This is a genomic window from Bradyrhizobium sp. Y36, assembly GCF_002531575.1.
GTDB lineage: Bacteria > Pseudomonadota > Alphaproteobacteria > Rhizobiales > Xanthobacteraceae > Bradyrhizobium.
The window spans coordinates 57,672-168,429 of record NZ_NWTI01000001.1 but is presented as its reverse complement, the minus strand read 5'-3'; the positions used below and the strand labels follow the sequence as shown (position 1 = coordinate 168,429).

Annotated in this window: 115 protein-coding genes and 1 tRNA gene (2 of these 116 only partly in view); 53 read left to right on the top strand and 63 right to left on the bottom strand. The window is 65.5% G+C overall.

Translation table 11 applies throughout. The annotated features are described in order from the left end of the window. The 3 genes from lysA to argH all read right to left on the bottom strand — a co-directional run. Positions 1-911, bottom strand: partial view of a diaminopimelate decarboxylase gene (gene lysA, locus CO669_RS00795; protein WP_097657312.1) — the 5' portion only. The gene continues 355 nt to the left of window position 1, outside the view; only the first 911 of its 1,266 coding nucleotides appear in the window; its start codon is at positions 909-911; the stop codon falls past the left edge of the window. A 23-nt stretch (positions 912-934) separates the two neighbouring features. Next, positions 935-1,228 (bottom strand): LPS translocon maturation chaperone LptM, encoded by a 294-nt coding sequence (lptM, locus tag CO669_RS00790; RefSeq protein ID WP_097657311.1) that lies wholly within the window; start codon positions 1,226-1,228, stop codon positions 935-937. Between the two features lie 100 nt (positions 1,229-1,328). Further along, positions 1,329-2,720 (bottom strand): argininosuccinate lyase, encoded by a 1,392-nt coding sequence (gene argH, locus CO669_RS00785; RefSeq protein WP_097657310.1) that lies wholly within the window; start codon positions 2,718-2,720, stop codon positions 1,329-1,331. Between the two features lie 101 nt (positions 2,721-2,821). Between argH and tlpA the strand changes: the two genes are divergently transcribed. Continuing rightward, positions 2,822-3,487, top strand: a complete 666-nt coding sequence (tlpA, locus tag CO669_RS00780; RefSeq protein WP_097657309.1) for a thiol:disulfide interchange protein TlpA — start codon at positions 2,822-2,824, stop codon at positions 3,485-3,487. Positions 3,488-3,490: 3 nt separating this feature from the next. Here tlpA and CO669_RS00775 read toward each other — a convergent pair whose 3' ends face one another. The 6 genes from CO669_RS00775 to CO669_RS00750 all read right to left on the bottom strand — a co-directional run bounded on the left by CO669_RS00775 (position 3,491) and on the right by CO669_RS00750 (position 7,562). Then, positions 3,491-3,685 (bottom strand): hypothetical protein, encoded by a 195-nt coding sequence (locus CO669_RS00775; RefSeq protein ID WP_008543352.1) that lies wholly within the window; start codon positions 3,683-3,685, stop codon positions 3,491-3,493. 197 nt (positions 3,686-3,882) lie between these two features. Next, the gene (locus tag CO669_RS00770) at positions 3,883-4,764 is read right to left on the bottom strand and encodes a 3-hydroxybutyryl-CoA dehydrogenase (RefSeq protein ID WP_097657308.1); all 882 of its coding nucleotides are present in this window, start codon (positions 4,762-4,764) and stop codon (positions 3,883-3,885) included. Positions 4,765-4,960: 196 nt separating this feature from the next. Then, positions 4,961-5,905, bottom strand: a complete 945-nt coding sequence (locus tag CO669_RS00765) for an electron transfer flavoprotein subunit alpha/FixB family protein (protein ID WP_097657307.1) — start codon at positions 5,903-5,905, stop codon at positions 4,961-4,963. Then, positions 5,905-6,654, bottom strand: coding sequence for an electron transfer flavoprotein subunit beta/FixA family protein (locus tag CO669_RS00760; RefSeq protein WP_097657306.1), 750 nt, complete (start codon positions 6,652-6,654; stop codon positions 5,905-5,907). Before CO669_RS00760 ends, CO669_RS00765 begins: the two co-directional genes overlap by 1 nt. Positions 6,655-6,792: 138 nt before the next feature. Then, positions 6,793-7,365: a cob(I)yrinic acid a,c-diamide adenosyltransferase gene (locus tag CO669_RS00755; protein WP_097657305.1), complete on the bottom strand. Its 573-nt coding sequence runs from the start codon at positions 7,363-7,365 to the stop codon at positions 6,793-6,795. A gap of 2 nt (positions 7,366-7,367) precedes the next feature. Beyond that, complete coding sequence (locus CO669_RS00750) at positions 7,368-7,562, bottom strand: twin transmembrane helix small protein (protein ID WP_028139921.1); 195 nt, start codon at positions 7,560-7,562, stop codon at positions 7,368-7,370. A gap of 168 nt (positions 7,563-7,730) precedes the next feature. Here CO669_RS00750 and CO669_RS00745 point away from each other — a divergent pair, with 168 nt between their 5' ends. Next, positions 7,731-8,624: a YihY/virulence factor BrkB family protein gene (locus tag CO669_RS00745; protein ID WP_097657304.1), complete on the top strand. Its 894-nt coding sequence runs from the start codon at positions 7,731-7,733 to the stop codon at positions 8,622-8,624. Here CO669_RS00745 and CO669_RS00740 read toward each other — a convergent pair. After that, positions 8,551-9,816, bottom strand: a complete 1,266-nt coding sequence (locus tag CO669_RS00740) for an ATP-binding protein (protein ID WP_097657303.1) — start codon at positions 9,814-9,816, stop codon at positions 8,551-8,553. The two genes, CO669_RS00745 and CO669_RS00740, sit on opposite strands and share 74 nt — an antisense overlap. Positions 9,817-9,921: 105 nt before the next feature. Further along, positions 9,922-10,785, bottom strand: coding sequence for a tRNA glutamyl-Q(34) synthetase GluQRS (gene gluQRS / locus CO669_RS00735; RefSeq protein WP_097657805.1), 864 nt, complete (start codon positions 10,783-10,785; stop codon positions 9,922-9,924). 181 nt (positions 10,786-10,966) lie between these two features. Between gluQRS and CO669_RS00730 the strand changes: the two genes are divergently transcribed. The 5 genes from CO669_RS00730 to CO669_RS00710 all read left to right on the top strand — a co-directional run bounded on the left by CO669_RS00730 (position 10,967) and on the right by CO669_RS00710 (position 16,504). Then, positions 10,967-11,707, top strand: coding sequence for a DNA-3-methyladenine glycosylase family protein (locus tag CO669_RS00730; RefSeq protein ID WP_097657302.1), 741 nt, complete (start codon positions 10,967-10,969; stop codon positions 11,705-11,707). Continuing rightward, on the top strand, positions 11,704-12,789 hold the full coding sequence (locus tag CO669_RS00725) for a DUF2855 family protein (RefSeq protein ID WP_097657301.1): 1,086 nt from the start codon (positions 11,704-11,706) through the stop codon (positions 12,787-12,789). Before CO669_RS00730 ends, CO669_RS00725 begins: the two co-directional genes overlap by 4 nt. 77 nt (positions 12,790-12,866) lie before the next feature. Continuing rightward, the gene (locus CO669_RS00720) at positions 12,867-14,699 is read left to right on the top strand and encodes a flavin-containing monooxygenase (RefSeq protein ID WP_143278594.1); all 1,833 of its coding nucleotides are present in this window, start codon (positions 12,867-12,869) and stop codon (positions 14,697-14,699) included. A 56-nt stretch (positions 14,700-14,755) separates the two neighbouring features. Further along, complete coding sequence (locus CO669_RS35805) at positions 14,756-15,733, top strand: peptidyl-alpha-hydroxyglycine alpha-amidating lyase family protein (RefSeq protein ID WP_097657300.1); 978 nt, start codon at positions 14,756-14,758, stop codon at positions 15,731-15,733. 213 nt (positions 15,734-15,946) lie between these two features. Further along, positions 15,947-16,504 carry an HNH endonuclease gene (locus CO669_RS00710; RefSeq protein WP_028134115.1) on the top strand — a complete coding sequence of 186 codons (558 nt, stop codon included), beginning with the start codon at positions 15,947-15,949 and terminating at the stop codon, positions 16,502-16,504. Between the two features lie 9 nt (positions 16,505-16,513). On the opposite strand, the gene CO669_RS00705 is transcribed toward CO669_RS00710, so the two are convergent. The 3 genes from CO669_RS00705 to CO669_RS00695 all read right to left on the bottom strand — a co-directional run bounded on the left by CO669_RS00705 (position 16,514) and on the right by CO669_RS00695 (position 19,989). Beyond that, complete coding sequence (locus CO669_RS00705; RefSeq protein WP_097657299.1) at positions 16,514-17,968, bottom strand: GH1 family beta-glucosidase; 1,455 nt, start codon at positions 17,966-17,968, stop codon at positions 16,514-16,516. Positions 17,969-17,970: 2 nt separating this feature from the next. After that, positions 17,971-18,972, bottom strand: coding sequence for a glycoside hydrolase family 16 protein (locus CO669_RS00700; RefSeq protein WP_097657298.1), 1,002 nt, complete (start codon positions 18,970-18,972; stop codon positions 17,971-17,973). A 135-nt stretch (positions 18,973-19,107) separates the two neighbouring features. Continuing rightward, entirely contained in the window at positions 19,108-19,989 is an 882-nt protein-coding gene (locus tag CO669_RS00695; RefSeq protein WP_097657767.1) for a DMT family transporter, read from the bottom strand. 175 nt (positions 19,990-20,164) lie between these two features. Here CO669_RS00695 and CO669_RS00690 point away from each other — a divergent pair, with 175 nt between their 5' ends. Further along, complete coding sequence (locus CO669_RS00690) at positions 20,165-20,386, top strand: dodecin (protein ID WP_097657297.1); 222 nt, start codon at positions 20,165-20,167, stop codon at positions 20,384-20,386. Between the two features lie 6 nt (positions 20,387-20,392). On the opposite strand, the gene CO669_RS00685 is transcribed toward CO669_RS00690, so the two are convergent. Continuing rightward, the gene (locus CO669_RS00685) at positions 20,393-23,581 is read right to left on the bottom strand and encodes an autotransporter outer membrane beta-barrel domain-containing protein (protein ID WP_158228728.1); all 3,189 of its coding nucleotides are present in this window, start codon (positions 23,579-23,581) and stop codon (positions 20,393-20,395) included. A 365-nt stretch (positions 23,582-23,946) separates the two neighbouring features. Between CO669_RS00685 and CO669_RS00680 the strand changes: the two genes are divergently transcribed. Together CO669_RS00680 and CO669_RS00675 are read left to right on the top strand one after the other, a co-directional pair. After that, on the top strand, positions 23,947-25,005 hold the full coding sequence (locus CO669_RS00680) for a helix-turn-helix domain-containing protein (protein WP_283806761.1): 1,059 nt from the start codon (positions 23,947-23,949) through the stop codon (positions 25,003-25,005). 56 nt (positions 25,006-25,061) lie between these two features. Further along, complete coding sequence (locus CO669_RS00675; protein ID WP_097657294.1) at positions 25,062-25,709, top strand: HAD family hydrolase; 648 nt, start codon at positions 25,062-25,064, stop codon at positions 25,707-25,709. Positions 25,710-25,851: 142 nt separating this feature from the next. Here the strand turns inward: CO669_RS00675 and CO669_RS00670 are convergent, their stop codons facing one another. From CO669_RS00670 to CO669_RS00645, 6 genes are all read right to left on the bottom strand, one after another. Further along, the gene (locus CO669_RS00670) at positions 25,852-26,820 is read right to left on the bottom strand and encodes an ABC transporter ATP-binding protein (protein ID WP_097657293.1); all 969 of its coding nucleotides are present in this window, start codon (positions 26,818-26,820) and stop codon (positions 25,852-25,854) included. Beyond that, a complete protein-coding gene (locus CO669_RS00665; RefSeq protein ID WP_097657292.1) occupies positions 26,817-27,812 on the bottom strand; it encodes an ABC transporter ATP-binding protein in 996 nt (331 codons plus the stop codon). Before CO669_RS00665 ends, CO669_RS00670 begins: the two co-directional genes overlap by 4 nt. Further along, on the bottom strand, positions 27,812-28,729 hold the full coding sequence (locus CO669_RS00660; RefSeq protein ID WP_063197783.1) for an ABC transporter permease: 918 nt from the start codon (positions 28,727-28,729) through the stop codon (positions 27,812-27,814). The genes CO669_RS00665 and CO669_RS00660 overlap by 1 nt, the downstream gene beginning before the upstream one ends. Continuing rightward, positions 28,695-29,654, bottom strand: a complete 960-nt coding sequence (locus CO669_RS00655; RefSeq protein ID WP_097657291.1) for an ABC transporter permease — start codon at positions 29,652-29,654, stop codon at positions 28,695-28,697. Before CO669_RS00655 ends, CO669_RS00660 begins: the two co-directional genes overlap by 35 nt. 29 nt (positions 29,655-29,683) lie before the next feature. Then, a complete protein-coding gene (locus CO669_RS00650) occupies positions 29,684-31,474 on the bottom strand; it encodes a peptide ABC transporter substrate-binding protein (RefSeq protein WP_097657290.1) in 1,791 nt (596 codons plus the stop codon). A 261-nt stretch (positions 31,475-31,735) separates the two neighbouring features. Then, positions 31,736-33,154: a M20 family metallopeptidase gene (locus CO669_RS00645; protein WP_198963744.1), complete on the bottom strand. Its 1,419-nt coding sequence runs from the start codon at positions 33,152-33,154 to the stop codon at positions 31,736-31,738. A gap of 287 nt (positions 33,155-33,441) precedes the next feature. On the opposite strand from CO669_RS00645, the gene CO669_RS00640 reads away from it, so the two are divergent. The 4 genes from CO669_RS00640 to CO669_RS00625 all read left to right on the top strand — a co-directional run bounded on the left by CO669_RS00640 (position 33,442) and on the right by CO669_RS00625 (position 37,452). Then, positions 33,442-34,413: a S1C family serine protease gene (locus CO669_RS00640; protein WP_097657288.1), complete on the top strand. Its 972-nt coding sequence runs from the start codon at positions 33,442-33,444 to the stop codon at positions 34,411-34,413. A 150-nt stretch (positions 34,414-34,563) separates the two neighbouring features. Beyond that, complete coding sequence (locus CO669_RS00635) at positions 34,564-36,033, top strand: hypothetical protein (RefSeq protein ID WP_143278593.1); 1,470 nt, start codon at positions 34,564-34,566, stop codon at positions 36,031-36,033. Positions 36,034-36,092: 59 nt separating this feature from the next. Beyond that, on the top strand, positions 36,093-37,163 hold the full coding sequence (locus tag CO669_RS00630) for a dienelactone hydrolase family protein (protein WP_097657286.1): 1,071 nt from the start codon (positions 36,093-36,095) through the stop codon (positions 37,161-37,163). Positions 37,164-37,245: 82 nt separating this feature from the next. After that, the gene (locus CO669_RS00625) at positions 37,246-37,452 is read left to right on the top strand and encodes a hypothetical protein (protein ID WP_008142940.1); all 207 of its coding nucleotides are present in this window, start codon (positions 37,246-37,248) and stop codon (positions 37,450-37,452) included. 80 nt (positions 37,453-37,532) lie between these two features. Here the strand turns inward: CO669_RS00625 and CO669_RS00620 are convergent, their stop codons facing one another. The 4 genes from CO669_RS00620 to CO669_RS00605 all read right to left on the bottom strand — a co-directional run bounded on the left by CO669_RS00620 (position 37,533) and on the right by CO669_RS00605 (position 39,903). Then, on the bottom strand, positions 37,533-38,192 hold the full coding sequence (locus tag CO669_RS00620) for a DsbA family protein (protein WP_097657285.1): 660 nt from the start codon (positions 38,190-38,192) through the stop codon (positions 37,533-37,535). Between the two features lie 87 nt (positions 38,193-38,279). Further along, entirely contained in the window at positions 38,280-39,002 is a 723-nt protein-coding gene (locus CO669_RS00615) for an LrgB family protein (protein WP_097657284.1), read from the bottom strand. After that, on the bottom strand, positions 38,999-39,382 hold the full coding sequence (locus CO669_RS00610; protein WP_097657283.1) for a CidA/LrgA family protein: 384 nt from the start codon (positions 39,380-39,382) through the stop codon (positions 38,999-39,001). Before CO669_RS00610 ends, CO669_RS00615 begins: the two co-directional genes overlap by 4 nt. A 71-nt stretch (positions 39,383-39,453) precedes the next feature. Next, complete coding sequence (locus CO669_RS00605) at positions 39,454-39,903, bottom strand: PaaI family thioesterase (protein WP_097657766.1); 450 nt, start codon at positions 39,901-39,903, stop codon at positions 39,454-39,456. 140 nt (positions 39,904-40,043) lie between these two features. On the opposite strand from CO669_RS00605, the gene CO669_RS00600 reads away from it, so the two are divergent. Then, a complete protein-coding gene (locus tag CO669_RS00600) occupies positions 40,044-40,592 on the top strand; it encodes a TetR/AcrR family transcriptional regulator (RefSeq protein WP_097657282.1) in 549 nt (182 codons plus the stop codon). A 46-nt stretch (positions 40,593-40,638) separates the two neighbouring features. Here the strand turns inward: CO669_RS00600 and CO669_RS00595 are convergent, their stop codons facing one another. Continuing rightward, positions 40,639-41,121: a hypothetical protein gene (locus CO669_RS00595; RefSeq protein ID WP_097657281.1), complete on the bottom strand. Its 483-nt coding sequence runs from the start codon at positions 41,119-41,121 to the stop codon at positions 40,639-40,641. A 195-nt stretch (positions 41,122-41,316) separates the two neighbouring features. Between CO669_RS00595 and CO669_RS00590 the strand changes: the two genes are divergently transcribed. Both CO669_RS00590 and CO669_RS00585 read left to right on the top strand, forming a co-directional pair. After that, positions 41,317-41,601, top strand: coding sequence for a PsiF family protein (locus CO669_RS00590; protein WP_097657280.1), 285 nt, complete (start codon positions 41,317-41,319; stop codon positions 41,599-41,601). 100 nt (positions 41,602-41,701) lie between these two features. Then, a complete protein-coding gene (locus CO669_RS00585) occupies positions 41,702-42,787 on the top strand; it encodes an AbrB family transcriptional regulator (RefSeq protein ID WP_097657279.1) in 1,086 nt (361 codons plus the stop codon). 139 nt (positions 42,788-42,926) lie between these two features. On the opposite strand, the gene CO669_RS00580 is transcribed toward CO669_RS00585, so the two are convergent. Next, entirely contained in the window at positions 42,927-43,466 is a 540-nt protein-coding gene (locus CO669_RS00580) for a disulfide bond formation protein B (protein WP_097657765.1), read from the bottom strand. Positions 43,467-43,624: 158 nt separating this feature from the next. On the opposite strand from CO669_RS00580, the gene CO669_RS00575 reads away from it, so the two are divergent. The 3 genes from CO669_RS00575 (at position 43,625) to CO669_RS00565 (ending at position 44,670) form a co-directional block, all read left to right on the top strand. Beyond that, positions 43,625-43,709: transfer RNA gene (locus tag CO669_RS00575), tRNA-Leu, on the top strand. Between the two features lie 218 nt (positions 43,710-43,927). Continuing rightward, the gene (locus tag CO669_RS00570) at positions 43,928-44,230 is read left to right on the top strand and encodes a hypothetical protein (RefSeq protein WP_097657278.1); all 303 of its coding nucleotides are present in this window, start codon (positions 43,928-43,930) and stop codon (positions 44,228-44,230) included. Positions 44,231-44,442: 212 nt separating this feature from the next. Further along, on the top strand, positions 44,443-44,670 hold the full coding sequence (locus CO669_RS00565; RefSeq protein ID WP_097657277.1) for a hypothetical protein: 228 nt from the start codon (positions 44,443-44,445) through the stop codon (positions 44,668-44,670). A gap of 105 nt (positions 44,671-44,775) precedes the next feature. Here the strand turns inward: CO669_RS00565 and CO669_RS00560 are convergent, their stop codons facing one another. Further along, positions 44,776-45,735 (bottom strand): helix-turn-helix transcriptional regulator, encoded by a 960-nt coding sequence (locus CO669_RS00560; RefSeq protein ID WP_097657276.1) that lies wholly within the window; start codon positions 45,733-45,735, stop codon positions 44,776-44,778. 299 nt (positions 45,736-46,034) lie between these two features. Here CO669_RS00560 and CO669_RS00555 point away from each other — a divergent pair, with 299 nt between their 5' ends. The 6 genes from CO669_RS00555 (at position 46,035) to CO669_RS00530 (ending at position 52,498) form a co-directional block, all read left to right on the top strand. After that, complete coding sequence (locus CO669_RS00555) at positions 46,035-46,277, top strand: hypothetical protein (protein WP_097657275.1); 243 nt, start codon at positions 46,035-46,037, stop codon at positions 46,275-46,277. 26 nt (positions 46,278-46,303) lie between these two features. Continuing rightward, a complete protein-coding gene (locus CO669_RS00550) occupies positions 46,304-46,552 on the top strand; it encodes a GCG_CRPN prefix-to-repeats domain-containing protein (protein WP_097657274.1) in 249 nt (82 codons plus the stop codon). Positions 46,553-46,623: 71 nt separating this feature from the next. Then, positions 46,624-46,878 (top strand): hypothetical protein, encoded by a 255-nt coding sequence (locus CO669_RS00545; RefSeq protein WP_097657273.1) that lies wholly within the window; start codon positions 46,624-46,626, stop codon positions 46,876-46,878. Positions 46,879-46,909: 31 nt separating this feature from the next. Then, positions 46,910-49,714 carry a T6SS phospholipase effector Tle1-like catalytic domain-containing protein gene (locus tag CO669_RS00540; RefSeq protein WP_097657272.1) on the top strand — a complete coding sequence of 935 codons (2,805 nt, stop codon included), beginning with the start codon at positions 46,910-46,912 and terminating at the stop codon, positions 49,712-49,714. Between the two features lie 166 nt (positions 49,715-49,880). Continuing rightward, positions 49,881-50,564, top strand: coding sequence for a response regulator transcription factor (locus tag CO669_RS00535; protein WP_198963743.1), 684 nt, complete (start codon positions 49,881-49,883; stop codon positions 50,562-50,564). Further along, the gene (locus CO669_RS00530) at positions 50,561-52,498 is read left to right on the top strand and encodes a sensor histidine kinase (protein ID WP_097657270.1); all 1,938 of its coding nucleotides are present in this window, start codon (positions 50,561-50,563) and stop codon (positions 52,496-52,498) included. Before CO669_RS00535 ends, CO669_RS00530 begins: the two co-directional genes overlap by 4 nt. Before the next feature lie 134 nt (positions 52,499-52,632). Here CO669_RS00530 and CO669_RS00525 read toward each other — a convergent pair whose 3' ends face one another. Further along, positions 52,633-52,923 carry a hypothetical protein gene (locus tag CO669_RS00525; protein WP_097657269.1) on the bottom strand — a complete coding sequence of 97 codons (291 nt, stop codon included), beginning with the start codon at positions 52,921-52,923 and terminating at the stop codon, positions 52,633-52,635. A 238-nt stretch (positions 52,924-53,161) separates the two neighbouring features. Here CO669_RS00525 and CO669_RS00520 point away from each other — a divergent pair, with 238 nt between their 5' ends. After that, complete coding sequence (locus CO669_RS00520; RefSeq protein ID WP_097657268.1) at positions 53,162-53,386, top strand: hypothetical protein; 225 nt, start codon at positions 53,162-53,164, stop codon at positions 53,384-53,386. Between the two features lie 219 nt (positions 53,387-53,605). Here the strand turns inward: CO669_RS00520 and CO669_RS00515 are convergent, their stop codons facing one another. Together CO669_RS00515 and mddA are read right to left on the bottom strand one after the other, a co-directional pair. Further along, positions 53,606-54,028 carry a GFA family protein gene (locus CO669_RS00515; protein ID WP_097657267.1) on the bottom strand — a complete coding sequence of 141 codons (423 nt, stop codon included), beginning with the start codon at positions 54,026-54,028 and terminating at the stop codon, positions 53,606-53,608. Between the two features lie 214 nt (positions 54,029-54,242). Then, positions 54,243-55,043 (bottom strand): methanethiol S-methyltransferase, encoded by an 801-nt coding sequence (gene mddA, locus CO669_RS00510; RefSeq protein WP_097657266.1) that lies wholly within the window; start codon positions 55,041-55,043, stop codon positions 54,243-54,245. A gap of 134 nt (positions 55,044-55,177) precedes the next feature. Between mddA and CO669_RS00505 the strand changes: the two genes are divergently transcribed. Then, on the top strand, positions 55,178-56,725 hold the full coding sequence (locus tag CO669_RS00505) for a winged helix-turn-helix domain-containing tetratricopeptide repeat protein (RefSeq protein ID WP_097657764.1): 1,548 nt from the start codon (positions 55,178-55,180) through the stop codon (positions 56,723-56,725). Positions 56,726-56,739: 14 nt separating this feature from the next. Here the strand turns inward: CO669_RS00505 and irr are convergent, their stop codons facing one another. Next, entirely contained in the window at positions 56,740-57,225 is a 486-nt protein-coding gene (gene irr / locus CO669_RS00500; protein WP_097657265.1) for a Fur family transcriptional regulator Irr, read from the bottom strand. A gap of 179 nt (positions 57,226-57,404) precedes the next feature. Between irr and CO669_RS00495 the strand changes: the two genes are divergently transcribed. Continuing rightward, on the top strand, positions 57,405-57,716 hold the full coding sequence (locus CO669_RS00495) for a hypothetical protein (RefSeq protein ID WP_097657264.1): 312 nt from the start codon (positions 57,405-57,407) through the stop codon (positions 57,714-57,716). Between the two features lie 3 nt (positions 57,717-57,719). Here the strand turns inward: CO669_RS00495 and CO669_RS00490 are convergent, their stop codons facing one another. The 3 genes from CO669_RS00490 to CO669_RS00480 form a co-directional block, all read right to left on the bottom strand. Beyond that, the gene (locus CO669_RS00490; RefSeq protein WP_097657263.1) at positions 57,720-58,289 is read right to left on the bottom strand and encodes a DUF2147 domain-containing protein; all 570 of its coding nucleotides are present in this window, start codon (positions 58,287-58,289) and stop codon (positions 57,720-57,722) included. 32 nt (positions 58,290-58,321) lie between these two features. After that, positions 58,322-58,984, bottom strand: a complete 663-nt coding sequence (locus CO669_RS00485; protein ID WP_097657262.1) for a DUF3313 domain-containing protein — start codon at positions 58,982-58,984, stop codon at positions 58,322-58,324. Between the two features lie 249 nt (positions 58,985-59,233). Then, positions 59,234-59,872: a TetR/AcrR family transcriptional regulator gene (locus tag CO669_RS00480; protein WP_097657261.1), complete on the bottom strand. Its 639-nt coding sequence runs from the start codon at positions 59,870-59,872 to the stop codon at positions 59,234-59,236. 216 nt (positions 59,873-60,088) lie between these two features. On the opposite strand from CO669_RS00480, the gene CO669_RS00475 reads away from it, so the two are divergent. From CO669_RS00475 to CO669_RS00455, 6 genes are all read left to right on the top strand, one after another. Next, entirely contained in the window at positions 60,089-61,639 is a 1,551-nt protein-coding gene (locus CO669_RS00475) for an ABC transporter substrate-binding protein (RefSeq protein WP_097657260.1), read from the top strand. Between the two features lie 95 nt (positions 61,640-61,734). Further along, positions 61,735-62,706: an ABC transporter permease gene (locus CO669_RS00470; protein WP_097657259.1), complete on the top strand. Its 972-nt coding sequence runs from the start codon at positions 61,735-61,737 to the stop codon at positions 62,704-62,706. Beyond that, positions 62,703-63,542: an ABC transporter permease gene (locus tag CO669_RS00465; RefSeq protein ID WP_143278592.1), complete on the top strand. Its 840-nt coding sequence runs from the start codon at positions 62,703-62,705 to the stop codon at positions 63,540-63,542. Before CO669_RS00470 ends, CO669_RS00465 begins: the two co-directional genes overlap by 4 nt. 2 nt (positions 63,543-63,544) lie before the next feature. Further along, complete coding sequence (locus tag CO669_RS00460; protein ID WP_198963742.1) at positions 63,545-65,164, top strand: ABC transporter ATP-binding protein; 1,620 nt, start codon at positions 63,545-63,547, stop codon at positions 65,162-65,164. A gap of 367 nt (positions 65,165-65,531) precedes the next feature. Next, positions 65,532-65,705, top strand: coding sequence for a hypothetical protein (locus tag CO669_RS35800; protein ID WP_198963741.1), 174 nt, complete (start codon positions 65,532-65,534; stop codon positions 65,703-65,705). Further along, positions 65,702-65,911, top strand: a complete 210-nt coding sequence (locus CO669_RS00455; RefSeq protein WP_097657257.1) for a hypothetical protein — start codon at positions 65,702-65,704, stop codon at positions 65,909-65,911. Before CO669_RS35800 ends, CO669_RS00455 begins: the two co-directional genes overlap by 4 nt. 46 nt (positions 65,912-65,957) lie before the next feature. Here CO669_RS00455 and CO669_RS00450 read toward each other — a convergent pair whose 3' ends face one another. Next, entirely contained in the window at positions 65,958-66,236 is a 279-nt protein-coding gene (locus tag CO669_RS00450; RefSeq protein ID WP_097657256.1) for a hypothetical protein, read from the bottom strand. Between the two features lie 38 nt (positions 66,237-66,274). After that, entirely contained in the window at positions 66,275-67,039 is a 765-nt protein-coding gene (locus CO669_RS00445) for an ArsR/SmtB family transcription factor (RefSeq protein WP_097657255.1), read from the bottom strand. A 113-nt stretch (positions 67,040-67,152) separates the two neighbouring features. On the opposite strand from CO669_RS00445, the gene CO669_RS00440 reads away from it, so the two are divergent. The 5 genes from CO669_RS00440 to CO669_RS00420 all read left to right on the top strand — a co-directional run bounded on the left by CO669_RS00440 (position 67,153) and on the right by CO669_RS00420 (position 72,479). Continuing rightward, positions 67,153-67,554: a RidA family protein gene (locus tag CO669_RS00440; RefSeq protein WP_097657763.1), complete on the top strand. Its 402-nt coding sequence runs from the start codon at positions 67,153-67,155 to the stop codon at positions 67,552-67,554. An 83-nt stretch (positions 67,555-67,637) separates the two neighbouring features. Then, positions 67,638-67,958 carry a hypothetical protein gene (locus tag CO669_RS00435; protein WP_097657254.1) on the top strand — a complete coding sequence of 107 codons (321 nt, stop codon included), beginning with the start codon at positions 67,638-67,640 and terminating at the stop codon, positions 67,956-67,958. Between the two features lie 224 nt (positions 67,959-68,182). Beyond that, complete coding sequence (locus tag CO669_RS00430; RefSeq protein WP_097657762.1) at positions 68,183-68,908, top strand: outer membrane protein; 726 nt, start codon at positions 68,183-68,185, stop codon at positions 68,906-68,908. Positions 68,909-69,072: 164 nt separating this feature from the next. Beyond that, on the top strand, positions 69,073-71,223 hold the full coding sequence (locus CO669_RS00425; RefSeq protein WP_097657253.1) for a methyl-accepting chemotaxis protein: 2,151 nt from the start codon (positions 69,073-69,075) through the stop codon (positions 71,221-71,223). A 194-nt stretch (positions 71,224-71,417) separates the two neighbouring features. Next, a complete protein-coding gene (locus CO669_RS00420) occupies positions 71,418-72,479 on the top strand; it encodes an MBL fold metallo-hydrolase (RefSeq protein ID WP_097657252.1) in 1,062 nt (353 codons plus the stop codon). 40 nt (positions 72,480-72,519) lie between these two features. On the opposite strand, the gene aroQ is transcribed toward CO669_RS00420, so the two are convergent. After that, positions 72,520-72,951: a type II 3-dehydroquinate dehydratase gene (aroQ, locus tag CO669_RS00415; protein WP_097657251.1), complete on the bottom strand. Its 432-nt coding sequence runs from the start codon at positions 72,949-72,951 to the stop codon at positions 72,520-72,522. Positions 72,952-73,292: 341 nt separating this feature from the next. On the opposite strand from aroQ, the gene hemA reads away from it, so the two are divergent. Both hemA and CO669_RS00405 read left to right on the top strand, forming a co-directional pair. Further along, on the top strand, positions 73,293-74,522 hold the full coding sequence (gene hemA, locus CO669_RS00410; RefSeq protein ID WP_097657250.1) for a 5-aminolevulinate synthase: 1,230 nt from the start codon (positions 73,293-73,295) through the stop codon (positions 74,520-74,522). 364 nt (positions 74,523-74,886) lie between these two features. Next, a complete protein-coding gene (locus CO669_RS00405) occupies positions 74,887-78,396 on the top strand; it encodes a PAS domain-containing hybrid sensor histidine kinase/response regulator (protein WP_097657249.1) in 3,510 nt (1,169 codons plus the stop codon). Positions 78,397-79,363: 967 nt separating this feature from the next. Here the strand turns inward: CO669_RS00405 and CO669_RS00400 are convergent. The 5 genes from CO669_RS00400 to CO669_RS00385 all read right to left on the bottom strand — a co-directional run bounded on the left by CO669_RS00400 (position 79,364) and on the right by CO669_RS00385 (position 82,332). After that, a complete protein-coding gene (locus tag CO669_RS00400) occupies positions 79,364-79,882 on the bottom strand; it encodes a hypothetical protein (RefSeq protein WP_143278591.1) in 519 nt (172 codons plus the stop codon). A 164-nt stretch (positions 79,883-80,046) separates the two neighbouring features. After that, positions 80,047-80,199: a hypothetical protein gene (locus CO669_RS35560; RefSeq protein ID WP_158228727.1), complete on the bottom strand. Its 153-nt coding sequence runs from the start codon at positions 80,197-80,199 to the stop codon at positions 80,047-80,049. 24 nt (positions 80,200-80,223) lie between these two features. Further along, complete coding sequence (locus CO669_RS00395; protein ID WP_097657247.1) at positions 80,224-80,781, bottom strand: cytochrome P460 family protein; 558 nt, start codon at positions 80,779-80,781, stop codon at positions 80,224-80,226. A gap of 69 nt (positions 80,782-80,850) precedes the next feature. Continuing rightward, positions 80,851-81,876: an alpha/beta fold hydrolase gene (locus CO669_RS00390; RefSeq protein ID WP_097657246.1), complete on the bottom strand. Its 1,026-nt coding sequence runs from the start codon at positions 81,874-81,876 to the stop codon at positions 80,851-80,853. A gap of 36 nt (positions 81,877-81,912) precedes the next feature. Continuing rightward, positions 81,913-82,332 carry an organic hydroperoxide resistance protein gene (locus CO669_RS00385; RefSeq protein WP_097657245.1) on the bottom strand — a complete coding sequence of 140 codons (420 nt, stop codon included), beginning with the start codon at positions 82,330-82,332 and terminating at the stop codon, positions 81,913-81,915. Positions 82,333-82,530: 198 nt separating this feature from the next. Here CO669_RS00385 and CO669_RS00380 point away from each other — a divergent pair, with 198 nt between their 5' ends. Continuing rightward, positions 82,531-85,371: an ATP-binding protein gene (locus tag CO669_RS00380; protein ID WP_097657761.1), complete on the top strand. Its 2,841-nt coding sequence runs from the start codon at positions 82,531-82,533 to the stop codon at positions 85,369-85,371. 96 nt (positions 85,372-85,467) lie between these two features. Here the strand turns inward: CO669_RS00380 and CO669_RS00375 are convergent, their stop codons facing one another. Further along, positions 85,468-86,139: a response regulator gene (locus CO669_RS00375; RefSeq protein WP_097657244.1), complete on the bottom strand. Its 672-nt coding sequence runs from the start codon at positions 86,137-86,139 to the stop codon at positions 85,468-85,470. Between the two features lie 337 nt (positions 86,140-86,476). On the opposite strand from CO669_RS00375, the gene CO669_RS00370 reads away from it, so the two are divergent. Continuing rightward, positions 86,477-88,102, top strand: coding sequence for an MFS transporter (locus tag CO669_RS00370; RefSeq protein WP_198963740.1), 1,626 nt, complete (start codon positions 86,477-86,479; stop codon positions 88,100-88,102). Between the two features lie 118 nt (positions 88,103-88,220). Here the strand turns inward: CO669_RS00370 and CO669_RS00365 are convergent, their stop codons facing one another. The 3 genes from CO669_RS00365 to CO669_RS35795 form a co-directional block, all read right to left on the bottom strand. After that, positions 88,221-88,694 carry a secondary thiamine-phosphate synthase enzyme YjbQ gene (locus tag CO669_RS00365; RefSeq protein ID WP_198963739.1) on the bottom strand — a complete coding sequence of 158 codons (474 nt, stop codon included), beginning with the start codon at positions 88,692-88,694 and terminating at the stop codon, positions 88,221-88,223. A 153-nt stretch (positions 88,695-88,847) separates the two neighbouring features. After that, complete coding sequence (locus CO669_RS00360; protein ID WP_097657760.1) at positions 88,848-89,366, bottom strand: hypothetical protein; 519 nt, start codon at positions 89,364-89,366, stop codon at positions 88,848-88,850. Positions 89,367-89,408: 42 nt separating this feature from the next. Then, positions 89,409-89,651, bottom strand: a complete 243-nt coding sequence (locus tag CO669_RS35795; protein ID WP_198963738.1) for a hypothetical protein — start codon at positions 89,649-89,651, stop codon at positions 89,409-89,411. Between the two features lie 75 nt (positions 89,652-89,726). Here CO669_RS35795 and CO669_RS00355 point away from each other — a divergent pair, with 75 nt between their 5' ends. The 5 genes from CO669_RS00355 (at position 89,727) to CO669_RS00335 (ending at position 92,363) form a co-directional block, all read left to right on the top strand. Continuing rightward, positions 89,727-90,101: an AtpZ/AtpI family protein gene (locus tag CO669_RS00355; RefSeq protein WP_097657241.1), complete on the top strand. Its 375-nt coding sequence runs from the start codon at positions 89,727-89,729 to the stop codon at positions 90,099-90,101. 112 nt (positions 90,102-90,213) lie between these two features. After that, the gene (locus tag CO669_RS00350) at positions 90,214-90,963 is read left to right on the top strand and encodes a F0F1 ATP synthase subunit A (protein ID WP_097657240.1); all 750 of its coding nucleotides are present in this window, start codon (positions 90,214-90,216) and stop codon (positions 90,961-90,963) included. 53 nt (positions 90,964-91,016) lie between these two features. Continuing rightward, positions 91,017-91,244, top strand: a complete 228-nt coding sequence (locus CO669_RS00345) for a F0F1 ATP synthase subunit C (RefSeq protein ID WP_018643436.1) — start codon at positions 91,017-91,019, stop codon at positions 91,242-91,244. A 61-nt stretch (positions 91,245-91,305) separates the two neighbouring features. Beyond that, positions 91,306-91,872 carry a F0F1 ATP synthase subunit B family protein gene (locus CO669_RS00340; RefSeq protein ID WP_097657239.1) on the top strand — a complete coding sequence of 189 codons (567 nt, stop codon included), beginning with the start codon at positions 91,306-91,308 and terminating at the stop codon, positions 91,870-91,872. A 5-nt stretch (positions 91,873-91,877) separates the two neighbouring features. Next, positions 91,878-92,363: a F0F1 ATP synthase subunit B family protein gene (locus CO669_RS00335; RefSeq protein ID WP_097657238.1), complete on the top strand. Its 486-nt coding sequence runs from the start codon at positions 91,878-91,880 to the stop codon at positions 92,361-92,363. Between the two features lie 855 nt (positions 92,364-93,218). On the opposite strand, the gene CO669_RS00330 is transcribed toward CO669_RS00335, so the two are convergent. The 5 genes from CO669_RS00330 to CO669_RS00310 form a co-directional block, all read right to left on the bottom strand. After that, on the bottom strand, positions 93,219-93,869 hold the full coding sequence (locus tag CO669_RS00330; protein WP_097657237.1) for a hypothetical protein: 651 nt from the start codon (positions 93,867-93,869) through the stop codon (positions 93,219-93,221). A 120-nt stretch (positions 93,870-93,989) separates the two neighbouring features. Beyond that, a complete protein-coding gene (locus CO669_RS00325) occupies positions 93,990-94,577 on the bottom strand; it encodes a GNAT family N-acetyltransferase (RefSeq protein WP_063197874.1) in 588 nt (195 codons plus the stop codon). A 40-nt stretch (positions 94,578-94,617) separates the two neighbouring features. Further along, on the bottom strand, positions 94,618-95,907 hold the full coding sequence (locus CO669_RS00320) for a M16 family metallopeptidase (RefSeq protein WP_097657236.1): 1,290 nt from the start codon (positions 95,905-95,907) through the stop codon (positions 94,618-94,620). Further along, on the bottom strand, positions 95,904-97,322 hold the full coding sequence (gene thrC, locus CO669_RS00315; protein WP_198963737.1) for a threonine synthase: 1,419 nt from the start codon (positions 97,320-97,322) through the stop codon (positions 95,904-95,906). The genes CO669_RS00320 and thrC overlap by 4 nt, the downstream gene beginning before the upstream one ends. Before the next feature lie 445 nt (positions 97,323-97,767). Beyond that, on the bottom strand, positions 97,768-98,412 hold the full coding sequence (locus tag CO669_RS00310; protein WP_097657234.1) for a response regulator transcription factor: 645 nt from the start codon (positions 98,410-98,412) through the stop codon (positions 97,768-97,770). 86 nt (positions 98,413-98,498) lie between these two features. Between CO669_RS00310 and CO669_RS00305 the strand changes: the two genes are divergently transcribed. Then, entirely contained in the window at positions 98,499-99,839 is a 1,341-nt protein-coding gene (locus CO669_RS00305) for an ATP-binding protein (RefSeq protein ID WP_097657233.1), read from the top strand. Here CO669_RS00305 and CO669_RS00300 read toward each other — a convergent pair. From CO669_RS00300 to coxB, 9 genes are all read right to left on the bottom strand, one after another. Further along, positions 99,836-100,204: a nuclear transport factor 2 family protein gene (locus tag CO669_RS00300; protein ID WP_097657759.1), complete on the bottom strand. Its 369-nt coding sequence runs from the start codon at positions 100,202-100,204 to the stop codon at positions 99,836-99,838. The two genes, CO669_RS00305 and CO669_RS00300, sit on opposite strands and share 4 nt — an antisense overlap. Positions 100,205-100,318: 114 nt before the next feature. Further along, complete coding sequence (locus CO669_RS00295; RefSeq protein WP_097657232.1) at positions 100,319-101,071, bottom strand: SURF1 family protein; 753 nt, start codon at positions 101,069-101,071, stop codon at positions 100,319-100,321. Further along, positions 101,068-101,469, bottom strand: a complete 402-nt coding sequence (locus CO669_RS00290; protein ID WP_097657231.1) for a DUF983 domain-containing protein — start codon at positions 101,467-101,469, stop codon at positions 101,068-101,070. Before CO669_RS00290 ends, CO669_RS00295 begins: the two co-directional genes overlap by 4 nt. 96 nt (positions 101,470-101,565) lie before the next feature. Beyond that, positions 101,566-102,462, bottom strand: a complete 897-nt coding sequence (locus tag CO669_RS00285; protein ID WP_097657230.1) for a cytochrome c oxidase subunit 3 — start codon at positions 102,460-102,462, stop codon at positions 101,566-101,568. A gap of 79 nt (positions 102,463-102,541) precedes the next feature. After that, positions 102,542-103,198 (bottom strand): cytochrome c oxidase assembly protein, encoded by a 657-nt coding sequence (locus CO669_RS00280; RefSeq protein WP_097657229.1) that lies wholly within the window; start codon positions 103,196-103,198, stop codon positions 102,542-102,544. A gap of 5 nt (positions 103,199-103,203) precedes the next feature. Next, entirely contained in the window at positions 103,204-103,380 is a 177-nt protein-coding gene (locus CO669_RS00275) for a cytochrome c oxidase system small membrane protein (protein WP_063197888.1), read from the bottom strand. Next, positions 103,377-104,321 (bottom strand): heme o synthase, encoded by a 945-nt coding sequence (locus tag CO669_RS00270; protein ID WP_097657228.1) that lies wholly within the window; start codon positions 104,319-104,321, stop codon positions 103,377-103,379. Before CO669_RS00270 ends, CO669_RS00275 begins: the two co-directional genes overlap by 4 nt. A 62-nt stretch (positions 104,322-104,383) precedes the next feature. After that, a complete protein-coding gene (gene ctaD / locus CO669_RS00265) occupies positions 104,384-106,003 on the bottom strand; it encodes a cytochrome c oxidase subunit I (RefSeq protein WP_097657227.1) in 1,620 nt (539 codons plus the stop codon). A gap of 87 nt (positions 106,004-106,090) precedes the next feature. Then, on the bottom strand, positions 106,091-106,930 hold the full coding sequence (gene coxB, locus CO669_RS00260) for a cytochrome c oxidase subunit II (RefSeq protein WP_097657226.1): 840 nt from the start codon (positions 106,928-106,930) through the stop codon (positions 106,091-106,093). A gap of 479 nt (positions 106,931-107,409) precedes the next feature. On the opposite strand from coxB, the gene CO669_RS00255 reads away from it, so the two are divergent. Continuing rightward, complete coding sequence (locus tag CO669_RS00255) at positions 107,410-107,955, top strand: invasion associated locus B family protein (RefSeq protein ID WP_097657225.1); 546 nt, start codon at positions 107,410-107,412, stop codon at positions 107,953-107,955. A 10-nt stretch (positions 107,956-107,965) separates the two neighbouring features. Here the strand turns inward: CO669_RS00255 and CO669_RS00250 are convergent, their stop codons facing one another. Together CO669_RS00250 and CO669_RS00245 are read right to left on the bottom strand one after the other, a co-directional pair. Then, complete coding sequence (locus CO669_RS00250; RefSeq protein WP_097657224.1) at positions 107,966-108,298, bottom strand: DUF5615 family PIN-like protein; 333 nt, start codon at positions 108,296-108,298, stop codon at positions 107,966-107,968. Next, the gene (locus CO669_RS00245) at positions 108,295-108,573 is read right to left on the bottom strand and encodes a DUF433 domain-containing protein (RefSeq protein ID WP_502694448.1); all 279 of its coding nucleotides are present in this window, start codon (positions 108,571-108,573) and stop codon (positions 108,295-108,297) included. Before CO669_RS00245 ends, CO669_RS00250 begins: the two co-directional genes overlap by 4 nt. A gap of 92 nt (positions 108,574-108,665) precedes the next feature. On the opposite strand from CO669_RS00245, the gene tldD reads away from it, so the two are divergent. After that, positions 108,666-110,093 carry a metalloprotease TldD gene (tldD, locus tag CO669_RS00240; protein ID WP_097657758.1) on the top strand — a complete coding sequence of 476 codons (1,428 nt, stop codon included), beginning with the start codon at positions 108,666-108,668 and terminating at the stop codon, positions 110,091-110,093. Next, a protein-coding gene (lepB, locus tag CO669_RS00235) for a signal peptidase I (protein ID WP_097657222.1) crosses the window boundary here: on the top strand, positions 110,090-110,758 show its 5' portion. 108 nt of this gene lie beyond the right edge of the window; the window shows 669 of its 777 coding nt (coding positions 1-669); its start codon is at positions 110,090-110,092; its stop codon lies off the right edge, out of view. Before tldD ends, lepB begins: the two co-directional genes overlap by 4 nt.

Here is a 110,758-nt window from a genome sequence, read left to right as displayed (position 1 = left end):
ATGACGAAATTCTTGCCGTCGCCGTGCTTCACATAGATCACCTTGGCGACCAGGATGCCGGCATTGCCCACGATCATGCGGCCCGGCTCGAACATCAGCGTGCAGCCGAGATTGTGGCTGACGCGCTTGACCATGGCGGCATAGGCGGCCGGCGCCGGCGGCGCCTCGCGGTCCATGTAATAGGGAATGCCGAGGCCGCCGCCGAAATCGACGTGGCTGATATTGTGACCGTCGGCCCGCAGCGTCTGCACGAATTCGGAGAGGATGCGGAACGCGGTCTCCATGCCGGAGAGGTCGGTGATCTGGCTGCCGATATGGACGTCGGTGCCTGTTACCTCGATGCCCGGGAGTTTCGCGGCGCGGGCATAGACCTCACGGGCATGCACGATCGGGATGCCGAACTTGTTCTCGGACTTGCCGGTCGAGATCTTGGCGTGGGTGCCGGCGTCGACGTCGGGATTGACCCGCAACGAAATGCGCGCGGTCTTTCCCATTTCGGTCGCAAGCCGCGACAGCAGCTCGAGCTCCGGCTCGGATTCGACGTTGAGGCAGAGGATGTCGGCGGCGAGCGCGGCGCGCAGCTCGGTTTCGGTCTTGCCGACACCGGAGAACAGGATCTTGTTCGGCGGAATGCCGGCCGCCAGCGCGCGCTTCAACTCACCGCCCGAGACGACGTCGGCACCGGCGCCGAGCTTGGCCAGCGTGCGCAGCACCGACTGGTTCGAGTTCGCCTTCATGGCGTAGCAGACCAGCACCTTTTCCCCGGCGAAGGCCTCGGTGAAGACGCGATAGTGCCGCTCCAGCGTCGCGGTCGAATAGCAGTAGAACGGCGTGCCGACGGTTGCGGCCAGCTCGGACAGGTTCACCGCCTCGGCGTGCAGCACGCCGTTGCGATAGTCGAAATGATTCATGGCTTAGGCTCGGTTGTCCCGGCTTATTTCTTGCCGGGAGGTTCGTCCAGGAGCGGGTCGAGAATAAACGATTTCTTCCGGCCCTTCGCCGCCGCGGGCGCGGCCTCCGCGTCGGAGGTGGGGTTGAACAGGCTCGGCGTCTTCTGGGCTGCGCTCTCGGCGTCGGCCGGAGCTGCGACGGTGCCCGTCGGCGCGTTGGAGGCGGTCGGCGGCAGATCCAGCGGGCCCTTGCGACCGCAGCCGGCCAGCGCGAGCGCCGTCAGGCTCAAGACAACGATGGCCCATCCCGAGCCGGTCGGGCGAAACTTTGACGTCACGACGAAATCCCCACTACGCGGGCCGCACCATACAGAGATTGGCGCGCTCTGGCGAGAGCCCGGATGACCATGAAACATCAGCGAAATTTTGCCCTCAGCCCTATTTCCGCTCTTTTTCCAGCCGCTTCACCCAGACCTTGGCCTGCGCCGCCACGTTCTTTGGCGCGGTGCCGCCAAAGCTGGTCCGGCTCTTCACAGACGATTCGACCGAGAGCACGCCGAGCACCTCCTTGGTGATCTTGGGCTCGATCGCCTGCATCTCCTTCAGTGGCAGCTCGTGCAGCGCCACGCCGCCCTCGGCGGCCTTGGCGACGATGCGGCCGGTGACGTGATGGGCGTCGCGGAACGGCATCTTCAGCGTCCGCACCAGCCAATCGGCAAGGTCGGTCGCGGTGGCATAGCCCTCACCGGCGGCGGCCTTCATTTTGGCCTCGTCGGGCACGAGGTCGCGGACCATGCCGGTCATGGCGCGGATCGCCAGCGACAGCGCGGCGAACCCCTCCATCGCGCCCTGCTTGTCCTCCTGCATGTCCTTTTGATAGGCGAGCGGCAGGCCCTTCATCACGATCAGCAGGCCGTTGAGCGCGCCGATGACGCGGCCGGTCTTGGCGCGCACGAGCTCGGCGGCGTCCGGATTGCGCTTCTGCGGCATGATCGAGGAGCCGGTCGTGAACTTGTCGCTGAGGCGGATCAGGCCGACCAGCGGCGAGGTCCAGATCACGATCTCCTCGGCAAAGCGCGACATGTGCACGGCGCAGATCGAGGCCGCCGACAGCGTCTCCAGCACGAAGTCGCGGTCGGAGACGGCATCGAGCGAGTTCGCCATCGGACGGTCGAAGAGAAGCGCCTTCGCGGTGGCGTGGCGGTCGATCGGGAACGAGGTGCCCGCGAGCGCGGCGGCGCCGAGCGGCGATTCGTTCAGCCGCTTGCGCGCATCCTGGAAGCGGCCGCGGTCGCGCGCGGCCATCTCGACATAGGCGAGCAGATGATGACCGAAGGTCACGGGCTGCGCGGTCTGCAGATGCGTGAAGCCGGGCATCACGGTCGCGGCATGTTCGAGCGCGCGATTGACCAGCGCGGCCTGAAACGCCGCGAGCGCCGCATCGGTCTCGTCGATGATGTCGCGGACATAGAGACGGAAGTCGGTCGCGACCTGGTCGTTGCGCGAGCGCGCGGTGTGCAGGCGGCCGGCGGCGGGGCCGATCAGCTCCGACAGGCGGCTCTCGACATTCATATGGATGTCCTCGAGCGCGCGCTTGAATTCGAAGTCGCCCTTGCCGATCTCTGACAAAATCGTGTCTAGACCCTTGCCGATATTTTTCGCATCAGAGTTCGTGATGATGCCTTGGCTGGCGAGCATCGCAGCGTGGGCCTTGGACGCGGCAATGTCCTGGGCGAAGAGGTGACGATCGACGTCGATGGAGACGTTGATCTCTTCCATGATCTCGTCGGGACGTTCCGAGAAACGGCCGCCCCACATCTTGTTGCTCATGATCCCCTGCTCACGCCTTGATTTGCCGCACGTTTGCCGGCCACTGCCAGCCGTACTAAGAGGCCCCTGATAGCCATATCTGCGACCGGATGACAAACGATATGCTCGACAAGACGCCCTCCGCCACGCGCCGGGTCCCCCTCGTCATCGCCACCGTGGCGATCGGCGGCCTGGCCGGCTTCGCCGCACTTTACGGGCTGGGCCTCAGCCGGTCGCCTGGCGGCGATCCGACCTGCAAGCCGGCGGTGGCGACGGCCCAGAAAATCGCCCCCCTCGCCCACGGCGAGCTGGCAGCGCTGACCATGGCGGGTGCCCCCCTGAAGCTGCCCGACCTCGCCTTCGAGGACGCCGATGGCAAGCCGAAGAAGCTGTCCGATTTCCGCGGCAAGACGCTGCTGGTGAACCTGTGGGCGACGTGGTGCGTGCCCTGTCGCAAGGAGATGCCGGCGCTGGACGAGCTCCAGGGCAAGCTGTCGGGCCCGAATTTCGAGGTGGTCGCGATCAATATCGACACCCGCGACCCCGAGAAGCCGAAAAATTTCCTGAAGGAGGCCAATCTCGGCAGGCTCAGCTATTTCAGCGATCAAAAAGCCAAGGTTTTCCAGGATCTTAAGGCCATAGGCCGGGCTCTGGGCATGCCGACCTCGGTGTTGGTCGATCCGCAGGGCTGCGAGATCGCGACGATTGCGGGGCCGGCGGAATGGGCCAGCGAGGACGCGCTGAAGCTGCTCCGGGCCGCGACCGGCAAGGCCGCCGCGTCGCTTTGAGGTTCAGGCCGTGACGTTGAGATTGCCGCCGACACCCGGGCCGACATTGGCGAGCGAGGGCTGACCGGCACCGAGCAGCGTCAGAACGGTGGATTTCTCCATGTCCGCGTTCTGCTTGGTCAGCGTTGCCGCAATATTCGACTGCAGCGCGCCTTGCTGAGCGGCCAGCATGGTGCTGACCATTGCCATCATGTCCATTACGCGAACCCTCGTACTGGCCGCAGCCTAGGCGCGAGGGGTTAACGGGACATGAATTGTCACACGGTCGACCCACGGCCGAGGTGTCGTAGGGTGGGCAAAGCGCAGCGTGCCCACGCACTTGCGGTAACCGAGAGAGATCGTGGGCACGGCGCAAGTGCGCCTTTGCCCACCCTACGGCACGACAGCACGTCGCCTTACCGCGTCGGAACCGGCTTGGCGCCGCGATAATCGTAGAACCCGCGCTGGGTCTTGCGGCCGAGCCAGCCGGCCTCGACGTATTTCACGAGCAGCGGGCACGGACGGTATTTGGAGTCGGCCAGGCCCTCATGCAGCACCTGCATGATGGACAGGCAGGTATCGAGGCCGATGAAATCGGCAAGCTCCAGCGGGCCCATCGGATGGTGGGCGCCGAGCTTCATCGCCGCGTCGATCGCCTCGACATTGCCGACGCCTTCATACAGCGTGTAGATCGCCTCGTTGATCATCGGCAGCAGGATGCGGTTGACGATGAAGGCCGGGAAATCCTCGGAGACCGCGACCTGCTTGCCGAGCTTGCCGACGAATTCCTTGGACGCCTCGAAGGTGGAATCGTCGGTGGCGATGCCGCGGATCAGCTCCACCAGCTCCATCAGCGGCACCGGATTCATGAAGTGAATGCCGATGAAACGCTCGGGCCGGTCGGTGGCGGCGGCAAGGCGCGTGATCGAGATCGAGGACGTGTCGGAGGCGACGATCGCCTCCGGCTTCAGCACCGCGCAGAGCTCGTGGAAGATCTTGCGCTTGACCTCTTCCTTCTCGACCGCGGTCTCGATCACGAGGTCGCAATCGGCGAGATCGTCGAGCTTTTCGGCGGGCGTGATGCGCGCCATCGCCTTGGCCTTGTCGTCTTCGGAGACGGCCTTCTTGGAGACCTGGCGCGCCAGATTGCCGTTGATGGTGGCCATGCCCGACTTGAGGCGCTCGGCCGAGATGTCATTGAGCACCACGTCGAAGCCGGCGAGGGCCGCGACATGCGCGATGCCATTGCCCATCTGCCCCGCGCCGATCACGCCGACCTTCTTGATCACTGCCGCCATAATGTCATCCACCGGAACGGCGCGCGTCGAGCGCACCCTGCCTATACCCCTTGAGCCGGGAGGTCCGATTTAATCAGAACCTTGGCTCGAAACCTAGATTGGATCGCTTCGAAGGCCTGCCCCAGGCCAAAGAAAACGCCTCACAAATGCAACACCGGCCGGAGTTTATACCTCCGGCCGGTGTTTTCGACGTCTTTTACTTGCCGAGCTTGCCGAGTTCGGTCGTCAGCTCCGGAACCGCCTGGTAGAGGTCGGCGACCAGGCCGTAATCGGCAACCTGGAAGATCGGCGCGTCCTCGTCCTTGTTGATCGCGACGATCACCTTGGAGTCCTTCATGCCGGCCAGATGCTGGATGGCGCCGGAAATGCCGACGGCGACATAGAGCTCGGGCGCCACGACCTTGCCGGTCTGGCCGACCTGCCAATCGTTCGGCGCATAGCCGGCGTCGACCGCCGCGCGCGAGGCACCGACGCCGGCGCCGAGCTTGTCGGCGAGCGGCTCGATGTACTTGGCGAAGTTCTCGCGGCTCTGCATGGCGCGGCCACCGGAGACGATGATCTTGGCCGAGGTCAGCTCGGGACGGTCGCTCTTGGCGACTTCCTCGCCGACGAAGCTCGACAGCCCCGGATCAGCCGCAGCCTGAACGGTCTCGACCGGTGCGCTGCCGCCCTCGCCTGCAGCGGCGAAGGTGGAGGTACGCACCGTGATGACCTTCTTGGCGTCCTTCGACTTCACGGTCTGGATCGCGTTGCCGGCGTAGATCGGGCGCTCATAGGTGTCGGGGGCGATCACCTTGATGATCTCCGAGACCTGCATGACGTCGAGCAGGGCGGCGACACGCGGCATAACGTTCTTGAAGCGTGAGGTCGCGGGCGCGACGATCGCGTCATAGCCGCCAGCCAGCGAGACGATCAGCGCGGCCAGCGGCTCGGCGAGATCGTGCGCATAGAGGTCGCCGTCGGCGAGCAGCACCTTCTTGACGCCGGCAAGCTTGGCAGCGGCATCCGCTGCAGCCTTGGCGTTCTGGCCGGCGACCAGCACCTCGACATCCGCGCCGAGCGCGGCGGCCGCGGTCAGGGCCTTGTTGGTCGCATCCTTGAGCGACGCATTGTCGTGTTCGGCAATCAGAAGCGTCGTCATCAGAGCACTCCGGCTTCGTTCTTGAGTTTCGACACCAGCTCGGCGACGTCCTTGACCTTGACGCCAGCCTTGCGGCCCGCCGGTTCGGTGGTCTTGAGAACCTCGAGGCGCGCGGCGACGTCGACGCCATAATCGGCGACGGTCTTCTCCGCGATCGGCTTCTTCTTCGCCTTCATGATGTTCGGCAGCGAGGCATAGCGCGGCTCGTTGAGACGGAGATCGGTGGTGACGATCGCCGGTCCCTTCAGCTTGACGGTCTGCAGGCCGCCGTCGACTTCGCGGGTCACCTTGAAGTCGCTTCCTTCGACCTCGAGCTTCGAGGCGAACGTCGCCTGCGACCAACCGAGCAGCGCGGCCAGCATCTGGCCGGTCTGGTTCGAGTCGTCGTCGATCGCCTGCTTGCCGAGAATGATCAGGCCCGGCTGTTCTTCGTCGGCGACCTTCTTCAGGATCTTGGCGACCGCGAGCGGCTCGACCGTGCCGTCCGCCTTCACCAGGATGCCGCGATCGGCGCCCATGGCGAGACCCGTGCGGATCGTCTCCGACGCCTGCGCAGGTCCAATGGAGACCACCACGACTTCGGTCGCCTTGCCGGCTTCCTTCAGACGCAGCGCTTCCTCGACCGCGATTTCGTCGAACGGGTTCATCGACATCTTGACGTTGGCGAGTTCAACGCCCGATCCATCGCCCTTGACGCGGACCTTGACGTTGTAATCGACCACCCGCTTAACCGGCACTAAGACCTTCATCGATCCTCTTTCACTCAATTTGGGAGGGGGGTTATCAACTGGCGCGGAACCTAAAGGCCCGACCTGCCCCGGTCAACGCGCGAGCGGGCCTAATTTTGGCCTTCTGAAATGCGCCAGGTTCGCCGCTCGGGGCGATCGCTAGCGGTTCTGGCCGGGAACCCAGAGCACGTCGCCGGCCCCGTTACCGTTGGCGGCTCGGCTGGCCACGAACAGGAAGTCCGACAGGCGGTTCATATATTGAATGCCAGCCGTGCTGACCGGCTCGCCCGGCCGGGCTGCCAGTTCCACGATCACCCGTTCCGCCCTGCGGCATATCGTGCGGGCGACGTGCAGATGGGCCGCGGCCGGCGTGCCGCCGGGGAGCACGAAGGAGGCGAGCGGCTGGAGCTTGTCGTTGAGAGCGTCGATGTCGCGCTCGAGCCGCTCGACCTGGCTCGCCACCACCCGCAGCCGCTCCGCCTTCCCTTCACGCTCGGGCACCGCGAGGTCGGCGCCGAGATCGAACAGATCGTTCTGAATGCGGCCGAGCATCGCGTCGAGCTCGGGCATGTCGCCGGTATGGAGCCTGACAACGCCGATCGCGGCGTTGGTCTCGTCGACGGTGCCATAGGCTGCGATGCGCAGATCGTATTTCGGACGGCGCTCGCCGGTTCCGAGCGCCGTCGTGCCGTCGTCACCGGTCTTCGTGTAGATGCGATTGAGTACGACCATGATCAGCGCCCCATCGCCCAGACCGCGAGCATCGCGATGACGATCGCCACGAATTGAAGCAGCACGCGCCAGCGCATCAGCTTCTGCGAGGTGTTGGGCGAGCCGCCGCGCATCATGTTGATGAGACCGAGCAGCAGCACCAAGGCAACTGCACCGGCGGCCGCCGGCAGGATGAAGGTAGTCAGGAGAGATGCCATGAGGGGGTAGATAACACCGTGCGCGCCGGTCCGCCATGGCGTTCGCGATCTGGCTTTTGAGCCCATAATATCAGAAGCTAGTTGAATGATTTTCGAACTGACTCAGCCGCCCTTCACCTCTCCCCGCTTGCGGGGAGCGAAAGCATCAGCCGCCGACACGGGTGCCACGTGAAAGCCATCCGCTACATCTACGTCGTCGTGATGGATGCGTTCTACACGTTCCTGGCGGACGACGGCTGGGCGATCGCGAGCCACATCGCGCTCTCGACCTTGATGGCGCTGTTTCCGTTCCTGATCGTGTTGACCTCGCTCGCCGGCTTCTTCGGCTCCAAGGAACTCGCCGACCAGGCCGCCAGCCTGATGCTGCAGATCTGGCCCAAGCAGGTCGCCGATTCGATCTCGGGCGAGGTCCATGACGTCTTGACCACGACCCGTACCGGCGTGCTGACGATCGGCGCAGCGCTGTCGGTCTATTTCGCCTCCAACGGCGTCGAGGCGCTGCGGGTTGCGCTCAACCGCGCCTACGCGGTGGTGGAGATGCGGCGCTGGTACTGGCTGCGGCTGGAATCGATCGGCTACACGCTGGTCGCAGCCTTCACCGCGCTCGCCATGGCGTTCCTGATCGTGCTCGGTCCGCTGCTGATCGAAGCGGCGCGAAGCCATATCCCGTTGTTCGTCGAATCCAACGAGAGCATCCTCACCTGGCTGCGCTACGGCATCACCATCGGCGCGCTGGTGGTGGCGCTGATCATCCTGCACGCCTGGCTGCCGGCGGGCCGGCGCAACTTCTTCCAGATCCTGCCCGGCATCGTCTTCACCATCGTGGCGTCGCTGATCTCCGGCATCGTGTTCGGACAATATCTGGCGCGCTTCGCCAACAACTACGTGACCATGTATGCGGGGCTGGCCTCGGTGATCATCGCGCTGGTGTTCCTGTACTTCATCGCCGCGATCTTCGTCTACGGCGGCGAGCTCAATGCCGCGATCATCAAGTCGCGGCTTCCTCACGGCGTGTCGCTTCAAGCAGCGCAGTCGCTAGCGCCCGCGGAGACACAGGCTTGACCAGGAAGGCATCGGCGCCCGCCTCGCGCGAGGCCACCTCGTCCTCGCCGCGGCCGGACACCCCGATGATCGGGATCTGAGCCAGCGGCGCCTCCATGGTGCGGATCCGCCGGATGGCCTCGACGCCGTCGATGCCCGGCAGCACCATGTCCATCAGCACCGCATCGAACGCGCCCTGCGCCAGCCGGCCGACGGCGTCCTCGCCGCGCCCGATGAACTCGGCATGATGGCCGAGCTCGGTCAGGATGGTGTTGAGCACGACGCGGCCGAACGGATTGTCCTCGACGCTGAGCACGCGCAGCGCGGCGACCGCATCGGGCTCGGTTTCGCCCTTCGACTTGCGGGACTTGGCCGGCGCCATCGCGTCCAGCGATATCGTCAAAGTGAAGGTGGCGCCGCCGCCAGCCCGCGGCGCGACCGTGATGTCGCCCCCCATCGCGCGCGCCAATTGCTTCACCGAGGACAGTCCGAGCCCGGCGCCGCCGAAGCGCGAGGCGATGGTGACATTGGCCTGGGTGAACGGGCGGAACAGCCGCTTGATCTCGGCCATGGTCAGGCCGATGCCGCTGTCGGACACTGCGAAGGCGACACCGGCCCTGGCCTTCGTCTTGCCTTTTTTCTTGCCTTTGGCCGGACGCCAGGGCGTCACCGCGAGCGCCACGCCGCCCTGGTCGGTGAACTTCACCGCATTGTCGATCAGGTTCTCGAGCGCGGCGCGCAGGCGGACGGGATCGCCGACCACGAGGCCGGGGAGCTTGTCGGAGATCTCGACCCGGGCCTGGAGACCCTTGGCCGCGGCGCGCCCGGCGAGCGAATCGCCGGCGCTGCGGGCGAGCGTCCTGAGATCGAACAGGTCCTGCCGCAGCGTGCTGCCGCCCTTCCCGCCGGTTCTGGCGGCATCCACGAACAGCGTGGCCAGGCTCGCCAGATGCTCGGCACCGGCCTTGATGGTGTCGGCCCAGCGCCGCTCCCGTTCGCCGAGATCGGAGGTCGCGAGCAGGTCGCTGATCGCAAGAATGCCGGTCAGGGGGGTCCGGACCTCATGGGCAAAGGCGGCGAGCGCCGCCTGGACCACGTCAGGCGCGACCGTCCGGGTGCTGCGCTTGCGCACCTGTCCGGCCGCCCCGGACCGCTTCCGAGGCGGTCGGCTGGACGTCCTCGTGGTGCGCGCTGGGCGCTTCTTCGCCGCCATGAATCCCCTTCGAAGTCGTCCCTTCGGGCCCCCGGGCTGTTTTTCGACCATGGCACGGCGAAACACCCGAAGTCACGGCGACGTTTCGCTAACCCCCAGAGAAACTTAACCTAATCCCACCAGCTGGCGGATGCCTTCCGGCGTGACGCCGGCCGCGCGCAAGGCCCGCAGGCCGGTCGATTGGCTCGATTTCGACAATTTCCGCCCTTCGCCGTCGCAAATCAGCCGGTGATGGCGGTAGGCGGGTTCGGGCAGGCCGAGCAGGATCTGCAACAGGCGATGCACCGAGGTGGCGTGAAACAGGTCCTGGCCCCGCACGATCTCGCTGACGCCCTGGAGCGCGTCGTCGACGACGACGGACAGATGGTAGCTGGTCGGCGTCTCCTTGCGGGCGAGGATCACGTCGCCCCAGAGCTCCGGCCGCGCCGCGACGCGCTCGCCGTCATGCCTCTCGCCAAACTCGTTCCACGTCAGTCCGGCAACGCGCCGACAGGCGGCCGCCATGTCGAGCCGCAGCGCGTAGGGCATGCCTGACGCCATCAGGCGCGCCCGCTCGTCGGCCGGCCGCGATCCGGAATCGCCGGGATAGAGCGGCGCGCCGTCGGGATCGCGCGGCCACGGGCCATCCGCCTCGCGCGCGGCAACGAGCCTTGCGATCTCGGCGCGGCTTTCGAAGGCGGGATAGACGAGACCGAGCGCCGACAGCTTGTCCAGCGCGGCGCGGTAATCGGCGAGATGCTCCGACTGCCGCCGCACCGGAATCTCCCAGTTCATCCCGAGCCAGGCCAGATCCTCGTAGATCGCCGCCTCGAACTCCGGCCGGCAGCGCGCCGCGTCGATGTCCTCGATCCGCAGCAGCAAGCGGCCGCCGGTCTCGCGCGCCCGCTGGAAGTTCAGCAGTGCGGAATAGGCGTGGCCGAGATGGAGATGGCCGTTCGGGCTCGGGGCGAATCGGAAAACGGGTGGCATCGCTTTCATGGTACTCGTCATTGCCGGGCTTGACCCGGCAATCCATCTTCAAGGACTCTGTTACGATAGGAGATGGATGCGCGGGTCCCGCCTACGCCGAAGGCTTCGGCGGGCTTCGCGGTATTGGGCCGGCGGAGCTTTAGCAGAGACGGCAAGCCCGCGCATGACGAGTTGAGCGACCATGACAATCCACCTCGAAACCCAGTCCGATCTTGAAGAAGCGGTCCACGCGCTGATCAAGCGCGATCCGCGCCTCAGGCCCGTACTCGAGATCGCGGGCATGCCGGCGCTGCGGCGGCGGGAGCCGGGTTTCGCAGGCCTTGCCCACATCGTCTGCGGGCAGCAGCTCTCGACCGCGAGCGCGGCGGCGATCTGGGGGCGGCTGTCGACGGCCTTCGATCCGTTCGACCATGCGGCGGTGGGCCGCGCCCGCGCCGACCGGCTGGGGCGGCTCGGGCTGTCCGCCGCCAAGATCAAGACGCTGAAACATCTGGCACGCGAGATCGGCGCGCAGCGGCTGAACCTCGACGTGCTCGCCGAGGAAGATGCCGACGCCGCACATCACACGCTGATCGCGCTGCCCGGCATCGGTCCCTGGACCGCGGACGTCTATCTGCTGTTTTGCCTCGGCCATGGCGATGCCTGGCCGGCCGGCGACCTCGCCGTGCAGGAGGGCATCAAGATCGGCCTCGGCCTTCCGGCGCGGCCGACGGAGAAGCAGATGGCGCCGCTCGCCGAACCCTGGCGTCCGCTGCGCGGCGCGGCGGCGCATCTGTGGTGGAGCTATTATCGCGCGGTGAAGAAGCGCGAGGGCGTGCTGGCCGGCGAGGCAAACGCCGTTTCAAACAATGTTGCTGTTGCAAAGCCCTCGCGGGTCAAAGAGAAGATCCCGGCACGAAGAAAGCCGAGGCCTTCACCATGACATCGACCGACTTCGTCGTTGCGCGCAACGACCTCGAGCAGTTCAAGCTGATCGAGACCGCCATTCCCGATGCTGCCATGCTGCCGGCGGATGCGCTGCTGGTGAAGGTCGAGCGCTTCGCGCTGACCGCCAACAACATCACCTATGCGGTGATGGGCGACGAGCTGAAATACTGGCAGATCTTCCCGGCGCCCCAGGGTTTCGGCAACATCCCGGTGTGGGGATTCGGCGAGGTGATCGCCTCGAAGCATCCAGCGGTCACCGTGGGCGAGCGGCTGTTCGGCTATTTCCCGATGGCGACGCATCTCGTCATCGAAGCCGCTGACGTCAGCAAGCGTGCGCTGCGCGACGGCGCCGATCATCGCAAGCAGGTCTCCCCGGTCTACAACCTCTATTCCCGCGTGACGGACGATCCCGCCTTCACCGGGCATCAAGGCGACCTGCAGGCGCTGCTGCGGCCATTGTTCATGCTGTCGTTCATGGTCAACGATTTCCTGGCCGAGAACGACGACTTCGGGGCGCGCGGCGTGCTGCTCTCCAGCGCATCCAGCAAGACCGCGTTCGGGCTTGCCCATCTGCTGCACACGCGCGGCCGCAAGGTGATCGGACTGACGTCCGCAGGCAATGCCGGCTTCGTCGGCTCGCTGCCGTGCTACGACGAGGTCGTCACCTATGACCGCGTCGGTTCGCTGCCGGCGAATGCGCCGGTCGCTTTCGTCGACATGGCCGGCAGCAGCGCGCTGCGCGCCGAGCTGCACCACCACTTCCGCGACCAGATGAAATGCTCGGTGCGTGTCGGTTTGACGCATCGCGCCACCGAGGCCGAGGAAGGCACGCTGCCCGGCGCAAAGCCGCGCTGGTTCTTCGCGCCCGACCACATCCGCAAGCGCGCCAAGGAATGGGGCCCCGGCGGCGTCGAGCAGCGTTTTGCCGCGGCGTGGTCGGGCCTTGCACCGCTCCTGGAGAAATGTCTCACCGTGGTCGAAAGCCGCGGACCAGAGGCCGTGCAGCGGATCTATCTCGACACGCTGAAAGGGCGCATTCCGCCCGAGCAGGGGCACATGCTCTCGTTGCTCGGGTAAAGCGCTTTTGACATCTGGCAATCCAGTATAGCGTTGCCCTCCAGGGAAACGCCGCGAAGACGGCCATGAGGTCGCGCATGCTGGACAGGACGAAGGACATTTCCATCGCCGCGCAGAGCTGGCTCGACGCGTTCGAGCGCACGCTCGGCAAGCCAGATCCCGAGACGCTGGACCACCTGTTCCTCACCGACAGCTTCTGGCGCGACGTGCTGGCGCTGAGCTGGAATCTGCAGACGATCGCCGGGCGCAATGCGATCGCGCAAGCGCTGGCCGCACTCGCACCCAAGGTTGCGCCGATCAATTTCAAGATTGCGCCGAACCGTGCGCCACCGCGCTGGGTGACGCGCGCCGGCACCAGCAGCGTTGAGGCGATCTTTGATTTCGAGACCGCGATCGGACGCGGCAGCGGCATCATCAGGCTCGTTCCTGATCCCGCCGACGGCGACCGCCTGAAGGCCTGGACGCTGCTGACCGCACTCGACGAGCTCAAGGGATTCGAGGAGCAGCTCGGCACCTCGCGTCCGCGCGGCCAGGCCTATTCGCGCGATTTTCGTGGACCGAACTGGCTCGATCTGCGCAACGCCTCGCGCGGCTATGCCGGTCGCGACCCGGCTGTGCTGGTGGTCGGCGGCGGCCAGGCCGGGCTCGCGATCGCCGCGCGGCTGACGCAGCTCAAGGTCGACGCCCTGATCGTCGATCGCGAGATGCGGGTCGGCGACAATTGGCGCAAGCGCTATCACGCGCTCACCCTGCACAACCAGGTGCAGGTCAATCACCTCCCCTACATGCCGTTTCCGCCGAACTGGCCGACCTACATCCCCAAGGACAAGCTCGCCAACTGGTTCGAAGCCTATGTCGACGCCATGGAGCTGAACTTCTGGACCGGCACCGAGTTCGAGGGCGGCGCCTATGATGAGGTCGAGCGCCACTGGACCGTCACGCTGCGCCGCGCTGACGGCGGCAGGCGCACCATGCATCCGCGCCACGTCATCATGGCGACCGGCGTCAGCGGCATCGCCAACATTCCCGACATCCCGACCCTCGACAATTTTAGGGGGACGCTGCTGCATTCCAGCCGCTACGAGGATGGTGAGACCTGGACCGGCAAGCGTGCCATCGTCATCGGCACCGGCAACAGCGGTCACGACATCGCGCAGGACCTGTTTTCCAGCGGCGCCGAGGTGACGCTGGTGCAACGCTCTCCGACGCTGGTCACCAACATCGAGCCGTCGGCGCAGCTCGCTTATGCCACCTACAATGAAGGCACGCTCGAGGACAACGACCTGATCGCGGCCTCGATGCCGACGCCGCTCGCGAAGAAGACACACGTGATGCTGACGGAGCAGTCGAAGCAGCTCGACAAGGAGCTGCTCGACGGCCTCTCGCGCGTCGGCTTCAAGCTCGACTTCGGCGAGGCCGGCACCGGCTGGCAGTTCAAATACCTCACCCGCGGCGGCGGCTATTATTTCAACGTCGGCTGCTCCAACCTGATCGTCGAGGGCAAGATCAGGCTGCGGCAGTTCGACGAGATCGAGGGCTTTGTCGCTGACGGCGCGCGAATGAAGGACGGCTCGACCATTGCGGCCGATCTCATCGTGCTCTCGACCGGCTACAAGCCGCAGGAATATCTGGTGCGAAAGCTGTTCGGCGACGCCGTCGCGGACCGCGTCGGCCCGATCTGGGGCTTTGGCGACGGCTTCGAGCTGCGCAACATGTATGCGCGCACCCGGCAGCCCGGCCTCTGGTTCATCGCCGGCAGCCTCGCGCAGTGCCGGATCAACTCGAAATACCTCGCGCTGCAGATCAAGGCGACCGAGGAAGGGGTGTTGGGGGCGGACGTAAACACGACCGTCATTCCGGGGCGCGCGTCAGCGCGAACCCGGAATCCATCTACCCGCAAAACATGCTGAACAATGGATTCCGGGTTCACGCTTCGCGTGCCCCGGAATGACAGGAGGACAGATTCATGCCAGCCCTTCTCGGCACCGGCGAGCACCGCTATCGCGTCGTCGACAATTTCGCGAAGCTTCCCGACGGCTGGCAGCTCACCGACGTCGCCTCCGTTGCGGTCGACAGCCGCGACCGGATCTACGTCTTCAACCGCGGCGAACATCCGATGGTGGTGCTGGACCGCGAGGGCAATTTCCTGCGCAGTTTTGGCGAAGGCCTGTTCTCCCGCGCGCACGGCCTGCACATCGATGCCGACGACAATCTCTATTGCACCGATGACGGCGACCACACCGTGCGCAAATGCACCACGGACGGCAAGGTGCTGCTGACGATCGGCATTCCCGCGAAGCCGTCGCCGTTCATGAGCGGCGATCCGTTCCACCGCTGCACCCACACCGCGCTATCGCCGAAGGGCGAGATCTACGTCTCCGACGGCTATGGCAATGCGCGCGTGCACAAGTTCACCCCCGACGGCAAGCTGATCAAGAGCTGGGGCGAGCCGGGTACCGATCCCGGCCAGTTCAACATCGTGCACAATATCGCCACCGATGCCGACGGCTGGGTCTATGTCGCCGACCGCGAGAACCATCGCGTCCAGGTGTTCGACGGCGAGGGCAGATACGAGACGCAGTGGAACAACCTTCACCGCCCTTGCGCGCTGTGCTGCTGCGGCGGGACGAAGAGCCCGACCTTCGTGATCGGCGAGCTCGGCCCCGGCATGGCCGTCAACCGCAAGGTGCCCAATCTCGGCCCGCGGCTGTCGATCGTGGACGCCAAGGGCAAGCGCATCGCGCGGCTCGGCGGCGAGGACGGGCCCGGCATTGCCAGCGGCAAATTCCTGGCGCCGCACGGCATCGCGCTGGATTCAAAGGGCGATATCTATGTCGGCGAGGTCGGCGTCACCGACTGGAAGACGAGCTTTCCGGACGAGGAGATGCCGGCCGTCGTGCGCGCGAGCAGGTGCTTGCAGAAGCTGGAGCGGGTACGGGAGTAGCTTGCCACGGCGACGCGCGACGAACGGGCTGGCGGTTCCGCGCCGCCGCCATACCCTTACGGGATCGCGGCCTTTTGAGCGCTCTTGCCACCCCGCCGCCGCATTGCTTGCGCCTGAATAAGTCGCTCAACGGGCTTCACAATCCCGTCACGCTGCATGTAGTATGTCAACACATGCTGCTTCGCAGCGTATGTTGGAGGCCGGGAGCGTTACTTGAACGCACATGTCTCGCAAGGCAGTTGGCCGGTGTTGGTGCTGAATGCGGACTTCCGGCCGCTGAGTTACTACCCGCTGTCTCTCTGGTCGTGGCAGGACGCGATCAAGGCGGTGTTCCTCGATCGCGTCAACATCGTCGCTCACTACGATCAGGCGGTCCACAGTCCCACGCTGCAGATGCAGTTGCCGAGCGTCGTCTCGCTCAAATCCTTCGTCAAGCCGACCACCCATCCGGCCTTCACCCGGTTCAACGTCTTCCTGCGCGATCGTTTCGCCTGCCAATATTGCGGCTCGCCCGAGGACCTCACCTTCGATCACATCATCCCGCGCAGCAAAGGCGGTCAGACCACCTGGGAGAACGTGGTCGCGGCATGCTCGCCCTGTAATCTGCGCAAGGGCAATCTGACGCCGGCGCAGGCCAAGATGTTCCCGCGCCAGAACGCGTTCGCACCGACCGTGCACCAGCTCCACCGCAACGGCCGACTGTTTCCGCCGAACTATTTGCACGACAGCTGGCTGGATTATCTCTACTGGGATACGGAGCTGGATCCGTAGGGCGGGCGCTCACCCCCCGATCGCGTTCCTTGCCACCACGTCGCGATAGAACGCGGCGCTCAGCTTCGGCACTCTCGCCTGCGTCTCGAAGTCGACGCGGTAGAGCCCGAACCGTTTGCCGTAGCCGAAGATCCACTCGAAATTGTCCATCAGGCTCCAGAGGAAATAGCCACGGATCGGCACGCCCTCGGCGGTCGCGCGGTGCATCTGGGACAGATAGTTGCGCAGGAACATGATGCGGTCGAGGTCGTAGACCTGGCCGTCGGCAGCGATCTTGTCCTCCGACGAGGTGCCGTTCTCGCTGATGTAGATATTCTCGATGTTCCAGATCTTTGCAGCAAGGCGCGGCGCCCAGTAGATCACCTCGGGGCCGACGCGCAGCCATTCCGAATTCATGTGCGGGAACGAGGTGGGGAACGGCAGCACGTGGAAGCCGGGCGCGCGGTCGGAGGCCGTGACGTAGTATTGCGGCGCGTAGATGTTGAGGCCGACGAAATCGTTTGGCGTGCCGATGATCTTCAGCTCCTCGGGCGTGAATTTTGGCGCGTCCGCGCCGGCATAAGCGAGGAAGCCATCGGTGTATTTGCCCTCCAGCACCACGCCAAGGAAACCGGCGTTGAGCTCGCGCGTCGCGATCTCGGCGGCACGGATGTTTTCCGGCGACGCGATCGCCGGCACGCAGGCCGCGATGTTCTCGGCGGCACCGACACGGGTGCCGGCGCGGCCGGAGGCACGGATCGCCTGCACGGCAAGGCCGTGCGCCAGCGCGACGTGGTGGCGGGCCTGATTGAGCTGCGCGACCGGCAGCTTGAGGCCGGGCGCATCGATGCCCCAGCCATAGCCGAAATTCACGAAGCGTCCGACCTCGTTCACGGTGAAGATGTTCTTGACGCGATCGGTCAGGCGCGCGGCAACGTATGCGGCGTAATCGGCAAAAGCCTTCGACGTGTCGCTCGACGACCAGCCGCCGACGCGGTCCTGGAGCGCCTGCGGCAGGTCCCAATGATAGAGCGTGGCATAGGGCTCTATGCCGTTCGCGAGCAGCTCGTCGACGAGGCGGTTGTAGAAGTCGAGTCCCCTGGGATTGGGCTGGCCTGCTCCATCCGGAAACACCCGCGGCCAGGCGATCGAGAAGCGGTACGCCTTGACGCCGAGCGCCTTGATCAGCGCGACGTCCTCCTTGTAGCGATGATAATGCTCGTTGGCGCGGTCGCCGGTCGAGCCGTCCTCGATCTTGCCGGGCGTGTGGCTGAAAATGTCCCAGATCGACTTGCCGCGCCCGTCCTCGTTGACCGCGCCTTCGATCTGGTAGGACGAGGTTGCCGTGCCCCACAGAAAATTCTTCGGGAACAGCGCCGGCGCGGGGGCCCGTTCGTCATCTGCGGCCTTGGCCCCAGCGGCGACGCCCAGCGCGGCGAGGCCGGCGAGCCCAGCAAAACAGCGTCGCGAGACATCGGCCGACATCGCTATCTCCGCGCCTGCTCCAGATCGATCTGATAGACGGAAATGCGGTCGATCTCGAATGCGACGCTCAGTGGCGATTCCGCGTCGACCTGACTGACGCCGGGAAAGAACTTCGACCCGATCGCCAGGTTGACGATCATGTACATGGGATCGTCGAAGCCGATCGGCACCTTGATGTCGGACACCGGCCTGCGGTCGATGAAATAGACCAGCCGGTCCTCCTGCCACAGCACACCGTAATTGTGGAATGCGCTGGAGGCGTCGCCGACCGCGAAATCGAAGCCGCAGGACTGGATCTTCTGGGTCGCGGGAATCCGCCAATGCGTCGTCATCACGAGATCGCCCGGGCGCTCGCCGCGGCCTTCCAGCACGTCGACCTCCGGCGGCCAGCCGCCGTCGTCCGCCAGCATCCAGAACGCCGGCCATACCGCATGGCCGACCGGCACCTTGGCGCGAATTTCGAAATAGCCGTGCTTCTGGGCGAACGTGCCCTGGGTCGTCAGGATGCCCGAGATGTACTCGTTGTTGAACAGCAGCGGTTTCAATTCCGGCGGCGTGCGGCTGGCGACGATCGACAGCACGCCGTCCTTCACCCTGAACGGATCGAGCCCGAGCGGTGCCGCCGCGCGACCCGCATAGCGCGGATCGACATAGATCTGCTGCTCGCCATTGGCGCTGGTCTTGCGCTTGAAGTCGGAGCCGTCGCCGCCCCAATAGCGCGCCTCCGGCCAGGCCGCACCGCCGGCGTAATGCGGGACCCAGCGGCCAGTCGACAGCGGATGCTCGTCAAAATCCTCGCTGAACGTCCGCCGCAGCGGCAGGAACACGAGCGAGGCCGGATTGACCTCATCCAGCCGGCGACACGCGATGGTGGACGGATCGGTCGTGACCTGCAGCGACATGCTCGCCGGCGCGCCATCGAGCTCATCCTGGGCAGGACACGGCGCGGCCAGCACGCCGAGGCCGATCGCAACCAGAGCGCCCCTCGTCCAAAGGTCGATCATCACCGCACCCGACGATCCACGACATCCGCACAGGTTAGCTCAGCCGTCTTCGCGCAGGCAACCGCGGTATCCAATGCCGGCGGGCGATTTGAAAAGCATTTCTCCCGCCTTTCCGCCGCCCCGAGGCTGGCGACGTTATCCCCGCTGCAAGGCCAGCGTCACGCCGCCGAGCGTGAGCGCCATCGCCGTCCATTCGCGATAGCCGAGCGGCTCGCCGAGAATGATCGCGGCGGAGACCACGCCGATCACGGGCACGATCAGCATGCCGGTCGAGGCCGTGGTCGGCGGCAGACGGCGCAGCGTCTCGAACCAGGTGACGTAGCAGACGCCCATCGGCACCAGTGTCATGTAGACGAAGCAGCCGAGCCCCAGCGGCGTGATCGCGGTGACGTCGGGGCGCTCGAACAGCATGCCGAGGACCAGCATCGTGCCGCAACCGAGCCCGACCTGCCAGGCCACGACGACCAGCGGCGGCATCGGCAGCGGCTTGCGGTTGAGCACGTTACCGAGCGCGAACAGGATGGCGCAGAGCAGCGCGAGCGCAATTCCGATCAGCTTGTCGGCGCTGAAGGCGAAGCCGTTGCCGCTCAACAGCAGCGTGACGCCGGCAACACCGAGGACGAGCCCGAAGGTATCCCGCAGGCCCGGCCGCGTATGCAGCACCGGCCAGGCAAACAGCATCGCCCAGATCGGCATGGTGTAGGCGAGCAGAGCGCCCTCGCTCACCGTCACATATTTCATCGCGACCGTGCCGAGCCCCATCCAGGCGAAGACGTTGGTGAAGGTCGCGAATACCAGCCGCGGGATGGCCTCGCGCGGCACGGCGAACGACTCCTTCCGGCTCAGCACCAGCGCGCCAAGAATGACAGAGGCGCAAACGCCAGCAAGTCCGCGGGCGAACAGCGGTGGCCATTGCTGCAGCAGCAGCTTCATCAGCGGCCAGTTCAGCGCCCAGCCGAAAGCCGTCACGCAGAGGCAGAGAGAGCCGATCGTCCTGTCGCGTCGCGCCGAGTCCATCATTAGCGCTTAGCAGGCCGGCGCGCTCGGCTCCACCTCGGCCGGCGCATGCGGGCCTTCACGGGACAAGGAACCCGAAGCGCCCACGCCCGTTCAGAGTCAACGCCATGCGCAGCCGCATGCGCGTTGCTACCGAACGCCTTCGTCGGCCGCAAACTGAAACAGGGGAAAACCCATGCCCGCAACCGAGAGCGATCACGTCTACAAGATCCTGGACCTCGTCGGTTCGTCCGAGACCTCGATCGAGGACGCAATCAAGAACGCGGTCAGCCGCGCCGCCAAGACCGTTCGCGAGATGAAATGGTTCGAGGTGGTGCAGACCCGCGGCCACATCGAGAACGGTACTGTCCGCCATTACCAGGTGACGCTGCGCGTCGGCTTCACGCTGGAGGGCTGACAGCGCTCACCAACCGTAGCGAACGCTGCCCTTGCCGGCGTAGCTGCGGGTGACGCTGGAGAACTCGCCTTCGAACGTGGCCGCCGCCGACCAGCCGTTCAGCCATTTCATCTCGACCGAAGCCGTCGTGAGCGCGGCGTCGCGGGCCTGCGCTGCGCCGTTGACGACGAAGCTTGCCAGCGGCAACGCCTGAAAGGTCGCCGCGGCCGCACGATCGGGATTGAAATCATGCGCCCAGGCAAGGCGGCCGCGCAGCGCCAGCACGCCGTCCGGCATGGCAAAGGACCTGTCGCTGCGCAGGCCGAGCTCGCTGCGGCTGTCGGTCACGCTTTTGGCAGCGTAGCTCATGGCGAATGCCGATGAGCCGGAGACCACCTGTTCGGCATAGCCGGGGAGATCGAGCGTCGTGAACTGCAGCGCGCCATAGGGTGTGAGGCCGATGCTGCCGACCCGCGGCGTGACCAGGCGATAGCCGCCTTCGAGACGACCGGAATACGCATTGGCGTCGAACGCAGCGCGCAGGCGATCGGCGCCGGCGATAGTCACGGTGCGATCGGTGGTGATGCTCTGCCAGCCATAGGCCAGCGCGGCGGAGACATAGGCCGGGCCGTTCGCATGGGACAGATAGGCGCCGGCCTGGAACAAATCGGAGCGCCCGGATCCGAGACCGTTCACGTCAGAGCTGGTACCGCCGCCGGCGAGCGCGAAGCCGAGCTTCGTGTTCGGCGCGAGCCAATAGTCCGCGCCGACCGCCGTGCCGGCGATGCGGCCCGTCATGTCGTTGGAACCAACCGTCGGATTGCCCTGGGTCGATTGTGATCCGCCGAAGCCCGCAGCCCACACGCTCCAGCGCTGCGCAAATCCTGGTGCCGGCGCCTTGGCGAACATGGCAAACGCGTCGGTGCGCGGACGTGCGGCATAGGCGCTCGATTGATCGCCTTCGGCAAATCCGGCCGCATTGTTCGCCTGACCCGGCCCGCTCTCCCGTTGCGCGGAGGGGTCGGTGAGCAGGCCCATGAACTGGCTCATCGCGCTGAACGTCGTCTGCTGCGCGGCCGTGGCTTGTTCGCCCGAGGCTTGCGTCAAGCCGGCCGCCGTCATGCGGCCGTAGATCAGCGAAATGCCGCCGTTGACGTCGAAGGAATGGACCAGTGCATTTGCAACCGCCTGCTGATTGCCATTCAGGCCGGAGTTCGGCGGCGGGACGAAGGCCAGCGACAGGTTGAGATAGGCATTGTTCGCATCGTAGCTGAGATCGGTCTTGAAATTCGTCGGCAGATTGCTGCTCGCAACCGTCGCAGCGAAGGCGCCGGAAACCCCGCCGCCCGCGTTGAGGATGGTGTATCTCTTCTCGACATAGCTGCCGGCCGCGAACACCGCGTTCACCGTGGCGCCGCCGAGGGTCGCAGTGCCCGACACGCTTGCGGAGGACGCCGTCGAGGGATTGACCTGGACCTGATAGATCGCGCCCGATTGCAAGGCGAGATCGCCGACGACGCTGGTGACGCTGCCGGGCGTGCCGTTGCCGGGCGCGAAGGTGCCCCCGCCGGCGATCGTGACCAACAGCGGATCGATCGTGCCCGCGCCCATCAGCGCGCCACCGGCATTCACCGTGACCGAGGAGGTGCCGGTGATGGTTCCTTCGACGTCGAGCACGCCGCCATTCACGGTCGTCGCTCCGGTATAGCCGTTGTTGCCGAGCAGCATGGTGAAGCCGGCCGTGGTCGTCAGACTCGCGGTCCCGCCGATGCCATTGAGGACGCCTCCGATGGAGGTGATGGGCGCATTCAGATTGCCGTTGCGAATCGTGCCACCGCTCAGGCCGACCGCGCCCTGTGTCTGGGTCGTGCCGCCCAGATCGAGCGTGCCACCGCTGTTGACCGTGGTCGTCGCGCCAGCGGCGCCCAGCGTGCCGGCGCCGCTCAAGGCCAGCGTGCCGCCGTTGACGAAGGTCCCGCCGCTATAGGTGTTGGCGCCGGTCAGCGTCAGCGCGCCCAACCCCGTCTTGGTCAGGGCTCCCGTGTTGATGATCTGTCCTGACAACGTCGCATTGAAGCCATTGGTGTCGATCGTGCCGCCGCCGGCCAACAATGAGATCGTCCGCGCGCTGCTGAAAGCCCCCGTGAACCGCAGCGAGCCGCCGTTGAAGTTGACATATTGCCCGAAGTCCATCGCCGTGAGCGCGGCATCGCTGCCTGCCGAGACCGCCCCACCCGCCGCAACGATGACGTTCGGCCCAATAAAGGCGGTTCCGCTAGTGCCGTTGTCCACGATCGGCATGGTGACGGAGGACAGGATCGTGTTGGTGGCCGTATCCATCACGTAAAACCCGAGGCCGGTGGTGATGTAGGCCCGGCTGCCGTCGGGCGTGACCGTCACGCCAATGCCGTTGCCGGTCAAGCCGCCAGACAAGGTCACGCTCGCCGTGACGGTGTTCGTCACGGCATTGATCACCACGAGCTGGTTGGTCTGCGTCGTGACATAGATTCGCGACCCGTCCGGGCTGGCCGCGACGCTCAGGGGCAGTCCGGAGACCGAAACCGTCGTCACCACCGATTGCGACACTGCATCGATCACCGTGACGCTGCCACTGCTTTGATTGGTCACGTAGATCCGGCTTCCATCCGGAGACGTTGTGATGCCGGAGGGGGAGCTTCCCGTCGCAACCGTGCCGATGACGGTTTTCGACGCGGCGTCGATGACCGAAATGTTCGCGGAGCCCTGGTTGGCGACATAGATCCGAGTCCCGTCCGGCGAGACGGCAACGCCATAAGGGGTTACCCCCACCGCGATAGGGGAGCCGACCACGAGATTGGTCGCAGTGGAAATCACCATGACCGAACTCCCCGAGGAGGTCGTCACGTAGAGACTCGCGCCATCCGGGCTGAGCGCCAATCCCGCCGGCGATCCGGCGACGGGTATGGTCGCGACGACCGTCCGGCCGACGACGTCGATGACCTCCACCGCGCCGGACATGGCAACGACATAGGCGAAGCGGCCATCGGCCGAAAACACCGCGCTATGAGGATATGCGCTCGTTCCGATCGGGGACCCGATCGGAGCGTTGCCCAGCGTGCCGAATTCAATCACCTGCCCTGGCACACTATTGAGTGCGGTCCAGATGCCGTAATGGTCGATCTGCGCCCGGCTGGCGGAGGTCGAGCCGAGATATGGCAGAACCAGGATGACGAGCATCCCGCAAGCTCGCATTGTCCGGCGACGACGGCAGCCGCGCGGACGTCGTTGCCGACGACCAGCGCTCCCAATTCCCATTGACCCCACGCGGCAACCCCATTCCGACGGCGCGGCCCCGCACGGCGCGCTCGCATTCCAGAGACGGGGGAATCTCTAACAGGACGGCAGGACGGACGATGTGCCGGGCGTCTCAGCCGGACTAAATTCGGCGCGACTCTCGCAATAGTTGCGTGACACCGGATTCACTATCCGTCTCACCTTCGCTTGCGCGCCGATTTCCGAATGGCTACACCCGGTCGCGACATTGGCTTGCCGCCGATCTCGAGAAGTCAGTTGCATGCGGTCCTTCCGCATCGCGAGGGGATGTGGACGGGACTGCGTTGAACGAAAGCACGGCGGCGGACGATCCCGGGCGCGGTCCGGAGGCGCTCGCGCGATTGCGGGCCGCGACGGTCGATATCTGCGAAGTCATTCCGCGTACCGCGGAGGATGAATTCCACGTCACCTCGGTGACAAGGATGATCCGCAACGCCTTGCTGATCGACACGCGTGCCACCGATCAGGACTATGTCCGCACGCCCGCGCACGTCGCCCGTGGCGCGATGGATCATTTTCAGATCACCCTGTGCGTCGAAGGCGCGATGCAGTTCAGCTCGGGCCGGCGCGAGGTCACGCTGCGCTCCGGCGACATCGTTCTCATCGACATGGCGCAACCGAACCGGACCGCACTGCGCGCCGGGGGCGGCCGCACCCATCTCATGGCGATCGTCCTGCAGCGCGCGATGCTGGCGCCGCGGCTCGCCCATCCGGATGCGGCAACGGCAACCCTGCTGCCGTCGAACCACCCTCATGCACGCCTGCTCGCCAGCCACTACGCCGCGCTTGCCCTTTCGTCCGAGACCGGGACGGATACCTGCACTGGCAATACCGAAGCCACCGTCGAGGCGATCGCCGATCTCGTGGCGGCTGCCGCCGGCGGGACGGCCGAAATCGTCGCGGGCCTTGAGCGCGCCGAGCGACATCTTTACCTCCCGATGATCAAGCGCCGTATCGCGAACAATCTTGAAACCGATGCGCTCACCACCGAGGAGCTCTGCCGCCACTTCCATATCTCGCGCGCGACCCTCTATCGGCTGTTCGAGGCCGATGGCGGGCTTGCCCATTATGTGCGGGAGCAGCGGCTCAATCTCGCGTTTCGGCGGTTGATATCGCCGTCCGCACAGGAGAGCCGTCTGATCGAGCTCGCCGTCGACATGCGCTTCAGCAGCGATTCCACCTTCATTCGAGCGTTCCGCCGCAAGTTCGGGCTGACGCCGGGCGAATTGAGGGAGTTGGCCGACAATTGGCTGCGCGAGAGCGGAGCGGTGCCGGCCGTCGACACGGTGCTGCATCAACTGGCGCGGCGGCGCGCATCGCAGCCCTAGCGAGTGCCTGATTTGTCGCCTGCGTTCCGGCGGGATATGACTTCCGCCAGGGCCGGATGTTCGGCCGATCCGCGAGTGCCGCCGTGACTGCTGCCATCAAGCTCGTCCTCTTCGACATGGACGATGTCCTCTGTGACTACGACAGAGGAACGCGTGTCGCGTGCCTGGCAAAGCTCGCGGGGACGACCAGCGAAGCCGTCGACGCGGCGATCTGGGACAGCGGGTTCGAGCTGCTCGGCGATTCCGGCGCGCTCGAGGCCGCCGATTATCTGCGAGGCTTCGGGACACGCATCGGCTATCCCCTCTCGCTCGCGCAGTGGGTGGAAGCCCGGCGCCGTTCCATGCAGGCGGACCGCGCGATGCTGGAGATCGTCGGCCGCTTGCGGCAGAGCGTCGACATTGCCGTGCTGACCAACAATACCACGCTGGTCGCGGACCATATCGACACGCTGTTGCCGGAGCTGCGTCCGCTGTTCGGCTCCCGGATCTACACCTCGGCCCAGTTCAAGACGGCCAAGCCGGACCCGCGCTGTTATCGGCTGTGCCTCGCCGAGCTCGACGTGAAGCCGGAGACCGTCCTGTTCGTCGACGATCTCGCAGCCAACGTCGCCGGCGCGCGCGAGGCCGGCCTGTTCGCGCACCGTCACACGTCCGTGGAGAGCTTCAGGCACGCCCTGTCCAAGCACGGCCTGCTTCATGGATAGATATGCGCGGGGTGGGCAAAGGCGCGACAGCGCCGTGCCCACGTCTTCATAATCGTGGGCACGCTTCCGCCGGCGCTCTTCGAGCTATGGCGGACAAGTCGCTTTGCCCACCCTAAAGGTTCTGAACCCGCGTTTCGCGGCCTCAGGCCAGATGGCACGCCACGAAGTGCCCGCCCGCCCCTTCCTTCAGCACGGGCGCGCTTTCGGCGCAGCGCGGCTGGGCGATCGGGCAGCGGGTATGGAAGTGGCAGCCCGACGGCGGCTTCATCGGGCTCGGCACGTCACCCTTGAGGCGGATGCGCTCGCGCTTCAGCTTGGGATCGGGCACCGGCACCGCCGACAGCAACGCCTTGGTGTAGGGATGCTGCGGATTGCGATAGAGGTCGCTGGCCTTGGCGAGCTCGACGATACGGCCGAGATACATCACCGCCACACGGTCGGAGATGTGCTCGACCACCGAGAGGTCGTGCGCGACGAACAGATAGGTCAGGTTCATCTCCGCCTGGAGGTCTTCCAGGAGGTTGATGACCTGGGCCTGGATCGACACGTCGAGCGCGGACACGGGCTCGTCGCAGACGATCAGTTTCGGCTCGACCGCGAGCGCCCGCGCGATCACGATGCGCTGGCGCTGGCCGCCGGAGAATTCATGCGGATAGCGCCGCATGTGCTCGGCCTTCAGCCCGACCTTGACCAGGAGACCCGCGACGCGCTCCTCGCGCTCCTTGGCGGAGGTGGCAAGATTATGGATGGTGAAGGCCTCGCCGAGGATGGCGCCGACCGTCATGCGCGGATTGAGCGAGGCGAACGGATCCTGGAACACCAGCTGCATATTCCGCCGCATCGCGCGCAGATCGTTACCGCCGAGCTGACGCACATCCTGGCCGTCGAAGATGACCTCGCCGTCGGTTGGCTCGATCAGGCGCAGCACGCAGCGTCCCGTCGTCGACTTGCCGCAACCGGATTCGCCGACGAGACCAAGCGTCTCGCCGCGGTTCACCGAGAACGACACGCCGTCGACCGCGTAGACGGTGCCGACCTGGCGCGACAACAGACCGCCGAGCACGGGAAAATGTTTCTTCAGGCCGCTGACGCGGAGCAAGGGCTCGCTCATGACGCCGCTCCCAGGTTCGGATCGCCGAGATGGCAGGCCATGCGATGGCCGGGCGAGATCTCGCGCAGCAGAGGCTCCTTCTCGGTGCAGACGTTCATGGCGAACTTGCAGCGCGGCGCAAAGCGGCAGCCGACCGGCGGATTGATCAGGATCGGCACCGAGCCGCCGATCGCTTCCAGCCGCGTCTTGTGCTCGCTGTCGAGGTCGATGCGCGGGATCGAGCGGATCAACCCTTGCGTATAGGGATGGCCCGGGTTGCTGAACAGATCGTCGACCGGCGCTTCCTCGACCACCTTGCCGGCATACATCACCACGACGCGTTGCGCGGTCTCGGCGACGACGCCCATGGCATGGGTGATCAGCATCACCGCCATGCCGAAGCGCTCCTTCATGTCCTGCAAGAGGTCGAGGATCTGGGCCTGGATGGTGACGTCGAGCGCGGTGGTGGGCTCGTCGGCGATGATCAGCTTGGGCTTGCAGGCGAGCGCCATCGCGATCATCACGCGCTGGCGCATGCCGCCGGAAAACTGGTGCGGATAATTGTGCACGCGGCCTTCGGCATTGGGGATCTGCACCAGCTTCAGCATCTCGATGGTGCGTTCGAGCGCCTGCTTCTTGGTCACCGCCTCGTGACGGCGCAGGCTCTCGGCGATCTGCTCGCCGATGGTGAGCACCGGGTTGAGCGAGGTCATCGGCTCCTGGAAGATGAAGCCGATCTCCTTGGCGCGGATTTCGTCGAGCTGGCTGCTGGTCAGCGGCACCAGATCGCGGCCCTCGAAGATGATCTGGCCGGCCGCGATCCGGCCCGGCGGCATCGCGATCAGCTTCAGGATCGACATCGCGGTCACGGTCTTGCCGCAGCCGGATTCGCCGACGACGCAGAGCGTCTCGCCCCGGTTGATGGAGATGTCGACGCCGTCGACGGCCTGGAGAATGCCGTCGTCAGTGGAGAAGTGGGTTTTCAGGCCCTTGATCTCGAGCAGCGGCGCCATCAAATCACCCGTCGCGCATCGAGCGCGTCACGCAGACCGTCGCCGATGAAGTTGATCGCGACCACCGCGATGAAGATCGCGCCGCCCGGAAACAGCGCCCAATGCGGGCCGATGTCGAGGAAGTCCTTGGCGTCATACAGCAGCCGGCCCCAGGTCGGGGTATCCGGCGGAAAGCCGAGACCGAGGAAGGACAGCGTCGATTCCGCGATGATCGCGGCTGCGACGTCGATGGTGCCGGCGATGATCACCGGGCCGAGCGCATTGGGCAGGATATGGCGTACCACCTGCCGCACCGGGCTGGCGCCGAGTGCGCGGGCCGCCTCGACGAACTCCTTCTCGCGGATCGACAGGAACTGCGCGCGCACGAGCCGCGCGACCGGCATCCAGCGCAGGCCGCCGATCACCAGCACGATCAGGATGAAGATGCCGCCTTCGGGTCCGAACACCTGCTTCAGCCCGTCGCGGAACAGATAGATCAGCAGCAGCAGCAGCGGCAGCTGCGGCAGCGACAGGAACAGGTCGGTGAGCCACATCAAGCCGTGGCCGAGCGCACCGCGCGACATGCCGGCGAGCGCGCCGATCAGCGTGCCGATGAAAACCGAGACCAGCATCGCGGCGAGGCCGACCGCGAGCGAGATGCGGCCGCCATAGATCATGCGCGCCAGGATGTCCTGGCCGAGATCGTCGGTCCCGAACGGATGGGCCAGCGAGGGCCCTTGCAGGCCCGCGACGATGTCGATGTCGCTCATCTTCACGCGCCACAGGAAGGGCCCAAGCAAGACGGCGAGAATGAGAACAAGCAGCAAGAAGGCGCTGACCACGGCGAGCTTGTGGCGGCTATAGCGCCGCCACGTCTCGCGCCAGGGCGAATAGACGCGCCGCTCAGCGGAAGGAGATGCGAGGGTCAAGCCAGCCATAAAGGATGTCCGCGATGAGATTGAACAGCACGACCAGGCACGCGAAGACGAAGGTGACGGCCATCACCACCGGCGTGTCGTTGGACAGGATCGAGGAGATCAGCAGCGAGCCGATGCCGGGGATTCGGAAGATCTGCTCGGTGACGATGGCGCCGCCGAACACCGCGGGGATCTGCAAGGCGATCAGCGTCACGACCGGGATCATGGCGTTGCGCATCACGTGCTTGACGATGACCTTGGCCTGGCCGAGGCCCTTGGCGCGCGCCGTGGTGACGTAGTCGAGCCGGATCACGTCCAGCATCGCCGAGCGCACGAAACGCGTCATCGACGCCGCCTGGAACAGGCCGAGCACCGCCACCGGCATGATCGCCTGACGGATCATCTCCAGCACCCAGTGGATGCCGGTCGCCTTGATGTCGGTGGTGTAGACGAACGGCAGCCAGTCCAGCGTGACCGAGAAGATCAGGATGAAGAGGATGCCGGTGAAGAAGGTCGGTAGCGAGAAGCCGACGAAGGCGAGCGTGTTGGCGATCTGGTCGAACAGCGAGTAGGGCTTGGTCGCGGCATAGACACCGACCGGGATCGCGATCAGCAGCGCCAGGATTTGCGCCGAGCCGATCACGAAGAGCGTGGTCGGCAGGCGTTGCAGGATCAGCTTGTCGACGTCCATCCGGCTGACGAAGGAGAAACCCCAGTCGCCGTGCAGCATGGCGTTGAGCCAGTGGCCGTAACGGAGGTAAATCGGATCGTCGAGGCCGAACTTGGCCCGAAGCGCGGCCTGCACTTCGGGCGGGACGTTCGGATTCGTCGCCAGTTCGGAGAATGGATCGCCGGGCGCAAGCGCCAGCACGAAGAACAGCACGGCTGAGATTCCGAGCAGGCTCGGAATCGCTATCAGCAGGCGACGCAGAACGTATTGACTCATGAGGGAAGGCCCCGTCTAGAGCTTGGGGATCATTCCTCGCGGTACCAGTCGAACAGGTTGTCGGTTTCGTTGGCCCAGCCCGAGATCACCGGACGCAGATTGTTCGCGGCCGCCTCGACCTTGAGACGATGCATCACGGGGATGAACACCGTGTCTTCCCACATCAGATCGTTGGCCTTGATGTAGAGCGCCGCGCGCTTGACCGGATCCATTTCCATGTCGGCGGCGTTGATCGCGGCGTCATAGTCCTTGTTGACCCAGCGCGGGAAGTTGGTGCCCTGCCACTTGTTCTCCTTGGTCGCGGCACTGGTGGAGAGGTAGCGGCGCATGTGCTGCGACGGATCCGGCTGGCTCAGCGGGATCTGGAACATCTCGAGGTCGGCGTAGAACTTCGGATAGGTATCGGGATTGGCGACGTCCGAGGAGAAGAACACCGACGCCACCACCGACTTCAGCTCGACGTCGATGCCGGCCTTCTGGCAGGCCTGCTTGACGATGGCCTGGGTCTTCTGGCGCGGACCGTTGATCGAGGTCTGGTACAGCAGCTTCAGCTTCTTGCCGTCCTTCTCGCGGATGCCGTCGGCGCCGGGCTTCCAGCCGGCATCGTCGAGCATCTTGGCGGCCTTCTCGACGTTGAATTCCCAGCTCGTGTTCTTGGACACGAACTTCTCGGGGCCGTTGAGGAAGTTCGCGGTGGTGCGGCCGGCGCGGCCGTAGATAGCCTTCTTGACGGACTCGCGATCGACCAGCAGGGACAGCGCCTTGCGCACGACGGGATCCGAGAACAGCGGATGCTTGGTCTTCATCGAAGAACGCTCGCCGTCGACCTCGACGTTCGGATCGGTGAAGTTGAGCGCGATGAATTCGGTATCGCCGCCTACGGCGTAGACGGTCTTGCCCTTGCCGCCCTTCTCCAGGCGCAGCAGCACGTCATCCTCGACCTGAATGTTCCAGCCGAAATCATATTCGCCGGTCTGGATCACCGCGCGTGCCGCCGAGACGGCATCGCCGCCGCCCTTCATCTCGATCGAATCGAAATAGGGCCGGTTGGCCATATGGTAGTCGGGATTGATCACGCCGCGGATGAGATCGCCCGGCTTGAACTCGACGAACTTGTAGGGACCCGTCCCGACCGGGGAAAGGTTGGTCGGCGCTTCCCGTGACTTGCTGCCCGTGTAGTCGGCAAACAGGTGCTTGGGGAGAATGGTGTTGGGAGCTCCGACAAAGGCGTCCGCCCAGAACGGTGTCGGCTTCGGGAAGGAAATCTTGACCGTGAGATCGTCGATCTTTTCGACGGTGAGGTCGCGATAGCTTGCGATGGTCACGGCCGCCGTGGCCGGATCCTTGATGAACTGCCAGGTGAACACGACATCGTCTGCCGTAAACGGCTTGCCGTCATGCCATTTGACGCCGGGCTTCAGCTTCCACGTCACCGACTTGCCGTCGGCGGCGAGCAGGCCGTTCTGGATCGAGGGGATCTCGGTCGCCAGAACCAGCTTCATGTTGCCGTCCGGGTCCCAGCAGGCGAGCGGTTCGTAGAACAGGCGCGAGCCGTCCTGGTCCTTGGTGCCGGTGGCGAAATGCGGATTGAGCAAGGTCGGGCCCTGCCACCACAGCAGCTTCAGCGCACCGCCGCCGCCGCGCTTGGTCGGCTTGTAGGTCGAGGCGCCCTCGGCCATGGCAACGCCGCCGAGCGCGAGGATCTGGTTGGCGAGGGGAGCGGTGAGACCGACCGCGGCCATGCGCTTGATGAAGCTGCGGCGATCCATCCGCCCGTCCTTCACCTGACCGATCATCGAACGCAGTTCTTTATCCAGCATGGTTGTCCCCGTCTGGTTCCCATCATGATGAAGACGGCCAACAAGAGGTGACCGCCCAATTAGCTGGCAGTAGATGGCACACCGAATGGGGGGCGCGTCAACTGGGACCGTGTGTATGCAAACGGTCTTCTGGCTGTCCGTTGGGCAAAACTGCGATCCGTAGCCCATCCGTTCGGCAATCCAGCATCAAAACATGCTGGATTGCACGCTGCACTGCGGAAAATTTGTTCGTCGGATCAGACGAAGTATCGAGGCGAAATTCTACGCCACGGACATGGTGAGCGGCGGCTCGACATGATCCGGCAGCGGACAGACATACGGCGTCCTCGCCGTCCGCTTCTTCAGGTCGGCCTTCGCCGCCTTGATCAGCTCCGGATCCGTCAGCGCCTTGATGCCGAGACCCGCCATCGCCTTAGCGGCCTGCACCATGGCCTTGTGGGCGTGCGAACTCTTGCCCTGTGCCACCACCTGCCAGGTGTGGAAGGGCGTGCCGATTGCAACTGTGGGTGCGTGCACCTGCACGGTCGGCACCACCCAGCTGACGTCGCCGACGTCGGTCGAACCGACCAGCGGGTTGCGCTTGGCATCGAGCGGCACCAGGAAATCGGCCAGCGGCCTGTCCGTCGGCTCCATGCCGATCGCGTAGTAGACGGACGCGATGTCCTTGTCGCTCAGCGTCGCGCGGATCTGGCCGGCAAAGCTCTTGTCCGCGTCGTCGAAATGCGGCGGTCCGAGCTCTTCCATGACCCGGTGCAGCGCCTGTTCCAGCGGCGCGTTCGGCAGGATGTTGGAGACCGCGGAAATGATCTTCATCTCCACCTTGGTCTCGGTCATCAGCGCCGCGCCCTCCGCGATCTTGCTCACGCGCCCGACCAGCTCGTTCATGCCGGGCAGATCACGCGCGCGGATCGAATAGCGCACCCGGGCATGGGCCTGCACCACGTTGGGCGCGATGCCGCCGGTATCGAGCAGTGCGTAGTGGACGCGCGCGTCGCTCGGCATGTGCTCGCGCATGTAGTTGACGCCGACATTCATCAATTCCACCGCGTCGAGCGCGGAACGGCCGAGATGCGGCGACGCCGCCGCATGCGAGGTACGGCCGGTGAAGATGAAGTCCGCACGCGTGTTGGCGAGCGACGGCGTCACCGCGACTTCCCAGAAGCTGTGCGGATGCCAGGTGATGGCGATGTCGGCGTCCTCGAACGCGCCGGAGCGCACCATGAAGGCCTTTGCGGCGCCGCCCTCTTCAGCCGGGCAGCCGTAATAGCGCACGCGGCCAGCGACCTTGTTCTCGGCGAGCCAATCCTTCATCGCGGTCGCCGCGAGCAACGCCGCGGAACCGAGCAGATTGTGACCGCAGCCATGGCCGTGCCCACCGGTCTCCACCGGACGGTGCTCCGCGACACCCGCTTCCTGGCTGAGGCCGGGCAGCGCGTCATATTCCCCCATGAACGCGATGACCGGACCGCCCTCGCCCCACTCGCCCATCACCGCGGTCGGAATGCCGGCGACCTGCTCGGTGATGCGGAAACCCTGATGACGCAGCTCGGCGAGGTGCTCGGCGGCGGACCTCGCCTCGGTATAGCACACCTCGGGCATGCCCCAGACCCTGTCGCTGAGGTCGATGAAACGCGCCTTGATCGTGTCGACGCCACGCCAGATGTCGCTGCGGTTGTCCATGCTTCGATCCGTGATCCCTTGGTCAAACGAAGCGGCAATGGTTAGCAGTTTCACCGCACCGCGCCTAGCGCCGCGCCGGACACCAGCCATGCGGCATGGGCCGGATCGAGGGTCACCTGCCGTCCATGTGCGTGGTGCTTTGCGTGCCTTTCGAAGATTTCACGCGGCGTTCTCCCGAATAGTTGGGAACGAGGCTTTCAAGACGGTCTCCCTCGGCCTAAATTATGTGTGCTTCGCGCGTCACTCTGCTGCAATCCGGGAGCGATGCACCCAGCCAGGAGAACCCGATGTCCACCCTGACCGAATGGAGAGTGCCGCCGGCCAATCAGCCGCGTGCGAGCGATTACGGTTTCGATCTCGACCGTGCGCTCGGATCCGTCGTCGGCCTGCACGCCATCATCCCTCCGGACGCCTTCAGCGCCGAAACGCTGGGCACCGAACGCGCCGGCAACGGCGTCGTGATCGACGACGGGCTGGTGCTCACCATCGGCTATCTCATCACCGAGGCGGAATCGGTGTGGCTGCACCGCGCCGACGGGCGAGTGGTCGAAGGGCATGCGCTCGGCTTCGATTCCGTCACCGGCTTCGGCCTGGTGCAGGCTCTCGGTGAGCTCGACGTCGCGCCGTTGCCGCTCGGCAGTTCGGCGGAGACCCGGGTTGGCGACCGCGTCGTGGTCGGCGGCGCCGGCGGCCGCACGCGCTCGGTCGCGAGCCAGATCGTGGCCAAGCAGGAATTCGCCGGCTATTGGGAATATCTGCTGGACGAAGCCGTCTTCACCTATCCCGCCCATCCGAACTGGGGCGGCACCGCGCTGCTCAACGAGCGCGGCGAGTTGATCGGCATCGGCTCGCTTCAGCTGGACCGCGAACGCGGCGGCAAGGCCGAGCACGTCAACATGATCGTGCCGATCGACCTGTTGAAGCCGATCCTGGAGGACTTGCGCAAGTTCGGCCGCGTCAACAAGCCGGCGCGGCCCTGGCTCGGGCTGTTCTCGACCGAGATCGACAATCGCGTGGTGGTAATCGGAATCTCCACCAACGGCCCGGCGGCTCGCGCCGAGCTCAAGACCGGCGACGTCATCCTCGCCGTCAACGGCGACAAGGTCACCAGCCAGACCGCGTTCTACAAGAAGATGTGGGCACTCGGTGCTGCCGGGGTCGACGTGCCGCTGACCGTGCACCACGAAGGCGTCACCTTCGACGTCACGGTGACCTCGACCGACCGCTTCAAGCTGTTGAAGGCGCCGAAGCTGCATTGAGCAGCCCTGCAAGATAAGGCTGTGCTGAGGCGAGCCAGCGCCGCGCCCCGCTGAGGCGCGGCGATTTTGCGCACTTGCAATTTAAACGTGTCTCTGATCCAATTCAGAAATATTTGAATAATAGGGATTGGAATTGATTGGGGGAGAGCTTTGCTGTCCGCATTGGGGATCAATTTACAAAACGACACTGCCAGAAAGACAGCCGGAATTCTGGCGTTCTTTGGTCTCATCCTGCTCGCGTCCTGCGTCCTCATCGTGGCATTCGAGACTCATTTTGATCGATGGCTCTACGAGTCGAAATCCGCCGCAGGAGTGGTGGTATCGAGCGCGAAGGATGCACGCGACGACTGCGGACCCAAGCTCGAACAAGATCTCAAACAGCCGGATGGGGCGAGTGAGCAGGCAACGGCTGACAAGGAAGGGAAGCTGCGCATCATCGCGGTCTGGCCTCCCACTGTCAGGCTGGACGGCCATATCTGCGTCGTCGCCGCCGGGATCGCGTCACAGGCCTCGTTGGACAAGCTCAAGGCAGCGGTGGATGTGAAGGACAAGGAAGTCGTTGCCGCCCAGACTGCGTTCGACAATGCACCAGCTGACAAGAAGGCGGATTTCGAAAAGAAGCTGGCTTCCGCCAAATTGGCGCTCGCAGAAGCCAAGGCGGCCCGCGATCAGCCAGCTTCGGTCGAGGGCGTTGCGCTGTTCTTGAATGGCAGTCGATCTCCGCTGGCACTTGGCGCACTTGCAACGCCGGCACCTCAATTGCTGTCCTACAAATTTGGGCAGAATCCCGACGCATCGTCGGAGGACGCCAAATTCTGGCGCAAATTGCTCGGTGGAAAAACAGACCAAGGCGTCGCATCATTCCGGATCGGGTTGTCTCGATCACAGGGCAGCACTCCGGAAATCGAACGCAAGGAGGCGATCAAATTCCGGGTCTTCTGGCCACCCGTCGTCGGCCTGGGCGCGCTATCGGTTGTCCTGCTCGCCCTCGCATTCGCGATCTTCGCTGCCAACTCCAGCATATTGCGCGACCATGCGCTCTCGAATATCGAGACCGCCGAATATAATGACAGAATTGCCCGTGCGGCGGCCGCAGCCGATCCTGCAAATCAGGCTCTCGCCGACAAATCCGCGCAGACCGCGCAGGTCCTGCTCGCGTGCAAGAATGCGTCCACAAAGGACGATCCGGGAGGCTGCTACAGCCTTGGCCGCACTCAAATGGCACTGTGGCTCTGGCTGTCGATCGCGGGCTTCATCTTCGTCTGGCTGACGCTGGGAATTTACCGGAACGTCATCACGGAAGCGATCCTCGTTCTGCTCGGCATCAACAGCGTGACGGGGCTCGCCGCCGTCATTCTGGACAAGGACGATCCCAAGAAGCCGATGGAGAAGGAGACAACGAAAGGCTTCTGGGCCGATCTGATGTCGGACGGCGAAGGCCCCAAGCTGCACAGAATCCAGATGATCGGCTGGACCGGCATTCTTGCCATCATCTTTGCCTGGAATGTCGTGGCGAATTTCATCTTCGTCGAATTCGACGCCTATCTCCTGATGCTGATGGGGATTGTCAATTCCGCGTACCTGGGATTTAAGACCCAGGAGAAAGTGCCGGCCAAGTAGCGCCACCATAGGCCGGACAGTTCGCGGCATCGATTGCCCTACGTCCGGAGGAAGCCGCGATGAGCGAGGCCGTGATCGACGACATCGTCGCCGTGCTGCCGCCGTTGCTGAACGCGCTGGAGGCGCTTGGGTTCTTCCAGCGGAATCTGCATCCGCCGGTCTTTGCCTCCGTCATGAACGCAATCGGCAAACCGGACGAGGCGCTGCAGGCAGCGCGGGCATCGATCGCCGATTGGCCGGAGCAGTTCGCGGACTTGCGCGCACGACTGGATCGCGCCTGCGACGAGACGCTCGCCGCCTTTGCCGGCATCCGCGAGGTCGAGCGCGGCAACGGCGATCTCGTCGCGGTTTTCCGCACGCTGCGCCATCTTCCGCGCGCGCAGGAGGCGCTTTATCCGCTGTCGCTGCAGTTTCCGCCGGTGAGCAGCTTCTTCCTCGACGCCGCCAATCGCGACAATGCGGATGTGCTGTCAAGGCTCGAAGCCGGCGCGAGCGAGGATACCGGCATCTTCCACGATCACAACGAACCCGGCAGCCGCGGCGGCTTCTCGGTCTACGTGCCCGAATACTACACACCCGGTCGCGCCATGCCGCTGGTGATGGCGCTGCATGGCGGGAGCGGCAACGGCCGCGGCTTTTTGTGGAGCTGGCTGCGCGACGCCCGCAGCCAAGGTGCGATCCTGGTGGCCCCGACCGCGACCGGCCCGACCTGGGCGCTGATGGGCGATGATGCCGATACGCCCAATCTCATGCGCATCCTCGAGAGCGTGCGCAGTCGCTGGAGCGTCGACGCCTCACGTATGCTGTTGACCGGTATGAGCGACGGCGGCACCTTCTGTTACGTCAGCGGGCTCGACGGCGCCTCGCCCTTCACGCATCTTGCGCCTGTTGCGGCGACGTTCCATCCGCTGATGGCGGAGATGGCAGACGCCACGCGCTTGCAGGGGCTGCCGATCTTCATCACCCACGGCAAGCTCGACTGGATGTTTCCGGTGCAGACCGCGCGCCAGACGCAGGCGGCGCTCGCGGCCGCCGGCGCCGACGTCATTTATCGCGAGATCGACGACCTCAGCCACACCTATCCGCGCGAGATCAATGCGGAGCTGGTGCAATGGCTGAACGGAGAATGAACGACCTGTCCTTAGATGCGCCGCATGGCCGCGGAACCATCGTGCCGCGCCGACGTTATCGGCGCGTCACCGGAGGTTCGCTATGAGGACGTTTTTTGGAATGATTTTGGGCGCGCTGCTTCTTGCCGGCGGCGTCTACGTCTACGACTCCATGCAGACCTCATCCGTCGCCAATGGCGAGGTCGCGACCAGCAATCGCACCATAGTGAACTGGGACGTCGCGAAGGCGGATTGGGATGCGCTGCGCGATCGCGCGCACAAGGATTGGGTCCGGATCTCGTCGAAGTAACGACACCGTATCATGAACAAGGCGCCGTCGCGAGCTCCGCGGCGGCGCCTTTGTGTCGGCTGCGATCAACGCTGCGCGCGTCAGTTCATCTTGGCCTTGCGGGCATCGGCGATGACCTGCTCGAACTCGGCCATGCTGAGCACGCCGGGAACGCGGTACTTGCCGACGATGAAGGACGGCGTGCCGCGGAAGCCGAAGGCTTCGGCCTGCTCGTTGTTGCGCTTGAGGAGCGCATCGATGTCGCTGCCATGGCCGGCAAGATCGCGCTTCAGCCGGTCCATGTCGACGCCCGCGGCCGCCAGCAATTCATTGATGCGCGGCTCGGTCAGGCGCGAGCTGATGCCCATCATGGCGTCATGGGCCTGATGATACTTATCCTGGAACTTCGCCGCGAGCGCGGTTCTCGCCGCCGTGACCGAGACCGGCCCGAGGATCGGCCAATCCTTCATCACCAGCCGCACCTTGCCGTCGTCCTGGACGACCTGGCGCAGCTCGGGCTCGAGCTTGCGGCAATAGGGGCAATTGTAATCTGACCATTCGACGATGGTGATGTTGCCGTCGGGATTGCCGGCGACGGGCGTGTCGGGATCGCGCAGCACCTTGGCTTCGGTCAACACCTCGTCATCGCCGTCCGCGGCCAGCGCCAGGCTAACGCCGCCCGCCGCAAGCGCACCGGCCCCGAGCAGCGTCAACGCCGCGCGCCGCGTCGGCAAGAAGCCCTTGTCCTTAAGTGCAGCCATATCTCGTCCCGTTTCGGTCCCATCCTCCCGAATACGGTTCGGGACCGGGAATTGTTACTGGTCATATAGAGTGTCCCGGCGGCAATGTCATCGCACCAGCAGCGTGACCGCCAAGGGGACCAGGAACGAGGTCACCAAGGCGTTCAGGCTCATGGCGATACCGGAGAAGACGCCGGCGATCTCGTCGACCTGGAAGGCGCGCGCAGTCCCGATGCCATGCGCGGCAAGGCCCGCAGCAAATCCGCGCGCGCGGTAATCGGTGACGCCGGTGCGGTTCATCAGCGGTGTCACGATGATGGCGCCCATGATGCCGGTGAGGATCACCGCCACCGCCGCCAGCGAAGGATCGGCATGCAGGGATTCGGCGATGCCCATGGCAACGCCGGCGGTGACCGATTTCGGCGCCAGCGACAGCACCACGTCGCGGGGAAGGCCGGCGAGCTCGGCCAGCAGCACCACCGACACCACGGCCGTGACAGATCCCGCCAGCAGCGCCACCAGCATCGGCACGATCGAGGCAACCACGCGCTTGCGATTCTCGTACAGCGGCACGGCGAGCGCGACGGTGGCGGGCCCCAGCAGGAAGTGCACGAACTGCGCGCCGGCGAAATAACTCGTGTAGGAGGTGCCGGTCAGCAGCAGGAACGCACCGATGATCCACATCGCGTGCAGCACGGGATTGGCCAGCGGATGCCGCCGCGTCGCCAGCGACACCGCGTCCGTGGTCGCATAGACCAGCAGCGTCACGGTCAGCCACAGCAGCGGCGACTGCGAGAGATAGACCCACAGCGAGAACGGATCGTCCTTCATCGCGCATCCTGTTGCCGCAACAGGCGGCTGACGAGGCGGAAGGTCAGCACCGTCGTGAGCAGCGTGACGATCACCGACAGCGCGAGCACCAGGACGATCGCGACGCCGTGGGACGCAAGCAGATCGAGCTCCTGCACGACGCCGACGCCGGCCGGCACGAACAGCAGCGACAGATGCGCCAGCAGGCCCTTGCTCGCCGTTTCGACGCCGGCCTCGCGCAGCGGTCCGCGCGCGAGCAACGCGAAACGATCGCGGGCGAGGAGGAGCACCAGGAGCAGCAGCAGGCCGAGCACCGGCCCCGGCAGCGGCAGGCCGACGCCGCGCGCGACCGCTTCGCCGATCAATTGACACAGCAGGATGACACCGAGACTCGCAAGCATGATCTTCGCATCAAGGGATGCGTCGGCAGGCTTGTCAATCGCCGCCCGGCGCGAGAGGCGCGCGGCACACGCTAGGCAGCATTGCGGGGCAGCATCGCCATCAGCGTCGCGGTCATGGTGGCGATCAGGCTCGTCTTGCCCTCGTGCTCGGCGAACGCTCTGGCCTCGCAGAAGGTGAGCGTGCGGCCGGGCCTGACGACCTCGGCCTTGAACACGAACCGCCCGCCGCGGGCGGGGGCGAGCAGCGTGGTCTTGAACTCGACGGTGAGGATGTCGGCCTCGCGCGGCATCAGGCTGAAGGCGGCAACGCCGCAGGCGTTGTCGAGACCTGCGGTGACGATGCCGGCATGGATGAAGCCGTTCTGCTGCGTGAAGGCGGCCGAATGCGGCATCGCCAGCTCGACCGCGCCGGGGGCGAGTTCGACGATCGAAATGCCCAGCGTGCCCATCGCCGGCTGGGCGGCGAACATCGCGGCGGCGGCGGTGCGGTAATCCGGATTTTTCGGCTGGAACGCGGACATGACCTTCATCTCGGCCGGCTTGGGGCAGCTGGCTCGGGAAACTCGCGCGGCTGCGCCCTTCGGCAATTGATACGGTAGCGTATCAGGGCGCTCCCGCGTTAGCAATACGGTACCGTATCAAGAATCGGAGAGCTCGCTTCATGAGCGACGGCAAGGGCGATGTCTGGGTCGAGGCGGGGTTTGCCGAGCTCGCCCGCTCGGGAGTCGAGGGGGTCAGGGTCGAGGTGCTCGCCAAGAATCTCGGCGTCACCAAGGGCGGTTTCTACCGCCGCTTCGCCGACCGCGCCGCGCTGCTCGACGCCATGCTGCAGCGCTGGCGCGAGGGCCGTGCCGCCTCGATCGCGCAGCAGACGCGCCTCGACGGCGAGGAGCCCCGCGAACGGCTGAAGGCGGTGATCCAGCTCTATTCTGAAAGGCTCAATCCGGAAGCCATGGCGATCGAGCTCGCGATCCGGCAATGGGCCCGCTCGGACGAGAATGCCGCATCTGCGGTCGCGGGCGTCGACGAAGCGCGGCTCAAGCACGTCGCCGAACTCTATCGCGCCACCGGGCTTGCGGCCGAGGAAGCCGACGCGCAGGCCTTCCTGTTCTACTGCTTCATCTTCGGCCAGAGCCTCTTGTTCGTCGAGCGCGGTCCGCGCAAGCGATCGCAGCTGGTGGCGAAATCGGCGGAAAAATTGCTCGATTAGACGAAATGGCCGGAGCGTTGCTCCGGCCATCGCATCAGTTCGAAGCTCAGGCCGCGCCCTTCAGCTTCTTGGTGCATTCGCTGTAATAGCCGCCGCCCTTCTGGATCCACTTCAGGCCGCCATTGCCGTTGGTGGTCTTGTTGGCATTGTACTGGTCGACGCAGGTGTGCATCCGCGCCTTGCCGGCGGGCTCCTTGGCGTATTTCGGATCGACCGCGTTCGGATAGATCGCAGGGCCGGCCGGCAGGGCCGGCGCGGCAGCGGGAGCTGCCTCCTTCTTCGCCTGCTTCGGCTCGGCGGGAGCGGCGGGCGCAGCCGCCGTCGGCGCAGCGGCCGGCGTCGCATCCGCGCCGCACTGGGCCTTGCGGAAGTCATTCCACTTCATGGTGCCGAGCGAGCCGTCCTTCTTGGCCGCCTGGTACTTCGCGCTGCACTCCTGCGAGGTCAGCGCCTGCGCCGGCGCCGACACCGCGAGCGCAGCAAATCCCGACAACGCGATCGCACACAGCAGTTTCGATTGGATGGTCATCCCTGGGTCTCCTCCTTGGTCTTCCCCCGACGGGGAAGTGAAATGAGCATTGCTATCCTAGCGTGCCGGTCATTCGCGACAAGAATCTGCCGCCAAAATATAGTGAGCGCATCGTTCGGATTATTCATGTCGCGTTCAGCAACGCGAGCCGAGGTTCGCAACCCTTCGCAATTCTCGCAAGAAGAGTGCAACACCATGACCCTCGCCTCTCGCTTCGCCGCCGTCGCCCTCGCCTCCCTGCTTGCCACCGGCACCGCGTTCGCGCAGACCGCCGCGCCGGCAGCCAAGACCGATACGAAGACCGATGCCGCCGCGACCGCGGACAAGAAAGCTCCGAAGGAGCGCTCGGCCGAGTCGCTCGATTGCTCCAAGCAGGCCGACGCCGAGGGCCTGCACGGCAAGGAGCGCAAGAAATTCCGCTCCGAGTGCATCAAGAGCGCCAAGGCGGGCACTGCCGCACCCGCCGCCGACAAGAAATAGGCTCCGACACGGTTCTCGCAGAGCCCCGGCGGGGGGCGCGCGCATTGCGGCATGACGAGCCTGCAATTGTGCGCCTCCCGCTGATTTGCGATAAGGCGGCGTGAAGCAAATCGTCGCCTCCCTGCCGTTCGAATGGCCGAGCCGTGCCAAGCTCCTGGGCACGGCCGAGACGCTCGTGATCGGCACGGCCGGCGGCCTGGTGTTTCTCCTCGCCGGCCTTCCGGGCGGGCTGATCTCGGGCTCGATGATCGCGGTCGCCATCGCCGCCATCGCCGGCCGCCAATTGGCGCTGCCGCCGCTGTTGACCCAGACCGTGCTGGTGCTGCTCGGCATTTCCCTGGGCTCGGTGGTCTCGCGCCATCTGCTGCAGCAGGTCAGCGCCTATCCCGTCACCATCGGGCTGCTTGCGCTGGCAACCTTCTGCTCGACCTTCGGCTCCAGCTATTACCTCCAGCGCGTCCATGGCTGGGACCGCACCTCGGCCTTCCTGGCCGGCAGCCCCGGCGCGCTGTCGCAGATCACGATCCTGGCGGTCGAGCGCGGCGCCGACCTGCCTGGTATCGCGGTGGTCCAGACCATGCGCGTCATCATCCTCACCGCCGCCCTGCCGATGGTGCTGGCGATCGCGGGCGTCGCGCCCTCCGCCGCGCCGTCGCTGACGACGACGATCGCCTCGCCGCTCGACCTCGTGGAGCTGGTCGGCGCCTCGCTCGCCATGGCCCTGCTCCTGCGACTGATCAAGTTTCCGGCGAGCTGGATGTTCGGCGCCATGATCGCCTCCAGCGTGCTGCATGGCGGCGGCTGGGTCGAGGGTGGTCTGCCGGACTGGGTGCGCGGCGTCGCGCTGGTCGGGATCGGCGCGCTGATCGGCAGCCGCTTCGCGCGGATGCGGATCAAGACGCTCGCCGGCCACATCAACGCGGCGCTGGGCTCGTTCACGGTCGCGATTGCCGTCTCCGCCGTTTTCGTCGGCATCGTCGCGCTGACCACGCAGGTCAAGTTCTCCGATGTCGTGGTTGCCTTCGCGCCGGGCGCGATGGACGCCATGCTGGCGCTGGCGCTGACCTTGCACATCGACCCGATCTTCGTCGGCGCTCATCACCTGTCGCGCTTCGTGTTCGTGACGATCGCAACGCCGGGGATCGTGCATCTGTTCGGACGCACGCAGGACGACGTCGACGATTAAGAAGGCGCGCTCTCGTCGCGAACGCCGCTGTGGTAGGGTGGGCAAAGGCGCATAGCGCCGTGCCCACGTTCTGCTTGCGGGAGTATCATTCAGGAGACCGTGGGCACGCTTGCGCTTTGCCCACCCTACGGCAGCCCGCCTAGGCTCTCGCCGTCTTCGCAAATCCCCACGCGGCGATCGCGGCCATCAGCAGCGAGATCAGCACGTTGTAGCCGGCGAGCGAGAGACCGAGAAAGCGCCACTGCACCTCGTCGCAGCGCACCACCTTCACGGTGTCGAGCCGCGAGAAGAGATCGCCGGCATTGCCGAGATTGACGACGGGACCGGTGCAATCGGTCGGTCCCTTCCAGAATCCCCATTCGACGCCGGAGTGGTAGGTGCCGAGACCGGCATTGGCGAGCGCCGCCAGCGCGAGGATGGCGAGTCCCGCCAGCAGCAGCGGCCGCGGCGCGCCGCTTCTCGCCGCAAGCGCCGTCAGGGCCCCGAGCGGGATCGCGAGGTAATAGGCGTAGCGCTGCTCCAGGCAGAGCGGACAGGGCAGGATCTCCAGCACGAGCTGGAAGAACCAGGCGCCCGCGATGGTCGCCGCCGCAATCAGCGTGACGAGCAGCGAGGCCGTCAGCGCAGCGCCGCTGGCAGCCGGCTTGAACGCAGGTATGGCGGCACTCTGGGTCGTCACGGCAGCCTCTTTCCGATGGATAGCGCCCTCAAGGCTGTAGCTCCGGTCCATGCGGCTGTCGAGAACGGCCGGGATCACTTTGGCGCGGGTTGACCCCGCTTTGTCCATGGCTATAGTCCGCCGGCTTCGCGACGCTCCTCATCGAGGGCCGACCGAGGGCCCCTGTGGCGGAACTGGTAGACGCGCTCGACTCAAAATCGAGTTCCGCAAGGAGTGCTGGTTCGATTCCGGCCAGGGGCACCACGCTTCGCCCTTCGGGCTTCGCGTGGCGTGGCCGCGCTGGGCCGAAAGACGAAGCGTGTTCGGTGGAGCCACGCGGAGCCCGAAGGGTGAAGCGTGTCCGGCGTAGCCTCTTGGCGAAGACGGACTGCCCCCGCAAAACTGCTCTCCCCCACCGCTAGCCATCCCCGCATCCCGCCTGTATAAACCGGTAGCTTCTTCCGTTATTCGAAGGAGCAGATATGAACGACCTGCACGCGTGGCTTTCGCAACAGCACCACGGTTTGCGGACCTTCCAGACCTTTCAGCACAAGCTCGAGACGCTCGGCCGGGACGATCCCGCCCAGCGCGGCCTGTGCCGCCTGCTCAGCGGCATCGTCGGCAGCTATGTCGAGGCCTTTGACGAGGCCCCGCTGCCGGTCGAGATCGCCGAGGGCGCCTATCGTCGCCTGCTGACGCTGGTCGAAAGCCTCGATCTGCACGGCGATGCCGCACGCCGCCTCGCCGACATCAACCGCGTGGCGACCTGCGAGTTGTGGCGGTGATCGCCGCGACGAGCGGGCACATATATCTGGATGCGTCATGGTGAGCGCGGCGAAGCAATCCAGGACTGCATCCGCGGAAACAGTCTGGATCGCTTCGTCGCAAGGGCTCCTCGCGATGACGAGGAGGAATCGCGCGTATCCTCGGGGAATTCGACTTCGCCGCGCCAATCCCTATATCCTCTCGCAACCGACCCGACGCAGCGGACAGTTTGATGGCCAGGACACGCACGACGGACGCCGACGACCTTCCCCGCTTCTTCGTCTGGGTCCGGGGCCTTGAAGGCCCCGAGCCGCAGAAATGGACGGCGATGGATTTCGGCATCGGTGACTGGAAGCGGCCGCTGGTGCTGGCCTATCTGGAGCTGCCGGTGGACGAACGGCCTCTGTCGCTCTCGATGCTCGCCCGGCGCTATCCGCCGCCGCGGGTGGATCTCTCGTAGGCTGCGTGATCGCGAGCGTAACCCACCTGGGTCAATGGTTGGGACAGTGGTGGGTTACGGCTTCGCCTAACCCACCCTACGCCGCTCACCCACCTACGCCGCCCTTCACTTCCCTCTCGCCGCGGTCGGCGTCAGGCCGAACCGGCGGCGAAAGCAGCGGTTGAAATAAGAGAGATCGTTGAAGCCGCAGGCGAAGGCGATGTCGCTGATGCGGGCTTCGCGATCGGCAAGAAGGTCGGCGGCCTTGCGCAGGCGCAGCTCGGTCAGGCGCGTGGTGAAGCTGGCGCCGGCTTCGAACAGCAATTCATTGACGTAACGCTCGGAGAGGCCGGCCGCGGCGGCGAGCCTTTGCGCCGAGAAATCCGGCTCATGAAAGCGCGCCTGAAGGATCGACAGCACGGCCGTGAGCCGCACCGCGCGCAGGCCCCGGCGTCGCGCGGCCGTGGCCATTTCGCTGCGGGCGCCGAGACCGATCGCGGCGAGATCGAGCAAATGCGCGGCGATCGCCATGCCGGCCTCATCCGCAGCGGTCGGGTGGCGCAGCAGGAGGTCGCTGTAGTCCATCGCCAGCGACAGCGCGCCGCCGGGCTCGAGCTCGCAGCCGACGAGATCGTCGACACCGGGCACCATCGCCCGCAGCGTGTCGACCGGCAGATGCACATTGGTGAAGCGTTTGTGGCTGGCGCCGTCGGCGGCGAAGAACGGCTCGTCCAGCTTGAGCAGCACCATCGATCCAGGCCGCATGGTGAATTCGCGACCGCGATGGCTCACCTCCGAAGAGCGATCCCCGGTGTTGCGTGCGAGGCAAAAGCGGTCGTCGCCAGTCTCGATCACCTGGCGCTTCTCGCGCCGGACCGTGACGAAGCTGCCGTTGCAGCGGCCGAGCATGGTGGTGCCGATGTGAATCGAGTTCATGGTGGCACGGAACGGCACGTCGGATGCCGGATCGAGCTCACCGGTGTTGGAGAAATGCTCGAACAATTCGGCGAAGCGGATGAAGCGCTGCCGGTCGGACAGATCCCGCGGCAGCATGTCGGTCGAGAGCGACTTCCTGATGACGGACATCGAAAGAGCTTCCAGGAAAGACTTTTTGGAAAAGGTCGTGCACGAAGCCCGCCGAAGCCTGCAGGGACGAGAATGAACGTCTGGTGAAGGCCGGCCGGGCACAGGCTATCAGCACGCCAACGTGAATCAAGCTGCGCCGGTCAGTCCAAGCCGCGCCACCGCCGGCGCCGGTCAGTCCAAGACGGTCCGCACGAGCGGGCCCTATTCAGGCGGCGGGTGCAGCATCCCGCCACACAAGAGGACTGCGCCCGGGCAAACCGGGCGGCCCCTGCCTGACGCCCGCTGGAGGAGACGACGACATGCGAACCTCTCTACCCCGCAGCCTCGCGCTCGGTGGCGTCATCGCGACCAGTCTCTGCATCGGTTACGCGCTGGGCGCGCAGCCGCACATGAGCGAAGCCATCGCGATCCTGCAATCGGCCCGCGCCGAGCTCGGCAAGGCCGAGCCGAACAAGGGAGGCCATCGCGAGAAGGCGATGGGGCTGATCGACCAGGCGATCTCCGAGGTGCGCGCGGGCATCGCCTTCGCCGCCAGCCACTGACGCAACGTCATTCGGGAGGACAAGTCATGATGCGAACCATGTTTGCCGCCGCACTCGCGCTTTGCGCGCTCACCGGCATTGCCGAAGCCATGCCGCTTGACCCGCTCGCGGGCGCGACTGGCGACGTCATCGCGATCGCCGGCGGCTGCGGCACGGGCTGGCATCGCGGCCCCTATGGCGGATGCTTGCGGAACTACGCCAACCCCGCGGCGCACGCCTGCCCGCGCGGCTACCATATCGGCCCCGGCGGCCGCTGCCGCGGCAACGGCAGGTAAAGGCTGACCAGCCGGTCTCTTCTCGCCAACGGTCGGGCAATCGCAGATGGGAGCCGTCTTCGTTTGCGGCCATGCTGCGCGACGTCCGCCGTTGGCGGGCCCTCAGGGTGAAGACTGAGTGCGCGCGCTGGTTGCAAAGCGCACCGATCGCCCATGGCCTCATCATGACGCCGAACGACGAAGCCGCGTGGTTCCGCGGTCATCAATCCGCGGTGATCCGCTGCGTTCCCGCTTGCTACCGCAGCGGGACTATGGGCAAAGTACACCTGCATTTCATGACGCACCGATTGATGGATTCCGGGGAGTGCAGCCCGGTTCAGGTCTGACACTTTCCGGTTGCATTGCCGGAGAGGCCCCATGACGTATCGTGATGTCGGGCGAAACCCCGATTCCGCCGAGGCCGATTCCACCAAGGTCGATTCTCTTCAGCCAGAACGCACGTCCAGCAACAGGAATGACGGTGGAGGCGCGAGCGCCGCACCGCCGAAACGCAAGCTGGTGCTGTTCGCCGACGGCACCGGCAATGCGTTCACCAACCAGGAATCCAGCGTCTGGCGTCTTTACGAAGCCCTGGACCACACCCAGCCCGATCAGATCGCGCATTATATCAAGGGTGTCGGCACCGCCGGCTGGGCACCGCTCGCCGCGATCGACGGCGCTACCGGCATCGGTGTGCCCTCCAACGTCCGCAAGCTCTATCGCTTCCTGTGCTGGAACTGGCGACCCGGTGACGAGATCTACATCTTCGGCTTCAGCCGCGGCGCTTTCACCGCGCGCACACTGGCTGCGCTGATCTCGAGCCAGGGCCTGGTGCCGGCGGAGATCGACGACACGCCGGTGTCGCATGCGGAGATGGCGCGCAACGTCAAAGCCGCCTGGCGCGCATACCGGCGGGAGACCGTGCCCTGGACCAGGAGCCTGCCGACGATCTGGGTCACGCGCTGGATCCGCGACGCCTTGCTCTTCATCTATCACTGGCTCTTCGGACACCGCAGCTACGCCGAAGTGCGGAGCAAGATGAACGGGCGCACCGAGGTCGAGATCGCGTTTCTCGGCCTGTTCGACACCGTCGAGGCGTTCGGCGTTCCCGTGGAGGAGCTTCGCCTCGCCATCGACTGGGCGATCTGGCCGATCTCGTTCCGCAATCATCGGCTGTCGCACAAGGTCAGGCACGCCTGCCACGCGCTCGCGCTCGACGACGAACGCACCACGTTCCATCCGCTGAGGATCGACCAGAGCCATCTGGCGCAGGGACAGATCGTCAAGGAAGTGTGGTTCGCCGGCGTCCATTCCGACATCGGCGGCGGCTATCCGGAATCCACGCTGTCCTTCGTGCCGCTGGTCTGGATGGTCGAGCAGCTCGGCGGCCGGCTGCGCTTCCAGGACGGCGAGATCGAGCATTTCAGGGACTATCAATCGGCGCTCGGACCGCGGCACGATTCGCGCAGCGGCGCAGCGGTGCTGTACCGCTACGGGCCACGGCCGATCCTCGGCGACGTCGTCAATGGCGGACCGCCGGTGGTGCACTTCGCCGTCATCGAGCGCATGCTGTTCGGCTGCGACGATTACGCGCCGATCATGCTTCCGGCGAACTGCCGGGTGCGGCTGCCGGATGAGACGACCTTGCCGCTGCGTCCGGACGGAGACAACCGGGAGCTGGAGGAGCAGCGCGCGCGCGAGGTGCTGAGAGAGGCCTATCTGGCCCAAGCGACCGGCCCGCGACGCGAAGAGGAGGCGAAAGCCTTCACCGTGATGAGCACGCCCGACCCTGATATGTCGAGCCTGACGCGCGACACCGTGTGGTGGCGGCGCGTCGCCTATTTCTCGCTGCTGTTCATGGTCGGCTTCATCGCCGTCTTCCCCTGGATCGCGCGCGGTATCGTCGGCTCGTCCGAGGACGGAGGCCTGGAAGGCACCGGCTTCCTGAAGCTCGTCACCGACACCGACTGGCTGCTTGGCGCCGTCGTGGCGCCCTTCACCAACATCCTGCGCGACCTGCTGCCCTCCTACGCGAAGCCCTGGCTCGACATCGCGACCTATTACCCGGTGCTGACCTCGGCCGTGCTGCTGATCACACTGTGGGTGTGGAACAAGAACTCGGCGCTGCGCGACAATATCCAGGAGCGCGCGCGGCTCGCCTGGAACACGCCGCGCCGCAAGGCCAGTCGAAAACACGTCGCGACATCCAGCTTGGCGCTGAGCATCGCCAACTGGATGCGTCACCATGCGGGACCCGCGCGTACCCTGTTCGCAAGGCGCCTGGTGCCGTTCGCCTTCCTGTTCGTCATCTTCAGCTCGGCCCTGCTGATTGCATCCACCAGCTATTTCACCGGCCGCGTCGCGCTCGGCCGCGTGTGCGCGCCGCCGGAGATCAAGTCGGCAAGCGGTCCGCGCGTCGAACGCGGCAGGCCCGTGCTCGACGAGCCCTTGCCGGCCGACACCGTGTTCGCGACCAGCGAGTTCTGCTGGTGGAGCGGACTTGCGGTCGAGAAGGGTCGCAAATACCGCGTCTGGCTCGATATCGAGGAGCCCTGGTTCGACCGCACCATCATGACCGGCGTCAATGGTTTCACCACTGATCTCGCCCGGATCCTCTTCCTGCCGATGCGAAGGCTGTTGGGTGCCGACTGGTTCCAGCCGGTGGTGCGGGTCGGGTCGAAAGGCATGAACGACATTCCGCTCACGGCCGTCAACGTCATGCCGGCGGAAGACCTGCCGCGCCGGAGGCATCCGACGCTTCCGGCGGAGGACGACCTGACCAAAGATCCCGCCCATCGCTATTGGGTGCGCGTCGAGGAAGAGCTCGACAAGAGCGATCCGCGCCGCGCGCGACTGGAAGGGCTCGACAACTTCCTGCCGATTCCGCCGGACGACCTGCCCGCCGCCCGGGAGATCTGGAGCAGGCAGAACCTGACCGGCCGCGTCGTCGCCGAATTCGTCGCGCCCGATTCCGGCGAGCTGTTCTTTTATGTCAACGACGCCGTCCAGATGTTTCCCACCATCCTGCCCGCCGGCATCACGCCCGCGTTCCTGGCGCCGTTCCAGGGATCGCTCAGGAAATTCTACGACAACAACAGCGGCACCGCGCGGATCAGGGTGCAGCGGCTTCCGCCGCCCGGCGAGGCCGCAAGACCACCGAAACCGGCCGAAGCGAAACTGTAGTCCTTACGCGCCGCCGGCCTGGACCGCCGGGCCGATGCGGCCCGGCGCGCGGCCTATCCGGAGCGCTGGATTTTTTCGCCCCCATGATTATGGGTGTCGTGGCATCCGCGCTGCAGCTAGACTTGACCTTGCGCCGCGGGGGACACGCGGGCGCGGGACCATGATCATGACCGAACAGGGCGAGACGGGTGACATCATCACCATCCTCCTCGTCGAGGACGACGCGCCGACCTGCTGGCGGCTTCAGGATGCGCTGGTCAAGGCCGGCTACGAGGTGCGCAGCGCCGGCACGCTCGGCGAAGCCCGGGCGGCGCTGGCCGCCGGCGCGCCGCGCGTGCTGCTGACCGATTTGCGGCTGCCCGACGGCCACGGCATCGAGCTGATCCGCGAGATGCGGCAGCGCTTTCCCGACACCGAGATCATGGTGATCTCGGCCCTCGGCGACGAGGAGAGCGTGATCTCCGCGATCACGGTCGGCGCCACCGGCTATCTGCTCAAGGACGCCTTCCCGACCGACATCGCCACCACCGTGCGCGATCTGGTCGCCGGCCATTCGCCGATCTCGGCCTCGATCGCGCGCTTCATCGTGCGCAGGACCCAGGGCGCCGCGCCAAATTCGGCGGAGCCGCCGCCCGGCCCGGTGCTCAACACCGCCAAGCTGACGCCGCGCGAGATCGACATCCTCTGGGGCATCGCCAAAGGCTTCAGCTATGCCGAGATCGCGAGCCATCTCGGCCTGTCCAAGCAGACGGTGCCCGGCCACATCAAGAACATCTATCGCAAGCTCGAGGTACATACGCGCAGCGAGGCGGTGTTCGAGGCGGTGCAGCAGGGCCTGATCAAGCTGTGAGCGAGATCGCGGCGAAGGCGGCTCCGAAGACAGCGGCCAAGCCCGCGCGGCGCCGGGTGCTGGCCTCGCGCCTCGTGCCCTATCTGCTGCTCCAGACCCTGATCGTCATCGTCACCATTCTCGGGCTTCGGCTGCTCCAGCCGAGCGATCCCGAAGACTTCGCCGTGAACGATTTCTCGGCGCGGGAAGACGGCCTGACCCGACCCGTGACGCTGCCGCATTTCACGTCGTCGCGCTACTCCCTCGCCGACCCGCCGGTCTACGCCGGCGCCTTCACGTTCCGCAGCGCCGATGCGGCCTCGGGCTGGTCGGTGTTCCTGCCGCGCTTCAGCAACGCGGTGGAGGTCGCCGTCAACGGCGTCGTCGTGCTCGATTCCCGGCGCGATGCCAATGCCAACCGGCCCGACCGCAACACGCCGCAGATTGCAGTGATTCCTGCATCGCTGCTTCGTGAGAGCGCCAACGAGATGACGGTGCGGCTGTTCGTATGGGGACCGCTCAAGGGCTTTCTCGATACCGTCTATGTCGGACCGGATGTCGCCCTGCGCCCGGCCTATGAGAGACGCACGCTGCTGTTCGTCACGCTGCCGGTGGTGTTCTCGGCCTGGCAGTCGATCCTGGCCGTCATTCTCGCGATCATGTGGCTGATGCGGCGTCACGAGCCCGTCTATGGCGTGCTGGCTGCGGCAATGGTGCTCGGCGTGGTGCAGGCGTACGTCCCGCCGCCGGTGCCGCCGGCCATCACGTCACGGCTTGCTGCAGTGCTGCTGGCGTCCGCGCCGATCGAGAGCGCGTTGGTCGTCATGTTCGGCGTGCTGTTCTTCGGCTGGCGCTGGCCGCGCTACGGCATGCTGCTGTTCGTGCCGGGCCTCGTCGTATTCGTGGTCGGGCTGATCGGCGGCCCGCCGCTGCCGCGTATCCTCTTCCTGGTGCTCGGCATCCCCACGGTCGGGCTTTGCCTGCTGCTGATGGCCTGGGTGACCGCGATCGCGGTCGTGCGGCGGCAGGACGCCGCAAGCTTCACGATCGGCTGCGCCGTCACGATCGTGCTGGTCTGCTGGATCCAGGACATGCTGACGGTGCTCGAGATCGTGAACAACGATCGCATCTTCGTTTCGCGCCTGTCCTATTCGGCGATGCTGGTCGCGATCGGCGCCGGGCTGACCTGGCGCTTCGCCCGCGCGCTGAACCAGGTCGACAGCTTTGCCGGCCAGCTGGTGACGCGCGTGCGGGAGGCCGAGGAGCGGCTGAAGGCGAGCTTCGTCCGCGAGGAGGAGCGCGCACGCGCCGCCGCGCTCGCCAACGAGCGTACCCGCCTGATGCGCGACCTGCATGACGGCCTCGGCGGCCAGCTCGTCAGCATCGTCGCGCTGTCCGAGCGCGGCCATGAGGGCGCGACCATCACCGACGCGGCCCGTGCCGCGCTGAAGGATTTGCGTCTCGTCATCGATTCCATGGACGACATCGGCGGCGACCTGATGCTCGCGCTCGGCTCCTGGCGCGAGCGCGCGACGGCGCAATTGCGGCCGCACGACATCACGCTCGACTGGCGCGTGGCCACGCCGCAGGGCGTGCCGCTGCATCCCGAGCTCAGGCCCTGGCACGTCATCCAGATCGTGCGCATCCTCGACGAGGCCGTCACCAATGCGGTCAAGCACGCGCAGGCCCGCCGCATCGCGGTCACCATCGACACGCTCGACGCAGACGAGGGGCCGTATGGCGTGATCAGCGTGACGGACGACGGTCATGGCTTTGCGATTGAAGGCAGCGGCGCGGCCGGACGCAACGGCCAGACCGCACGCGGCCTGAGCAACATGAGGAGCCGCGCCGCACGCTGCGGCGCCACGCTCGAGCTGAGTTCCGATGCCTCCGGAACGCGCGTGCGGCTGCAATTGCCGCAGCGTTTTCCCGACAGCGACATGGCCGCGGGCTGAAAAACCCCCTCCCCGAACGTGTGGGGCGCACGGAGAGAGGGGACGGGCCGGGTAAACTTGCCTGCGGAGGACGGGGGGTGTTCGTCCGCAGGCCCCGTTGGCCCGATGCGATGCAATCAATTCAACGGAAAAAATCAGCGCACGCCGACGCGATTGACCGGGCCGCCGCGGTTCATCGGCGTTCCCGCGCGCACGCCGACACCGGGCGCACCAACGCCGGGCGTTGCGACCGCCGCGGCCGCAACCGGCGCTCCCGGGGCAACCACCACCGCCGCCGTCGGCCGCACCACGCAGCCCTTGGGCACGCCCACGGTCTTGCAATAGACCACCGCCTGCGCCGGGCTCGTGCCCAGCGACACCATCGCCGCGCCCGCGAGCGCCATGACCGTCAGCCCTGCGCTCAGCGCTCCAGCTCTCTTCGACATTCCTGCTCTCCTGCTTCCCGTTCGGCGTCCCGATGCAATCATCGGGTTTCGCAGCCGAGGTGAAGCCTGAATGACAAAAGACGGCGCGCGGATACATGCCATGAAGATGGGGGTACCGCGCCCCTCAGGGCCCTGCCGGTGCCATGAACATGGCATGGACCCTCGCGCGGCCTTTGCGGGATGGTCCGGTCCGATTGGTTCCGGTCGGGACCAACGAGGATTCCAGAAGAGGTGCTTCATGAAGATTTCGGTTCTTGCCGCGCTGCTGCTCGCCGCAACCGCCCTGCCCGCCGCCGCGCAATCCGGTCCGTCGGTCCAGGAGCAGATGGCCTGCCGCGGCGACGCCAGCAAATTCTGCGCCGAGCATATCGGCAAGCCGCCGCAGATGAACGCCTGCCTGCGCGAGAACAAGTCGAAGCTGTCGGACAGCTGCCGCAAGGTCGTCGAATCCCGCGGCGGCTAGTCTTTCTTCGAAGAAGGCAGAGAGGGCGGCGCTGCGCCGTCCTCTCGAAGGATTCTGAGCGCACGCCTCGTCCTCCGAGACGGCGCTGACGCGCCTCCTCAGGGTGAGGCTCATCGACATCAGCGCCGGTTGACGTTGCGGCCGTGCACACGATCCTCATCCTGAGGGCCCGCCAACGGCGGGCCTCGCGAAGGATCGCCGCAGGTAACAGCCTTGCCGCTACTCCTGCATCATCTCGCCGCTGCCACCGAACTCGGCCGGGAAATCCTTCAGCTTGGGCAGGCCGTCGCGCATCGGCAGCACGGTCTCGGCATAGTTGACGTGAACGCCGGGCGCGAATGCGAGCGTCGGGATGGTGGCGCTGAAGACGTCGACCAGGCCGAGCGGCGGGTGGTTGGTCATGAGATGACCGCCGCATTTCTTGCAATATTGGCGCTGGCTCAGCGGCGTCTTGGCGAAGGTCTCGACATTCTCCGCGCCCCCGGTGACGCGCACGGCCTCGGGCTTCCAGAGGCTGAAGGCGTTGACCGGCCCGCCCGACCACGACCGGCAGGAGCGGCAATGGCAGTAGCCCATCGCCTCCGGTGCACCCGTGACCTCGATCGTCACCGCGCCGCAGAAGCAGTTTCCGACATGTTTCATTGGGTCGTCTCCGTTTGATGAAAGGGGAGAAATCCTCTCCCTGCCCCGGGGTCCACGATATGTCGGGACAGGCGGGTGCAGGGAGAGGTGTCGGGGTGAAGGGGGAGATCACCCCGGGGGGACGTTCAGGGGATTGACGCGTGAGATGCTGGCGTAGCTCACCCGTCGCGGCAGGGCATCCTCCGTTCGGCGGATGCCCGTTGCCGCGACGGCGTTACAGTGACCGGCGCCAGGGAATAAGCATCGACACCCGTTGTTTGTACTGCCGGTACTCGTCGCCAAAGAGCGCGACGAGGTCGTGCTCCTCCAGCGCGATGCCGACGAAGATGTAGAGCGTGGTCACGATCGCGAACAGCAGATGGCCCGCGGTCATGGTCGGCGCCGCCCAGAACGCGATGATGAAGCCGAGATAGATCGGATGGCGGACGAAATTGTAGAGCAGCGGCGTCCTGAACCGCGGCGGCGACGCCTCCTTGCCGATCAGATGGTTGGTCACCTGATGCAATCCGAACAATTCGAAATGATTGATCAGATAGGTGCTGGTGAACACCAGGACCCAGCCCGCAAAGGACAGCTTGACCAGAATCACGGCGATATCCGGATTCTCGACGTTCCATATGACCGCAGGCAGCGGACACCACTGCCAGAACAGGAGCAGCAATGACAGGCTCGCCAGCAGCACATAGGTGCTTCGCTCGACCGGCTTGGGGACGAACTGCGTCCACCACGCCTTGAACTGCTGACGCGCCATCACGCTGTGCTGAACGGCGAAGATCGACATCAGCAGCAGATCGATGACGACGGCCTCGATCGTCGAGGTCTGGGGTCCGATGTCGATGGTCTTGTCGATGGTCTTGGGCACCACCAGGCCCGTGACGAAGCCGATGGCATAGAGAATGGTGACGAAAAACACGAGATACGCCGCAATTCCGTACAAAAAGGCGATGAATTTGAATATGCGCAAGCCCGCAACCTCCGGGCCAACAGAATGAACCTGATGATCGAGTTGGGTCATGAAAACAGCTCCGTTGTGCCAGAACGCCGGCACCTCGTTGGTTGCTCCACCATGCCCCTCGGACGGGTTTGAAGCTTTCGCGGATAGTTGATTTTCGCCTGAGACGACTTTGATTTTTGCTTGAGACGAACAACGTGCGATTCCGGTTTGAAAACAACGTGCTCGACGGCAACCTGCGGGAACTCACCTGCGGCGGGGCGACTGTTCCGTTGCAGCCGCAGGTGTTCGACCTGCTGCTCTATCTCGTCGCGCAGCGCGCCCGTGTGGTCAGCAAGGATGACCTGATCAGCCAGATCTGGAGCGACCGCATCATCTCGGATTCGGCGCTGAACAGCCGGATCAACGCCGCGCGCAAGGCGCTCGGCGACGACGGCGCGAGCCAGCGGCTGATCAAGACCATTCCGCGCAAGGGCTTCCGCTTCGTGGGCGACGTCCGGGAAGAAGTGACAGCATCGATCGTGCCGGCCGAGGCGAGGCCCACCCTGCCGCGGGTGGCGGACCGCCCGGCGGTCGCGGTGCTCGCCTTCGAGAACATGAGCGGCGATCCCGCCCAGGATTACTTCGGCGACGGCATCAGCGAGGACATCCTCACCGCGCTGTCGAAGCAGCGCTGGTTCATGGTGATCGCCCGCAACTCGTCCTTCACCTACAAGGGACGCGCGGTCCATATCAGGCAGATCGCCGAGGAGCTCGGCGTCCGCTACGTCGTCGAAGGCAGCGTGCGCAAGGTGGGCAGCCGGGTACGCATCACCGCGCAGCTCAACGATGCCAGTTCGGGCAGCCATCTCTGGGCCGAGCGCTACGATCGCGAGCTGGTCGACGTCTTCGCCGTCCAGGACGAGATCACCAATGCGATCGTCGCGGCGATCGAGCCGCAGATACACGCCGCCGAGAGTTTCCGCGCCCACAGCAAGGCGCCCGCGAGCCTCGACGCATGGGATCTCCTGATGCGGGCGCTGTCGCATTTCTGGCGGGTGACGAAGCGCGATCACGAGACCGCACGGTCGCTGCTCGAACGCGCGATCGCGATCGATTCGGGCTACGGCCAGGCGCTGTCGCTGCTGGCGGCCAACCACATGTTCGGCGCGCATCTCGGCTGGGGCGACCTCGCCGCGGTGGCACCGGTGGCCGAAGCTGCCGCGCTCGCCGCGGTGCGCTGCGACGACGAGGATGCCTGGGCGCATGTCGCGCTCGGCAGCGTCTATTTCTCGACACGCAGGCTCGCGGACGCGCTGTCCGAGTTCGAGCAGGCGCTCACGCTCAACCCGAACTTCTCGCTGGCGCAGGGTTATTACGCGTTGGCGCTGTCCTATGCCGGACGCTCCAAGGAGTCGTTCGAGGCAGCGCAAAGGGCGATCCGGCTGTCGCCGCGCGATCCGTCGCTGGCGATCTATCAGGGCATCGCCGGCTATGCGCGCTTCACCGAGCGCCGATACGACGAGGCCATCGCGCTCGCGCGCGAAGCGATCCGCCATCGCGGCGATCTCACCGGCGCCTACCGCGTGCTCGCGGTCTCCGCCGGCATGACCGGCGACGAAGTGCTGGCGGAGACCGCGCTGGGCGAGCTCCGCCGCGCCCAGCCGGGCATCTCGCTGCACTGGATCGCGACCCAGCTGCCATGGGCCAACCAGGCCGATCGCGAGCACTATCTCGAGGGCTTCCGGCGCGCAGGATTGCGTTAGACGATGTGCCGTCGCTACGTTCGCTTGCGGCGCAGATGGACGATGACGTCGAGCCGCGCGATCTCGTGGCCGGGAAGCGCCTCGGGGATCCTGGTGAAGGTGAGGCCTTCGGCGACGTCGACCAGCATATCCTCGCCTTCGAGATAGAAGTGCGGATGGATCGACGTGTCGGTGTCGAAGAACGACTTGAGGCCGTCGGCGGCGATCCGGCGGAGCAGGCCGGCCTCGGTGAACTGGTTCAGCGTGTTGTAGACGGTCGCCAGCGACAAATAGGCGTTCGCCGCCATCGCCTCTTCATAGAGGCTCTCGGCGGTGACATGACGATGGCCGCCGAGGAACAGCAATTGGCCCAGCGCGAGACGCTGGCGCGTCGGACGCAAGCCGGCATTGCCGAGCAATTGCAGGCAGTGCTGCACGCCCGCATCGGGTGCCGCTTCGAGGCCCGCGACATCAGGTCCGCTCTCGTCAACCGCCGGGATAATTGTGGCCTGCATGTCCATCGATCGTCTCACGGCTCAAGGGAGCAGGACGCCCGCTGCCGGGTCCCGCCAGTTGCTATTGGATTGCAAAAGCGGCGGCCTGACTTTGATCCGGATCAAATCGGAAGCCGCCTCTGACCTATCGCAAGGCGGGCCGGTCTATTCCCGGCCAGAATTGGCGGGTTTCCAACGAGGCTCACATGTCCAGGCCGGTTCCAGACAAGGCAGAGGTCGCGCTTGAATACCCCGACAAGTTCTATGTCGGCACTTTCGAGCGTTCGTCGAAGTTCGAGGCGCGGCTCGACGGCAGCGGCGTTGCGCTGGTGCTGCAACATCCGGGCACGGCCGACGAACGCAAATCGGTGCATCTGCACCTCAATTTCGGCCTGCTCGCCGGCATCCTGCGTGAGCTCGCCGGCAGTGTCGCTGCCATCCCCAAGGACGACATCGCGCACCGCGAACAGCTCGCAGAGGCGCTCGACGAACTGCGGAAGGCGCTGCGGACCTCCTGAAGCCTACCTCGCTTTCGCCGGTATCGGCTTCAGGGCGGGCACCGCCGCCCATTCCTTGTCGGCGCGCGGGCCGTTGAGATCGCCGGTGAGGCCAACGAGCTGACCGGGCGCGACATCGAGAGTCTGCTGCCAGGTCTGGGTCTGGCACAGCAACTTGATCAGGCAGCCTTTCAGCTTGAGGCGCTCGGGAGACTCGCGCCAGATCGAGACTGAATAAAACCTGCCGTCCTCGGCATTATAGATGTCGCCGGCAAAGCGCCCTTCCGCCGTCGCCTGCAGGCCCATGATGAGCTGGTGGCCGAGCAGTGTGCGGGCGCGCTTGTCCGGATCCGGATTCTGACTATCGCGGTAAGGCTGGCCGCGCTTGTCCGCCGGCTCCTTCATCCAGACGATGAAGCCGCAGAGGCGATCGCGCGACGGCCCGCAGCGCTCGAGGCGAATGCGGGCGCGGCCGTCCTCGACCAGCCAGGTGCCGCTCGGATCGGCCGGCGCAGCCGCGCCGGCGCGGCCGCCAAATGCCAGCATCACGATCGTGATCGCGATGCGCAGCACGAAGCGAAGGAGAATGTTCATCAGCAATGCCTCTCGTTGAATGAATCGCGGCGTCAGTTCAGCTGCGCCATCAGTGCGTCGGCGCCCTTGTCGAGACCGGCGGTGGCGGCCGCGAGCGCGCCGGTGGTGGCCTTGATGTCGTAGGCGCCGGGATATTGCTTGGTGACGTAGGCAGAGAGCAGACGCGAGGTCGTCGCGTCGAAGATCTCGACGCCGTATATGACCGAGCCGGTCATCATGCCCTCGCCGTCGCGCGCAGCCTGCACGCCATTGTAGACCGCGCCGGCCATATCGAACCGCGACAGCGTGCCGAGCACGGGCGTGTTGGTGACGGCACCGGTGAGCGTCAGCCTGACACGCAGCGTGTTCGGTCCGCGCTCCTGCACCAGCGCGAAGCGGCCGCGCAGCCGCTCAGTGAAGCAAGTCTGCATGTAGGCGGCGAGCGTCGCCTTGTCCTTGGCGGACATGTCGCCGAACTGGTGGTCCCGCCCGCGATAGACCACGACGGGATCGAGGATCACCTTGTTATAGGCGCGCCAGTCGACCGGCGTGGAATAACGGTAGGGCACGCGGCCGGAGGCGTCCGATCTGTCGGGGGCCATGGAGGCCGAGGACGCCAGCTCCGAATAGGGCACGGGCGCGACCGAGGCGCAGCCGGCCATGCCTGCGCAAAGCCCCAGCGTTCCCAGACCGCGCAGGGCGATCGAGCTTCTCATTCCAGACTCCTCTTGGCACTGTTCAGGCGATGGCGACCGCAGCCGCGTCAGGGACCGGACGCGGCTGCGGGGCTCACCATGGCCAACCCTCGGCTTCGTCCGGGGCCATGTCAGAAGCTTCGGATGGCCTCAGTGGGCGGATCTATAAAACCGACCAGACGGTTTGTAAATAGCCAAAATGTGGACCTGATGCATTTCGCCGCTGGCGCGGCTTTGTGCAGGTCCTGACGAGGTTTCGTTAAGGACGAATCAGGCGCGCTTGCGCCGGGTTGCAGCCTTCGCGGCTGGCACCGTTCCGGATTTGACGACGCGCGTTGCCGCCGGCTGTTCAAGGCCGCCCCATTGCGCATCGTCGACGAGACGCGCGAACAGGCGCTGATGCTCGTCCTTGCTGAGCGGCGACATGCCGAACAGCGAGGTCAGCAGCAGCCCCATCGCGCCGGCCCAGCGCAGCATCGCCAGATCCGGATCAGCGGCCTCTTCCCTGATCGCCGCCATCCTCTCCATCTCGCGCTCGCGCGGCAGCGCCATCAGATTGGGATTCTCGACCATGGCCGCCACCAACGCCAGCGCAGCCGAATTCGGCGAGGTCGCCGCTTCGCGCACGGTCGCGAGCTGGGTCGCCAGATTCGGATTCGTGGAGGTCTCACTCGCCTTCGCCATGTAGCGCGTCGAGAACTCCTCGAAATGCGCCATCTGCCGCTCGAGCAACGCCTTCAGCACCGCTTCCTTGGTGCGGAACTGGTGCATCACGCCACCCTTGCTGAGGCCGCTCTCGCGGGCGATCGCATCGAGCGTCAGCCGGCCCGGCCCGTCGCGCGCGATGATCGCGATCGCTGCCTCGAGCGCAGCGTTGCGGGATCGTTCGGAGCGGCTGGCATTGTCCATGGCCGACTTGTCTCCGTGACGCGACGATGAATCAAGTGAAAACGGGACGCGCTGTACATTTTTTGTGCGAACGCTGTCGAGACTTTCATCTTGCGGCGCCGAACGAGACTATGTGAGCCTTGATATCGGATGGGGACTGGGACGGGTCGGCCGTAGCTTTGCGCGTGAGGACGTCGCGAAGCGCTTTCGGCTGGTCGCGCTTGAGAAAGATATGACATGCCGAAACGAGTGTTGCTTGGTCTCCTCCTGGCTTGCGGGCTTGCGGCCCCGGCGCTGGCGCAAGAGCCGAAGACGGGGGGCGTGGTCAATGCCGTGATCCAGCCCGAGCCGCCCGGCCTGATGCTTGCGCAGGTCCAGAACGGCCCGACCCAGATGGTGTCCGGCAACATCTTCGAAGGGCTGCTGCGCTACAGCCCGAAGCTCGAGCCATTGCCGGAGCTTGCCGAAAGCTGGAGCGTCAGCGAGGACGCCAAGACCTACACCTTCAAGCTCAAGAAGGGCGTCACCTGGCATGACGGCAAGCCCTTCACCGCCGCCGACGTCCTGTTCTCGATGGAGATGCTCAAGCAGACGCATGCGCGTGCCCGCACCAATCTGGCGCAGGTCGACAAGATCGAGACCCCGGACGACTATACGGTGGTGTTCACGCTGAAGCAGCCGTTCGGCCCGTTCCTCGGCATCTTCGAGGTCGGCTCGATGCCGATCGTGCCGAAGCATCTCTATGAAGGCACCGACTGGAAGACCAACCCCTACAACAACGCGCCTGTCGGCACGGGCCCCTTCATGTTCAAGGAATGGCAGAAGGGCTCGTTCATCCGCCTGGTCAAGAACCCGAACTACCACGAGAAGGGCAAGCCCTATCTCGACGAGATCTACTGGCAGATCATTCCCGACGCGGCCGCGCGCTCGGTGGCGTACGAGACCGGCAAGGTCGACGTGCTTCCCGGCGGTTCGGTCGAGAATTTCGACGTGCCGCGGCTGTCCAAGCTGAAGGACACCTGCGTCACCGGCGCCGGTTGGGAGTTCTTCTCGCCGCTGGCCTGGCTCTGGCTGAACAACCGCCAGGGGCCGCTCGCCGACAAGCGGGTGCGGCAGGCGATCATGTACGCGGTCGACCGCGATTTCGCCAAGGACGTGATCTGGAACGGGCTCGGCAAGGTCGCGACCGGCCCCTCCGCCTCGACCATCAAATATTACACCGACGACGTGAAGAAGTACCCGTACGATCCGGCCAAGGCCAAGGCACTGCTGAAGGAAGCCGGCTACAAGGGCGAGAAGATCCGCCTGCTGCCGCTCGCCTATGGCGAGACCTGGCAGCGCTGGGGTGAAGCGGTGAAGCAGAACCTCATGGACGTCGGCATGAACATCGAGACGATCGCGACCGACGTTGCGGGCGGCAACCAGAAGATCGGCGACTGGGACTACGACATCGCCTTCACCTATCTCTACCAGTATGGCGATCCCGCGCTCGGGGTCGGCCGCAACTATATCTCCAGCAATATCGCCAAGGGTCAGGTGTTCAACAACGTCGAGGGCTATTCCAACCCGGAGATTGACAAGCTGTTCGCCGACGGCGCGGTCGCGACGCCCGATTCCAAGCGCAAGGAGCTCTACGAGAAGGCGCAGAAAATCCTGGTCGAGGACGTGCCGGTGGCCTGGATGCTGGAGCTGCAATTCCCGACCATCACGCGCTGCAAGGTCAAGAACCTGATCACCACGGGGATCGGCGTCAATGACGGCTTCAAGGACGCATGGCTCGACAAGTGAGCCCTGCTCTCGCACCTCTCCCCGCACGCGGGGAGAGGTGCTCTAAGAGCACTTCTCCGCGGCTGCAGGTCACCCCATCGGTATGACTCTCTAAGATGCTCTCCTTCGTTGCCCAGCGTGTCCTCAAGGGCGTCATCGTCCTGCTCGCGATCGTCGTCCTCAATTTCTTCCTGATCCGGCTTGCGCCCGGCGACCCCGCGGTCGTGATGGCCGGCGAAGCCGGCGCATCCGACCAGGTCTTCGTCAAGCAGCTCCGGGAGAAGTTCGGCCTCGACAAGCCGCTGCCCGAGCAGCTCTTCATCTACGTCAAGGGCGTCGTCTCCCTCGACCTCGGCTTCTCCTTCCGCCAGCAGGCGCCGGTGGCGAAGCTGATCGGGGAACGGCTGCCGGCGACACTCCTGTTGACGCTGACCGCCTTCGCGATCTCGCTGATGCTCGGCATTCTCTTCGGCACCTTCGCCGCCCGCTTTGCCGGCACGTTCCTCGACACCGCCATCACCGTCTTTGCGCTGATCTTCTACGCCATGCCGATCTTCTGGGTGGCGTTGATGGGCATCCTGCTGTTCTCGGTCACCATGGATTGGCTGCCGAGCTTCGGCTACGAGACCGTCGGCGCCAACCTCACCGGCCTGTCCCATGCCGTGGACGTCGCAAAGCACCTGATCATGCCGGCGATGACGCTCGGCCTGTTCTTCATGGCGACCTACACCCGCATGACGCGCGCCTCGATGCTGGAGGTGAAGCGGCTCGACTTCGTCAAGACCGCGCGCGCGAAAGGCCTGTCCGACGCCGTGATCCAGCGCCGCCACGTGCTGCGCAATGCGCTGCTGCCGGTCGTGACGCTGGCCGGGGTGCATTCCGGCACGCTGATCGGCGGCGCCGTCATCACCGAGACCGTGTTCGCCTGGCCCGGCATCGGGCGGCTGATGTACGACGCGCTGCTGCAGCGCGACTACAATCTGCTGCTCGGCGTTTTCGTGATCTGCTCCGCCATGGTGCTGATCTTCAACCTCATCACCGACCTGGTCTACCGCCTGGTCGACCCGCGCATCGAATTCGCCTCATGAAACAGTTCTGGAAATCGATGCTGAGAAGCCCGAGCGGCGTCGTCGGGCTCGTCATCCTTCTGCTCGCGATCGCCATCGCGGTGTTCGGACCGATGCTGTTCCCGAACTCGCCCTGGCGCATGGTGCAGCGGCCGTTCCTGCCGCCCTTCACGCTTGGGACCGTGCCGCTCGGCACCGACGCGCTCGGCCGCGACGTCTTCGCGGGCATGATCTTTGGCGCACGCGTCTCGCTCCTGGTCGGCCTCGTCTCGACGCTGGTCGCGCTGGTGGTCGGCATTCCCATCGGCGCCATGGCCGGCTATTTCGGCGGCAGGGTCGACGACGCCCTGATGCGCTTCACCGAGTTCTTCCAGACCATTCCGAGCTTCGCGCTCGCGATCGTGCTGGTCGCGATCCTGCAGCCCTCGATCTATTCGATCGTGGCCTCCATCGCAGTGGTGAGCTGGCCGCCGGTCGCCCGCCTCGTCCGCGGCGAGGTGCTGTCGCTGCGCACGCGCGAATATGTGCAAGCGGCGATCGTCACCGGCCAGAGCAACAGCTGGATCATCCTGCGCGAGATCCTGCCCAACGCGCTGTCGCCGGTGATCGTGCTGGCCTCGCTGATGGTGGCGACCGCGATCCTCCTCGAATCCTCGCTGGCGTTCCTTGGTCTCGGTGATCCCAACCTGATCTCCTGGGGCTACATGGTCGGCGCCGGCCGCACCGTGATCCGCCAGGCCTGGTGGATCACCGTGTTTCCCGGCGTCGCGATCCTGATCTCGGTGCTCGGGCTCAACCTGATCGGCGAAGGTCTCAACGACGCGCTCAATCCGCGCCTGTCGCGGGAGGGCCGCTGACGATGACCGCCCCGCCTGCCGTCGCCATCAGGAATCTGCGCATCGCGCTGCCCAAGGGTGCCGAACGTCCGTTCGCCGTCGACGGGGTCTCGCTCGATCTGCGGCCCGGCAAGATCGTCTGCGTCGTCGGCGAATCCGGCTCCGGCAAGTCGATGTGCGCGCATGCGCTGATGGGCCTGCTGCCCGACACGGTGTCCGTCACCTCGGGCGAGATCCAGTTCGAAGGCCGCGACCTGCTCAAGCTCGACGACGACGGCTGGCGCGACCTGCGCGGCCGCAGGCTGGCGATGATCTTCCAGGAGCCGATGACGGCGCTCAATCCCCTGATGCGGATCGGCGACCAGATGGCCGAGATGTTCGAGGCGCACGGCCTGCTGACGCCGAAGGAACGTCGCGCCAAGGCCTTGTCGCTGGCGCGCGAGGTCGGCCTGCCCGACCCCGAGCGCATCGTCCGCGCCTATCCGCACCAGCTCTCCGGCGGCCAGCGCCAGCGCGCCATGATCGCGATGGCGCTCGCGCTCGAGCCGGCGGTGCTGGTCGCGGACGAGCCGACCACCGCGCTCGACGTCACCACGCAGGCGCAGATCCTCAAGCTAATCCGTAACCTGCAGCGCAACCGCAACATGGCGGTGATGTTCATCACCCATGACTTTGGCGTGGTCGCCGACATCGCCGATCAGGTGGTCGTGCTCCGCCACGGCAAGGTCGTGGAGGAAGGCCCGGCAGCGACGGTCTTCAACGCGCCGCAGCACGACTACACCAAGGCGCTGCTCGCCGCCGTGCCCTCGATGGACCCGCCGGCACGCACGCCGCTCGACGACCAGGCCAAGGCGGTCGAGGTGATCGGGCTGGACAAGACCTACGTGACGTCGGGCGGCTGGTTTCGCGAGGACCGCCGCGTCGATGCCGCGCGAGCGGTCAATTTCGACATCTTCAAGGGCGAGACCCTCGGCCTCGTCGGCGAATCCGGCTCGGGCAAATCGTCGGTGGCCCGGCTCGTGATGCGGCTGATCGAGGCCGACCGCGGCACGGTGCGGATCGGCGAGACCGACCTCACCTCTCTCACCGGCAAGGCGCTGCGCACCGAGCGGCATCGCATCCAGATGATCTTCCAGGATCCATTCGCCTCGCTCAATCCACGGCGCAAGATCGGCCACATCATCGCGGACGGTCCGATCGCAGCCGGCACGGATCCGAAGGTCGCGTTCGATCGTGCCCGCGATCTCCTGAGGATGGTCGGCCTCGATGCCGGCGCGCTCGAACGCTATCCGCATGAATTCTCCGGCGGCCAGCGCCAGCGCATCGGCATCGCCCGCGCGCTCGCGCTCGAACCGGAGATCATCGTCGCCGACGAAGCCGTCTCCGCGCTCGACGTCTCGGTGCAGGCGCAGGTCCTGAGGCTTCTCGAAGATCTCAAGGCGCGCCTCGGACTCTCGATGCTGTTCATCACCCACGATCTGCGCGTCGCCGCGCAAATCTGCGACCGCATCGCGGTGATGCAGCGCGGCGCCATCGTCGAGTTGAAGCCGACCGCGCAGCTGTTCGCCGCGCCCGAGCATGCCTACACGCGCGAATTGCTGGCGGCGGTGCCGGGACGAAAAGAGCGCGCACCGGCGGCTTAAGACGGTGCGGCGTCGGATCACCAGATCTCCGGATGGTTCCAAAAACTTGGCGGCCTCCGGCCGTGAAACATATTGGTCCCTTCCGTATTTGCATTTACGCAATGATCCTTGCCGGTGACGGCAAGGCGTAAAGCCGACACCGGCATTCGTTCGTCTGGCCAATCGCCTTGCAACGAATATGAGGTGGTGAGCGACTTCTCAACCCGGCGCATCGATGGCGCTGGACAGTTGGGATGCCCGGGTGCGCTCACGCGTTTTTGTTCCCTCGTGATCGGCGGCGTCGCTTCAAAGGCGAGGACGGCACCATAGATCGAAATGGAATGATCAACGTCATCTGATGACGGACAGCAATTGATACGGAGCCATCATGGGCGAAGTCATACGATTTGTCTCGAAGTCCGAACGCGAACGGGCGCGTCTCATCCAGGAAGCGCGCGCCATCTACGACAGCATCTTCCCGTCGGCCGATCAGGCTGGCGAGGACAACGACAAGACGCCGATGGGCCGGACATTCGTCGGCGACGGGAGCACCCGGTCGTGATCAAGATCATCGCGGTACTCTGCAGTCTCGCCTCGCCGAGCAATTGTCACGAGCAGCTCGTCACCAGCTCGGATTTTGCCGAGGTCTCGGTGCAGTCCTGCCTGATGGGCGCGCCGCAACTCGCCGATTGGATGAACCAGCATCCGGCCGAGCGACTTGCAGCATGGCGGTGCGTGATCGGAAAGCAGGCCGGCCGGGGAATCTAGCGGAACTCTCCTCCGGCCGGTGCACGCTATCTCAATCTCACTCGTTCTATCGCGTGGTGTTGCTCCAGGTCGGAACGGAATTGGTCACGCCGACCGACGGCCAATTGTACGATCCGATCGAGGGCGCCGTGACGGTGCCGACCGATTGTCCGGATGACCCGTAGGGCTTCGGCTGCGCCGCCGGCGATGCGGCGCCGCCGTAATTCGGCGCCACCACGCCAGCGCTGTAGTGCCGGCTCGACCGCTTCTTGGCCTCGGCCGCGAAGGGCGCAACGAGCAGTCCGGCAGAGACGAATGCGGCAATGGCGAATTTGAAGCCGGTCATGACTGATCCTCCGAAGCTGGCGCCTTGCTGCCATGTGTTCATTCGCCGGACGAAGTCCAGAGGCGCCCGTTCATAACTCCGTGCTCGCGCGAAGGTGCCGAAGCGCGCCCACCGCCGAGGTCGATGCCGAATGTCTTGCGCAAGCCGATCTGGCCGGCCGGCGTGACCCGCACGATCCGGCTGTCGCGGTCCCGCCTCAGCCAGCCGCGCTCGAGACAGCACCGATTGATCTCAGCGCCGACGTGCCCGGCGATATGATAGCGGCGCTCGCTCCAGTCGAGGCAGGGACGGCAGAAGATCCGCCTGCTTCCGGATTTCGGTCCCAGCTCCGCGCCGAATGCCGAGAGGAAGTTCAGCCCTGCTGCCGTCACCTCCCCGCCGTCATCCGCAAGGACGACGTGCCCTCCGGCGACCAGGGCATCGGCGATCGCGACGCCCAGATGGCCGGCCAGATGATCGTAGCAGGTGCGCGCGAAGCGGAGCCGGTCATCGGTGGCCGAGCGCGGCTGATGGCGCTGCGGAACCTCGATCGCGGCGACCGCCTTGATGCCTTCCAGCATCCTGGCAACCAGTGGCGAGGCGATGCGGTAGTAGCGGTTGCGACGCTTCTGGGTCACGTCGAGCAGGCGCGCCCCGACCAGCTTGCCGAGATGTCCACTCGCCGTCGATCTCGATATCCGCGCGCGCGAGGCAAGCTCGCTCGCGGTCAGCGCCTGTCCGCCCATCAGCGCCGCCAGCATCGTGGCCCGCGCGGTGTCACCGACCAGCGCCGCCACCTCGACCATGTTTGCCGCTGCGACCATGGCGAAATCGTATCGTGACGGCCCGGGTGCGGCAACGGGCATGGTTTGGCGGCCACCGAACCATTGGATCCGACGGCGACCTACGCTGGCTTCCGCAGGCCGTGGAGAGCGACATGAAGAGAATTCGCGTGGAGCCGATATCGACCTATCTGGAGCGCCGCCGCAAAGGCCCGGTCCATCCCGTCGTCATCGCCGAGGGTCTGGTCTACCTGTCCGGCTTGCCGCCGTTCGATCCCGAGACGGGCGACGTCAGGCCGCTGCCATTCGAGCGACAGGCCGAGATCGTGCTGGACCAGATGCAGCGGTGCCTGGAGGCAGCAGGATCATCGCTGTCGGAGGTGATCAAGTGCAACGTCTATTGCACGCCGGACCCCGCGCATTTCACCGCGTTCAACGAGGTCTACGCCCGCTACTTCCGGAACGAGGCGCCGGCGCGCATCTTCGTGCACGTCCCGTCATGGCCGGGGCCGTTCGACATCGAGGTCGATTGCGTCGCGCTGGCGGGACGCCGATGAGATTGTCACGCGCGGCCCGCCTTCGGATGGACCCGAATCAGCGCTACTGCATTTCCCTCATCGACTTCCCGCATTGAGGCGACATGACCGGCCCCGAACTGAAGCAACTCCGCGCCGACCTTTCCGATGCCCTCGAGCGGAAGCTCACTGCGGCCGACATGGCAAGGCTCTGCGGATTGCCGGACAAGGGCGGCAGCGACACCATCAGGCGCTGGGAGGTGAGCGGCCCGACGCCGTCGGCGACCAAGGTGCTGCGCGTGCTCGCGATGGCGAGCGAGCGCTATCCGATCCTGGAGAAGTTCGACATCTTCGATCGCCATGACGTGCGCGAGGAGGACCGTCCTGCAAAGCGCGCGGCGTTCCGCCAGCAGATGCGGGACGAGGCGCGCCGGCGCCTTGGTTAACGAAGCGCGCGTGGAAGTTACTCCAACGCTGCCACGTTAAGCCTTCCTTCAGCATTTCTTAAGCCGGCATTAAGCACGAAAACCGATTGCAGCCCAATAAGTTAGGTTGGCTCGCGCTGTGCCATGCATGTGACAGCATTTTCGTCAAAAGCGAGCTATCTGAAAAACCAACGCGGCGCGGAAAGCGCGCCTGCCGGGGACATTGAGTGCTGGAGTTCGAGACCATGAAGAAGATTCTGTTTGCAACCGTTGCGCTGCTCGTGGTGGGCGCTGCTGCGCCGGCCGTCGGTGCCGATCTCGGCAACCGCAACTACTACAAGGCCCCCGCGCCGGCCTATGCCGCGCCGATCTACAACTGGACCGGTTTCTACATCGGTGGCCATATCGGCGGCGCGTTCTCGAGCGACAACAATTTCAGCGGCCTCTCCACCGGCAACAACGGCAACGGCCGTTTCCTCGGCGGCGTGCAGGTCGGTGCGGACTGGCAGTTCCACCCGAACTTCGTGGTCGGCGTCGAGGGCCAGTATTCCTGGCTCTCCGGCAGCGTCGGCGCCGTGTTTCCGGGCGGCATCGCCTACACCAACGACCAGCGCGGTCTCGGCTCGATCACCGGCCGCGTCGGCTACACCTGGGGTCCCGGCCTCGTCTACGTGAAGGGCGGCTACGCCTATTCGGACAACAACGAGAAGGTGACCGTCGGCGGCGTGCCGGCTGCCTTCATCATCACCGGCGACCACCGCAACGGCTACACCGTCGGTGCCGGCCTCGAATACATGTTCGCCCCGAACTGGTCGGCCAAGGCCGAGTACCAGTACTACAATTTCGGCGACGCGAGCTTCACCGCGGGTCCGCTCACGGGCACCGGCAGCTTCACCACCGACGACCACACCATCAAGGCGGGCGTCAACTACCGCTTCAACTGGGCGAGCCCGGGCGTCGCGCGCTACTGATCGGTTACCACAACCTTACCATGACGATGCGGCCGGCGATCTCGCCGGCCGTTCTTTTTTCGCCCTGCGGAACGACCGCAAGCTTTTGCGGAGATTGCGAATTTTTAACCGGCGGTGCCGATACTGCCGGCCACAAAGATAAGCAAGAGCTGGGGGAATTTTCGATGGCGATCCGTCTGGGGCTTGGCCGCTTGGGCCGTTTTCTGCCTCGCTTCAAACTGCCGACATGGGGCGTGCGCGGCAGCCTGTTCACGGCCTTCGCGGTGATCGCGGGCATGGGCCTCGTGATCGCGGCCGGCGCGGGCCTGGCGCTGCAAAATCTCGGCGGACGCATGACCGAGCTGAGCGGGCGGGACATTCCGCGCCTTGCCGCCAGCCTTCAATTGTCGGCACTGAGCGCGAGTCTGGCGGCCCAGGGACCGGCCCTGCTCGCGGCGCAGAGCGAGGAGGCCCTCAACGAGCGCACCAAGAAGCTCAGGGAATTGCAGGAGCAGACCCAGCAGAAGCTCACCGAGATCATCCAGCTCGGCGGCGACAAGAGCGTCGTCTCCGGCCTCAGCGAAACGATGAAGAGCATCAACGAGGCGGCGCAGAGCCTCACCAAGGCCGCCCGCGAGCGGCTGGATATCGCCGCGCTTCACGAGAAACAATATGATGCGCTGCGCAACGCGCAGGGCTCCTTCGTCGGCGCGGCCAGTCCGGCGATGCTCGACGCGCAGACCCGGGTCAACGCCATTCTCGGCTCGGCCGACCTGTCGGCCGCGGATGCCAGCGACGCCGCGCAGACCGTCGGCCAGCTCGGCAACGTCGTCGCCAGCGGCAATCTGGCCGCCGCCGACATGAGCGCGGCGCTGTCCGCGAGCACCAGCGACAAGCTCGACGACATCCAGAAGGAATTCAAGACGGCACAGGGCCGCCTGCGCTCCAACCTCGATCTGTTGCCGGACAATCAGGGCAACAAGATGCTGCGCGAGTCGGCGGAAAAGCTGCTCGCGCTCGGCACCGGCAAGACCGGCGTGTTCAATCTGCGCGAGAAGGAGCTCGACTCGATCGACTACGGCCAGACCATCCTGGACGAGACGCGCAAGCTCAATGTCGGCCTCGGCATCAGCGTGCAGCAGCTCGTCGACGGTGTGCAGAAGGAGACCAACGCCTCGACCTCCCAGGCGCAGCAGGAGACCTCGCTGGCGACGACCGTGATGCTGGCGCTCGGCTCCCTGATGCTGGTCGGCTCGGCGCTGTTCGTCTGGCTCTATGTCGGCCGCAACATCCTGCGCCGCATCCGCGAGCTTCAGCGCGCCATGCAGCTGCTGTCGGCCGGCGACCTCGACACCGAGATCGTCCGCTCCCGCCAGAACGACGAGATCGGCGTGATGAAGGAAACGCTGACCGTGTTCCGCGACAGCATGATCGAGGCCCGGGCGCTCGCCGCCGAGCAGGACAAGGACCGTGTCGCCAAGGCCGAGCGCGCCGCGCGCATGGAAGCGAAGATCGCCGAATTCGAGAACACGGTGCGCTCCGCGCTCGACAATCTGGCGCAGTCGGCCAATTCGATGCAGTCGACCGCGCAGAGCATGTCGACCACCGCCGACCAGTCCAACGCGCTGGTGAACGCGGTCGCCTCCGCCGCCGAGGAGACCTCGGTCAACGTGCAGACCGTGTCGTCGGGCACCGAACAGCTGTCCTCCTCGATCGAGGAGATCAGCAAGCAGGTCGTCACTTCGGCCGCGATCGCCAAGAAAGCGGTCGACGAGGCCGGCGCCACCGACGCCACGGTGCAAAGCCTCGCCGACAGCGCGAGCCGCATCAGCGTCGTGGTCGACCTGATCCAGACCATCGCCTCGCAGACCAATCTGCTCGCGCTCAATGCCACCATCGAGGCGGCGCGTGCGGGCGAGGCCGGCCGCGGCTTCGCGGTGGTTGCCTCCGAGGTGAAGAGCCTCGCAAGCCAGACCGCCAAGGCGACGGAGGAAATCCGCACCCAGATCGCCAGCATGCAGGACATCACCACGTCGGCAGTCGGCGCCATCCAGGGCATCGGCCGGATCATCGGCGAGATCGACAACGTGACCACGACGATCGCGGCCGCGGTCGAGGAGCAGGGCGCGGCGACGCGCGAGATCGCCCGCAACATCCAGCATGCGGCCGGCGGCACCAGCGAGGTCTCCAGCAACATCGTCGGCGTCTCCACCGCCTCCGCCGAGGCCGGCGCGGCCGCGAACGAGGTGCTCGGCGCCTCCGACGCGCTCCGCCGCGAGGCCGACATGCTGCGCGGAGAGATCGACGCGTTCCTCAACAACATGCGGGCGGCGTAAGGACGCCGTCCCGTAGCCGTAGCCCGGATGGAGCACAGCGTAATCCGGGATCCGTGCCACAAGCGCGGAAGCCCCGGATTGCGCTGCGCTCCATCCGGGCTACGGAAAAATGCTGCGGTATGACCGCCATGCGGAGACCACGGGCCAGCCTTTTTCGGCTGGCGCCCCGCCCGCGCTGGGTTTAAGCGGGTAACATGAACGCAAAATCCGACACCGCCCAGTCCTCGGCCGAGGCACTGCGCTATCCCTGGGAACAGCATCCCGGCCACGACGAGATCGTCGAGGTCAGGCCCGGCGTGTTGTGGGCACGGCTGAAATTGCCGTTCCGCCTCAACCACGTGAACATCTACCTGCTCGCCGACGGCGACGGCTATGCGATGGTCGATACCGGCTTCGGCAACGAGGAAACCATCGAGGCCTGGACCAAGCTGTTCGACGGACCGCTGAAGGGCATCACCATCACGCGCCTGATCGTCACCCACTCCCACCCCGACCATGTCGGACTGGCGGGCTGGGTGGTCGAGCGCTTCAATTGCCCGCTGGTGATGTCGCAGGTCGAATATCTGCAATCGGTCTATCACCAGAACCGCGGCACTGCGGAGCGGCAGGAAGCGCAGCGGCTGTTCTTCCGCCGCCACGGCATGGACGAGTCGCTCACCGAGAAGCTGCTCGGCCGCGGCCAGGATTATCTCAAGCGCGTCTCGGTGCTGCCGCCCTCCTACCGCCGCATCTCCCACGGCGAGGACGTCGTGATCGGCACGCGCCGCTTCAAGGTGATCACCGGCGGCGGCCACGCGCTCGACCAGGTGATGCTGTACTGCGCCGACGACAAGCTGTTCCTCTCCGCCGACCAGGTGCTTAGCAAGATCTCGCCCAATGTCAGCGTCTGGGCGGTCGAGCCCGACCAGAACTCGCTCGGCGAATATCTGGCTTCGCTCGCCAGCCTCACCACGACGCTGCCCTATGACGTGCTGGTGCTGCCGGGCCACGGCGTGCCGTTCTACGGACTGAAGACCCGCATCAAGCAGCTCGCCGACCACCATGAAGAGCGCTGCCGCCTGATCGCGGAAGCCTGCCGCGAGGTGCCGCAGACCTCGCGCGCTCTGGTGCCTGTTGTCTTCAACAAGCACGTGCTCGACGAGCACCAGATGGGCTTTGCCGCCGGCGAGCTCGTCGCGCACGTCAACTACATGATCGTCGAGGGCCGCCTGACGGCCGAGACCAAGGACGGCGTGCTGCAGTTCAAGACGACGTGAGCTCTTCGCCTCTCCCCGCTTGCGGGGCGAGGGAGCCGCCTCACTTCATATTCGCGATCGCGTGCAGCGCTGCGATGTAGCCGAACGGCCCCAGCCCGCAGATCACGCCCGTCGCCACGAACGAGATCTTGGAGTGACGATGATATTCGTCGCGGGCGTGGATGTTGGAGATATGCACCTCCAGCACCGGGGCCTCGAACGTCTTGATCGCGTCCATGATCGCGACCGAGGTGAAGGAGAAGCCCGCGGGATTGATGACGATGGCGTCGGCATCCTGCCGCGCCGACTGAATCAGGTCGACCAGCACGCCTTCATGGTTGGACTGGTGGAAGGCGAGCTTGAGGCCGAGCTTGGCCGCGACCGCCTCGCAGCTCGCATTGACCTCTGCGAGCGTCGTCGTGCCGTAGATGTGCGGCTCGCGGATGCCGAGCATGTTGAGGTTGGGACCGTTGAGGATCATCACGCGCTTCATCGGGCGTCCTTTCGCATGAGCTTGCCGGGCGCCGATCCGCGCCTCGCAGACTGCAAGGCTACGACATCGGCGCGACCGGCTCAGCCATCATGGACCGAGCGTGCCCCATGGACAAAATGTCCAAGCCGGCTGCAACGGTCCCTGCGCTTTCCGCCAGCCTCGGTCCGCGCCGGCGGGCAAGTGTTAGGCGTTTGATCCACATCAACTATCCCCCGCGACGGGGCGCTATCAATATACCCGCACGCCTCGCCACAAATGTGTGCTGGCGCATAGACATTGGAGCTGGAAAAGCTCTAAAAACGAGTGGCCGCCGTGGCCGGGTTCCGTTGCAGGTTTTGCCGATGGATTACAACCAGTTCTTCGATACCGCCCTCGATCGTCTCCATGCTGAACGGCGCTACCGCGTGTTCGCCGACCTCGAGCGCACCGCCGGCCGATTCCCGCACGCGGTCTGGCACTCGCCCAAGGGCAAGCGCGACGTCGTGATCTGGTGCTCCAACGACTATCTCGGCATGGGCCAGCACCCGAAAGTGGTCGGCGCCATGGTCGAGACCGCGACGCGCGTCGGCACCGGAGCCGGCGGCACCCGCAACATCGCCGGCACGCATCATCCGCTGGTCCAGCTCGAAGCCGAGCTCGCCGATCTCCACGGCAAGGAAGCCGCGCTGCTGTTCACCTCGGGCTATGTCTCGAACCAGACCGGCATTCCCACCATCGCCAAGCTCATTCCGAACTGTCTCATCCTGTCGGACGAGCTCAACCACAATTCGATGATCGAGGGCATCCGCCAGTCCGGCTGCGAGCGGGTCGTGTTCCGTCACAACGATCTGGCCCATCTCGAGGAGCTGCTGAAAGCGGCGGACCCGAACCGTCCGAAGCTGATCGCCTGCGAGAGCCTCTATTCCATGGACGGCGACGTCGCCCCGCTCGCCAAGATCTGCGATCTCGCCGAGAAATATAACGCGATGACCTATGTCGACGAGGTCCACGCGGTCGGCATGTACGGCCAGCGCGGCGGCGGCATCGCCGAGCGTGACGGCGTCATGCACCGCATCGACGTGCTGGAAGGCACCCTCGCCAAGGCGTTCGGCTGCCTCGGCGGCTACATCGCCGCCAACGGCCAGATCATCGATGCCGTGCGCTCCTATGCGCCGGGCTTCATCTTCACCACCGCGCTGCCGCCGGCGATCTGCTCGGCCGCGACCGCCGCGATCAAGCATCTGAAGACCTCGAACTGGGAGCGCGAGCGCCACCAGGACCGTGCTGCCCGCGTCAAGGCGATCCTCAACGCCGCCGGCCTGCCGGTCATGTCGAGCGACACCCACATCGTGCCGCTGTTCGTCGGCGATCCCGAGAAGTGCAAGCAGGCCTCCGACCTCCTGCTCGATGAGCACGGCATCTACATCCAGCCGATCAACTATCCGACCGTTCCCAAAGGCAGCGAGCGGCTGCGCATCACGCCCTCGCCCTATCACGACGACGGCCTGATCGATCAGCTCGCCGAGGCCCTGCTGCAAGTGTGGGAGCGTCTCGGCCTGCCGCTGCGCGAGAAGTCGCTGGCGGCGGAGTAGGCGTTTTTCTTCTCTTACCCTCCCCTGGAGGGGGAGGGTCGCTATGCATGGAGCGAAGCGGAATGCATAGCGGGGTGGGGTGACAGCCCCTCCACGAACACACTGCCCGTGCTGAGAGATCACCCCACCCCGCTCGCGCTTCGCGCGATCGACCCTCCCCCTCCAGGGGAGGGTAAGTGTCCCCGGTGTCCTCCTACAGCTTAACGACAACCCCAGTTCCCGCCTCCGTCCGGCATTTCGCTGTCGCTTGCGCCCGCCCAACGCGCTAGATTTGCTTGGAAATTTACTTGGATAATGAGACCGGGTGCTCTTGCGCCTGGGGAAGATCGGGCGCCGCCGGCGCCCTGGAGGAAGCGCGTTTCCCATGCTGCACGACTGGGGCGTGATCGCCGCCGCCTTCGGCTATATCGGCTTCCTGTTCCTGGTGGCGAGCCATGGCGACCGCCGCTCGCCGGCCGGGCGCGGCCGCGCCTCCGGGCTGATCTATCCGCTGTCGCTGGCGATCTATTGCACCTCCTGGACCTTCTTCGGCTCGGTGGGCTTTGCGACGCGCACCTCGACCGACTTCCTCGCGATCTATGTCGGCCCGATCCTGATGATCGGGCTCGGCGCCGGCATCCTGCGTCGCGTGATCCAGCTCGCCAAAGCGCACAACATCACCTCGATCGCCGACTTCATCGGCGCCCGCTACGGCAAGAGCCAGGCGGTGGCGGCCACCGTCGCCGGAATCGCGATCATCGGCTCGGTGCCCTATATCGCGCTGCAGCTCAAGGCGGTCGCCTCCTCGCTCGCGACGATCCTGAGCGAAGACCAGGCCTTCTCCCACATCCCGATCGTCGGCGACGTCGCGCTGATGGTGACGCTGGCAATGGCGGCCTTCGCGGTGCTGTTCGGCACGCGACAGACCGACGCGACCGAGCACCAGCACGGCCTGATGCTGGCGGTGGCGACCGAATCCATCATCAAGCTGGTCGCCTTCCTCGCCGCCGGCATCTTCGTCACCTTCTGGATGTTCTCCCCGCACGAACTGATCGAGCGCGCCATGAAGACGCCGGAGGCGGTGCGCGCCATCAACTATTCGCCGTCGATCGGTAATTTTCTCACCATGACGCTGCTGTCGCTGTGCGCCATCATGCTGCTGCCGCGCCAGTTCCACGTCAGTGTCGTCGAGAATTCGTCCGACGCCGAGGTCGGCCGCGCGCGCTGGCTGTTCCCGCTCTACCTCGTCGCCATCAATCTGTTCGTGATCCCGATCGCGCTCGCCGGCCTCGTCAGCTTCCCGTTCGGCGCGGCCGACCCCGACATGTACGTGCTGGCCCTGCCGATGGAGGGCGGCGCGGACCTGCTCAGCGTCGCCGTCTTCGTCGGCGGCCTGTCGGCGGCGACCGCGATGGTGATCGTCGAATGCGTCGCGCTCTCGATCATGGTCTCGAACGACCTCATCGTGCCCCTGGTGCTGCAGCGGCGGCCGGAGGGGCGCACCGGCGGCGCCGATTTCAGCGACTTCCTGCTGCGCTCGCGGCGGCTCGCGATCTTCGCCATCATGGTGATGGCGTATTTCTACTACCGCGCGCTCGGCAACACCCAGCTCGCGGCGATCGGCCTGCTGTCCTTTGCCGCCATCGCCCAGCTCGCGCCGAGCTTCTTCGGCGGGCTGCTGTGGCGGCGCGCCACCGCGCGCGGCGCGATCGGCGGCATGCTGGTCGGCTTCGCGGTGTGGCTCTACACGCTGTTCATGCCGAGCTTCATGGATTCCTCCACGGCAGGCATCCTGTGGCTCCAGCACGGCCCGTTCGGCATCGAGGCGCTGCGACCCCAGGCGCTGTTCGGCGCCGACCTGCCGCCGCTGATGCACGGCGTGATCTGGTCGCTGTCGCTCAACATCCTGACCTACGTGCTGCTGTCGCTGGCGCGCAGGCCCTCGTCCATCGAGCTCTTGCAGGCCGATCTGTTCGTGCCCAACACGCTCGCGCCGATCTCGCCGAGCTTCCGCCGCTGGCGCACCACCGTCACCGTTCAGGACATCCAGACCACCGTCGCGCAATATCTCGGCCCCGACCGTGCACGGCATTCCTTCGAGGCCTTCTCCGCGCGGCGCAATCTGCGGCTGGAGCCCGGAGCACCTGCCGATTTCGAGCTGCTGCAGCACGCCGAGCACCTGATCGCCTCCTCGATCGGAGCGGCCTCCTCGCGCCTCGTGATGTCGCTGCTGCTGCGCAAGCGGACGGTGTCGGCGAAGGCCGCGCTGAAACTGCTCGACGATTCGCACGCGGCCCTGCATTTCAACCGCGAGATCCTCCAGACCGCACTCAACCACGTGCGCCAGGGTATCGCCGTATTCGATGCCGACCTGCAGCTGATCTGCTCCAACCGGCAGTTCGGCGATCTCCTCAACGTGCCCCCGCACATCGTCCAGTTCGGCACGCCCCTGCGCGAGATCCTGGAATTCATGGGCGTGAGCGATCCCGAAAACCAGGCCGACCGCGAAGCGATGATCGAGCAGCGGCTGGTGGCCTACACCACCGACAGCGAGCCATATCTCGAACGCCTGCCGGAACGCCACATGGTGATCGAGGTGCTCACCAACCGCATGCCCGGCGGCGGCTTCGTCATCACCTTCACCGACGTCACACCCACCTTCGAAGCCGCCGAAGCGCTCGAGCGCGCCAATGCGACGCTGGAAAAGCGCGTGCGCGACCGTACCGAGGAGCTGACGCGGCTGAACTCCGAGCTGGCGCTGGCCAAGAGCGCGGCCGAAGACGCCAGCATCTCCAAGACGCGCTTCCTCGCCGCCGCCAGCCACGACATTCTCCAGCCGCTGAACGCGGCGCGGCTCTATGTCACGAGCCTGGTCGAGCGCCAGCACGGCGGCGAGGAAACGCGCCTGGTCGAGAACATCGACGAATCGCTGCAGGCGATCGAAGAGATCCTCGGCGCGCTGCTCGACATCTCCAGGCTGGACGCCGGGGCGATGACCACCTCGATCTCGAGCTTCAAGATGGCCGACCTGATGCGCTCGCTGGAGATCGAGTTCGCGCCGATCGCGCGCGCCAAGGGCCTCGAGCTCGCCTTCGTGCCCTGCTCGCTGCCGGTCGAGTCGGATCGGCTGCTGCTGCGCCGCCTGCTGCAGAACCTGATCTCGAACGCGATCAAATACACCCCGCGCGGCCGCGTGCTGGTCGGCTGTCGCCGCCAGGGCGCCTCGCTCAAGATCTGCGTCTACGACACTGGCGTCGGGATCCCGCCGGTCAAGCGCGGCGAGATCTTCAAAGAGTTCCACCGGCTCGAACAGGGCGCGCGGATCGCGCGCGGCCTCGGCCTCGGCCTGTCGATCGTCGAACGCCTTGCGCGCGTGCTCAAGCACGGCATCGCCATCGACGGCAACAAAAGCGGCGGCTCGGTGTTCTCGGTGACCGTGCCGACCGCCAAGGCGATCACCCACACCGCCGCCGTGACCAGCGCGACGCCGCTGGCGCGCACGCCGATCTCGGGCGCGCTGATCGTCTGCATCGAGAACGACGCGGCGATCCTCGACGGCATGCGTACGCTGCTGAAGGCGTGGGATGCCGAGGTGATCGCGGTCGCCGATCCCGAAGGCGCGATCGCCGCGATCGAGACCGCCGGCCGCCGCGTCACCGGCCTCCTGGTCGACTACCATCTCGACCGCGGCAACGGCATCGCCGCGATCCGCGAGATCCGCCGCCGTTTCGGCGACGGCATCCCCGCGATCCTGATCACCGCCGACCGCAGCCCCGCCGTGCAGGTGGCCGCCCGCGACGAGAAGGTCGCGGTGCTCAACAAGCCGGTCAAGCCGGCCTCGCTCCGCGCCCTGCTCGGCCAGTGGCGCACGCAGCAGATGGTGGCGGCGGAGTGAGTGGCGCGGCTGGTCAAGACCGGCCGCGGCTTTGAATGGCCCACCGCGTCATTGCGAGCGCAGCGACTTGTCCGCCGAAGCCTCGGGCTAAGGCGGAAGCAATCCAGAATCCCGCGGAGAGATTCTGGATTGCTTCGTCGCTTCGCTCCTCGCAATGACGGAGCATGAGGTGATGGCTCGCTCCCCAATTGACGCCGTCATTCCCCGCGAAAGCGGGGAATCCAGTACGCCGCGGCTTTTCGGTTCAGTCACTGCCGTCTCGGAATACTGGATCGCCCGGTCCTAGTGCGCAATTGCGCACTGGCCGGGCGATGACACCAATTGTGTGGCTACAGACACGTCTTCGCCTTCTCGCGGCGCGTTTCGCCCGAGTCTTGCGCGTCTCGTCACGCCCTCCTGGAGAAAAGGGCGCAGGGAAGGCCGGGCGCCGGCTGGCACCCGCGGTCCGCTGCGCGAAATGCGCACGCAGGAAGAACCGCACAGCAGCATACAGGTGACGCCGAACGCTCGGCCTTCCCTGCGCGATGGTCGGACGGCTTATGCCATGCTCTCCCGGGAGCCGAACTTTCCTTCTGGCCTCCCTCGCCTCACGGAATTCGCCGACATGACGCCGGTTGGCGCCAGGCCGCGTCCGCAAGGCTTGACCGTGGCAACGACGGCCAGGACGACACGGTTTTGCCGCACGCATCGGTGCCGCTCGTACAACGCGGCTTGCGAAACGCTCACGGGGATCGGCTCAATCCATCACCCCGCCCTGCGCCTCACATCCGCGACGGCGCCAATGCGTCCACCGCAGCCCGATCCGCGGCTCGTGACGACGTACGACCGCCCCTTTTCGCCGGATCAGGATGGGCGACAACTACGACAATTCCGAATTTCTGTAAAGAAGAATATTTGCCGGCGAGCCGATTGACCCAGCAATTGCTGTTTTGCCCGACGAAGACGCAAGCCGTTGGGGTGAGCCGCCTCAATTCGTCGTGGTCTTGCCGCCGCGCATGGACACGAGCTTGTCCTCACGAAACCGGAGAACGAGCCATGCGGTCTCGTCGAAGCCGTTTGCGAGCTTGCCGCCGTGAGAATACACCATCCCGGCAGCTTCCGACTTCGACGGCGGTCCCAGCGCCGCCACGACCTCCGAACGCGACATACCCAAATGCAGCTTGCCGTCGAAGACGACGGGGCCGAACTTGTCCGGGATGACGGCGCAATCGGTCGACGTCTCCGTGTCCTTCTCGGTGAGCTCTTCGACGATCGCCGTGACGCGGTGGTCCGGACCGCCCATCTCGCCGCTGGACACGACCCACAACCGATGCTGCGCGCGCCTGTAACACAGCCAATAGATGCTATCTCCCGCGTCGCCCCGGTGCTGGATGGTCCCTTCGCCTACGGCTTTGCGGACCGCGCCGAGCGGCGTCTCCTCGAAGCGGCCGGCGAATGCGCCCAGCGAAAAGCGGGTCGCCAATCTCCTCGCGATCGTCGGCGGCACATGCTCCAATGCATGTTCGTCGAGCGGCGGCGGCGGTGTCTGCGCGGAGCAGGCGCCTGCGGGGATCGCGAGAAGCAGAAGCAGCAGGAGAAGCGTCTTTCGACCATCAGCTGCGAATGGCCTCACGTTCGGGATCGAGCGCTTCTGCATAGCTCAATTGCTCGTCATTTTGGGCTCAAGGCTTTCTTTACTCGCTTCCGGCGGGCGTCGTCGGGATCCTGCGGATCAAGTTTGGAAGCTGTGTCATGATCCACCAGCGCCTTTTGGAGAAAACGCGCTTCCGGCCCTTGGTCGGGGCGGCAATTCAAATGGTTCATGATGATCGCCGGCCGAGGCCCGCTTCAGGGCGCAAGCCGGGTGAAGACGTAGTCTTGGCTTTTCGCACGGGCTTCGTGACAGCCCCAGCAGGTGCGGTGCTGAGCTTCATCGACCGGCTTGCCGCCGACGAAGCGGCCAAAGCCCCAGCCGCCGGTCGCGGCGTATTTCCTGGAATCCTTCACCATCACCTGCACGGTGGTGGCGGCACCGGGAATCGTCGCGGAGGCAAACTCGGGCGACTGCTTCCGCTTCCATGCACGCTTGACCAGGATGGTGCCGTCGGGGAATGGCAGCCTGCCGGTCTGATACGCATCGATCGCGGTCTGGTTGCCGACCACGGCGCGAAGCTCATCGAGCGGCGCGGCCTCTTCCGCCGGCGCGATCAGCTCCCACTGCTTGTAGCCCGGCGGAATCGTGACGCCGAAGATCGGCGAGGCTTCAGTGTTTTGTTTCGGCCCCTCGGCAAGCGCGATCGAGATCAGATAGGGCACGCAGGTCAGGAGAATGACGAGAGCAAGCGCGGCCAGCGTGATCGCCGTGGCATAGGAGCGCGTCTTCGTCTGGGGTTCGTTGGGCGTCATGTCATTTCTTCAGGTTGGGTCGGCACATCCTCGGTCCAGCCGCGCCGGACCGAGGCATCACAGCGATGATCAGGCGCCGTCGGCGTCGATGACCGCCTTGGCAAAGGCTTGCGGCGCTTCCTGCGGCAGATTGTGACCGATGCCGCCGGTGATCAGGCGAAACTCGTAGCGGCCAGAAAACTTCTTGGCATAGGCGCTGGGCTCGGGATGTGGCGCGCCGTTGGCATCGCCCTCCATCGTGATGGTGGGAACGCTGATCACCGGGCCGGCCGCGAGCTTCCTTTCGAGCTCGTCGTATTTCGCCTCGCCCTGCGCAAGCCCGAGCCGCCAGCGGTAATTGTGGATCGTGATCGCGACGTGATCCTTGTTGTCCAGCGCCGCCGCGCTGCGGGCGAAGGTGGCGTCGTCGAACTTCCACAGCGGCGAGGCGAGCTTCCAGATCAGCTTGGCGAAATCGTGCGTGTATTTCTCGTAGCCGGCGCGGCCGCGCTCGGTCGCGAAATAGAATTGATACCACCATTGCAGCTCGGCCGACGGCGGCAGCGGCATGTTGCCGGCGGCCTGGCTCGAGATCAGATAGCCGCTGACCGACACCAGCGCGCGGCAGCGCTCCGGCCACAGCGCGGCGATGATGTCGGCGGTGCGCGCGCCCCAGTCGAAGCCGGCGACGACGGCCTTCTTGATGTCGAGCTTGTCCATCAGCGCGATGATGTCAGCGGCCATCGCGGCGGGCTCGCCGTTGCGCGGCGTCTCGCTGGAGAGGAAATGCGTCGTGCCGTAGCCGCGCAAATGAGGGATGATCACGCGATAGCCGGCCTTGGCCAGGATCGGCGCGACGTCGACGAAGGCGTGGATGTCGTAGGGCCAGCCGTGCAGCAGGATCGCCACGGGACCGTTCGACGGGCCTGCCTCGGCATAGCCGACATCGAGAACGCCGGCATCGATCTGCTTGACCGCAAAGGTCGCAGTCGACGCCTGGGACCGCGGCGCGTCCGTCTCGGCACGCGCGAGGTCGATCACGCCGAGACCGACGGCGACGGATCCGGCCGCGACGCCGAAGAAATTGCGACGATGCTGGTCGATGATCTGCTTCATGGTGGTGCTGCCTTTCGATGGTTTGGTGATGGTGCGTCAGATCAGCGCGACCGTGACGTCGACGTTGCCGCGAACGGCCTTGGAATAAGGACAGGTCTGGTGCGCATCATCGACGATGCCGCGCGCCGTCTCGGGGTCCAGGCCCGGAAGACTGACATTGAGGCGCGCCCGCAGCGAATAGGCGCCGTCGTCGAGCATGAGATCGATCTCCGCATCGACAGCGCATTTCCGGGGAAGGTCGACATTGCGTTTGCGGGCCGCGATCTCCATCGCGCCCTCGAAGCAGGCCGACCAGCCGGCAGCGAACAATTGCTCGGGATTGGTGCCGATGCCGGTGCCGCCCGGCGGCGACAGCTTGACGTCCAGGCGGCCGTCGGAGCTGCGCGATATGCCGTCGTGCCGTCCGCCGCTGGTGTGGGTCCTCGCCGTGTAGAGTATCTTTGCCGCCTGCGCCATCGTGGTCTCCTCACCGTCACGCCACTGACTAGCAGCGGCTGCGGCAGCACGCCCGTTTGGACTTGTGAGAAGTTGTGAGGCCTCGCCTTACGCGCCTCACAAGGCCTGCATCCGCGGTCTGATGCCGATGCAGGGACGGCCTTGCAGGATCGCGATCATCTGGCTATCGGGTCGGTCGAAGGAACCAAGATTTTCGCCATGACCGAGCCTGCCGGCACCGCGACGGGAACATTGTCGTTCGGGCCATTCTCCGTGACACCGCATGAAAGGCTCGTGACGCGCGACGGCGTGGCGTTGCCGCTCGGCGCGAAAGCGTTCGACACGCTGATGGCGCTGATGTCGCGGCCGAACGAGGTCGTCAGCAAATGGGACCTGATGGCGCTGGTGTGGCCCGGCCTCACGGTCGAAGAGGCCAGCCTGCGCTTTCACGTCGCGGCGCTTCGCAAGGCGCTCGGCGACGGCAAGAACGGCACCCGCTACATCACGACGCTCTCCGGCCGCGGCTATTGCTTCGTGGCGCCGATCTCGCATGCAGGTGGCGCGGCGACGCAGCGCCCAGCACCGCGACCGGAATTGCCGCCCGTGAAACTGCCGAACCGGCTGCAGCGGATGGTCGGGCGCGACGATGCGATCGCCGCCGTCTCCAATAAGCTCGTGACCTCGCGCTTTGTCACGATTGCCGGCCCCGGCGGCGTCGGCAAGACTGCGGTCGCCGTGGCCATCGCCCACGATCTGCTCGAAACATTCTCGGACGCCGCGCACTTCGTGGACCTCGCCGCGCTGAGCGATCCCGATCTCGTGATCACCTCGATCCTGCTGATGCTGGGCTTGCCGGCCCAGGCCGACGATCCCCTGCCCGCGCTGCTGGCGCATCTGCATGACAAGCGGATGCTGCTGATCCTCGACAATTGCGAGCACGTCGTCGCGGCCGCCGCGCCGCTGGCGGCGGAGATCTTCCACGCGGCGCCTCACGTCCATATCCTCGCCACCAGCCGCGAAGCGCTGCGCGTCGAGGGCGAGCAGGTCTATCGATTGGCTCCGCTCGCGGTTCCGCCCGACGGCTCCGGACTGACGGCCGCCGCAGCGCAGACCTATCCGGCGCTGCAACTGTTCCTCGAACGCGCCGTGTCCAGCGGCGCGCAGATCGCGCTCGATGATGCCAATGCCGCGGTGATCGCGAGGATCTGCCGCAAGCTCGACGGCATGGCGCTGGCGATCGAGCTCGCCGCCGGCCGGGTCGAGGCCTATGGCCTCACGCAAACCGCCGCACTGCTGGACGAGCGCCTCAACCTGCTCTGGCAGGGCCAGCGCACTGCGCCACCCCGGCAGAAGACGCTGCAGGCCACGCTCGACTGGAGCTACGGACTGCTGTCGGATCGCGAACGGATCGTGCTGCGCAGGCTTGCCGTCTTCGCCGGCCATTTCACCCTCGACGCCGCGCTCGAGGTCGTGCCGGACGCGCGAATCGACCAGGCGCATCTGTTCGACGCCGTCGACAGCCTCGTTGCCAAATCGATGGTGGCGCCGCGCCCCATCGGCGCCATGATGCGCTACCGCCTGCTCGACACCACGCGCGCCTATCTGCGCGAGATCGAACCGGACGACGCGGCGCTCGCCGCCCGCCACGCGACGTACTACCGGCGCTGGCTGGAACAGGCCGGCACGTCATGGGTCGCGGTGCCGAGCGCGGACGAACGCGCTGTTCACTTCTCCGCGCTTCACAATGTGCGCGCCGCGCTGGACTGGTGCTTCGGCGCGGACGGTGATCCCGGCATCGGCATCGCGCTCGCCGCCGCGGCGGCGCCGATCTTCCTGGCGATGTCCCTGTTGATCGAATGCCGGCGCTGGTCGGAGCGGGCGCTGCTGGCGATCGCCCCCTCCGCGCGCGGCAGCGCCGAGGAAATGCACATCCAGGCCGCCCTCGGACTGACCCTGATGTTCACCCGGGGCGGCAGCGAAGCGGCGCGCGGCGCCTTGAGCCGGAGCCTTGCGATCGCGCAAGCCCGCGGCGACGACGTCAATCGGCTCCAGCTGCTCGGCCGGATGCATATCTTCCACGAGCGGATGGGGGAGTTCGACGCCGCGCTCGGCTATGCGCAACAGAGCCTCGCAGTCGCAAGCTCGCTGGGCGATACCGCCTCGATCGCCCTCGCCCATTCCCTCCTCGGCGTCTCGCTGCATCTGGCAGGCGAGCATCGCGACGCGCTGAAGATGCTGGAAGTCGCCTGGCAGGGACCGGGCACGGAACGAATCAGCACGGTGTACGGCTTCGATCATCGCAACCGGGCCGGCATCACGCTGGCCAGGGAACTCTGGTTGCAGGGTCGGCCCGCGGACGCGCTGCAGCTGGCACGGCAGACGGTCACCGAGGCCGGGCAGATGGATCACCCGATCACACTCTGCATCGCATTGATCTGGGCGGTCTCGATCGATCTCTGGGGCGGGGACCTCGACGGCGCGGAGGCGAACATCGACCGCTTCATCGCGCATGCCAGCTCGCGCTCGATGGGCCCCTATCTCGCCGTCGGCCGCGGTGTCAAAGGCGAGCTGGCGATCCGGCGCGGCGATGCCGCCGGCGGCGTCGAGACGATCAGGACCTGCCTGCGCGAGCTCCACGATGCCGGCTACGAGCTATTGACCACGACGTTCAACATCGCGCTGGTCCAGGGCCTGCTCGCGCTCGGACGGATCGAGCAGGGCGCGGAACTGATCGACGATGCGATCCGCCTCGTCGCGCGGAGCGGCGATCACCTCTACATGCCCGAGCTGCTGCGGATGAAGGGCAGAATCCTGCTGTCGTTGCCGGAGCCCGATGTCGCGCAAGCGGAAGCCCGCTTCATGCAGTCGCTGGATCTGAGCCGTCGCAAAGGCGCCAAGGCCTGGGAGCTGCGGGCCGCGATCGACCTCGCCGGTGTCATCGCCGGACGCGGCCGGCGTGACGAAGCCAGGCAATTGCTTCAATCGGCGCTCGAGGGTTTTGCGGCAGGCTCGGAGACGGCGGATATCCGGGCCGCCGCCAGCCTCCTCGAGACGCGATAGCGAATTGCCCCCGTCGTCCTGAGATGCGAGCGGCGCGATGCGAAAGCATGGCGCCGGAAGCCTCGAAGGATGACGGATTTGATGGCGAAGCAGGGTTCACCCCGTCGGCGTGCCCTGCTTCCACTGGCCGCCGGCGATCTTGGCGGCGGCGATCACGGCCTGGGTGCGGCTCTCGACGCCGAGCTTTTGCAGGATCGCCGAGACGTGCGCCTTGATGGTGGCCTCGGAGACGCCGAGCTCGTAGGCGATCTGCTTGTTGAGGAGGCCCTCCGACAGCATCATCAGGACCCGGACCTGCTGCGGCGTCAGCGTCACCAGGCGGTCGCGCAGGCGCGTCATGTCGGGGTCGGCGGCTGCCGACAAATCGGTGTCGGCGGGAACCCACACGTCGCCTTCCATCACCTTGAGGATGGCATCGCGCAGCGTCTCGACGCCGAAACGCTTCGGAATGAAGCCGGAGGCGCCGAAATCGAGCGAGCGGCGGATCGTCGCGCTGTCATCTGACGCCGAGACGATCACGACCGGGATCGCCGGATATTGTGCGCGCAGATAGATCAGGCCGGAAAAGCCGGAAATTCCAGGCATCGAGAGGTCGAGCAGGATCAGGTCGACGTCCGAGGTCTGTTCCAGAAGCGTGGTCAGATCCTCGAACGATCCGGCTTCGTCGATTCGGGCGGAGGTCAGCACGCCCGCCACCGCCTGTCGCAGCGCGTCGCGGAACAGGGGATGGTCATCGGCGATGACGAGATGGGTCGAGGGAGCGTTCATCGTTCTCTTGCTGTCGTTCGCAGGCCGGCGGACCGATCCCGGATGTGTCAATTCTTCCCTGAGCGGCCGTGGCATGCAAGTGCACATTATCCCTTTGCCGCAAAGGGGTTAATCCGAAGCCTCCGTGGCAGCGTGCCGGCGCATGATACCGGACGTCAGCTGCGCGTCAGTGCGCAAGGCCGAAAGTCGTATTGGGGTGGGTTTCACGCCGATGTTACCTTGCAGGCAAGGCCTGGGTTGATCCGGTATGTCCGGACGTCTGGGGCGCGAGGAAACGCATTTCGGGGAGCGACTCAACATGTCGACAATGGCTGTATCTCAAGCAGGCGCGGGAGGGATGACGAAGGACGAACGGTTCGTCATTCTCGCTTCCTCGCTCGGTACCGTCTTCGAGTGGTACGATTTTTACCTCTACGGCTCGCTGGCCGGCATCATCGGCGCGCAGTTCTTCTCGGCCTATCCGCCGGCAACCCGCGACATCTTCGCGCTGCTGGCCTTCGCCGCCGGCTTCCTGGTCCGCCCCTTCGGCGCGATCGTGTTCGGCCGCATCGGCGACATCGTCGGCCGCAAATACACCTTCCTCGTCACCATCCTGATCATGGGTCTGTCGACCTTCATCGTCGGCCTGCTGCCCAACGCGGCGACCATCGGCATCGCGGCTCCGATCATCCTGATCGCGCTGCGCCTCGCCCAGGGCCTGGCGCTCGGCGGTGAATATGGCGGCGCGGCCACCTATGTCGCGGAGCACGCTCCGAACGGCAAGCGCGGCTACTACACCTCCTTCATCCAGACCACCGCGACGCTCGGCCTGTTCCTGTCGCTGCTGGTGATCCTGTTCACCCGCTCGGCGATCGGCGAGACCGACTTCGCCGCCTGGGGCTGGCGCATTCCGTTCCTGGTCTCGGTGCTGCTGCTCGGCATCTCGGTCTGGATCCGGCTCCGCCTCAACGAATCCCCGATCTTCCAGAAGATGAAGGACGAGGGCAAGAGCTCGAAGGCCCCGCTGACGGAAGCCTTCGGCAACTGGCAGAACGGCAAGCTCGTGCTGCTCGCGCTGCTCGGCGGCGTGATGGGCCAGGGCGTGGTCTGGTACACCGGCCAGTTCTACGCGCTGTTCTTCCTGCAATCGATCCTGAAGGTCGACGGTTACACCGCCAACCTGCTGATCGCATGGTCGCTGCTGCTCGGCACCGGCTTCTTCATCGTGTTCGGCATGCTGTCCGACCGGATCGGCCGCAAGCCGATCATCCTCGGCGGCTGTTTGATCGCGGCGCTGACCTTCTTCCCGATCTTCAAGATGATCACCACCAACGCCAACCCGGCGCTGGAAAAGGCCATCGAGCAGGTCAAGGTCGAGGTGGTGGCCGATCCCGCAGGCTGCGGCGATCTGTTCAACCCGGTCGGCACCCGCGTCTTCACCGCGCCTTGCGACACCGCACGCGCCTACCTGTCGCAGTCGTCGGTCAAGTACGCGACCACGCCAAGCGCGGCCGGCTCGGGCGTGAAGGTGATGGTGAACGGCAAGGAAGTGCCGTACGCCAACGCCAAGGACGGCAACCCGGCGGTCCTCGCCGCGGTGCAGGCGGCCGGCTATCCGAAGACCGGCGACGCCGGCATCGTGAAGATGGCCCATCCGTTCGACATCTTCCGTCCGCAGGTGGCGGCGATCATCGGCCTGCTGTTCGTGCTCGTGGTCTACGTCACCATGGTGTACGGCCCGATCGCGGCGATGCTGGTCGAACTGTTCCCGACCCGCATCCGCTACACCTCGATGTCGCTGCCCTACCACATCGGTAACGGCTGGTTCGGCGGCCTGCTGCCGGCGACCGCCTTCGCCATCGTGGCCTCGACCGGCGACATCTATGCCGGCCTCTGGTATCCGATCATCTTCGCCTCGATTACCGTGGTGATCGGCTTCTTCTTCCTGCCCGAGACCAAGGACGTCGACATCAAGGCGACCTGATCGACGGCTGCGATCGACAACACGAACCGGCCGCGGTCTCCCGCGGCCGGTTTTGTTTTGGCAGCTTGCCGACGCCGTCTTCCCGACGCGAACCGGCGGCGATTGGCGCGAAAACGCCCTACTGATTGCTGCCGACGAATTGCAGCACCACCTCGCGCCGGTGCGGGCGCTTGCGATGCTCGATCAGATAGATCGCCTGCCAGGTGCCGAGCGCGAGCCGGCCGCCCAGGACCGGGACCTGGAGCGAGGCGCCGGTCAACATCGTCTTGACGTGGGCCGGCATGTCGTCCGGCCCTTCGGTGTCGTGGGTCCATCCGGCATTCTCCGGCGCGAGCCGGGACAGCGCGGTCGTGAGGTCGACGAGCACCGAAGGATCGGCGTTCTCCTGAATCGTCAGCGAGGCCGAGGTATGGCGGATGAACAGCGTCAACGCGCCGTCGCCGGCGTGAACCTCGCCGATGAATTTTGCCGCTTCGCTGGTGAGATCGGTGAAGCCGCGGCCGGACGTCTGCACGGTGAGCAATGACGAAGCGATGGTGGTGGCCTGCACCGACGACGGCGCCGAGCGGGTGACGGATTTGGTGGATGTCATGACAGATATCTCAACTCGGGAGGCTGCCGTAGGGTGGGCAAAGCGAAGCGTGCCCACGTCTTTCTTCATCGTCGTAGGGATTTCGTGGGCACGGCGCTTTGCGCCTTTGCCCACCCTACGAGAGCTCAACGCGTGGAAGGCTTCTACGGCTCCTCAAATCCTGCCCGACACGTCCTTCTGGACGCGATTGGCCATGTCGATCAGCCGCCGCCAGGCCTTTTCCAGAAACGACATCACGCGATCGACGTCCTGGTCGCTCGGCAGCGGGATCTCGATCTTGCGCTCGCCCTCGGCAACCCTGGGCTCCTTCTTCAGCGGGTCGGATTTCGGCAACGCCTCGTCGATCTTGCCCGACACCGTCGGCCCCGCCGCGAGCTGTCCTTTCAGCTTCTCGACCTCGACCTGGAGCCTGCCGATCTCGGCGTCGAGCGCGGTCCGTTCGTCGGGCACGGCGTAGCAGGCCCAGCCGGCGCCGTTCTTGCTGCAGGTCGAAACCGTGCCCGTGCGCGTGTCGAGCCGTAGCACGCCCTCGGGGATCGGCGTCATGCTGTAGCGGCCGTTTTCGCCATCGGGCGCGGATTGGGCGGCCTTGAGGCCGCCGCTGACGGCCATCGCCGCGGCGAACGCCGCCGCCGCCAGCCAGGATGTTGTGGATGATGTCACAGGTCTCATCGCGCTCTCCGCCACGACGTGTAGGTGGCACTCCCGCAAATTCTACACCCCGGCGAGGCGATCCGCCGCCCAAAACACCCGCCGGACATGAACGATCCAGCCATCCCCATTGATCCCGGCAGCGCGGCGAAATGGCAACCGTGTCCGCCGATCGTGAGGCGAGCTGCTGCGGTGCGGCGTCACGCTGTGTGCAGCGCTGCCGCACGCGTCGATATTATCAAGAAAATCAATGGCATAAGCGAAAGAGACGCAATCGTGACTTGGCTTGACTTGATTATGGGCCATCAGTATGGTCCGCGCGGCTTTTGAGGGTGGCGGGCGCAATTTCCATTCAGCCGCGGCGTTTCGGGTCTTCGTTGCATGACACAGGGCACGGGACACGGCGAGAATGGAGATCGCGATAGATCGTCCGAGGAAGCTGCGCTTTCCGAACGGCTCGGAAGTCTCGATCAGCGGTTGTCCGAATTTCGCGGCCGCCGGATCAAGACCGAGCAACCCGCAGGTGACGGTGGAGACGGAGCGGCCAGAGCCTCGGCGATGGCGCTTGGTTTTCGGTTATCCTCCGAGTTGGTCGCCGGTGTCGCTGTCGGAGCGGGGATTGGCTGGGGGTTCGACCGCTTGCTGTCGACGTCGCCTTTCGGATTTATCGTGTTCCTGCTGCTCGGCTTCGTGGCCGGCGTGGTGAATGTGGTGAGGTCGGCGGGCGCGGGTCAAAACAGGCGCGGTGGTTCGTAAGGCAATCCCACCAGGAGAGGAATGATCGTGCCGGTTCCGCCGGTACGGGCCGGCCCGGCCGGCAGACCGAGACCCGCCGGCATCGCCCGGCAGACCAAGAGATGCCGAGCCGATGAAAATCGATCCAATCCACCAGTTCAACATCGAGCCTCTCTTCACGATCGGCCATATCGGCAATCACACGATCGCCTTCACCAATTCGTCGCTCTACATGCTGGTGGCAGTCGCGATCATCTCGCTCCTGATGCTCGCCAGCGGCACGCAGCTGGTTCCGGGCCGCCTGCAGTCGGTCGCCGAAATCTCCTACGAGTTCGTCGCCTCGACCATCCGTTCGACGGCCGGCTCGGAAGGCATGAAGTTCTTCCCGCTGATCTTCTCGCTGTTCATGTTCATCTGCGTCTCGAACCTGGTCGGCATCATTCCCTACACCTTCACGATCTCGAGTCATCTGATCGTCACCGCGGGGCTGGCGCTGCTGGTCTTCTTCACCGTGCTGATCTACGGCATCGCCAAGAACGGCGTGAAGTTCTTCAAGATTTTCGTTCCCCACGGCGTCCCCGGTTACGTCCTGCCGCTGGTCATGTTCATCGAGGTCCTGTCGTTCTTCCTGCGGCCGGTCTCGCACAGCATTCGTCTGTTCGCCAACATGCTGGCCGGCCACATCGCGCTGAAGGTGTTCGCGGGCTTCGTCGCCATGCTGGGCTTCTCGCTCGGCGCCATCGGCTGGGTCGGCGGCGTGCTGCCGCTGGCGCTCACGATCGCGCTCTACGCCCTCGAGATTCTGGTCGCGTTCCTGCAAGCCTATGTGTTTGCGATCCTGACCTGCATCTACCTCAACGACGCCATTCATCCGGGACACTGAGCGGTCCGGGGAATTTCCACCCACAACCCAATCTTTCTTCCAAGGAGTCTAAAATGGATCCGGCAGCAGCAAAACTTATCGGCGCGGGCATCGCGTGCATCGGCATGGGCGGTGCGGGCGTCGGCGTGGGCGTGATCTTCGGCAACTACCTCGCCGCAGCCGTCCGCAATCCGTCGGCCGCTCAGGGCCAGTTCGGCAACCTGATCTTCGGCTTCGCCGTGACCGAAGCGCTCGGCATCTTCTCGCTGCTGATCGCGCTGCTTCTGCTGTTCGTTTTCTAAAGAACGACTTCTTTCGCGCCGCTTCATCCGAAGCGGCGCGTGACAGCAACAGGAGTACTCCATGGCCGAGAGTCATGGCGGGGCAAAAGGTCCGGCGGCGGGCGCTCACACCGAAGCCGATGGCGGTCATCACGGCGGCGGTTTTCCGCCGTTCGAGAGCAGCACTTTTGCTTCGCAGCTGGTGTCGCTCGCGATCTTCTTCGTCCTGCTTTACGTGATCGTGTCCAAGCTCGCTCTGCCGAAGGTCGGCGGTGCGATCGAGGCGCGTCAGAACAAGATCGAGGGTGACCTCACTGAGGCGCAGAAGCTGAAGGATCAGTCCGAGGCGGCGCTGAAGGCCTATGAAAGCGAGCTCGCCTCGGCGCGCACGCGGGCACAGGCGATCGGCAACGAATCCCGCGACAAGGCGAATGCGCAGGCCGACGCCGAGCGCAAGGCGCTGGAAGAACAATTGGCGGCCAAGCTCGCCGGGGCGGAGAAGACCATCGCCTCGACCCGCGCCGCCGCCATGAGCAACGTCCGCGGCATCGCGGCCGATGCGGCAGGCCAGATCGTGCAGCAGCTCACCGGCGTCGTTCCGGATGCGGCCTCGGTCAATGCTGCCGTTGACGCGTCCTTGAAGGGTTAGTCGATATGTTCTTCGATCCGGAGACTTGGGTCGCCGTCGCCTTCGTGATCCTGATGGTCTTGTTCGGCTATCTCGGGGTCTTCAAGTCGGCGATGACCGCGCTCGATCATCGCGCCGACCGCATCAAGGCCGAGCTCGACGACGCCCAGCGCCTCAAGCAGGAAGCGGCCAAGGTTCTGGCCGACTACAAGGCGCGCACCGCCTCGGCGGAACGCGAGGCCGCCGAGATCATCGCCAACGCCAGAAGCGAAGCCGAGCGCATCGCGGCCGACGCCAAGGCGAAGGTGGAAGACTTCGTCGCCCGCCGGACCAAGACCGCGGAGAGCAAGATTGCGCTCGCCGAGGCCCAGGCGCTGGCCGATGTCCGCGCCGCAGCCGCGGAAGCCGCCGTCCAGGCTGCCTCCACGATCCTGTCGCAGTCGGTCAAGGGCCAGATCGCCGACGACCTGCTCGCCAAGGGCATCAGCGAAGTCAGGCAGAAGCTGAACTGAGGGATTTGCCTCACCGATCAAAAAGCCGGCGCGTTGAGCGCCGGCTTTTTTGTTGGGCGGGTAACAGCATCCACAATGCCGGTGTCATCACCCGCGAAGCGGGTGATCCAGTACGCTGCGGCTTCTCGGCTCTTGCCGCACCGCCTCTGGAATACTGGATTGCCCGCCTTCGCGGGCAATGACAGTTGAGAGCGCTGCAGGCAGAAGCTGAACTGAGGGACTTGCCTTCACCCAGTCAAAAAGCCGGCGCGATCAGCGCCGGCTTTTTTGTTGGGCGGGTAACAGCATCCACAATGCCGGTGTCATCACCCGCGAAGCGGGTGATCCAGTACGCTGCGGCTTCTCGGCTCTTGCCGCACCGCCTCTGGAATACTGGATTGCCCGCGTTCGCGGGCAATGACAGTTGAGAGCGCTGCAGGCAGAAGCTGAACTGAGGGACTTGCCTTCACCCAGTCAAAAAGCCGGCGCGATCAGCGCCGGCTTTTTTGTTGGGCGGGTAACAGCATCCGCAATCCCGGTGTCATCACCCGCGAAGGCGGGTGATCCAGTACGCTGCGGCTTCTCGGCTCTTGCCGCACCGCCTCTGGAATACTGGATTGCCCGCCTTCGCGGGCAATGACAGTTGAGATCGCTGCAGGCAGAAGCTGAACTGAGGGACTTGCCTTCCACCAGTCAAACAGCCGGCGCGATGAGCGCCGGCTTTTTTGTTGGGCAATCTGCGGCGACAAACCGGATGTCATCACCCGCGAAAGCGGGTGATCCAGTATCCCAGAGGCTGTTGTGCTTAAGCCGATAGGCCGCGGCGTACTGGATGCCCCGCCTGCGCGGGGCATGACACCGAATGCGCCGCAGCCCCTACTTCTTCTTCCGCCCCTTCGGCTCAGGCGACAGCGCTTGCGGGTCGAAGCCGACGTAGAAGACATAGGAATCAGCGACCGCAGCTGCCGGCACCGGATAGCTCAGATCCTCGGCGACGAACGTGAACGGCACGCTGCCGCCGTCCGTCATCTCGACCGTGGTCCGATAGGCCTTCGAGGCGATCACCTTCTCGCCGACGCCGCCCTGCACGATGGCGATGCGGAGCGGCACCTCGACGGTGGCAGGCGCGCCCGCGGGGCCGGCGATGACGCGGCCCTGAATCCCGATGCGGGCGGTGATGCCGGCGCTGCTGCGGGCGCATTCGCGCGCCATCTTGGTGATCGTGGCCTGGAATCGAATCTCATTGCCCACGGCTGGCTTGCCGGAGGCGCCGACCGCGTAGGTCGAGGCCCCTGCGCGCACCGTCACCTGCGGGCAATCGACATCGTCTTCGGCCGGCTGGCCGGGTGCGGGCGCTGGCTTGGGCGGGGCCGCCTCGTCGGACTTGCCGCCGAACAGGCTCTTGAAGCGGTCGGTCAACGACTGCGCCGCAACCGGCGAAACCGCCGTGAACGACACCGACAATGCAAGTGCGATCGCCGGCATCCGCCGCAGCACATTCCGCGATGACCGAAACTGCTTCCCCATCAAAGCCCGAACTCCATGACAAAACCCGGCGGATCCCCGGTAGGCCTGCGCCTTATATCGCCAAAATCGGCGAACCCAAGGCAGCAAAAAGGGGGGATTTGGCCGCGCGAATTGGGCGGCTCAGCCGCGGAAATCCTCGTGCAACAGGCCGAACAGCAAATGGTCCTGCCAAATCCCGTTGATGCAGAGATAGCGGCGCGCCAGACCCTCGCGGGAGAAGCCGCATTTCTCCAGCACCCGAATCGAGGGCGCATTGGTGGGGATGCAGGCCGCCTCCACCCGATGCAGGTTGAGCTCGCCGAACAGCGTCGGCAGCAGCACCCGCAGCGCCGCCGTCATGTAGCCGCGATGCGCATGGGGCTGACCGACCCAGTAACCGATGGTTCCGGCTTGCACGATGCCGCGCCGGACATTGGCCAGCGTGATACCGCCGACCATTGCGCCGTCGAGCTCGCGAAAGATCAGAAAGGGATAGGAGCGGTCCGCGGCGATGTCCTCGGAATAGCGGCGCAGGCGACGACGGAAGCCGGAGCGCGTCAGATCGTCCGAGGGCCAGATCGGCTCCCAGGGCGTCAGGTAATCGCGGCTGGTTTCGCGCAAATGCGCCCATTGCAGGAAGTCCGACATCTGTGGTGCGCGCAGCAACAGCCCGTTACCGCGCGGCGCAAGGGCGGCGGGTCCACTGGACGGCAGGCGAAAGAGGGCCATGGTGATGCTTCCCGGGGCGGTCTCGCCGTTGCGCGGCTCCCTAATGCAGCCGCGCCTTGGCACGCGCCCGGGTCAATCCTTCCGCAAAAGATACCGCGGTGTCCAGACCCCTGCCACTGCCCAATGCGACAACGGCAGGCCGGCTCCGCGCCAGCAGCGCGCGCGCCGCGTCCCGGGTCGATTCGACGCTGACGGCGTCGATCCGGGCCACCAGCTCCTCGACCGTCTGCGGCCGCCCATAGGCGAGAACATGCCGGGCGAGCTGCTCGGCGCGAGACGAGCAGCTCTCCAGCGCCATCAGGAGGCCCGCCTTCATCTGCGCCTTGGCCCGTGCGATCTCGGCCTCGGCCAGCGTTTCCACCGACTCGTTCATGATGTCGACCACGACCTCCATCATCTCCGGCGCATCGGCCGGATCGGTGCCGGTGTAGAGGCCGAAGAAGCCGGTGTCGGTATAGGGCGCGTGGAACGAGTAGATCGAGTAACAGAGACCGCGCTTCTCGCGCACCTCCTGGAACAGGCGCGACGACATTCCGCCGCCGAGGATGTTGGTGAAGACCTGGAGCGAGAACAGCGACGCGTCGGCCTGCGGCACGCCTTCCAGGGCCAGCGTCAAATGCGCCTGCTCCAGCTCGCGATGCACCACCTTGGCGCCGCCCTTGCCGAACTGGGCGGTTTGCGGCTTCGGGCCCGGCGCCGCCTCGAAACTCGCAAAGCGCTTCTCGGCCTCGGCGACCACCTGGCTGTGATCGACCGCGCCGGCCGCCGCCACCACCATGTCGGGCCCGCGATAATGCGTCGAGAGATAGCCGCGCAGCATGTCGCGGTTGAAGCTGCGCAGCGTCTTGGCCGTGCCGAGCAGCGAGCGGCCCATCGGCTGGTCGGGATAGCAGAGCTCGTTGAGATGCTCGAACACGACGTCGTCGGGCGTGTCCTGCGCAGCTCCGATCTCCTGCACGATGACGTTCTTCTCGCGCTCCAGCTCGTCCGGCTCGAAGGCGGGATTGGCCAGGATGTCGGCGAGCACGTCGAGCGCGAGCGGGACGTCGGCCTTCAGCACCCGCGCGTAATAGGACGTCGTCTCGGTCGAGGTGCCGGCATTGAGGTCGCCGCCGACCGCCTCGATTTCCTCGACGATCTCGCGCGAGGAGCGCTTCGTCGTGCCCTTGAACGCCATGTGCTCGAGCAGATGCGAGATGCCATGCTCGTTCGGTTTCTCGTCGCGCCCGCCGACGCCGGCCCAGACGCCGAGCGCGGCGGTCTCCAGATGAGGCATCTTGTCGGTGACGACGGTCAGGCCGGAGGCAAGCTTGGTAATCTCGACGCTCATCCGGTAACTCCCTGCTTTGCAGCGCGGCTGACCGACAGCACGAACCGCTCGAGCTCGGCCTGATCGTTCTTCATCACCTTGATGTGTTCGGATTTGGTCATCAATCCGTCGAGCCAGACCGGCAATTGCGGCCGCTGGCCGCAGGCCGCTTCGACAGCGTCGGGGAATTTGGCCGGATGGGCGGTGGAAAGCACGATGCTGGGCACCGTGGTGTCGGTGCTGTCGCGATCGGCGACGGCGAGCGCCACCGCCGTATGGGGATCGACCAGCTCGCCCGCCTCGCGCCAGCCGGCGCGGATCGCGGCCGCAGTCTCGGTCTCGTCGGCGCGGCCGGCGTCGAACTCCTCGCGGATGGCCGCCAGCGTCGCATCGGGCAGCACGAAACGTCCGGACTGCTTTAACGAATCCATCAGGCGGCGCACGCCCGCCGCATCGCGCCCGCCGGCCTCGAACAGCAGCCGCTCGAAATTCGACGAGATCTGGATGTCCATCGAGGGCGAGGCCGTCGCGTGCACCTCGCGCACCTCGTAGATCCCGGTCTTCAGGGTGCGGGCCAGGATGTCGTTGACGTTGGCGGCGATGCGCAGGGTGCGCACCGGCAGTCCCATGCGCTTGGCGACGTAGCCGGCGAAGATGTCGCCGAAATTGCCGGTCGGCACCACGAAATCCACCGCGCGCGCCGGCGCGCCGACGGCAACGGCGGAGGTGAAATAGTAGACCACTTGGGCGACGATGCGCGCCCAGTTGATGGAATTGACGCCGGAGAGCGAGGTCGCGTCGCGGAAGCGATGGTTGTTGAACATCCCCTTCACGAGCGCCTGGCAATCGTCGAAATTGCCCTCGATGGCGAGCGCATGGACGTTGGCCGCGCCCGTCGTCGTCATCATCCGCCGCTGCACCTCGGAGATGCGGCCGTGCGGGAACAGCACGATGAGATCCACATTCTCGAGCCCGGCGAAGGCCTCGACAGCAGCGCCGCCGGTATCGCCTGACGTCGCAACCACGATGGTGGTGCGCTGACTGCGCTTGGCGAGCACGTGGTCCATCAGCCGCGAGATCAGCTGCATCGCCACGTCCTTGAAGGCGAGCGTCGGGCCGTGGAACAGCTCCAGCACGAACTGATGCGGCGACATCTGGCGCAGCGGCACCACGGCGGGATGGCGGAAGGTGGCATAGGCCTCGTTCGCCATGCGGCCGAGCTCGGCATCGGAGATCTCGCCGCCGGCGAAGGGACGGATCACCTCGACCGCGACCTCCCAATAGGGGCGGCCGAAGAAGCCGGCGATGGCATCCGTGGAGAGCTGCGGCCAGACCGTCGGCACATACAGGCCGCCGTCGCGGGCAAGCCCGGTCAGCATCACGTCGCAGAAGCCGAGTTCGGGGGCCTCGCCCCGGGTCGAGATATAACGAGTCAAACTGCCCTCCAAAGGCCGGCCGGCCTGAGCCGCTCGTTAAGCCTTTGATTTTATGAAACTACTTGTTAACAGCCAGAGGCTTTGGGCCACCATAAAGTGTTTTGCGGCATCGGGAAACCGCTTCCCGCCCTCCCCCAGCCCAACGAAAAGGGGCTGCGGCGATGCCGCAGCCCCTCTCTTGGAAGGTCTGTCGTTGATGTGTGCAGACCGGTTTGCCTCGTCCGGGTCGCCGACCCGTCAAAACTGATCGCGCAACCTTTCGTCGCCTGTCACGAAACCGTCAAGGGCGAAAACGGGATATGCGCGAAAATGTTCCTATTTTTCCCGATCGCAATTCGGCACCGACAAGGACAAACAAGCCGCGGTACGCCTGCGCGTTGCCGTCATTTCCCGAATTCCAGGACATCTCGGGCTCAATCAATGCCGGGCCGCGCGCGTCGGACCATCAATTCATCCCGATTTCCACCGCGATCCTGATCAGGTCGGAATGGTTCTTGGCGCCCAGCTTCTGCTTGAGCAAGGACGTGGTGTTGGCGACCGTCTTGTAGGAAATGCCGAGCGCCTCGGCCACTTCCACGATCTTGTCGCCGCGTCCGAGCAGACGGAGAATTTCGAGCTCCCGCGGCGTCATCTGCGAGGCCGGGTTGGCCTTGATGGCCGCGCCGGAAAACGTCACGGCTTCCGCAAGCTGCGGGGAGATGAAATTGTCGCCCGCCACCACCTTGCGCACCGCTTTGAGCAGGATCCGGGGATCGTCGCCCTTGGAGACATAGCCCTGCGCCCCAAGCTCGACCGCCCGCACCACGAAGGCCGGATCGTCGTTCATGCTGAACATGATGATCTTGGCGTCGGGGTCGTCCTTGCGGATGCGTCGCATCAGCTCGAAACCGGAGACGTCGGGCAGGCTGATGTCGATCACGGTAACGTCGGGCCGCTTGCTGACATAGGCGCGATGCCCGGATTTGGCGTCCGTCGCTTCCTCGATACGGATCGAGTGGTCCGCCGCGAACAGGGTGCGGCAACCGGACAGCACCACGGGGTGGTCGTCGACAATCAGAACCCGGGTCCCCGGTTTGGCCGTATCTTGCATCGCGCGCTCTCTTGTTCTTCAACTCATAGACCGGCGGGAACAAATGGAAAGAGTAAATTCCCCCGATGCGCGTTAGAATTGACCTAATGTGGCAACGACTCTCGTTCAGAACGCAACTGTTTCTTCCGCTCGGGGCGAGTTTTCTCGCTGCGCTGATCCTGGGCGGTATTTTGCTGCAGATTTTTGCAACCGGTCAGCTCGCCGACGAAAACGAGCCGGCGCGACGCTCGATCGGGACCATTTCCACCGCGCTCAACAACACGCTGCGCGCCGCGGACAATCCGCAGAAGACGCTGGATGCCTTCGTCCAGTCGCTGGGCGCCTCCTCCGATATCCAATTCCGCCGCATAGAAGATGGTTCTCCCGTCTCCCCGAAGGATGATGCCCGCAACCTGAAGGTTGTTCCAAGGTGGTTCGTCGATCTGTTGACCATACCGGAGATGGAGGCCGCCTCTCCTGTGGTCGTTGACGGCAGACATGTCGGCGATCTCGTGTTCGTGCCGGATCTGTCGGCGGACCTGTTCGAGAAGTGGATCGGCTTCCTCGCCCTGACCGGCCTGGTCGCCGTGCTGATGATGCTCACCGGTATCATTGCCTATGTGTTCGCGGAATCTGCCCTGCGCCCGTTGCAAAATCTCGGCCAAGGCCTGACGCGTATCAGGCGCGGCGATTACGCGACGCCAATCCCGGTCGGAGGACCGCCCGAGATCCGGCAAAGCTGCGAGGAAGCGAATGCCCTGGCCGCGACGCTCGCCCGGTTGAGCCAGGACAATCGAGACCTGCTTCACCGCCTGGTGTCGCTTCAGGACGACGAGCGGCGCGATCTCGCCCGCGAATTACACGACGAACTCGGGCCGCTGCTGTTCGCCATCCGCGCCGGCACGATCGCCCTGATCGACGCCGAGCCACAGGCGGGAAATCTCGGCAATCCGGCTCAGGATGTGCTGCAATCGGTCGAGGCGCTGCAGCAGACCAACCGCCGCATCCTCGATCGGCTGCGGCCGCTCTATATCGAGGAGCTCGGCCTTGCGACCAGCGTGCAGACGCTGCTCCGGAATTTTCGCAAGCAGGCGCCCCATATCGCCCTGACCGACGCGATCGATCCGGACCTCGACGTGATCGACGGCCCGCTGGCCCGGACCATCTACCGGGTGATCCAGGAGGCACTCACCAACGTGCTGCGCCATGCCAAGGCCGGCAGCGCCCATGTCCAGGCGAGCGCTGCCGGCGAGACGCTGGTGATCGAGATTTCCGACGACGGCGGCGGCTTCCCCGCCGACAATGTCTTCGGCCGCGGCCTCACCGGCATGCATGAGCGCGTGCGGGCGCTCAGCGGCTCGCTATCATTGCTGCGCGTGGATGAGCGCACCTATGTCCGCTGCCGTCTTCCGGCCGAGACGGTGCGAGAGGCAACGGTCAATGGCTAGCAGGCGCAGCAGCCGTCATGCGCGTTCTGCAGCGCCGGCTCGCACAGCGTGCTGTGGATCTTGCCTTCCGGGCTGAAGCGAAACGAGGCGTGGATGCGCAGCGCCCCGGCGACGGAATATTCGAGAACGACGCCATGGGGCACCGGCTGGATCTCCTCCAGACCGAAACCCGCCAGCGAATACGCACTGAGCCGCGGCTGCCAATAGGCTTCGAGCTCGCTCCGGCCGCGATAGCGCTGCGCGCCGTTGCAGGTGCATTCGAGCTGGGCGTCGTCGGCATAGAGGTCGAGCAACGTCGTGAGGTCGCCCTTCCGGCAGGCATCCACCCAGTCGACGACAATTCCCATCTGATCGAAATCGCTCACGCCGCAATCCTGTCTGCCGCGGAAAAACATCGGCGGCTTAGGACCACACTCGTGAATGCGCGCTGAATGGTAAACCCCGGGCGATACCGGGTTCCCATACGGAAACCGATCGCCTCAGCTCTGCCGCCGGCCTCTTGCCCACACCGCGAAGGCGATGAGCACGGCGCCGGCGAGCATGAACCAGGTGACGGCGTATTGCAGGTGATCGTCCTTCAGATGCACGTCGAGCGGCCCCGGGCGCGGGATGCCGTTCTCCGGAACCGGCTGCTCGAGGTCGACATAGAACGGCGCCACCGTACCCCAGCCGAGTGCGCTGGCGATGGCCGGATGATCGCGCACGAACCAGAGCCGCTTGTCGCGGTTCTGCGCCGGCGTCAGCCAGCCGGCCGCCTCGGGAAAGCGCAGATAGCCGGTGAGCGCGACCGGCTGCCCGGTGACGAGCTTCTTCACCGCGCGATCCTCGACGCTGCGGTCCTGCATCGTGTTCTCGACGAAGCCGGCATCGATCACGACCGTCTCCCCGCTCGGAAGCCGCGCCGGCAGGAACGCCCAGGTGCCGGGGCCTGACGCGTCCTTGCGCACCGCAGAGCCCGAGGAATAGACCATCGCATCCGGCTGGGCTGCGTAGGTCGCGGTGAAGCTGACGCGGCGGAACTCGTCGTGCGCGGGATTGAGCGCTGCCCATTGCGAAGGCGGCGGCAGCGCGATCGGCGCCTCTGCAAGCCGTTCGGTGAGTGCCGCGACCAATTCGTGCTTGGCGGTCCGCCGCTGCAATTGCCAGAAGCCGAGCGCGAGGAAGACGGCCGTCAGGAACAGCGTGAACAGCGCGAAGCCGGCCACGCGAGGCTTGCGTGCAGGCTCGTTCATTTCGCGCGGTCGACCAACCGGCCCGGCGCCGCCTTGTGGTGGAATTGCAGCGCGATCAGCAGCGACTTCATCGCACGCAGCGGCAGCAGCGTGGTGGCCAGGATCAGCGGCAACCACAACACCGCGTGCAGCCAGTACGGCGGCTGGTACTTGACCTCGACGATGAGCGCGGCCGCGACGACGATGCCGCCGGCCAGCATGATGATGAAGATCGCCGGACCGTCGCCGGTGTCGATGAAGGCGTAGTCGAGGCCGCAGCGGTCGCAGGCGGGCGCGAGGTTGAGGAAGCCCGCATAAAGCTTGCCCTGGCCACAGCGCGGGCATCTGCAGGCAAGGCCGCGCAGCGCGCTCTGCAGGACGGTGGTTTCGGGCTCGGTCTTGCCGGCGGTGTCGTTCATGATGGCGGACTCTATCACAATTTTCGCCGAAACTTCCGGCGGACCAAAAGCGAAGGGCGGCCCTGCGGCCGCCCTTCGTGGTCGATTCGATGCGGCTCAGTGCGCGCCGTGGGCCATGGTCTCGGCGCCGTGTCCCCAGACGTAGATGCAGAGGAACAGGAACAACCAGACCACGTCGACGAAGTGCCAGTACCAGGCGGCAAACTCGAAGCCGAGGTGCTGCTTCGGCGTGAAGTGGCCGGCATAGGCACGGAACAGGCAGACCAGCAGGAAGATGGTGCCGACCAGCACGTGGAAGCCGTGGAAGCCGGTCGCCATGAAGAAGGTCGCGCCGTAGACGTTGCCGCCGAACGAGAACGCCGCGTGGCTGTATTCATAGGCCTGCACGCAGGTGAAGAGCGCGCCCAGCACGACGGTGAGGATCAGGCCGTATTTCAGGCCCTGACGGTCGTTCTCGAGCAGCGCGTGGTGCGCCCAGGTCACGGTGGTGCCCGAGGTCAGCAGGATCAGCGTGTTGAGGAGCGGCAGGTGCCAGGGATCGAAGGTCTCGATGCCCTTCGGCGGCCAGGTGCCGGGGACCGCGCAGGCGCCGGCCTGGGTGCCGAGACCGCAGCCGAACACGGCGTCGCGGGTGGCGTGGACGGCGTCAGCCGGAAACAGCGCGGCGTTGAAATAGGCCCAGAACCAGGCGACGAAGAACATCACCTCGGAGGCGATGAACAGGATCATGCCGTAGCGGTGATGCAGCTGCACGACCCGGGTGTGGTCGCCCTTGTACTGGGCTTCCTTGATCACGTCGCCCCACCAGCTTGCCATGGTGTAGAGCACGCCCACGGTGCCGACGCCGAACACGATCGGCGCGGCCGAGAACATGTGGTGCATCCAGGCGATCGCGCCGACCGCCATGATGAAGGCCGAGAGCGAACCGACGGCCGGCCACGGAGAGGGATCGACCAGGTGATAGTCGTGATGCTTGGTGTGCGCCGTTGCCATTTGCGGTCTCTCTCCTCAATCCCGTGCCTGTCAGGCACTTATCCCCTTGTTTCCGACCTTCCGGGCGCGAGCCCGGCGGTCAGAGATTTCCCTTGCGTTTGTCGCCTTCGCCCGACGCCAGCGGCTTCACCACGGGATCCTTCACCGGATAGAAGGTGTAGGACAGCGTGATGGTGTTCAGCCCGTCGTTCTCGTGGTCGTCGGCGATCGACGGATCGACGTAGAACACGACCGGCATCTCGCGCTTCTCGCCGGGCGCCATGGTCTGCTCGGTGAAGCAGAAGCAGTTGATCTTCTGGAAGTAGGAGCCGACCGTCAGCGGCGCGACGTTGTAGGCGGCCTGCGCGGCCGTGGTGCGTGCGGCCTGGTTGGTCACGGTGTAGAAGACGGTCACGACCTGGCCGATATTGACCTCGATCTCGTTCTGCTCCGGCTCGAACTTCCAGGGCAGGCCGGGCGCGACGTTGGAATCGAAGCGCACCGAGATCTTTCGCCCGATCGGCCCGGTCGCCGGCGCCGAGGTCGCCACCTGCGTCGTGCCGTTGAAGCCGGTGGCGCGGCAGAACCAGTTGTAGAAGGGCACCGCCGCGTAGGAGGCGCCGACCATCAGCGCGACCACGCCGCCGCAGATCGAGGCAACCACGACGTCACGACCCAGCCCCCGGCGCTTGGCCGGCTCGAGATCGGCCTGCCCGTTGGCGCCGACATCCCGCGATATGGTGGGCTCGTGATCCATGTTTGCTACATCGGCCGCACGAGAACGGCCGGTCCCTTGACCATGGTGACGGCAAAGAACAGCACAACGAGCACGCCGAGCGCCAAAGCGATGGCAATCGAGCGCTGACGACGGCTCTTCTTCTGCGCCTCGGTGAGGACGATTCCGTCTGTCTCGGGTTTGTCGGCCATCGCGGTGATCATGCGCCCCCAACCATCGGAGCCAGCGCGCGGAACACGACCTCGGCCAGCAGGGTCGCGAACAGCGCGAACAGATAGAGGATCGAGAAGGCGAACAGCTTGCGGGTCGCGCGCAGCGATTGGCTGCGCTCACGGCGCAGATAGACGTTGATCGCGAGCACCAGCATGCCGGCGCCGAGAATGAGCGAGACGATGCCGTAGATCGCGTCGAAATAGCCGAGCGCCCAGGGCGCGGCGGCGACCGCGATCAGCACGACGGTGTAGAGCAGGATCTGCAGCCGCGTCGCGTCGGGGCCGGCGACGTTGGGCAGCATCGGAATGCCGGCCCGCGCGTAATCGTCGGAACGGAACAGCGCCAGCGCCCAGAAATGCGGCGGGGTCCAGAAGAAGATGATGGCGAACAGCAGCAGCGGCTCGACGTCGACCGTGCCCGTGACGGCGGCCCAGGCCACCACCGGCGGCAGCGCCCCGGCGGCGCCGCCGATCACGATGTTCTGCGCGGTCCAGCGCTTCAGGCCCATCGTGTAGATCACGACGTAGAAGAAGATGGTGAAGGCGAGCAGGCTGCCGGCGATCCAGTTGACGAGGATGCCGAGCGTCATCACCGAGAAAAAGGACAGCGTCAGGCCGAACGCCATCGCCTCTGGGCGGGTGATGCGGCCGCGCGGGATCGGACGGTTCGCCGTGCGCGACATCTTGGAATCGATGTCACCTTCGAGCGCCATGTTGAGCGCGCCGGAGGCGCCGGCCCCGACGGCGATGCAGAGCAGTGAGGTGAACGCCAGCACGAAATGGAAATGTCCGGGCGCCATCGCCATGCCGACCAGCGCGGTGAAGATCACCAGCGACATCACCCGCGGCTTCAGCAGCGCGATGTAGTCGCCGACCTCCGCCTCGGAGATGCGGGGATTGATGTCGATGGCGTTCTGGTCGAGGACGGACACTAAATTCAACTCGCTTCCTGAGAAGAGCCGCGGCGCCCGTCACGGGCGCCGCGGAAGATCGCTTACTGCACGCGGGGCAGCACTTCGAACTGGTGGAAGGGCGGCGGCGAGGGCAGCGTCCATTCCAGCGTGGTCGCACCGGCGCCCCACGGATTGTCGCCTGCCGGCACCTTCTTCATGAAGGCGTCCAACACGCAGTAGAGGAAGATCAGCACGCCGAAGCCGGAGATGTAGGAACCGACCGACGACACCAGGTTCCAGCCCGCGAACGCGTCGGGATAGTCGACGTAGCGGCGCGGCATGCCCGACAGGCCGAGGAAGTGCTGCGGGAAGAACACCAGGTTGACGCCGATGAAGGTGACCCAGAAATGCGCCTTGGCGAGCGTCTCGTTGTACATGTAGCCCGACATCTTCGGGAACCAGTAGTACCAGCCGGCGAAGATTCCGAACACCGCACCCAGCGACAGCACGTAGTGGAAGTGCGCGACGACGTAGTAGGTCTCCTGCAGCACGCGGTCGACGCCGGCGTTCGCCAGCACGACGCCGGTGACGCCGCCGATCGTGAACAGGAAGATGAAGCCCACCGCCCAGATCATGGGGGCGCGGAATTCGATCGAGCCGCCCCACATCGTTGCGATCCAGGAGAAGATCTTCACGCCGGTCGGAACCGCGATGACCATGGTCGCGGCGACGAAATAAGCCTGCGTCGCCGAGGACATGCCGACCGTGTACATGTGGTGCGCCCACACCACGAAGCCGATGCCGCCGATCGCGACCATGGCGTAGGCCATGCCGAGATAGCCGAACACGGGCTTGCGCGAGAAGGTCGAGACGATCTGGCTGATCATGCCGAAGGCGGGCAGGATCAGGATGTACACCTCGGGGTGACCGAAGAACCAGAACAGATGCTGGAACAGCACGGGGTCGCCGCCGCCGTCGGGGGCGAAGAAGGTCGTGCCGAAATTGCGGTCGGTCAGCAGCATCGTGATCGCACCGGCGAGCACCGGCAGCGACAGCAACAGCAGGAACACCGTCACCAGGATCGACCACACGAACAGCGGCATCTTGTGCAGGGTCATGCCCGGCGCGCGCATGTTGAAGATGGTGGTGATGAAGTTGATGGCGCCGAGGATCGACGAGGCGCCCGCCAGATGCAGCGAGAGGATCGCGAAGTCGACCGCCGGACCCGGATGACCCGAGCTCGACAGCGGCACGTACATGGTCCAGCCGGCGCCGACGCCGTTGGCACCCGGCTCGCCCTCGACGAACGTCGACATCAGGAGCAGGCCGAAGGAGGCCGGCAGCAGCCAGAACGAGATGTTGTTCATGCGCGGGAACGCCATGTCCGGCGCGCCGATCATCAGCGGGACGAACCAGTTGCCGAAGCCGCCGATCATCGCGGGCATGACCATGAAGAAGATCATGATCAGGCCGTGCGAGGTCACGAACACGTTGTAGGTGTGCGTCTCGTGGAAGATCTGCACGCCCGGATACATCAGCTCGGCACGGATCGCGATCGACATCGCGGCACCGATGATGCCGGCGATGACCGCGAAGATCAGGTACATCGTGCCGATGTCCTTGTGATTGGTCGAATAGACGTAGCGCCGCCATCCGGTCGGATGGGCGTGCTCGTCGTGTCCGTGGGCGTGATCGCCGTGTGCCGCTGCGCTCGTTGCCATTTTCAAATCCTGCCTTGCGTCCCATTCGGACCTTTGGAGGTCCCGCCCTTATATCGCTTTCAGTCCCTCAGAGCCGTCGCCCGGCGCTTACTGCGTCGGGCCGGCTGCGGAGGCGTAGGTGCTGGTGCCGCCGCTCGCGTATTTCTTCTTCGCCGTCTCGACCCAGGAGGCGAACTCCTGATCGCTCACCACACGCACGGCGATCGGCATGAAAGCGTGGTCCTTGCCGCACAGTTCAGAGCACTGGCCGTAATACATGCCGGTCTTGGTGGCCTTGAACCAGGTCTCGTTCAGCCGGCCCGGAATGGCGTCGATCTTGACGCCGAAAGCCGGCACCGCGAAGGCGTGGATGACGTCGGCGCCGGTGGTCTGGACGCGAATCACCTTGTTGACCGGCACCACCATCTCATTGTCGACGCCGAGCAGACGGGGCTGCTTGTCCTGCGCCATCAGCGAGTCGAACTCGAACTTGCCGTTGTCGGGATAGGCGTAGGACCAGTACCACTGCTTGCCGGTCGCCTTGATCGTGATATCCGCCTTCGGCACGTCCAGCTCGAGGAACAGAAGCCGGAACGACGGCACCGAGATGCCGACCAGAATCAGCACGGGAACCAGCGTCCAGGCCACCTCGATCAGCGTGTTGTGGGTGGTCCGCGACGGCACCGGATTGGTCTTCGCGTTGAACTTCAGGACAACGATGACCAGCAGCGCCAGAACGAACAGCGTGATCACGGTGATCAGCACAAACAGGAAGTTGTGGAACCAGACGATGTTGTCCATCACCGGGGAGCCGGACTCCTGCAGCGTCCATTCCCAAGGCTTCGGCTGCCCGAGCTCGGCAAATGCCGCGCCGCCCGTCGCCAGCGTCAGACCCGCTACGGCCAATCCCAGCAAGTGCCGGCCCACCGGGCCCATCGACATCCTCATGCCGTTCGCGCTCCCCTTACGAAATCACCCCAAGTGCGCTCCCCTGTGTCCGGGAAACGCTTATTCGATCCGCCCGCCTGACAAACCGCCGCGCAAGAATGCCTCCAAGAGACAGAATACCTCTAAGAGGAATTCGGGCCAGATCGCTAGAACGCCGAAATCAAGCCTCTCAAACCATAATTTTTGATCTATCGCAATGCAGTCTTGAGGCCGGTCTGCCAGCCATCACCCGCAAGATAATTCCTAGTAATATCGGACAAAAATACCGTTGGCCGGGATGCGGCGGCTTGACAGCGGAATTGCCCGCGTTAGGCACTGCCAGATGGCCGCGCAGGAACCTGATTCGTGCGGGCGGCGGCGGTGCGAGGCGGCGTGGAATTTGCTTGGGAATCGCCTTCAAGACGCCGTCATTCCCGTATCAGTCCGCCAGACTAGTCCGCCAAGCGCGAGCGACCCAGGCGAGCAGAGGGACCGACCCGATGGGGCTTTCGAAATCGACGGCAAGGCAGGCGAGATCGCTGGCTGACCGCCTCCCGGCGCTGGCAGGCCTGCTGGCGGCGATCGTCCTTCTGGCGCTTCCCGGCCTTGCTCATGCGCAGGGCGCAGTGCGCTCCGTCCATGGCGACTGGCAGATTCGCTGCGACACGCCGCCCGGCGCCCAGACCGAGCAATGCGCCCTGATCCAGAGCGTGGTCGCCGAAGACCGTTCCAATGCCGGCCTGACCGTCATCGTGCTGAAGACCGCCGACCAGAAGAGCCGCCTGATGCGCGTGGTCGCGCCCCTGGGCGTCCTCTTGCCCTCCGGCCTCGGCCTCAAGCTCGACAACCAGGACGTTGGCCGCGCCGGCTTCGTCCGCTGCCTGCCCAATGGCTGCGTGGCCGAGGTCGTCATGGACGACAAGCTGCTCGGCCAGCTCCGCACCGCCAAGACCGCCACCTTCATCATCTTCGAGACCCCGGAAGAAGGCATCGGCTTCCCGCTCAGCCTGAACGGGCTGGGTGAAGGCTACGACAAGCTGCCGTAGGGCAATGAGCCTAATAGATCTCGAGGCACGCCGTACTATTGTCGCCCTCGAACGCCTCAATGGTCTGGGCGTGTCGGCGGAGCAGATCGGCAATTGCCGCAGTGGTTCGATTGCCGCTCCGGAGCCAGAGGACCTTGGGCGGAGAACCCAATAGGCCCGCCATCTCGGCGAAATCGACGTCCTGGGTTACAATTGCAAAGCCATTTGCTTTTTCAAACTCCCAAAGGACAGGATCAGCCGCTTCGGAGAGCCCGTGAAACCGGGCATGAGCGGATTGCGGAAAAATATCGGCCATCATCTGGCAAAGCTTGAAGCTGAGATTCTGATCGAACAGCAGCTTCATGTTGCGGCGGTCACCAGTCGCCTCTCGCGATCGGCAGCATAAGCCAGGCAGGCTCGAATATCGTCCTCGGTCAACTCAGGAAAATCATCGAGGATTTCGGCATGAGTCTGACCGGCAGCCAGCCAGCCGAGCACATCGGCCACCGCAATCCGCATATGGCGGATGCAGGGGCGCCCCCCACGCTTGCCGGGCTCAATTGAGATGACGTCTCGGTAGTTCATTAGGAGAGAATAGCATCGTTCCGCGCCGGATGCAGCATCAGTCAGCCGCCCCATCCTATCGTTTCCGTAATGTGACGCCCCGCCCCCTCGCGGAACCGGTCCGAAACCATTATCTTGCCCCACATCTTCCGCTAATGGACGGATTCATGACAAACCCTGCCACGACCTCCCTGCTCGACCGCGCCAATCTCGACCGCGACCAGGTTCGCCACGAGGTCGCGCGCGGGCTTTCCGGTGCCGACGACGGTGAGCTGTTCCTGGAGTACAGCCAGACCGAAGCGCTGATGTTCGACAATGGGCGGCTGAAGCAGGCGACCTACGACACCTCGCAAGGTTTTGGCTTACGCGCGGTGAAGGATGATGCCGTGGGCTATGCCCACTCCTCCGACGTCTCGTTGCCCGCGCTGATTCGCGCGGCAGATGCGGTCGCGGCCGTACGCGGCGGCTATTCCGGCAGCTTCGCCGCGCCGCCGCCTCACACCAATGTCCGCCTCTATGGCGACGACAATCCGCTCGATGCCCCCGGCTTCGAAACCAAGGTCAAGCTGCTGGCCGAGATCGACGCGTATCTGCGCGACAAGGATCCCAGGGTGCGGCAGGTCAGCGTCAGCCTGGGCGCGACCTGGCAGGTGGTTGAGATCCTCAGGCCCGACGGCGAGAGCTATCGCGACATCCGTCCGCTGGTGCGCGTCAACGTTTCCGTCGTCGCCGGCCAGGGCGACCGCCAGGAGAGCGGCAGCAAGGGCTATGGCGGCCGCGCCGGCTATGCCGAATTCATCGAGAGCAAGAACTGGCGCGACGCCGCCGACGGCGCGCTGCGCGAGGCGCTGGTCAATCTGGAATCGATCCCCGCCCCCGCCGGCGAGATGGACGTCGTGCTCGGGGCCGGCTGGCCCGGTGTGATGCTGCATGAAGCGGTCGGCCATGGCCTCGAAGGCGACTTCAACCGCAAGAAGACGTCTGCGTTTGCCGGCCTGATGGGCCAGCAGGTCGCGGCCAAGGGCGTCACCGTGGTCGACGACGGCACCATTGCCTCGCGGCGCGGGTCGCTGTCGATCGACGACGAGGGCACGCCGACCAATCGCACCGTGCTGATCGAGGACGGCATCCTGGTCGGCTACATGCAGGACCGCCAGAATGCGCGGCTGATGAACATGAAGCCGACCGGCAACGGCCGCCGCCAGGGCTATGCCCATGTGCCGATGCCGCGCATGACCAACACCTACATGCTCGCGGGCGACCGTGACCCCGCCGAAATCCTGGCGTCGGTGAAGAACGGCGTGTTCGCCGCCAATTTCGGCGGCGGCCAGGTCGACATCACTTCGGGCAAGTACGTGTTCCAGTGCACCGAGGCCTACAAGATCGAGAACGGCAAGATCGGCGCGCCGCTGAAGGGCGCCATGCTGATCGGCAACGGGCCGACCGACCTGCATCGCATCCGCATGATCGGCAACGATCTCGCGCTCGATACCGGCATCGGCACCTGCGGCAAGAACGGCCAGGGCGTGCCTGTCGGCGTTGGCCAGCCGTCGCTTCTGATGGAACGCATCACGGTGGGTGGAACGGGCGCATGAGCGTTGAGAAAGCAACTGTCGCCGCCAAGCGGAAGAGCAGCGGCTGGGGCGGCCAGCTCGTGCAGCTCGCCGGCATCGTCGCCGCGGTGTTCATCGCCAAGGGCGCGCTCGCCGAGCCGTTCTACGTGCCGTCGGGCTCGATGGAGCCGACGCTGCTGATCGGCGATGCGCTGCTCGCCTCGAAATTCCCCTATGGCTACGGCACCTCGTCGCTGCCGATCCAGATCAATCTGCCCGAGAGCGGCCGCGTGTTCGCGGAGACGCCGAAGCAGGGCGACGTCGTGGTGTTTCGCTGGCCCGACGATCGTTCGCAGGCCTGGGTGAAGCGCGTCGTCGGGCTTCCCGGCGACCGCATTCAGATGCGGCAGGGCCAGCTCTTCATCAACGACCGCCCCGCCGAGCTGAAGCCGGACGGCGTTGGCGCTGCCGAGGACGACAATGGTGGCAGCGAGCCCGCCTACCGTTACGTCGAGACGCTGCCGAACGGCGTCTCGCATCTGATCTTCAAGATGCGCGACAACGGCCCGCTCGACAACACGCCGGAAGTGACGGTGCCGGCAGGCCACCTCTTCGTGCTCGGCGACAACCGCGACAACTCCGCCGACAGCCGCGTGTCGCTGCGCTCCGGCGGCGTCGGCCTGCTGCCGATCGACAATCTGATCGGC

Excerpts from the sequence above, each read along its gene's own strand:
- CO669_RS35560 (WP_158228727.1), bottom strand. The coding sequence starts at position 80,199 with ATGAACCATTTGAATTGCCGCCCCGACCAAGGGCCGGAAGCGCGTTTT.
- coxB (WP_097657226.1), bottom strand. The coding sequence starts at position 106,930 with ATGAGGATGTCGATGGGCCCGGTGGGCCGGCACTTGCTGGGATTGGCC.
- CO669_RS00450 (WP_097657256.1), bottom strand. The coding sequence starts at position 66,236 with ATGACCGGCTTCAAATTCGCCATTGCCGCATTCGTCTCTGCCGGACTG.
- CO669_RS00725 (WP_097657301.1), top strand. The coding sequence starts at position 11,704 with ATGACATCGACCGACTTCGTCGTTGCGCGCAACGACCTCGAGCAGTTC.
- CO669_RS00395 (WP_097657247.1), bottom strand. The coding sequence starts at position 80,781 with ATGACGCCCAACGAACCCCAGACGAAGACGCGCTCCTATGCCACGGCG.
- CO669_RS00435 (WP_097657254.1), top strand. The coding sequence starts at position 67,638 with ATGACCGGCCCCGAACTGAAGCAACTCCGCGCCGACCTTTCCGATGCC.
- argH (WP_097657310.1), bottom strand. The coding sequence starts at position 2,720 with ATGAGCAACAAGATGTGGGGCGGCCGTTTCTCGGAACGTCCCGACGAG.
- CO669_RS00565 (WP_097657277.1), top strand. The coding sequence starts at position 44,443 with ATGGCCAGGACACGCACGACGGACGCCGACGACCTTCCCCGCTTCTTC.
- CO669_RS00560 (WP_097657276.1), bottom strand. The coding sequence starts at position 45,735 with ATGTCCGTCATCAGGAAGTCGCTCTCGACCGACATGCTGCCGCGGGAT.
- CO669_RS00330 (WP_097657237.1), bottom strand. The coding sequence starts at position 93,869 with ATGGGGAAGCAGTTTCGGTCATCGCGGAATGTGCTGCGGCGGATGCCG.
- CO669_RS00540 (WP_097657272.1), top strand. The coding sequence starts at position 46,910 with ATGACGTATCGTGATGTCGGGCGAAACCCCGATTCCGCCGAGGCCGAT.
- CO669_RS00335 (WP_097657238.1), top strand. The coding sequence starts at position 91,878 with ATGTTCTTCGATCCGGAGACTTGGGTCGCCGTCGCCTTCGTGATCCTG.
- CO669_RS00590 (WP_097657280.1), top strand. The coding sequence starts at position 41,317 with ATGACCCTCGCCTCTCGCTTCGCCGCCGTCGCCCTCGCCTCCCTGCTT.
- CO669_RS00275 (WP_063197888.1), bottom strand. The coding sequence starts at position 103,380 with ATGATCACCGCGATGGCCGACAAACCCGAGACAGACGGAATCGTCCTC.
- CO669_RS00750 (WP_028139921.1), bottom strand. The coding sequence starts at position 7,562 with ATGGCATCTCTCCTGACTACCTTCATCCTGCCGGCGGCCGCCGGTGCA.
- CO669_RS35805 (WP_097657300.1), top strand. The coding sequence starts at position 14,756 with ATGCCAGCCCTTCTCGGCACCGGCGAGCACCGCTATCGCGTCGTCGAC.
- CO669_RS00305 (WP_097657233.1), top strand. The coding sequence starts at position 98,499 with ATGTGGCAACGACTCTCGTTCAGAACGCAACTGTTTCTTCCGCTCGGG.
- CO669_RS00255 (WP_097657225.1), top strand. The coding sequence starts at position 107,410 with ATGGGGCTTTCGAAATCGACGGCAAGGCAGGCGAGATCGCTGGCTGAC.
- CO669_RS00385 (WP_097657245.1), bottom strand. The coding sequence starts at position 82,332 with ATGGCGCAGGCGGCAAAGATACTCTACACGGCGAGGACCCACACCAGC.
- CO669_RS00650 (WP_097657290.1), bottom strand. The coding sequence starts at position 31,474 with ATGCTGGATAAAGAACTGCGTTCGATGATCGGTCAGGTGAAGGACGGG.
- CO669_RS00350 (WP_097657240.1), top strand. The coding sequence starts at position 90,214 with ATGAAAATCGATCCAATCCACCAGTTCAACATCGAGCCTCTCTTCACG.
- CO669_RS00320 (WP_097657236.1), bottom strand. The coding sequence starts at position 95,907 with ATGAGCGTCGAGATTACCAAGCTTGCCTCCGGCCTGACCGTCGTCACC.
- CO669_RS00640 (WP_097657288.1), top strand. The coding sequence starts at position 33,442 with ATGTCCACCCTGACCGAATGGAGAGTGCCGCCGGCCAATCAGCCGCGT.
- CO669_RS00405 (WP_097657249.1), top strand. The coding sequence starts at position 74,887 with ATGCTGCACGACTGGGGCGTGATCGCCGCCGCCTTCGGCTATATCGGC.
- CO669_RS00485 (WP_097657262.1), bottom strand. The coding sequence starts at position 58,984 with ATGAGAAGCTCGATCGCCCTGCGCGGTCTGGGAACGCTGGGGCTTTGC.
- CO669_RS00720 (WP_143278594.1), top strand. The coding sequence starts at position 12,867 with ATGCTGGACAGGACGAAGGACATTTCCATCGCCGCGCAGAGCTGGCTC.
- CO669_RS00380 (WP_097657761.1), top strand. The coding sequence starts at position 82,531 with ATGACCGAGCCTGCCGGCACCGCGACGGGAACATTGTCGTTCGGGCCA.
- CO669_RS00280 (WP_097657229.1), bottom strand. The coding sequence starts at position 103,198 with ATGGATCACGAGCCCACCATATCGCGGGATGTCGGCGCCAACGGGCAG.
- CO669_RS00370 (WP_198963740.1), top strand. The coding sequence starts at position 86,477 with ATGACGAAGGACGAACGGTTCGTCATTCTCGCTTCCTCGCTCGGTACC.
- CO669_RS00690 (WP_097657297.1), top strand. The coding sequence starts at position 20,165 with ATGCCCGCAACCGAGAGCGATCACGTCTACAAGATCCTGGACCTCGTC.
- CO669_RS00390 (WP_097657246.1), bottom strand. The coding sequence starts at position 81,876 with ATGAAGCAGATCATCGACCAGCATCGTCGCAATTTCTTCGGCGTCGCG.
- CO669_RS00595 (WP_097657281.1), bottom strand. The coding sequence starts at position 41,121 with ATGACCATCCAATCGAAACTGCTGTGTGCGATCGCGTTGTCGGGATTT.
- aroQ (WP_097657251.1), bottom strand. The coding sequence starts at position 72,951 with ATGAAGCGCGTGATGATCCTCAACGGTCCCAACCTCAACATGCTCGGC.
- CO669_RS00765 (WP_097657307.1), bottom strand. The coding sequence starts at position 5,905 with ATGACGACGCTTCTGATTGCCGAACACGACAATGCGTCGCTCAAGGAT.
- CO669_RS00340 (WP_097657239.1), top strand. The coding sequence starts at position 91,306 with ATGGCCGAGAGTCATGGCGGGGCAAAAGGTCCGGCGGCGGGCGCTCAC.
- CO669_RS00730 (WP_097657302.1), top strand. The coding sequence starts at position 10,967 with ATGACAATCCACCTCGAAACCCAGTCCGATCTTGAAGAAGCGGTCCAC.
- CO669_RS00675 (WP_097657294.1), top strand. The coding sequence starts at position 25,062 with ATGTTCGGCCGATCCGCGAGTGCCGCCGTGACTGCTGCCATCAAGCTC.
- CO669_RS00545 (WP_097657273.1), top strand. The coding sequence starts at position 46,624 with ATGCTGCGCGACGTCCGCCGTTGGCGGGCCCTCAGGGTGAAGACTGAG.
- CO669_RS00375 (WP_097657244.1), bottom strand. The coding sequence starts at position 86,139 with ATGAACGCTCCCTCGACCCATCTCGTCATCGCCGATGACCATCCCCTG.
- CO669_RS00345 (WP_018643436.1), top strand. The coding sequence starts at position 91,017 with ATGGATCCGGCAGCAGCAAAACTTATCGGCGCGGGCATCGCGTGCATC.
- CO669_RS00430 (WP_097657762.1), top strand. The coding sequence starts at position 68,183 with ATGAAGAAGATTCTGTTTGCAACCGTTGCGCTGCTCGTGGTGGGCGCT.
- CO669_RS00770 (WP_097657308.1), bottom strand. The coding sequence starts at position 4,764 with ATGGCGGCAGTGATCAAGAAGGTCGGCGTGATCGGCGCGGGGCAGATG.
- CO669_RS35800 (WP_198963741.1), top strand. The coding sequence starts at position 65,532 with ATGGGCGAAGTCATACGATTTGTCTCGAAGTCCGAACGCGAACGGGCG.
- CO669_RS00525 (WP_097657269.1), bottom strand. The coding sequence starts at position 52,923 with ATGTCGAAGAGAGCTGGAGCGCTGAGCGCAGGGCTGACGGTCATGGCG.
- CO669_RS00665 (WP_097657292.1), bottom strand. The coding sequence starts at position 27,812 with ATGGCGCCGCTGCTCGAGATCAAGGGCCTGAAAACCCACTTCTCCACT.
- CO669_RS00325 (WP_063197874.1), bottom strand. The coding sequence starts at position 94,577 with ATGGCCCTCTTTCGCCTGCCGTCCAGTGGACCCGCCGCCCTTGCGCCG.
- CO669_RS00570 (WP_097657278.1), top strand. The coding sequence starts at position 43,928 with ATGAACGACCTGCACGCGTGGCTTTCGCAACAGCACCACGGTTTGCGG.
- tlpA (WP_097657309.1), top strand. The coding sequence starts at position 2,822 with ATGCTCGACAAGACGCCCTCCGCCACGCGCCGGGTCCCCCTCGTCATC.
- gluQRS (WP_097657805.1), bottom strand. The coding sequence starts at position 10,785 with ATGCCACCCGTTTTCCGATTCGCCCCGAGCCCGAACGGCCATCTCCAT.
- ctaD (WP_097657227.1), bottom strand. The coding sequence starts at position 106,003 with ATGGCAACGAGCGCAGCGGCACACGGCGATCACGCCCACGGACACGAC.
- CO669_RS00250 (WP_097657224.1), bottom strand. The coding sequence starts at position 108,298 with ATGAAGCTGCTGTTCGATCAGAATCTCAGCTTCAAGCTTTGCCAGATG.
- CO669_RS00425 (WP_097657253.1), top strand. The coding sequence starts at position 69,073 with ATGGCGATCCGTCTGGGGCTTGGCCGCTTGGGCCGTTTTCTGCCTCGC.
- CO669_RS00610 (WP_097657283.1), bottom strand. The coding sequence starts at position 39,382 with ATGCTTGCGAGTCTCGGTGTCATCCTGCTGTGTCAATTGATCGGCGAA.
- CO669_RS00550 (WP_097657274.1), top strand. The coding sequence starts at position 46,304 with ATGATGCGAACCATGTTTGCCGCCGCACTCGCGCTTTGCGCGCTCACC.
- CO669_RS00475 (WP_097657260.1), top strand. The coding sequence starts at position 60,089 with ATGCCGAAACGAGTGTTGCTTGGTCTCCTCCTGGCTTGCGGGCTTGCG.
- CO669_RS35795 (WP_198963738.1), bottom strand. The coding sequence starts at position 89,651 with ATGGCCCATAATCAAGTCAAGCCAAGTCACGATTGCGTCTCTTTCGCT.
- CO669_RS00295 (WP_097657232.1), bottom strand. The coding sequence starts at position 101,071 with ATGAACGAGCCTGCACGCAAGCCTCGCGTGGCCGGCTTCGCGCTGTTC.
- CO669_RS00445 (WP_097657255.1), bottom strand. The coding sequence starts at position 67,039 with ATGGTCGCAGCGGCAAACATGGTCGAGGTGGCGGCGCTGGTCGGTGAC.
- CO669_RS00600 (WP_097657282.1), top strand. The coding sequence starts at position 40,044 with ATGAGCGACGGCAAGGGCGATGTCTGGGTCGAGGCGGGGTTTGCCGAG.
- CO669_RS00655 (WP_097657291.1), bottom strand. The coding sequence starts at position 29,654 with ATGAGTCAATACGTTCTGCGTCGCCTGCTGATAGCGATTCCGAGCCTG.
- irr (WP_097657265.1), bottom strand. The coding sequence starts at position 57,225 with ATGGACATGCAGGCCACAATTATCCCGGCGGTTGACGAGAGCGGACCT.
- CO669_RS00660 (WP_063197783.1), bottom strand. The coding sequence starts at position 28,729 with ATGGCTGGCTTGACCCTCGCATCTCCTTCCGCTGAGCGGCGCGTCTAT.
- CO669_RS00460 (WP_198963742.1), top strand. The coding sequence starts at position 63,545 with ATGACCGCCCCGCCTGCCGTCGCCATCAGGAATCTGCGCATCGCGCTG.
- CO669_RS00740 (WP_097657303.1), bottom strand. The coding sequence starts at position 9,816 with ATGGCGGCGAAGAAGCGCCCAGCGCGCACCACGAGGACGTCCAGCCGA.
- CO669_RS00605 (WP_097657766.1), bottom strand. The coding sequence starts at position 39,903 with ATGTCCGCGTTCCAGCCGAAAAATCCGGATTACCGCACCGCCGCCGCC.
- CO669_RS00310 (WP_097657234.1), bottom strand. The coding sequence starts at position 98,412 with ATGCAAGATACGGCCAAACCGGGGACCCGGGTTCTGATTGTCGACGAC.
- CO669_RS00440 (WP_097657763.1), top strand. The coding sequence starts at position 67,153 with ATGAAGAGAATTCGCGTGGAGCCGATATCGACCTATCTGGAGCGCCGC.
- CO669_RS00695 (WP_097657767.1), bottom strand. The coding sequence starts at position 19,989 with ATGGACTCGGCGCGACGCGACAGGACGATCGGCTCTCTCTGCCTCTGC.
- CO669_RS00245 (WP_502694448.1), bottom strand. The coding sequence starts at position 108,573 with ATGGGGCGGCTGACTGATGCTGCATCCGGCGCGGAACGATGCTATTCT.
- CO669_RS00520 (WP_097657268.1), top strand. The coding sequence starts at position 53,162 with ATGAAGATTTCGGTTCTTGCCGCGCTGCTGCTCGCCGCAACCGCCCTG.
- CO669_RS00775 (WP_008543352.1), bottom strand. The coding sequence starts at position 3,685 with ATGGACATGATGGCAATGGTCAGCACCATGCTGGCCGCTCAGCAAGGC.
- CO669_RS00290 (WP_097657231.1), bottom strand. The coding sequence starts at position 101,469 with ATGAACGACACCGCCGGCAAGACCGAGCCCGAAACCACCGTCCTGCAG.
- CO669_RS00760 (WP_097657306.1), bottom strand. The coding sequence starts at position 6,654 with ATGAAGGTCTTAGTGCCGGTTAAGCGGGTGGTCGATTACAACGTCAAG.
- CO669_RS00470 (WP_097657259.1), top strand. The coding sequence starts at position 61,735 with ATGCTCTCCTTCGTTGCCCAGCGTGTCCTCAAGGGCGTCATCGTCCTG.
- CO669_RS00495 (WP_097657264.1), top strand. The coding sequence starts at position 57,405 with ATGTCCAGGCCGGTTCCAGACAAGGCAGAGGTCGCGCTTGAATACCCC.
- CO669_RS00355 (WP_097657241.1), top strand. The coding sequence starts at position 89,727 with ATGACACAGGGCACGGGACACGGCGAGAATGGAGATCGCGATAGATCG.
- CO669_RS00365 (WP_198963739.1), bottom strand. The coding sequence starts at position 88,694 with ATGACATCCACCAAATCCGTCACCCGCTCGGCGCCGTCGTCGGTGCAG.
- CO669_RS00535 (WP_198963743.1), top strand. The coding sequence starts at position 49,881 with ATGACCGAACAGGGCGAGACGGGTGACATCATCACCATCCTCCTCGTC.
- CO669_RS00615 (WP_097657284.1), bottom strand. The coding sequence starts at position 39,002 with ATGAAGGACGATCCGTTCTCGCTGTGGGTCTATCTCTCGCAGTCGCCG.
- CO669_RS00620 (WP_097657285.1), bottom strand. The coding sequence starts at position 38,192 with ATGGCTGCACTTAAGGACAAGGGCTTCTTGCCGACGCGGCGCGCGGCG.
- CO669_RS00515 (WP_097657267.1), bottom strand. The coding sequence starts at position 54,028 with ATGAAACATGTCGGAAACTGCTTCTGCGGCGCGGTGACGATCGAGGTC.
- tldD (WP_097657758.1), top strand. The coding sequence starts at position 108,666 with ATGACAAACCCTGCCACGACCTCCCTGCTCGACCGCGCCAATCTCGAC.
- CO669_RS00625 (WP_008142940.1), top strand. The coding sequence starts at position 37,246 with ATGAGGACGTTTTTTGGAATGATTTTGGGCGCGCTGCTTCTTGCCGGC.
- CO669_RS00490 (WP_097657263.1), bottom strand. The coding sequence starts at position 58,289 with ATGAACATTCTCCTTCGCTTCGTGCTGCGCATCGCGATCACGATCGTG.
- CO669_RS00285 (WP_097657230.1), bottom strand. The coding sequence starts at position 102,462 with ATGGCAACGGCGCACACCAAGCATCACGACTATCACCTGGTCGATCCC.
- CO669_RS00630 (WP_097657286.1), top strand. The coding sequence starts at position 36,093 with ATGAGCGAGGCCGTGATCGACGACATCGTCGCCGTGCTGCCGCCGTTG.
- CO669_RS00360 (WP_097657760.1), bottom strand. The coding sequence starts at position 89,366 with ATGAGACCTGTGACATCATCCACAACATCCTGGCTGGCGGCGGCGGCG.
- CO669_RS00700 (WP_097657298.1), bottom strand. The coding sequence starts at position 18,972 with ATGATCGACCTTTGGACGAGGGGCGCTCTGGTTGCGATCGGCCTCGGC.
- CO669_RS00480 (WP_097657261.1), bottom strand. The coding sequence starts at position 59,872 with ATGGACAATGCCAGCCGCTCCGAACGATCCCGCAACGCTGCGCTCGAG.
- CO669_RS00465 (WP_143278592.1), top strand. The coding sequence starts at position 62,703 with ATGAAACAGTTCTGGAAATCGATGCTGAGAAGCCCGAGCGGCGTCGTC.
- CO669_RS00685 (WP_158228728.1), bottom strand. The coding sequence starts at position 23,581 with ATGCTCGTCATCCTGGTTCTGCCATATCTCGGCTCGACCTCCGCCAGC.
- CO669_RS00645 (WP_198963744.1), bottom strand. The coding sequence starts at position 33,154 with ATGGACAACCGCAGCGACATCTGGCGTGGCGTCGACACGATCAAGGCG.
- CO669_RS00670 (WP_097657293.1), bottom strand. The coding sequence starts at position 26,820 with ATGAGCGAGCCCTTGCTCCGCGTCAGCGGCCTGAAGAAACATTTTCCC.
- CO669_RS00420 (WP_097657252.1), top strand. The coding sequence starts at position 71,418 with ATGAACGCAAAATCCGACACCGCCCAGTCCTCGGCCGAGGCACTGCGC.
- mddA (WP_097657266.1), bottom strand. The coding sequence starts at position 55,043 with ATGACCCAACTCGATCATCAGGTTCATTCTGTTGGCCCGGAGGTTGCG.
- CO669_RS00705 (WP_097657299.1), bottom strand. The coding sequence starts at position 17,968 with ATGTCGGCCGATGTCTCGCGACGCTGTTTTGCTGGGCTCGCCGGCCTC.
- hemA (WP_097657250.1), top strand. The coding sequence starts at position 73,293 with ATGGATTACAACCAGTTCTTCGATACCGCCCTCGATCGTCTCCATGCT.
- CO669_RS00555 (WP_097657275.1), top strand. The coding sequence starts at position 46,035 with ATGCGAACCTCTCTACCCCGCAGCCTCGCGCTCGGTGGCGTCATCGCG.
- CO669_RS00755 (WP_097657305.1), bottom strand. The coding sequence starts at position 7,365 with ATGGTCGTACTCAATCGCATCTACACGAAGACCGGTGACGACGGCACG.